We start from the raw sequence: 115343 nt of genomic DNA, 5'->3' as shown, positions 1-115343 counted from the left end.
ACGCCCTGGCTCTGCATCGTCTCGATCAGCATCGCCCGCGCCGCGCTGCCGGAGAACGGCTTGACCAGCGCGGTGGGCAGCGCATCGACGAAGCGGGTATCCCAGCCCAGCACCTCGACCAGCCAGCGAATGCCGTCCAGGCCGAAGTCCAGCGCGCCCGAAGCCCGCAGCACGCCAATCGCGCAGAGCATGGCGATCAGGTAGGGCAGCAGGCTCTTGGCCACGTCGAAGCCTTCTTGGGCGCCCTCGACGAAGCTTTCGTAGACCGGCACCTTGCGCAGCGCCCCGACCACCAGAAAGGCGATGATCAGGCCGAACAGCGTGAGATTGCCGAGCAGCGACGACAGGGAGGCCAGCGCGGTCGCCGACAGGCCGGCCAGCAGGGCCATGAAGCCGCCGAGCAGCAGCGCGCCGGGTATCAGGTACATCAGCACCACCGGGTCCCAGATCCGCAGCCGCTGGACCAGCGCCACGGCGAGCAATCCGGCCAGGGACGAGGCGCTGGTGGCCAGCAGGATGGGCAGGAACACCAGGGTCGGGTCGTCGGCGCCCTGCTGCGCGCGGTACATGAAGATGGTCACCGGCAGCAGGGTCAGGCCCGAGGTGTTGAGCACCAGGAACAGAATCTGCGCGTTGCTGGCGATGGTCTTGCTCGGGTTGAGCTCCTGCAGCGCACGCATCGCCTTCAGGCCGATCGGCGTGGCCGCGTTGTCCAGCCCCAGCCCGTTGGCGGCGAAGTTGAGGGTGATCAGGCCGAGCGCGGGATGGCCCGGCGGCACCTCGGGCATCAACCGCCGGAACAGCGGGCCCAGCAGGCGCGCGAGCTGCTCCACCAGGCCGGCCTTTTCCGCGATCCGCAGGAAGCCGAGCCACAGCGTCAGGGTGCCGAACAGCACGATCATCACCTCGACGGCCAGCTTGGCCATGGCGAACAGGCTTTCCACCAGCGCGGCGAAGACCGCAGGGTCGCCGCCGATCAGCCAGCGTGCCGCGGCAGCGACGGCGGCCACCAGAAAAAAGCCCAGCCAAAGGCCGTTGAGCATGACGTTCTCCCGCGTGAAAGTGGCGCCGATGATACCGGCGCGGACGCACCGAGGTCACCCGAGCGCCGACCGCGCAGGCCATGCACAGGCCCGGGGCGCGAGAAAGACGATAAGCGGGAAGAAAACGGAAGATGGTACGGGGCGGGCATTGCCTGCCGAGCAGATAGCTGAACCAGAGGCGGCCCTCTTGCCGCCTCCGGCTACAGCCTTCACCGAACCTGATCCGCAATCGCGGAGGTACTCCCTGTACCCCTAGGTCGCTCCGACAGACCTCGTCAGAACATCCCGATCCCATGGTTCACCCCTTCCGGGGGGATGGCTACCGAGGCGGCCGTGTCGACCGCCTCCGGACGGGTTGGGTTCATCGTCCAGTGACTGAACATGAACCCGCAATGGGTGGCATCCAGTGCCTACGAAGTCCCTGTGTTGCAGCCGCCCTTACGGGCGGCTATGGGCGCATCAGACTCGCGGACCACGGCCACGGCCGAAGATCAAGGATGCTACGAAGAGCACCAGGAACACGACGAACAGGATCTTGGCGATACCCGTCGCGGTGCCAGCGATACCACCGAAGCCCAGAACAGCAGCGATGATGGCGATGATCAGAAAGGTAATAGCCCAACTCAGCATGGTGTTTCTCCTCTTGGTGTGGAACCGATTCAGTCGTTCAGGGATAGCTCCGCTCGACTGCATTTCTTCTTCTGCCTGCGCTGTCCGCTACGGCCAGCACGCGTGACTCGCTCAGCGCCCGATGCAGCATCGTGAGGCTGGAGCACATCGCAACCGCCAGGCAGGCTGCCAATACCGCAAGACTCATCAGCCACATACGACGTTCTCCTTCAAAAGACCCAACGTTGCTGAACCGCCGGCTGGGCGTACTCGAGAGGCCGAGGGGCCTGACGGTTCTGAGCGAACTCAATTGGTTGAGCGTCATACATCCGGATTCGTTCCACTGATTCTTTCTGCGCCTGGCTGAGCGGTTCCGACATGGGGCTCTCGGCACCCATGATCAGCATGGCTACAGCGCCTGTGAGGAAACCTTTGCTGGCAAGAGAGAAACAGGCCTCGCGTTTCATCCCACAACTCCTTTTCTGAGCACACCGGATAATCGTTGCTAAGGACATTGCAGAGCGCGTGCCAGCCTTTGCCACCAAAATAATCTTTATAAATCAATAACTTAGAACATCAAAAAACAACCGCGACGCTTAATTTGCACGATGCACGTTTTTTGGGCCGGGCTTTTTGCATGACCGCAGAAAAGCCCGGCGACCTCCTGCGTCAGTGCATGCTTTTCTTCAGGTTGCGCATGCGGTCGTGGCAGGCGCGAATCTTCGGCAGCTCGATGGCCAGCAACGCCCGTACGTCGGGTTCCGCGTCCTTGAGGGCATCTTCGAACGCATGCAGGATGCGGTCCTCGCTCTCTTCGAGCTGGTCGACGAACACGGTCGTCTCGTCGCCCAGCTTGGCCTTGGAGTCGGCGTACAGTTCGCGCATTTTTCCGACCAGCGTGCCGCTCTGCGCGGGCTGCTCGTGATGGGCGGCGACCTTGACGCTCAGCGCCTGGATCACATGGGTCTTGGCCTGCGCCATGTCACGGAACAGATGCTGGAGTTCCACATCCTTCACGTGCTCGATGGCGTGCTGATAGAAGTGCTGCCCGTCGCGGGTGATTTCGATCAGTTCGTTCAGTTGAGTCATGGCTCGGCTCATGGTGTTCTCCTTCGCAGTTAGTGGACTTGCAATTGCTCGGCACTGACCTCGCGTACCCCTCTGATGCCGCGTGCCGTCTCTATCGCCCGCTGCCGTTGCTCGGCACTGGCGACCCTGCCACTCAGGGCCACCCGCCCTTCATGGGTATCGACGGCTATGGCGAGCCCGTCGAGGTCGCGCTCGTACAGCAGGGCGCTTTTCACTTTGCTGGTGATCCAGGCATCGCTGAGCGTGGTCTGAACATCGTCGGCGGCGGCCGCGGCCCTGCCGGCGGTACTGGGGCCCCCGCCGACCGTGATCCGATTGTCCACCGAGCGAACCGCCTCGGTGGTGCTCGCCAACCGCTCGGCCTCGGCCTTGCCCGCCTCGGTCTGGGAACGCCCGGTCAGGGTCACCACCCCGTCTCGGGTATCGACATGGATATCCAGGCCTTCGGTCTCGCGGTTCCACAACAGCTTGGACTTGACCGTGGCGGTAATCGCTCCATCGTCCAGCCGGCGCGAGACGGTCGCGCCCGTGTTTCGCGGGCGATCGGCATCGGCATCGACGCGGATTTCGTTGTCGACGCTCATCACCCCGGGTACGTCGCGGGCGATGCGTTCGGCGAGCTCCTTCTCGGCGGCATTGTCGACGTCGCCCAGCAGCAAGACCCGCCCACCGGCCACCTCGGCCCGCAGCGCATGGCTCTTCAGGCTGGAACTGTCCGACAACGCCTGCTCGACCGAGCCCTCGAGCGCCTCGTCCGGCGCCGCCGCGTCCTGCGCCTGGACAGCGGACGCCGCCGCCAGCCAGGCGCAGGCGGTGAGCACAGCGAATCGATGATTCATGGCAATCTCCTTGCGTTGCGATCAGTGCATTCCGAGCACTGGTCGCAAGCGCTATGCCAACCGCCAGAGCGGGGCGCGGCGCGGCTCCAGGGCCTTGGGCAGTGCGATCACCCATGCAGGCTGCAGGATGGACGACGCTCGGCCGTGCAACTTGCACGGCGTTTTGTAGACTAAGCATGGCGCTTGACGGCCCGATGGGCAGCGGCGCAGGAAATGGCTATTGTGCCCAGCTGTTTTAACCCCCAAGGCCTGCGACGCCAGGCCAGAGCGAGTGAAATCACCCATGGATCAAACGACGGATACCGGCGGCCGCATTCTGCTGGTGGATGACGAGGCCGCCATCCTGCGTACCTTCCGCTATTGCCTCGAAGACCGCGGCTATACCGTCATGACCGCCGCCAGCGCTGCCCAGGCCGAGGCCATCCTGCAGCGCCAGGTCTTCGATCTCTGCTTCCTCGACCTGCGCCTGGGCGAGGACAGCGGCCTGGACGTGCTGCAACAGATGCGCGTGCTGGCACCCTGGATGCGCGTGGTCATCGTGACCGCCCACTCGGCCGTGGACACCGCGGTCGACGCGATGCAGGCCGGCGCCGCCGACTACCTGGTCAAGCCCTGCAGCCCCGAACAGCTGCGCCTGGCCGCGGCCAAGCAGCTGGAAGTCCGGCAGATGGCGGCGCGCCTCGAAGCCCTGGAGGGCGAGGTGCAGAAGCGCAGCGATGCCCTGGGCTCCCACAGCCCGGCGATGATGGGCGTGCTGGAGACCGCGCGGCAGGTGGCCGACACCGACGCCAACATCCTGATTCTCGGCGAGTCCGGTACCGGCAAGGGCGAGCTGGCCCATGGCATCCACAACTGGAGCCGCCGCGCGAAGAAGAACTTCGTCACCATCAACTGCCCGTCGCTGTCGGCCGACCTGATGGAAAGCGAGCTGTTCGGCCACAACCGCGGGGCCTTCACCGGCGCCACCGAAAGCACCCTGGGCCGGGTCAACCAGGCCGACGGCGGCACCCTGTTCCTCGACGAGATCGGCGACTTCCCGCTGGCCCTGCAGCCCAAGCTGCTGCGCTTCATCCAGGACAAGGAATACGAGCGGGTCGGCGATCCGGTCACCCGTCGCGCCGACGTGCGCATCCTCGCGGCCACCAACCTCAACCTCGAAGAGATGGTGCGCGAAGGCAAGTTCCGCGAAGACCTGCTCTACCGCCTGAACGTCATCACCCTCAACCTGCCGCCGATGCGCGAGCGGCCCGAGGACGTGATCGCCCTGGCCGAGCGTTTCCTCGCCCACTTCGTCAAGAACTACGGGCGCCCGGCGCGCGGCTTCAGCGACGCCGCCGTCGCCGCGCTCAAGGCCTATCGCTGGCCCGGCAACGTGCGCGAGCTGCGCAACGTGATCGAGCGCGCCAGCATCATCTGCCCGCAGGCGATGATCGAGGTGAACCACCTCGGCCTCGGCGAACAGGCCGCCAGCAACGCGCCACGCATCGGCGAGCCGCTTAGCCTGGAAGAGCTTGAAAAGGCCCACATCGCCGGCGTGCTCGCCAGCAGCGAGACCCTCGACCAGGCCGCCCGCACACTCGGTATCGACGCCTCGACGCTCTATCGCAAACGCAAGCAATACGGCCTATGAAGCTTCAGATGAAGCTGCGAACCCGACTCTTCCTCGGGTTTTCGGCACTGATGACGGTGGCGCTGCTCGGGCTGTTGCTGGCCCTGGTCAGCGTGATGCAGATGGCGCAAAGCCAGGAACGGCTGATCCGCAACAACTTCGGCATCATCGAGATCAACCAGAAGCTGCGCCAGTCGCTGGGCAACCACATGGTGTTGCTGCTCAAGGCGAACCCCGACCCCGCCGCCCTGGCGGAGGTCCGCGAAGCCTTCCAGACGACCCTGGACAAAGGCATCAGCGAAGCCCCCGAGCAACTCGACCAGCAGACCTTCGCGCGGATCGGCGAGGCCTATGCCCGTTTCACCCGGATCGCCGAAGCCCCCAACAGCGATGCGCTCAGACTGTTCGAGGACGGCAACCAGCTGAGCCAGGCCTTCAACGACGTGCGCAACCTCATGGCCGACATGCAGCAGGCGGCCTACGACCATATCCGCGACACCGAGATCCGCGGCCGCGATCGCGCCCTGCTGCTGGCCGGGCTGCTCGGCCTGACCGGCGTGGCCGTGCTGGTGATCGGCTTCATCACCGCCCACAGCTTCGCCCGCCGCTTCGGCGACCCCATCGAGCAGCTGTCGGCCGCGGCCGACCAGATCGGCCGCGGCGACTTCAACCTCACCCTGCCGGCTTCGCCGATCGCCGAAGTGTCTTCGCTGATCCGCCGATTCGGGCTGATGGCCGAGGCGCTGCACCAGTTCAAGCAGACCAACGTCGAAGCCCTGGTCAACGGCCAGCAGCGCCTGCAGGCCCTGCTGGACAGCATCGACGACGGCCTGCTGATCATCGACCGCAACGGCCATCTGGAGCACGCCAACCCGGTCGCCCAGCGCCAGCTGGCCTGGGAAACCGAGCACCTCGGCTCGAGCCTCGGCGAAGCGCTCGGCGCGCCGGAGCTGGACGCCGCCGCGCAGCAGGTCCTCAACGACAAGCCCCTGGCGGCCCCGCCGGAAGACCTGGTGATCGAGGCCGACGGCGAGAAGCGCCTGCTGGCCTGGCGGATGAGCCCGGTCAACCACCAGGACGGCCGCATCAGCGGGGCGGTGATGGTGCTGCACGACGTCACCGACCAGCGCACCTTCGAGCGCGTGCGCAACGAGTTCGTGCTGCGCGCCTCCCATGAGCTGCGTACGCCGGTGACGGGCATGCAGATGGCCTTCAGCCTGCTGCGCGAACGGATGAAGTTCGCCCCGGAAAGCCGCGAGGCGGACCTGTCGACCACCGTCCACGAAGAGATGCAGCGCCTGGTCGGGCTGATCAACGACCTGCTCAACTTCTCCCGCTACCAGAGCGGCCAGCAGAAGCTCGACCGCTCGCCCTGCGACATTACCGAGCTGCTCGGCCAGGCCCGCGAGCGCTTCCTCATGCAGGCGCAAGCGCTGGGCATCGAGCTGAACCTGGAGCTGCAACCGCCGCTGCCGAGCCTGCTGCTCGATCGCTCGCAGATGGACCGGGTGCTGGACAACCTGCTCAGCAACGCCCTGCGCTACACCCCCAAGGGCGGCGAGATCCGCCTGCTGGCGCGGCGTCACGGCGAGCGGGTGATCCTGAGCGTCGAGGACAACGGCGAAGGCATCCCCTACAGCCAGCAGGCGCGGATCTTCGAGCCGTTCGTGCAGATCGGCCGCCGTCGCGGCGGTGCCGGACTGGGGCTTGCCTTATGCAAGGAAATCGCCCAGCTGCATGGTGGCCGGATCGGCGTGCACTCGCGTATCGGTCATGGGACGATCTTCTACGTCGCCCTGCCAATCTAAGGGCAAGCCGGAGCCCTCCCATGCCGAGCCTCACCCCCAGCCGCGAGCAGCTGGAGCAGTTCGCCCGCGCCATGCCTTCAGCCGTGCCTATCCTGATGCTCAACCTGCTGCGCTACAACGAACAGGCGGCTTACCCGCCCGGCAGCAGCCACAGCCCGTGCAGCGGCCGCGAGGCGTATGCCCGCTACAGCCGGGTGGCACTCGAGCATCTACGCGCCGTCGGCGCTGAAGTGGAAATCATGGCCCGGGCACACGCCGCGCTGATCGCACCGCCCGGAGAGGATTGGGATGAGCTGCTGCTGGTCCGCTACCCCTCGAAAGAGGCATTTCTCTCGATGATCGCCGACGATGGCTACCACGCCGCCAGCGAACACCGCACCGCCGCCCTCGCCGACTCACGCCTGATCGGCACGACCCGGCGCTGACGCTCAGCCGCGCCGCTGGTCCGCCAGCGCCTGCAGCATCGCGGCGGTCTCGGCATCGGGCTCGCCGTCGAAACGGGTCGGGCGGTACTTCATCTGGAAGGCGGCGATCACGTTGCGGGTTTCCAGATCCAGATGGCCATGGCGCGGGACCTTGTAGCCTTCGGCGCCCAGCGCGTCCTGGAACCAGGCAACATCGGGCAGCTGCAGCGCATACGCGGCCTGGTACGCGGCCACCCGCTCAGGCTGGGGCCAGGGGATCAGCCCCTCGTCGGCCAGGCGCTTCCAGGGGAACATCGGACCGGGATCGACCTTGCGCTGGGGCGCGATGTCGCTGTGGCCGATGATGGCGCCGGGCTTGAGCCCGTGGCGCTGCATGATGTCCTTGAGCAACACCACCAGCGCGTCGATCTGCTCCTCACCGAAGGGATACCAGAGCCGGCTGCCGTCAGGCCCTTCCTGATAACCCAGATTGATCAGTTCGATGCCGATCGAGGTCGCGTTGAGCCAGGTGCGCCCCTGCCATTCGCTCTCGCCGGCATGCCAGGCACGGCGGTCCTCGTCCACCATCCGGTAGATGGTCGCCGGAGACTGGCCGATCAGGTAGTGGGTGCTGACGTCGTTGCCGCCCAGCAGTGCCAGCGAGCGCTCGAGGTCCGCGGAGGTGTAGTGCACGATGATGTATTGCACGCGGCTGTCATGGCCGGTGGAGCTGTGGCGGGTATCGATGCGCGGCCCGCTGGCGCAACCGGCCAGGAGCAGGAACAGTGCGGCGATGGCGGCGATTTTCATGAACGACCTCTGATCGACAGCTGGATGACTTCGAGATCGGACGGCGCCCGTTGCGGGCGGTCCCGATGCGGCGAAAACAGCGCCGCAGTATATCAGCCGGCTTGTGACAGCCGGTCGGGTGGGTACGACAGGATGTGTAGCGGCTCAGCCAAGCTCGACGCGGTTGCGCCCGCCGTGCTTGGCCCTGTAGAGCGCCTGGTCGGCGCGCTCGAAGACGCGCTCGGCGCTGTCGCCACTGCGAAACGCGCTCAGGCCGACCGAGGTGGTGATCTGCACGCGCTCGCCCTTGAAGTGGAACGGGCAGCTCTCGATGCCGGCGCGCAGGGTATCGGCCAAGTGGCGTCCGGCGTCCTCGTCCGTGTCGGGCAGCAGCAGGACGAACTCCTCTCCGCCGAAGCGGGCGATGAAGTCGGTCTTGCGCAACCGCTTGCGCAGCACCGAGGCGATGATCTTCAGCACCCGGTCGCCGGCCAGGTGGCCATAGACGTCGTTGACCCGCTTGAAGTGATCGATGTCCAGCACCGCGAGCAGCAGGTTGCCGCCAGAACGGTGCCAGCGCGCCACCTCGAGCTCCAGGCGCTCGTTCCACGCCGCGCGGTTGCCCAGGCCCGTGAGCGAATCGCGCAGGGCCTTCTCGCGCTGCTCCTCCAGATGGCTGCGCAGGCCGAGCGCGGTCTCCTCGAGGCTCGCCACCCGGTCGACCAGGGTCTGCAGACGGTCGCCGAGCACCTGCTCCTGCTCGCTGCGCTGTTGCCGGTAGGCATCGACGGTGCCGAGCATGCCATCCAGGCGCGCCTCGATGGCGCGCTTGAGGCCCTGCAGATCGGTGGCCTGCTGCATGCTGCTCTGCAGGCCGTCGACGTGCATGCGCAGCTCGGCGTCCAGGGTATCGGCACTGCGCTGGGTCTGAGCGTGCCCCTCGCGGGCCTGTTCGAGGTTGTCCTGCATGGTCGCCAGGCGGTCGTTCAGCAGCGCCAGGTAACTTTCGAATTCGCGCTGGCCGAGGTCGGCGACCGCCAGCATCAGCACCGCCAGGTCGTCGAGCACCGGCACCAGCTCGTACCAGTTGAGCCCCTGCTCGATGCGCTCTCGCAGCGCCTGGGCCTGGGGCTGGTGGTGCTCGGGCAGTTTCAGCTCGTCGAGCAGGCCACGCAGCGTCGCCTCGACATGCTCGGCGATGACGCTGTAACCCGGCTCCGGTGAGGCCGGCAGCGCGAACTCCGGATCGCCCTGCTCCACCGGCTCGGGCTCGGGGCTCCCGGCCTCCACCTGGGGAGGTGGCGCCAGCGTCGGCTCCGCTTCCAGTACGTCCTGCGCGGCCTGTGTCGCCAGCGCTGCCAGCGACCGGGCCGTCTCGGCGGCCAGCGCGTGCGCTTCGGCGACTGGCGGACCGGCTGGCGCAGTATCGGCAGCGGCAAGCGGCGAGGTCGACGACGCGTCCTCGCCGGAACTCGGGGCCACAGCCTCCCGCGCACCGAACAAACGCTGCAGGAAGCTGGCGCGACCGGCTTGCTCCGGCGCCAGCTGGCTCAACGCCTGGTGCTGCAGCTCACTGAGTTCAGCGAGCAGCGCCGGCAGCTCCCGCGCTTGTGCCGCCCGTTCCTGGAGCGTCCTGGAGAAGCGCTTGAGCGGCTTGCTCACCTCGCGCGGCAGGGGCAGCTCAAGCAACTGGCTCACCAGGCGCTGGAGCGCGGCGGCCAGCTGCTCGATGCGCGCCTGGCGACGCGTTTCCGAGTCCAGCACGGCTTTTTCCAGCCGCGGCACCAGGGCACTGAGCCCGGCGTCCAGGTCGCCCTGGCGCAACAGTTCGCGCATCTCCAGCATGCACTGGTCGACCGCCTTGTCCGCGCCTTCGACCGCCAGACTGCTGCGCACCAGGCTGCGCCGCAACAGGTCGACCCGCGCGTTCCAGCGCGCCTCGACCTGATCCTGCTGCTCCAGGCTTTGCAGGTATTTCTCTCGCCAGCGCTGAGCGTCGTCGTTCATCGCGCGGGCTCGGTCGCCATGGGAAGCGAATCGGTGCCCTGGCCGGGCAGGCGGATTTCCACCGCGACCGGTAGGTGATCGGAAATGGGCTGGGCGAGCACTTCGAAGCGCTCCAGCGCAAGGCTCGGGCTCAACAGGATGTGGTCCAGGCAGCGCTGCGGCCGCCAGCTGGGGAAGGTCGCCTCGACCTGCGGCGCGAGCAGGCCCAGGTCACGCAGCGGGGACTTCTCCAGCAGGTCGCTGGCGTGGGTGTTCATGTCGCCCATCAGCACGTGGTGCCGGTAGTCACCGAGCAGCTCGCGGATGTAGGCCAGCTGACGCGCACGGGTTCGGGCGCCCAGGGCCAGGTGCATCATCACCACGACCAGCGCGTCCTCGCCTTCGCCGAACCTGAGCAGAATCGCACCCCGCCCGGCCGGGCCCGGCAGGGGATGATCCTCCAGCGTCTTGGGCTCGAGCCGGCTGAGCAGTCCATTGCTGTGCTGGGCGAAATGCCCCAGGTTGCGGTTGAGCTGCTGATACCAGTAGGGGAACGCGCCCAGCTGCGCCAGGTGTTCGACCTGGTTGACGTAGCCGGAGCGCATGCTGCCCCCGTCGACCTCCTGCAGCGCCACCAGGTCGTAATTGCCCAGCAGTTCACCGATGCGCTGCAGGTTGCCGGCCCGCCCCGGGTGGGGCAGCAGATGCTGCCAGCTGCGGGTCAGGTAATGGTGATAACGCTGGGTGCTGATGCCGACCTGGATGTTGAAACTGAGCAGCCGCAGCCGACCATCGGCCGGCAGCCCGCTCGCATCCAGGCAGTGCGCGTTGACCTTGGCCTGGCAAGGCCCGGCCAGGCGCGGCGAACTCCAGCGGCGTAGCATGAGCGATTACCGCGCTGCGCGTTCTTTTTCGATCAGGAAGTCGGCAACTTCCAGGGTACGCTGCGGGCCGCCGGCGCTGCCCAGATCGAAGCGGTACTTGCCGTTGACGATCATCACCGGAACGCCGGTGATCTGGTAGGCCGCGCCCAGCTTCTTGGCCTTCTCCATGCGGCCCTTCACGCCGAACGAGTTGTAGGCCTTGAGGAAGGCGTCCTTGTCGACGCCCTGCCCGGCCAGGAACGCGGCCATTTCATCGGGCGTGGCCAGCTTCATGCGCTTGTTGTGGATGGCATCGAACACGGCGTCATGCACGTCGTGCTCGACACCCATGCTTTCCAGGGTGAGAAACAGCTGGCCATGGATGTTCCAGACGCCACCGAACATGGCCGGAATGCGCTTGAAGTCGACGTCGTCGGGCAGCTGCTCGACCCAGGGATTGATCACTGGCTCGAACTGGTAGCAATGCGGGCAGCCGTACCAGAACAGCTCGACCACCTCGATCTTTTCCGGCTCGGCGACAGGAACGGGGCTCGACAGCTCGACGTATTCCTTGCCGGCCTGGAATTCAGCGGCCAGAGCATTCAGCCCGAACAGGCTGAAACCGGCAAATACGGCGCTGAGAATGAATGTACGCATGATGACTCCTTGGCGGAAAACGACAGCCGGCCACCGTCTCGGAGCACCGGCGATGGGCAGGTTGCAGCAAATCGGCAGCGCTCGCTAGCGTTTTTCAATGGCGGCGGCACATTGCGCGTCCCTGAGTGTAGCGGGGCGTAACAACGAAAAGGGCGGCCAGGTCGATGACCTGGCCGCCCTCTCGTCGGCGCCTATTGGCGTCGGATCAGTGCAGGCCCTGGATGTAGCTGGCCAGCGCTTCGATGTCGCGGTTGCTGAGCTTCGCCGCGATGCTGCGCATGATGGCCGCGTCGCCATCGTTGGTGCGGTCGCCTTCGCGGAAGTCGGTCAGCTGCTTGGCAATGTACTGCGCATGCTGCCCGCCGAGGTGCGGGAATGCCGCCTGGGGATTGCCGACACCGTCAGGCGCGTGGCAGCCGGTGCAGGCGGGCATGCCGAGGTCGAGCTTGCCGCCGCGATAGAGCTCCTCGCCCCGTGCGACCAGTGCCGGATCGGCCATGCCGATGGTCATCTTCTGGCTGGCGAAGTAGGCGGCCAGATCGGCCAGGTCCTCGTCGGAGAAGGGATCGAGCATGCCGGTCATCTCCAGCACCTTGCGGCCTACGCCTTCCGGGGCGCCAGGTGCGGAACCGGCCTTGATGTCCTGCAGCTGCTTGAGCAGGTAGCGCTCGCCCAGACCGGCCAGCTTCGGGAAGTTCGGAGCGGGGCTGTTGCCATCCGCGCCATGGCAGGCGCCACACACAGCCGCCTTGCTCTGACCGGCTTCGGGATCGCCAGCCGCGTGGGCCATACCGGTGATGCCCAGGGTCAACAGCAGACTCACGAGTACTTTGTTCATCAGCTCATCCAACTACGGCTAAGGGTTTGTAAGGGGACTCTTTTCGCGCCGGCACCCGGGTGTCCTGCCCGGATGCGCCGCTCTTATATCAAGCATCGTCGCGCTTCGGCCACCGCCCGGGCTTCACCGGATACGAGCCTGACCGCAGGCCATGGTGAAGAGGTCTGGGCGCTGGTGATAAGGGTTTGAACAGGCCAAAGCGCACACAAAATCTGCGGCATTATATACTGGTGAATCCGAAACTGAAACGAAGCATTGCCGCACCCCCGCCGCCCCCGTACCTACCGGAATTCCTGATGCTCCCGAAAAACCCCATCATCGGCCTCTGCCAGCAAGCCTCCTTCATGATCAGCGCTGCGAAGGTCGATCAGTGCCCGGCCGACGAAGGCCTGGAAGTGGCATTCGCGGGGCGCTCCAACGCCGGCAAGTCCAGCGCGTTGAATACCCTGACCCACGCCAACCTGGCGCGCACGTCGAAGACGCCGGGACGCACCCAGCTGCTCAACTTCTTCCGGCTCGACGACGAGCGCCGGCTGGTGGACCTGCCCGGCTACGGCTACGCCAAGGTGCCGATCCCGCTCAAGCAGCACTGGCAACGCCACCTCGAAGCCTACCTGGGCAGCCGCGAGAGCCTGGCCGGCGTGTTCCTGATGATGGACATTCGCCATCCGCTGACCGACTTCGACCGGATGATGCTCGACTGGGCGCAGGCCAGCGGCATGCCGCTGCACATCCTGCTGACCAAGTCGGACAAGCTGGCCTTCGGCGCGGCGAAGAACGCCGTGCTGAAGATCCAGCGCGACATCCGCCAGCAGTGGGGCGAAAGCATCAGCGTGCAGCTGTTCTCGGCACCCAAGCGCCAGGGCGTGGAACAGGCCCAGGAAGTCCTGGCGCAGTGGCTCGGCCTGCTCGAAGCGCCGCAGGACGATCAGCCATGAGCACGCCGGACGGCCACCGAGACCGCTGAACTTGCACGTGTGGCGCTCCTCTGAACAGAACCCCCAACGTTCGAGGAGAGCCACATGAAAAAGACCGCATCCGCCGTCTGGCAAGGCAGCCTTAAGGAAGGCAAGGGCACCATCAGCACCGAGAGCGGCGCCCTGAAGGACAACCCGTACGGCTTCAACACCCGCTTCGAGGGCGCGCCAGGGACCAACCCCGAAGAGCTCATCGGCGCCGCCCATGCCAGTTGCTTCTCGATGGCGCTGTCGATGATGCTCGGCCAGGCCGGCCTCACCGCCGACCGTATCGAGACCAAGGCCGAGGTCACCCTCGACAAGTCCGGCGAGGGTTTCGCCATCACCGCCATCGCGCTGACCCTCGATGCCAAGGTTCCGGGTGCCGACGAGGCCCAGTTCCAGCAGATCGCCAACCAGGCGAAGGAAGGCTGCCCGGTTTCCAAGGTGCTCAACGCCCAGATCAGCCTGACCGCCACGCTGCAGGCCTGACCGCGCAGGCATGAAAAAGCCGCCCGGGCCGTGAGGTCCGGGCGGCTTTCTTTCATGCGTCAACCGCGGATGTTGTAGATGTCCCGCTCGTTCAGCTCGGCGTATTCGTACAACCGATCCAGATAGGCACGCTGCTGCTCCCAGACCTTGCTGGCGACCGGGTCGGCAGCCGCCGAAGCGTCGACCACCTCGGCCGCGACCTCCTTCAGACGGGCCAGCACGTCATCGGGCAGACGCCGCACCTCGACGCCCTGCTCGCGCAGCTGCTCCAGCGCTTCCATGTTCTTGGCGTTGTAGTCGTCGAGCATGTCGCCGTTCACGTCGCGCGCCGCGGCACGGACGATCGCCTGCAGGTCGGCTGGCAGCGTCTCCCAGGCCTTGAGGTTGATGTCCAGCTCGAAGGTCACGTTCGGCTCCTGCCAGCCCGGCGTGTAGTAGTACTTCGAGGCCTTGTGCAGGCCGAGCGCCAGGTCGTTGTAGGGGCCGATCCACTCGGTGGCGTCGATGGCGCCCGTCTGCAGCGCGGTGAAGATCTCGCCGGCGGGCATGTTCACCACGGTGCCGCCCATCTTGGTCAGCACCTCGCCGCCCAGCCCCGGGGTGCGCATCTTCAGGCCCTTGAAATCGTTGACCGAGTTGATTTCCTTGTTGAACCAGCCGGCCGTCTGCACGCCGGTGGCGCCACAGGCCATGGGCAGTACGCCGTACGGCCTGTAGACCTCCTCCCAGAGCTCCATGCCGCCGCCACGGTGCAACCAGGCGTTCATTTCCTGGGCGTTCGGGCCGAAGGGCAGCGCGCAGAAGAACTGGGCCGCGGGCACCTTGCCCTTCCAGTAGTAGGGCGCGCCGTGGCCCATTTCAGCGGTGCCGCGCGAAACGGCATCGAACACCTCGAGTGCGGGTACCAGCTCGCCGGCGGCGTAGACCTTGACTTTCAGCCGGCCGCCGCTCATTTCCTCGACCAGCTTGGCGAAGCGCTCCGCACCGACGCCTACGCCGGGAAAGTTCTTCGGCCAGGAGGTCACCATTTTCCAGTTGAAGGTTTGCTGGGCGCTGGCCTGGCTGTCGCCGGCCGTTTCGTTCTTTTCCTTGCAGCCAGCCAGGGCCGTTGCCGCCAGGCCCACGCCTGCGGCGGCGAGAATGTCGCGACGTTTCATGGAGTTTCTCCTTGTTTTTGTTTGTTCTTGCGGGCGCGGGGAGCACCCTTTGTCACCAGATCGCGCGGCATCGACAAACCGGTCGATGCCCAACGGCGAGCCGTTCGCCCCTTGGGCACGGCGGCGTTGCACCGCTCGCGCCACGAACCCCGGACGAACAGTCTATTTCGGGCTCGGCTAACATAGTGGCTCGCGCCCCTCAAGCCTAGCTCACGCGACTAAAGTTGTAGGCTGATTGCTGCGATTGAGCGGGCTGCATAGAATCGGCCGCCTCTCCAACACTCCTCCCACTAATAAGAAGGACTCGACCAATGTCCGCACCCACACCGGCCGCGTTGCGCGTGGCGGGCATCATCGATGCCCTCAATGCGCGACTCGGCCAGCTCTGCGCCTGGCTAACCCTGTTTCTCGTCCTCGGCACCGCCATCGTCGTGGTCCTGCGCTACGGCTTCGGCATCGGCGCCATCGCCCTGCAGGAAGCGGTGATGTACGCCCATGCGCTGGTCTTCATGGGCGCCGCGGCCTGGACCCTGCAGCGCGGCGGGCACGTTCGGGTCGACATCTTCTACCAGAAGCTCTCCGCACGCCGGCAAGGCATGATCGACGGCCTCGGCCACCTGCTGTTCCTGTTGCCGGTATGCCTGTTCCTGGGCTGGAACAGCTGGGACTACGTCAGCAACTCCTGGGCGACGGGCGAACGCTCCAACGAATCCGGCGGACTGAAGTTCGTCTACCTGCAGAAATCGATCATCCTGGTGCTGGTCGTGTCGCTGGGCCTGCAGGCCCTCTCGGACCTGATCAAGGTCGTCTACCGTCTCGCCGGTCGCTTGCCGGAAATGGAGGTCAAGCATGGCTGAGATCATGGCGATTCTGCTGTTCGTCAGCATCTGCATCGCGCTGATGTCGGGTTACCCCGTGGCGTTCACCCTGGGCGGCATGGCGCTGCTGTTCGCCGGCATCGGTGTCGTGACCGGTACCTTCGACGTCGGCTACCTGCATGCCCTGCCCAACCGCATCTTCGGCATCATGAACAACCAGACGATGCTGGCGGTGCCGCTGTTCGTCTTCATGGGCGTGATGCTGGAAAAATCCCGCGTCGCCGAAGACCTGCTCGAATCCATGTCGCGCCTGTTCGGCACCATGCGCGGCGGCCTGGCGATTTCCGTCTGCGTGGTCGGCGCCCTGCTGGCCGCCAGCACCGGCATCGTCGGCGCCACCGTCGTGACCATGGGTCTGATGGCGCTGCCGACCATGCTGCGCCGCGGCTACGATCCTGCCATCGCGACCGGCACCCTGGCCGCCACCGGCACCCTTGGCCAGATCATTCCGCCGTCGATCATCCTGGTGCTGCTGGGCGACGTGATGTCCAGCGCCTTCCAGCAGGCACAGCTGAAGATGGGCATCTTCTCCCCCAAGACCGTATCGGTGGGCGACCTGTTCGTCGGCTCGCTGATTCCCGGCCTGGTGCTGGTCGGCCTCTACATCCTCTACCTGGCCCTGACCGCGATCTTCCAGCCGAAGAAGCTGCCGGCACTGCCCCAGGAAGAGCTGGGCCCGATCGAATGGGGCAAGCTGGTCGCCGCCCTGCTGCCGCCGCTGCTGCTGATCGGCGCGGTGCTCGGCTCGATCCTCGCCGGCTACGCCACCCCCACCGAGGCCGCCGCGATCGGTGCGCTGGGCGCCACCATCCTGTCGCTGGCCAAGCGTCAACTCGACTTCAAGCAGCTCAAGGACGTCGCCTTCGGTACCACGGAAATCACCTCGATGGTGTTCCTGATCCTGATCGGTGCCTCGCTGTTCTCCCTGGTGTTCCGCGGCTTCGGTGGTGAAGCGCTGATCGAGGACGCCCTGCATCAGCTTCCTGGCGGCGTGCTCGGCGCCTTCCTGGTGGTGATGCTGGTGATCTTCCTGCTCGGCTTCATCCTCGACTTCATCGAGATCATCTTCGTGGTCGTGCCCATCGTCGGCCCGATCCTGCTGGCCATGGGGCTGGACCCGGTCTGGCTGGGCGTGATGTTCGCCCTCAACCTGCAGACCTCCTTCCTCACGCCACCCTTCGGCTTCTCGCTGTTCTACCTGCGCGGCGTCACGCCTCGCAGCGTACCGACCAGCGTCATGTACAAGGGCGTGATCCCCTTCATCATGATCCAGATCGGCATGCTCGTCGTCGCCTACCTCTGGCCTGAAATCGTCACCTGGCTACCGGAACAGGTCTACGGCCGATAAGTCCAACCAACGCCCGTCCTCGACGGGCGTTGTTCTTTTGTGCGCGAACGTCGCTCATCCCCACGACCTATCACCAGGGAGCACCCATGCCCGCCGACATCCAACGTCTCGAACAGGATCAACTGAACTGCTGGCGTATCCGCCATGGCGATGCCGAGCTGCTCGTCGCCGGACAGGGCGCCCAGGTGCTCAGCTACCGGCGTGGCGATGCACCGCCGATCATCTGGCTGAGCGAGGAGGCAGCGATGCGCAGCGGCCAATCGGTACGCGGCGGCGTTCCGGTGTGCTGGCCCTGGTTCGGCGATCTCGCCCGCAACCCGCAAAGCGTGCAGCAGCTCTACCAGGGCGAGGCGGCGCCGGCGCACGGCCTGGTGCGCGCGATCGACTGGACGATGGAAGACCCCGTGGTCGATGCCGACGGAGTGACCCTGCGCCTGACGTGCCCGCAGGCCGCGGCAGGATTGCCGCAATGGCCGCAGCACGCGGGCCTGCAACTGGAAATCCGCCTGGACCAGGCACTGCACCTGGACCTGACCAGCGAAAACCGGGGCGAACGCCCGCTGGCGCTCAGCCAGGCGCTGCACACCTACTTCGCCATCAGCGACATCCACCAGGTCTCGGTCACCGGGCTCGCCGGCCGGCGCTACATCGAGACGCTGGAGGGCTGGCAGCAACGCCAGCAGCAAGGCGATCTGCGCTTCACCGCAGAGACCGACCGCGTCTACCTGGACCTGGAGCCTACCCTGACCCTGGTGGACCCCGGCTGGAATCGCCGCCTCGTCCTGACCAGCCGCGGCTCGGCGTCGGCCGTGCTGTGGAATCCCTGGATCGCCAAGGCGCAGCGGCTCAGCAGCTTTGCCGACGACGCCTGGCAGCGCATGCTCTGCATCGAGACCGCCAATGTGCTGGATGACCTGATCGTCCTGGAACCCGGCGCCCGCCACACCCTCGGCCTGACCCTCGAAAGCCAGCCCCTGCGCTGACGAGAACGGCGCGGCACGACCGACCCGCCGCGCATGGCTCCCAGCTCACCATCACCACAGCCGGGCACCCTGGAGGTGCCCTATTCTCCGTGCTATCTCCCGCTTCACAAGCAGGCGCTCCCGCCCCCGCGGCCATATAAGTCACTGGCAATCCATATACCGTGACTCACCGCCAAGTTTCACGTAAGCAATTTCTTACATATCCATGGCATATGTCTCACCGAGACTTAATTCAACGTTTATTCCTCTTTCAGCAACTATGGCCAAAGTTCCCTGGCTTTTGGCTGTATGTATAACGCTGCAGGACAGGTCACACTTTCAAACTTGAACCCGTCGGTCACGGCGTCTAGGATGCCCAACACATAAGGACTGCGCAAAAATCTGCGCAATTAAGCTGCGCAAGATCTTGCGCACCTTTCGAATTCACAAGGCGTTTGCCTTCTATATAGGCGAGCGTCCCAGAAGTTCAGGGATTGAACTTGCGAGTCAGGGACGATGTATTCAGAAACACTGACCTCTCATTATTTGAAATTGGCCAAGGCGCCGATTTCCGATAGCAGTTTTGCAGGCGAAGACAGCCGCTACACGCCCGGATACGAGCTGCTCGAGGCGGAGCTGGGCAAGGCCAGCGCCGTCCACGAGACCGGCGGCATCGACTGGCAGAAGATCCGCGAAGGCAGCGAAGCGCTGCTCAGCACCCAGTCGAAGGATCTGCGTGCCTGCGCCTGGCTCACCTGGAGCCTTTACCAGCGCGAATCCTTTGCCGGCCTGCAGGCCGGCGTGAGCCTGCTGCAGTACCTGTGCATCCATCACTGGACCGAGCTTCATCCGCTCAAACCCCGCACCCGCGCCGCAGCCATCTCCTGGCTGGTACCGCGCCTGGAGCAGGCCCTCGCCGAGCATGTGCCGATCGGCGAGCAGCTTCCCCTTTTTCGCAAGCTGGCCGATGACCTTCGCGTCCTCGAGGGCTGCCTGTCCGGTCACCTGGGCGAGGACGCCCCCCTGCTGCTGCCCCTGTGCCGTCGCCTCGACGACATGGTCAAGCGCGCCGGCGCCGCCCATCCGCAGCCCGGCACCGTCGGAGCGGCCATCGCCCAGGTCAAGCAGGCCGCCGCCCAGGTCTTCACCGCCAGCACACCGGTGGAACACGAGAAGGATGCGCACAAGAGTCTGCGCAGCCTGCAGGACCAGGCGAGGCCGCTGTGCAGCTGGTGGCTGAAGCAGAAAGCCACCGATCTCAAGCCGCTGCGTCTGGCGCGTACCCTGCTGTGGCTGCCCATCGACAGCCTGCCCGAACGCAACGCCGAGCAGGTCACCGCCCTGCGTGGCGTACCGGCCGACAAGCTGGCCAGCTACCGCGAGCGGTTCGCCCAGGGGCTCTACGCCGACCTGCTGGCCGACCTGGAGGCGAGCATCGCCCGCGCCCCCTTCTGGCTCGACGGCCAGCGCCTGGCCTGGGAATGCCTGAACGAGCTCGACGCCGAGCAGGCCATGCGGGAAGTGGAAATCCAGCTCGCGCTGTTCCTGCAGCGCATGCCCGGTCTCGACGAGCTGCGCTTTCATGACGGCACGCCCTTCGCCGATGCCGAAACCCGCGCCTGGATCAGTGCCCGGGTGATGCCGCACGTGCAGCCCGCCCAGGCCCCGAGCGAACCGATCGCCCATCAGAGCGGCACGCCAGCCTGGGAAGAGGCCCTGCAGGACGTGCTCCCGCAGTTGCGCAAGGACGGCCTCAAGAGCGCCGTGCAGAAGCTCAAGCAGGGCCTGAACCGCGCCCACGGCGGGCGCGAGCGTTTCTTCTGGCAGCTGACCCTGGCCCGGCTGTGCTTCCAGGCCAAGAAGTACGACCTGGCCAAGACCCAGCTCGAATCCCTCGATCAGACGCTGCAGGCCACCGGTCTCGGCGACTGGGAACCCGATCTCGCCCTCGAGGTGCTGCGTCTGTTGCATAGCTGTTGCGAGCTGCTGCCGCAGAACCACGCCGTGCGCGAAAGCAAGGATGAGATTTACCGCAGGCTGTGCCACCTCGATCTCGAAGTGGTGCTCGATTAGGCCCCCGGGCCGTAAACGCAAAGGAGAAGACCCATGGCCAAAGAAGGCTCGGTAGCCCCCAAGGAACGCATCAACGTCACCTTCAAGCCCGCCACCGGAGGCGCCCAGGAGGAGCTGGAACTGCCCCTCAAACTGATGGTGCTCGGCGATTTCACCCAGCGCGCCGACGATCGCAAGATCGAAGACCGCAAGCCCATCGCCATCGACAAGAACAGCTTCGACGAAGTCCTGGCCAAACAGGAACTGAACCTCACCTTCTCGGTACCCAATCGCCTGCAGGACGAGCCCACCGACGAAGAGCTGGCCGTGCAGCTGAACATCAACTCGATGAAGGACTTCAACCCGGCCAACCTCGTCGAGCAGGTCCCCGAGCTGAAGAAGCTGATGGAACTGCGCGACGCGCTGGTCGCCCTGAAAGGCCCGCTGGGCAATGCCCCGGCCTTCCGCAAGGCGATCGAAAGCGTGCTCGCCGACGACGTCTCGCGCGACCGCGTACTCGGTGAGCTGGGCCTCGCCGCGAAAGAACAACTGGACGCCTGAACACTCGACAAGGAACGCCAACACCATGAGCACTAGCGCAGCAGCCGTCGAAAGCGGCAAGAACCTCGCCGAACTCGGCATCCTCGACCGCATCATCGCCGAAACCAAGCTGACTCCGGACGACGAGGCCTACGACATCGCCAAACGCGGCGTCTCCGCCTTCATCGAGGAGCTGCTCAAGCCACAGAACGAGCACGAGCCGGTCAAGAAGGCCATGGTCGACCGCATGATCGCGGAAATCGACGCCAAGCTCAGCCGCCAGATGGACGAGATCCTCCACCACCAGCAGTTCCAGGCACTGGAATCGTCCTGGCGCGGCCTCAAGCTGCTGGTCGATCGCACCAATTTCCGCGAGAACATCAAGCTCGAAATCCTCAACGCGTCCAAGCAGGACCTGCTGGACGATTTCGAAGACAGCCCGGAAGTGGTCCAGTCCGGCCTGTACAAGCACATCTACACCGCCGAGTACGGCCAGTTCGGCGGCCAGCCGGTCGGCGCGCTGATCGCCAACTACTTCTTCGATCCGAGCGCACCGGACATCAAGACCCTGCAGTACGTCTCCAGTGTCGCCAGCATGTCCCACGCCCCCTTCATCGCCGCCGCCGGTCCGAAATTCTTCGGCCTGGAAAGCTTCACCGGCCTGCCGGACCTCAAGGACCTGAAGGATCACTTCGAAGGCCCGCAGTTCGCCAAGTGGCAGAGCTTCCGCGAGCAGGAAGACGCCCGTTACGTCGGCCTGACCGTGCCGCGCTTCCTGCTGCGCAACCCCTACGATCCGGAAGACAACCCGGTCAAATCCTTCGTCTACAAGGAAAACGTGGCCAACAGCCACGAACACTACCTGTGGGGCAACACCGCCTATACCTTCGCCAGCCGCCTGACCGACAGCTTCGCCAAGTTCCGCTGGTGCCCGAACATCATCGGCCCGCAGAGCGGCGGCGCGGTGGAAGACCTGCCGCTGCACCACTTCGAAAGCATGGGCGAGATCGAAACCAAGATCCCGACCGAGGTGCTGGTCTCCGACCGTCGTGAATACGAACTGGCCGAGGAAGGCTTCATCGCCCTGACCATGCGCAAGGGCAGCGACAACGCCGCGTTCTTCTCCGCCAACTCCACGCAGAAGCCGAAGTTCTTCGGCAACAGCGAAGAAGGCAAGAACGCCGAGCTCAACTACAAGCTCGGCACCCAGTTGCCCTACCTGTTCATCGTCAACCGCCTGGCGCACTACCTGAAGGTGCTGCAGCGCGAGCAGATCGGCGCCTGGAAAGAGCGCACCGACCTCGAACTGGAACTGAACAAGTGGATCCGCCAGTACGTCGCCGACCAGGAGAACCCGAGCTCCGAAGTCCGCAGCCGTCGCCCGCTGCGCGCCGCCCAGGTGATCGTCAGCGATGTCGAGGGCGAACCGGGCTGGTACCGCGTCAGCCTGAACGTGCGCCCGCACTTCAAGTACATGGGTGCCGATTTCACCCTGTCGCTGGTTGGCAAGCTGGACAAGGAGTAACGGCCCGTGAGCTACGGCAGCCTCTTCGAACGCCTCGGCGGCGACGCCGACAAGCGTGCCGGCTGGAGCCGCGAAGTCGCGGCAATGGCTTCGGTGGCTGCCCATCTGGCCAAGATGCTCAGCACCCGGGCGGGCAGCGTGCAAACGCTGCCCGACTACGGGTTGCCCGATTTGAACGATATGCGCCTGTCGCTGCACGACTCGCTGCAACAGGCGCGTATCGCCATCGAACGCTTCATCGAAGCGTACGAGCCACGCCTGAGCCAGGTCCGGGTGATATCCCTGCCCCGTGACCACGACCCGCTGAGCCTGTCGTTCGCCATCGAAGGCCTGCTGGAAGTCGACGGTTTCAAGCGTCACGTGAGTTTTTCCGCGAGCCTGGATGGCAGCGGACAAGTGAAGGTCCACTAAGGAGAGCCCGATGTCCGGTAAACCCGCAGCCCGCCTGGGCGACCCCACCGACTGCCCGAAGAAGGGCCATGGCACCAACCCCATCGCGGCGGGCTCTCCCGACGTACTGTTCGACGGGCTGCCGGCCGCGCGCATGGGCGACCCGACCTCCTGTGGCAGCGCGCTGGCCAGCGCGGTCATCCCCACGGTGCTGATCAACGGCAAACCGGCCACCACGGTGGGTACGACGGGCGATCACGGCAATCCCGTGGTCGCCGGGTCCGGCACCATCCTGATCGGCGGTTGACCATGCACGTTCCCGGGAAGGCCCGCTGATGTCCTTCAACCACTACTACCAGAGCGAACTCACCGCCCTGCGCCAGCTCGGCAAGCGCTTCGCCGAGCGCAGTCCGGCGCTGGCGCCGTTTCTCGGTCAGGCGGGGCGCGACCCGGATGTCGAGCGTCTACTGGAGGGCTTCGCCTTCCTCACCGGGCGGCTGCGCCAGAAGCTCGACGACGAGCTGCCGGAGCTGACCCATTCACTGATGCACCTGCTGTGGCCGAACTACATGCGCCCGCTGCCGGCGTTCAGCATGTTGCAGTTCGACCCGGTCAAGCGACCCGGTCCGGCGCTGATGGTGCCGCGCAACACGCCGGTGGAGTCCAGGCCCATCCAGGGCGTGACCTGCCGTTTTCGCACCGCCTATGCCACCGAGGTCCTGCCACTGGCCCTCGAAGGGCTGGATTATTCGGTCAAGGGCGGCGGCGCGCTGCTCAGCCTGCGCCTGCAGATGACCGCCGACGGCCACCTCGGCGAACTGAACCTCACGCAGTTGCGTCTGCACCTGGCCGGCGAGCGCTACATCAGCCAGATGCTCTACCTGAGCCTGTTGCGTCACCTCGATGGCGTGCAGCTGGTCGCCCTGGATGCCGATGGCAAACCCTTCACCGACGGGTTCGGCGTCGCCCTGCCCGCGCTGCAGCTCGATCCGTCGAAGCTGGAGCCGGTGGGTTTTGCCGAGGACCAGGCGCTGATCCCCTACCCGCTCAACACCTTCCGGGGCTATCGCTACCTGCAGGAATACTTCGCCTTCCAGGAGAAATTCCTGTTCGTCGACATGCTCGGCCTCGATGCCATCAAGCGCCTGCCGCAGGAAGTGCTGGAGCAGGCCCGCGGCTTCGAGCTGCGCTTCGACATCCACAAGGCCGGGGTGCAGCGCATCCGCCCCACCCTGGACAACGTGCGCCTGTATTGCACGCCAGTGGTCAACCTGTTCGAGCACGACGCCATCCCGATTCGCCTGGACGGCAAGCAGGATCAGTACCTGCTGCTGCCTTCGGAACTCGACAGCAGCCAGTGCGGCGTCTTCTCGGTCGACCGCGTCACCGGCTGGAAGCCCGGCGGCATGGGTTACGAGGAATACGTGCCGTTCGAATCCTTCGAGCACGACCCCAGCTTCGACGTCCCGGTGGCGCGTCCGCACTACAGCGTGCGCCAGCAACCCTCGATGCTCGGCGATGGCCTGGAAACCTACCTCAGCTTCGGCCTGCGCAACCTCGATCAACACGAGACGCTGTCCATCGAGCTGACCTGCACCAACCAGAACCTGCCACGCCAGCTGCGCCTGGGCGACATCTGCCTGCCCAGCGAAGACACGCCGGAGTTCCTGACCTTCCGCAACATCAGCGCCGTGACGCCGAGCTACGCGCCGCCGCTGCACCGCGACTTCCTCTGGAAGCTGATCAGCAACATGTCGCTCAACTACCTGTCGCTGGCGAACGTCGAGGCGCTCAAGGTGATCCTCGAGACCTACGACCTGCCGCGCTACTACGACCAGCACGCGGAAAAGGTCAGCAAGCGCCTGCTCGGCGGGCTCAAGGAGATCGGCCACCAGCACGTCGACCGCCTGCACCGCGGCCTGCCGGTGCGTGGCGTGCGCACCGAACTGGTGATGGACCCCGACGGCTACCTGGGCGAGGGGGACCTGTTCCTCTTCGCCTCGATACTCAATGAATTCTTTGCGCTGTACGCCAGCCTCAACTCGTACCACGAGCTGCGCGTCAGGAGCACACAGGGAGAGGTGTACCAATGGACGCCGCGTATGGGGCAACAGCCCCTGCTCTAAGACCGGGTGCAAAGGCATGCGAGCTAGAGCCAGGCAAGGCGAAGACGAACGAAGAAGCGCTTGGAGTCGCACCCGACTTTACGAGGTGTAAATGAGCATTCTGAGTTCGGCTTCAACGCCGCCTGGCCGAAGCGCAGCTGGCTTTGAGCCCGGTCTCAACCGGATCAGCCGGGGCATCCGCGAGTACAGCCTGTTCCAGGGCGTGCTGCTGGTGATGGACCGACTGAAGGCCGCACACCCCGATCTGGACGAGGAGTCGCTGTACGAGCACCTGGAGTTCCAGGCCAACCCGAGCCTGGGATTTCCCGGCAGCGACATCGATCGCGCGGAGTTCTTCGAGGAGCACGGCCAGCTGCGCGCGCGCCTGCGCATCAACCTGGTGAGCCTGTTCGGCGCCGGCTCGCCCCTGCCGGCGTTCTACGGCGAGCAGGCGCTGGGCGACAGCGCGGATGGCAACCCGACGCGCGAATTCCTCGACCTGTTCAACAACCGGCTGCAGCGCCTGATGCTGCCGATCTGGCAGAAATACCGCTACCGCGCGCGCTTCTCCAGCGGCGCGCGCGACCCGCTGTCCGAGCAACTGTTCGCCCTGATCGGGCTCGGTGGCGAGCAGATCCGCGCGGCCTCGGAACTCAACTGGAAGCGGCTGCTGCCCTACCTCGGCCTGCTCAGCCTGCGGGCGCATTCGGCGGCGCTGATCGAGTCGGTGCTGCGCTACTACTTCAAGCACGCCGACCTGCGCATCGAACAGTGCCTGGAGCGTCAGGTCGAGATCCTCGCCGAGCAGCAGAACCGCCTCGGCCGCGCCAACAGCCAGCTCGGCGAGAGCCTGGTGCTGGGCGAGCGCGTACGCGACCGCGGCGGCAAATTCCGCATCCACATCCGCCAGCTGAGCTGGGAGCGTTTCCACGAATTTCTGCCGGTGGGCAGCGGTTACCAGCCGTTGTGCGCCCTGGTCCGCTTCACCCTGCGCGACCCGCTCGACTACGACATACGCCTAGAGCTGCGTCGCGATGACATCCGTGACCTGCGCATCGGCGCCGAAAACCCCTGCCGCCTCGGCTGGACCAGCTGGCTCGGCAGCGAACGCGCCGACGCCAGGGTCACTCTGGGCAGCCAGACTCATTAAGGAAGATGAAATGATCAACGTAGACCTCCAACAGCTGGTCCAGGCGCTCGATGCCGAGACCAAGCGCGACCTGGAAGCCGCCGCCGAGCGCTGCGTAGTACGAGGCGGCAGCAAGATCCTGGTCGAAGACCTGCTGCTGGGCCTGCTGGAGCGCCCGGAAGGCCTGCTGACGCGGGCCCTGCAGGACGCCGACGTCCAACCCGGCACGCTCGCCCAGGCGCTGCAGCCACGCGGCGAGCACAGCGAGTCGCGCAACCCGGTGTTTTCGGCGGAGCTGGTCCAGTGGCTGCAGGACGCCCTGCTGGTCGGCAACCTCGAACTCGGTCAGAGCCAGATCGATCAGGCTGCACTGATCCTCGCCCTGCTGCGCAACCCCATGCGCTACGCCGGCAGCCATTACCAGCCGCTGCTGGCGCGCCTGAACGCCGAACGCCTGCGCGAGTTCGCCCTGGCGCAACAGCCGCAGTCCGCGCCGGGCAAGGCGGCGCCTGCCGGCGAGTCGAATCTCGCGCGCTTCACCCACAACTTCACCCAGCAGGCACGCGACGGCAAGCTCGACCCCGTGCTGTGCCGCGACGCGGCGATCCGGCAGATGATCGATATCCTCGCCCGCCGTCGCAAGAGCAACCCCATCGTGGTCGGCGAAGCCGGGGTCGGCAAGACCGCCATCGTCGAAGGCCTCGCCTTGCGCATCGCCCAGGGCGAGGTGCCGGACGCGCTCAAGGGCGTCGAACTGCTCTGCCTGGATCTCGGCCTGCTGCAGGCCGGCGCCAGCGTCAAGGGTGAGTTCGAGCGCCGCCTGCAGGGCGTGATCGACGAGGTCAAGGCGTCGCCCAAGCCGATCATCCTGTTCATCGACGAGGCCCATACCCTGATCGGCGCCGGTGGCCAGGCCGGTAGCGGCGATGCGGCCAACCTGCTCAAGCCGGCACTGGCGCGGGGCGAATTGCGCACCATCGCCGCCACCACCTGGAGCGAATACAAGAAGTACTTCGAGAAGGACCCGGCCCTCGCCCGACGCTTCCAGCCCGTGCAGTTGCACGAGCCCACCGTCGACGAAGCGGTGACCATCCTGCGCGGCCTCGCACCGGTCTACGAAAAGAGCCACGGCATCTACCTGCGCGACGACGCCGTGGTCGCCGCCGCCGAACTCTCGGCCCGCTACCTCGCCGGGCGCCAGCTGCCGGACAAGGCGGTGGACGTGCTCGACACCGCCTGCGCCCGGGTGCGCATCAGCCTGGCAGCGGCGCCCGAGGCACTGGAGCGGCTGCGCGGCGAGATCGCAGAAGGCGAGCGCCAGCGCCTGGCCTTGCGTCGAGACCTGGAAGCCGGCCTGCGCATCGAAATCGAAACACTGGATGGCCTGGAGACCCGCCTGGCGGCGGCACGCGCCGAACTCGAGCAGCTGGAAACCCGCTGGTCCGCGCAACGCACCCTGGCCGAACGCCTGCTGGAGCTGCGCAAGCAGTGCGCCGCCGCTCGCCTGGCAGGCGATACCGAAGCCCCCGAAGAGGAACGCTACCCGGACCTGGAGCAGCTCGAAGCCGAGCTGCGCGACCTTCAGGTCGAACTCGCCAGCGCCCAGGCCACCGAGCGCCTGGTGAGCTTCGAAGTCTGTCCGCGCCTGGTGGCCGAGGTGATCAGCCACTGGACCGGTGTGCCGCTTTCCCAGCTCGCGCGCGAGCACAACAGCAAGGTGCTCAGCTTCTCCGCGGACCTGCGCCAGCGTGTACGTGGCCAGGAACAGGCCATCGAGGCGCTGGACCGCTCGATGCGCGCCACCGCCGCCGGGCTCAACAAACCCGATGCCCCGGTCGGCGTCTTCCTGCTGGTCGGCCCCAGCGGCGTCGGCAAGACCGAAACCGCCCTGGCCCTGGCCGACCTGCTGTATGGCGGCGAGCGCTTCCTCACCACCATCAACATGTCCGAGTTCCAGGAAAAGCACAGCGTGTCCCGCCTGATCGGCGCGCCACCGGGTTATGTGGGCTATGGCGAAGGCGGCATGCTCACCGAAGCGGTGCGCCAGAAGCCCTATTCGGTGGTGCTCCTCGACGAGGTCGAGAAAGCCGACCCGGACGTGATGAACGTCTTCTACCAGATCTTCGACAAGGGCGTGGCGAACGACGGCGAGGGGCGCGAGATCAACTTCCGTAACACCCTGATCCTGATGACCAGCAACCTCGCCAGCGACCGCATCGCCAGCCTCTGCCAGGGCGGGCAGCGTCCAGCCACCGAAGACCTGGAACTGGCCATCCGCCCGGCGCTGAGCCAGCACTTCAAGCCGGCACTGCTCGCCCGCATGCGCGTGGTGCCCTACTACCCGGTGCAGGGCGAGGTGCTCAACGAGCTGGTGGCGCTCAAGTTGTCGCGCTTCGGCGAGCGCCTGGCCCGTCGCCAGTTGCAGTTCAGCCACTGCGAGGCGCTGGTGGAAAGCCTGGCCGAACGTTGCACCCACAGCGACAGCGGTGCACGGCTGATCGACCATCTGATCGACCAGCACCTGCAACCGCTGGTGGTCGATCGCCTGCTCGACGCCATGGCCGGGGGCGAAACCCTGCAGCGGGTCCACGCCACGCTGGATGGCCAAGGGACGGTGGTCTGTGAGTTCGCTTAAGCAAGCGGCCATGTTCGACCAGGTCCCCCAGCCGCTGCGCTACGCGCAGTCGCTGCTGGAGCACTTCGCCGGCCTGGCGCGGGCGGCCAGCGCCGACACGCTGCTCGCCGGCCTGGCGGAAGCCGCGGCCAGGCTGACGGGCTGCGACCTGAGCCAGCTCTACCTGCTCGATGAGACCCATACCCGGCTGACGCTGTCGGCCGAATGGCTCGACGGCAAGCTGCAGCCGCGCGAACCGGCCAGCCTGCCCAGTGACTACGACGGCGAGCAGCTGCTGCAGTACTGCCTGTGCCAGAACCAGCGGCTGTACATCGGCGAGCTGGACAGCAGCCTGCATGCCAGCAGCTTCCTGCCGGAGCGCTCGCCGTCGTGGCGCAGCCTGCTGTGCCTGCCGCTCGCCGACGAGCAGGACCGGGTCCTCGGGCTGCTGGTCACCGCCACGCGGCACGCCCATGAGCTGTCGGCCTTTGCCGACTCCCTCGACCAGCTCGGCAGGTTCGCCCTGGCGCAGTCGCAACTCCTGCAGCGCCTGAGGGCGCCACGCCAGGACGCGCCGATCGCACCGAGCGCTCCCTGCGCCAGCGGTTATGGCCTGATCGGAGACAGCGCCCGCATGCGCGCGGTCTACGGGCTGATCGGCAAGGTCCTGCACAGCCCGGTGAGCGTGCTGCTGACCGGCGAGACCGGCACCGGCAAGGAACTGGTCGCCCGCGCCATTCACGACTGCGGCTATCGTCGCAGCAAAGCCTTCGTCGTCCAGAACTGCGCCTCGCTGCCGGAAAACCTGCTCGAAAGCGAACTCTTCGGCTACCGCAAAGGCGCCTTCACCGGTGCCGACCGCGACCGCGCCGGCCTGCTGGACGCGGCGGACGGCGGCACCCTGTTTCTCGACGAAATCGGCGACATGCCCCTGCTTCTGCAGGCCAAGCTGTTGCGGGTACTGCAGGAAGGCGAGGTGCGTCCGCTGGGGTCCACCGACACCCACAAGGTGGATGTGCGGATCGTCGCCGCGACCCACCAGGACCTGCGCAAGCGTGTCGAAGAGGGGCGGTTTCGCGAAGACCTCTTCTACCGGCTCTCGCATTTCCCCATCGAATTGCCCCCGCTGCGCGAACGCGACCAGGACATCCTGCGCCTGGCGCGCCATTTCGCCGACAAGGCCTGCACCTTCCTGCAGCGCGACCTTTGCCGCTGGTCCGACGCAGCGCTCGAACAGCTGGCCGGCTACGGATTCCCCGGCAACGTTCGCGAACTCAAGGGCCTGGTGGAGCGCGCCGTGCTCCTGTGCGAAGGCGGCGAGCTGCTTCCCGAGCATTTCAACCTGCGCATCGAGCCGGGGCTGGAGCAGAGCGGCATGACCCTGCGCGAACGCATGGAGCGGGTCGAACGCAACCTGCTCGTCGACTGCCTGCGCAAGAACGGCGGCAACCAGAGCCAGGCCGCCCGCGAACTGGGCCTGCCCCGGCGCACCCTGCTGTACCGCATGGAACGGCTGAACATCAGCCCCGCAGACCTCTAAGGACGGACCGAAGACATGTTCAACCCGGCCAACGACACCCATTTCAGCCTCGCCATCGAAGGCATCGCACATGACCTGCAGGTGCTCGCGTTCACGGGGCGGGAAGCGCTCTCGCAGCCCTTCGCCTTCGAGCTCGAACTGGTCAGCGAACGCCCTGATCTCGATCTCGAAGCCCTGCTGCACCAGCCCGCCTTCCTGGCGCTCTCGCCGGCCGGCAACGGCATCCATGGTCTGATCTACCGCGTCGCCCAGGGCGATTCGGGCAAGCGCCTGACCCGCTACCACATCACCCTGCGCCCGCAGCTGGCCTACCTCGCCCACCGCACCAACCAGCGCATCTTCCAGCACCTGACGGTGGAGCAGATCATCGCCCAGGTGCTCGAAGAGCACGGCATCCAGGCCGACGCCTTCCTCTTCGGCCTCGGTTCGGTCTACCCCGAGCGCGACTATTGCGTGCAGTACGACGAGAGCGACCTGCACTTCATCCAGCGCCTGTGCGAGGAAGAAGGCATTCACTACCACTTCCAGCACAGCGCCGCGGGCCATGTGCTGGTCTTCGGCGACGACCAGACGGGCTTTCCCAAGCTCTCACCGGTGGCCTATCAGCAGGACTCCGGGCTGGTGGCCGACCAGCCGGTGGTCAAGCGCTTCGCCCTGCGGCTCGAGACCCGCACCAGCCGCGTCACCCGCCGCGACTACGACTTCGAGAAACCGCGCCTGACCCTGGAAGGCGCCTTTCAGAGCGAGTTCCAGCCGGACCTGGAAGACTACGACTACCCCGGCCGCTTCACCGACCGCGCCCGCGGCAAGCACCTGTCCCAACGCGCCCTGGAACGCCACCGCAGCGACTTCGAGCTGGCCGAAGGCGAGAGCGACCAGCCGCAGCTGGTCACCGGCCACTTCCTCGCCCTGACCGAACACCCGCGCGGCGACTGGAACCAGCTCTGGCTGCTGAACGAGATCCTCCACGAAGGCAAACAGCCGCAGGTGCTGGAGGAGTCGGTGACGAGCGATGAGCCGTCACGTGACGGCTTTACCCAGGGCTACCGCAACCACTTCACCGCCACGCCCTGGGACATCCCCTTCCGCCCGGCCCTGAACCACCCCAAACCCAAGGTGCTCGGCAGCCAGACCGCCGTGGTCACCGGCCCTGCCGGGGAAGAGATCCACTGCGACGAATACGGCCGGGTGAAGGTCCAGTTCCACTGGGACCGCGAGGGCCAGGCCGACGACAAGACCAGCTGCTGGCTGCGCGTCTCCTCCAGCTGGGCGGGCGACCGCTACGGCGGCATCGCCATCCCCCGCGTGGGGATGGAAGTGCTGGTGACCTTTCTCGAAGGCGACCCGGATCAGCCGCTGGTCACCGGCTGCTTGCATCACAAGGAACATGTCGTCCCCTATGACCTGCCGGCCAACAAGACCCGCAGCGTCTTCAAGACCCTCAGCTCGCCCGGCGGTGGCGGCTACAACGAACTGCGCATCGAAGACCGCAAAGGCGCCGAGCAGATCTACGTCCACGCCCAGCGAGACTGGGACGAGAACATCGAGCACGACCAGAAGATCCGCGTCGGCCACGAGCGCCACGACACCGTCGAGGCCAACAGCTACAGCGAATTTCGCGCCGAAGAACACCGCACCACCCACGCCGACCGCAAGACCGAAGTGAAAGCCAACGACCACCTCACCGTGGGCAACAACCAGCACGTGAAGATCGGCACCGGGCAGTTCGTCGAGGCGGGCAACGAAATTCACTACTACGCCGGCAGCAAAGTCGTCATCGACGCCGGCATGGAGCTCACCGCCACAGGCGGCGGCAGCCTCCTCAAGCTCGACCCGAGCGGCGTCACGCTGAATGGCGCGACCATCAAGATGAATTCGGGCGGAGCGCCGGGCAAAGGGTCGGGATTGAATATCCTGGCACCAGTGATTCCATCGCTGGCGGCTAGCGCCGCTGCCGGCGGCCTCACTTTGCCGGCCTTGATCAACATGTCGCCGCAACTCAAGCAGGCTGCGGCGGCCAAGCTGCTGTTGGTCAAACAATGCGGCGTGCAACCTGATGGCTTCTGCCAATTGGAGGTTTGCCCATGCGGCAAGAACGCGAGCGTGGTTTGATGCGCGGAGTAGAAGAACCGGAGATCGAGCGGGACGACCTCTACCTGCTGCTCGATGGCGCGGCGTTACCCGCCTTGCAGGTCATCTATCAGCACGATGATGCGCCCAAGGTAGAGCGTCTGTACCGAGGCACGCGCCATGAGTCCATGCTGGAAGTCAGTCCCGCCTTGTATCGCCTCTCCGGACAACATCGCTTGTGGGAAAACCGGGAGCGTTGGCAATCGTCAGGCCTGCTTTTGGAAAGCTCCGTTAACATCGAGGGCCTGGCGAACCATTTGCGCAGCCTGCTGAGCGTCAGGCTGCACTCTGGAGAATTGGCCTTCTGCAGGTTTTATGACCCAGCCTTGACCGAACGTTTCTTCGACAGCCTCACACAAGACGAACTCAGCGCCTGGCTCGGTCCTGTCAGCAAAATATGGATACCTGCCGAAGAAAACAAATGGCTAGGTTTCACCACGCCCTATTCCTCTCCCGCCAGACCTGCCGACGACGAAGGCTGGTTTTCGATTCGCCCGGAGCACCTTGCTCGCTGGCAGGAACAAGAGCGACAGCTATTCATTCAGCGCTTGGTATCGCACTTTTGCGTTAACAACTTTCACGGGCAACCAGATGTGGAGCTGAAAGAGATCATCCATCAGCGTACGGCAGAAGCTGAAAAGTTCGGCATCGAGTCTGAGCAGCACCTGTTCGCCTACGTTGAGCTGGCGCTCCAGTTTCCCGACGCTATCAACAAACCAGACGTTCGTATGCGACTGGCTAACATGGACGAACCTGCCGAGCACCGGCTGGCTCGAATCGAAGCCGACCTGCTTGGTCTGAATGGATAACGCAATGGAATACAGCATACAGCGAGGCGATAGTCTGGCCCGGATAGCCAGCGATCACGGTACAACCATCAGCAATCTGCTGCGTCTGAATCCAGAGATCGAAAACCCGAACCAGATCCAGGCCGGACAGACACTGCGTGTGCCTGAAACGACCGGACCCGCCCGGCCCGGCTGTACATCTGGACAAGTCGTTCAGGACAGTCAATGCAGTGGTGCTGCATTCGACGTGGCGTTCTACTGGAACGACAAGGTGCAGCGTCGCCAGGCGATCTACGAGGAGATCTACGGCAATGAAATGCACTTTCTTCATCGCTCGCTGTTCCAGCGTAATAACGAACACCTCAAGGAGACGGTACTGCCCGGAGAGATCGTCATCGTCTCCAACATGCCGCGTACCGACGACGACCGGCAGCGCCTGGAAAAGGCAAGGGAACAGGCGAAGCTTGCAAGTGAAGGCATTCAACAACTGACGCCTGATGAAGCCATGACGGTCAAGCGGCATCTGGAGGTACTGGATTACATCTCCCTGGAAACCGTTGCATCCCACCAGAGCACCGCGCTGGGTGTGCTGAGCGCAGCGGCAGGACGACAGCTGGGAGACGTCAGAAGCAATCTGGAGAAGATAAACGCCGCGTATGTGGAAGAACTGCGCAGGACCGGAAACACCAACCGATTTTCCCCGGAGTTCTACGCCAAACGTCAGCAGCTATTCGGTCAGCTGAATCACTCCCTAGGCCGCTTGACCCTTTCAACTGTCAATATCCGTCATTACGACAGCATTAAGTCCACCCTTGGCCTATCGACCAAGTCGATCTTGCATAATGCCTCTGCAATTACTGAGCGAGGCGAGGTGCCGCAACTTGGGCAACGGATCAACACGATTTCTAGCTGGGCCAAGGGATCGAGTCGGCTGGGCTACTTGGGAATTGCCATCGACGGTGGCGTTCGGTTGAACAAGATTCAGGAAGCTTGCACAGTCGGGAATGATCAAGCCTGCACCCGAACCGGCTACATGCAGGTAACTGGTTTCATAGGCAGTGCAAGCGGCGGCGCAGTCGGAGGTTTCGCAGGCGCTCAAATAGCGACTGCCGTAGCGGGAGGAGTCGCACTCGCGTTCGGGGTCACAGTTGGAGCTCCCGCCCTCGCAGTGATCGCAATCGCTGGCGCTGCTGCCGGCGCCTATTATGGCGGATCGGAAGGCGGCAGCTTTGGCGAATATATGGGTGATATTATTTATCAGGGAGTCAACTGATATGAGCGACGCCCTGACGCTTAAGCAAGCCCTCTATTATGCATGGTTTCTGTTATTTGTAAGCGGAGGCGTCAACGGTATTTACATCTGCTTCCACGGAATACGCCGGCTCGATCCACATTTCTCTCGACTTCCCAATTATGAATGGGAGTCTCATAGTCCTTTTGACAGATTTTCCCGAATGCACCGCTATAGTTTTCAATACACTTTTGGCTTAAAAAGGCCCAATGTCGGTCGCACCCTGGCTGCCTGGCTTTACTTCACATGCATCAGTCTTATCATTCACTGGGTAAGCATGTTTATTGGCTTTCTTGGCCATCATTTCGGTATAAATATATTCGCTTGAACGAAGCAACATCCTGGCTTTTTACATGCATCAGCCTTTTTTGGAATCAATACTTATTGGGCCTCCTGGCCGTCAACTTGGTTGTACATATACTCGATTGAGTTGCTATTCGCTCAGCAAGCTCAAAACGGTCCTTTTGCTCGCATCAGCCTGACCGGCTACTGGATCAGTATGTTCCTAGGGTTATGAAGCATCAATTAGATACGGTGTGCTGGCTGCTAATGCACATTTCCGGACGCCCCGAGCAGGACCTCAATGACGCAGTGAGTATCGGCTCTGAGCCGCCCAAGACCGCGCCAGGTTGGCCTGGGTCACAGACACAACCGCCTTGGTGCTGCACCGTGTCAACCCGCACGCCAAAGCGTGCGGTGCCTCAATCTCCGATTGTCGACGCCCCGGTTCGTGAACCCCATCACCCCGCTTGCGGGCGCGGTGACCTTCAATAGATGCAGAGGTTCCGCTTCACCACGGCCGCGGCCGTTCCCGCTCACGCATTCAAGGAGGAAATCGCGTGCTCAAGCGCTTTTTCGCATTCGCCCTGATCGTCACCGCCTTCGTCCTTGTCGGCTGTTCCGGCAACTACAAGTTCAACGATGCCGACTACCGCCCGCTGGGCGACCCGCAAGCAGTAAACCGCGGTAACTGACCGCCAGGAGTAGTATCACCATGGAGTTGGTCTTCGATGTGGTCAGCGCACAGCAGTTCGTGCCTGGGTTGTTGACGACGAAAACCTTCAAGCAGGCCGGCGGCATCATTGGCCGGGCCGAAGATTGCGACTGGGTCATCCCGGACCGCAAGCGCGTGTTGTCCAGCCGCCACGCCGAAGTGAGTTACCGGGACGGCGCATTCTTCCTCACCGACACCAGCAGCAACGGCATCCAGCTCAAGGACACCGGCGCCAGCCTGGACAAGGGCCGGGCTCAGCGCATCGAGCACGGCAGCGTCTACTGCCTGGGTGATTTCGAAATTCGCGCTCGGCTGATCCAGGACCCGGCGTCGTTCGAAGGGGATATCGGGCGTCCGCAGCCGGCCGGCAGCATCATCCCCGACGATGCGTTTCTCGACCTCGATCCACTGACCGCGCTGGACCAGCAGGAGCGCGTCTATGCCGAAGTGGACGACCTGACCGCCGTGCTGGCGCCGTCGCGGGTGCAGGCCCAGCAGCGCGACTATGCCCAGATCGATGAGGAGAACCTGCAGGTACCCGAGCTGGTCATGCCCAGGCCGGCCGCCCAACCCAAGGCCGCGCCCGAGCCCGAGCGCCTGCCGCCTGATTTCTGGACGCGCTTCGGCGAGGCGCTGGGCGTCGACCTGGACGAGCTGGATGAAGAGGCCCGCCAGGCGCTGGCGCTGAAGGCCGCCAGCCTGCTCAGGCAGAGCGTTGGCGGGCTGCAGCAGGCGCTGCGCACCCGGGGCGAGCTGAAGAACGAGATGCGCCTGTCGCTGACCACCGTACAGAGCGCCGGCAACAACCCGCTCAAGCACAGCATCGACAGTGGCGAAGCGCTGACGCTTCTGCTGCGCGGCGGCAAGCCCGGTCAGTTGCCCGCCGAACAGGCCGTCGGCCGCGCCTTTCGCGATCTGCAGGCGCACCAGGTGGCGATGCTGGCCGCCAGCCGCGCGGCCCTCAAGGGCATGCTCGAGCAACTCTCGCCGGACCAGCTGGCCCTGCGTTTCGAACGCGACAACAAACCGCTGATAGCCACATCCGGTGGCCGCTGGCGCGCCTATCGCCGAATGCATCTGGCCATGCAGCGCGACGACGACTGGAGCGAGCGGCTGTTCGCCCGAGACTTCGCCCAGGCTTACGAGGAGCAGGTACGCCTGATCGCCACCCTCAACACCGACCTTCAAGGATGATGTCCATGTCTCGCTTTTTTCCGGCGGCCGTCTTCGCTGCGCTGGCCACACTCGGCGGCTGCTCGGCGCTCTCGCCCAATTCCGAGCTGACCAAACTCGACCTGTCGCTGCAGGGCAGCGACCGGCTCAACCCCGACCTGAACGGTCGCCCCTCCCCCATCGTGATTCGCCTGATCGAGCTCAAGCACCCGGTGGCCTTCGAGAACGCCGACTTCTTCTCGCTCTATCAGCGACCCAAGGAAGCCCTGTCGCCGGACATGGTGGTCCAGGAGGAACTGGAACTGCGCCCCGGCGAGCAGCGCGACCTCAAGCTCTTCGTCCAGGACGGCAGCCGCTACGTGGGCGTGCTGGCCGCCTACCGGGACCTGCCGGAGTCCAACTGGCGTTTCGTCGTACCCCTGCAGCACCGGGCGCAGAACCGTATCGAGCTGAGTCTCGACGAGCGCGGCATCCAGTCCGTCGACCCGCTCGCGAAGGGGAATTGAGCCATGAGCATGAACAAGGTGATCTGGCAGGAAGGCATGTTGCTGCGTCCGCAGCATTTCCAGCAGAGCGACCGTTACTACGACTCGCAGCTCAAGCTGCGCACCCAGAAGCTCGGCCACTATGCCTGGGGCTTCTTCGGGCTGGAGATCGACCGCCAGTTCCTCAACATGGGCAAGCTGGTGCTGAGCCAGGCCAGCGGGATTCTTCCCGACGGCAGCCTGTTCGAGATCGGCGCCGAGCGTGAACCGCTGGCCCTGGACGTGCCGCCCAACACCGGCAACACCCCGGTCTACCTCGCGTTGCCGCTGGTGACCGGCAACCACATCGAGAGCCGTCGCCCGGAGCAGAAGGACGTGCTGGCGCGCTACACCGCCTTCGACGAGGAAGTCGCCGACTCCAATGCCGGTGACAGCAGCAGCAGCCAGGTCAGCACCGGCCGACCGGACTTTCGCCTGTTGCTCGGCGAGCAGCAGGCCGACCAGGCCTATGTGAAGCTCAAGCTCTGCGACATCCTCGACACCACGCCCGACGGCGTGATCAGCCTCGATCCCGAGTACATCCCTACCTTCATCGACTTCCAGGCCTCCAGCTACCTGCTGTCCTGCCTCAAGGAAGTGATCAGCATGCTCGGCCATCGCGGAGACATCCTCGCCGAACGGATTCGCGCCACCGGCAAGGTGGGTGGCGCCGAGGTCGGCGACTTCATGATGCTGCAGCTGATCAATCGCTACGAGCCGGTGCTGCGCCACTACCTGGGCATCGACCGCGTCCATCCGGAACAGATCTACCGTGAGCTGCTGGGCCTGCTCGGCGAACTGGCGACCTTCTCCAGCGAGACCAAGCGTCCCCGCCTGGAGGGTCGCTACCTGCACAACGACCAGGGATTGTCGTTTCGCAAGCTGATGGATGCGATCCGCCAGGTGCTGTCGATGGTGCTCGAGCAACACGCCGTCGAGCTGCTGCTGCAGCAACGTCAGTACGGCATCCAGGTCTCGCCGCTGCATGACCACAAGCTGCTCGGCAGCGCCTCGTTCGTGCTGGCCGCCAGCGCCCAGTGCGACTCCGAAGAACTGCGCCAGCGCCTGCCGGCCCATCTGAAGGTCGGCCCGGTGGAACGCATCCGTCAGCTGGTCAACCTGCACCTGCCGGGGATCAAGGTCAAACCGCTGCCGGTAGCGCCGCGGCAGATCCCGTTCCACTCCGGCAAGACCTATTTCGCCTTGGAGCTCAACTCCGAGGAACTGGCGCAGCTGGAGCGCTCCGGCGGCTTCGCCTTCCACGTGTCCGGCGAATTCACCGGGCTTGAGCTGAAATTCTGGGCGATCAGGAACTGACCGACATGATCAGAGAAATGGACTACGGACAGGACGACAAGACGGTCATCCTCAATCGCCACGGCGAGGCCCCGGCACAGAGCCCGCTGACCGATTTCAACGCCGCACCCCGGTTCGAGCAGCTCGAGGAGCGGATGATCTATGCCGCGCGCCTGCGTCCGGCGGAAAGCTTCAACATCAGCCTCAACCCGCTGGTCGCGGCGGCCTCCACGCTGCTGTCCGAAGTGGTGCGGCTCAAGCACAGCTTCGAAGGCGAGGACCTGCACGCGCTGAACCAGCGCCTGTCGGGCGAGCTGAAGCTGTTCGAACACCGCGCCCTGCACGACGGCGCCGAGAGCAGCCAGGTGATGGCCGCGCGCTACGTGCTGTGCACCGTGATCGACGAAGCGGTGGTGACCACCCCCTGGGGCAACGAGAGCGAGTGGTCGCAGATGAGCCTGTTGTCTTCCTTCCACAACGAGACCTTCGGCGGCGAGAAGTTCTTCCAGCTGCTCGAGCGTCTCTCGCGCAACCCGGTCAAGCACCTGCCGATGCTGGAGCTGATGTACCTGTGCCTGTCGCTGGGTTTCGAGGGCAAGTACCGGGTGATGCCGCGCGGCATGCTCGAACTCGAAGCGGTACGCGACAGCCTCTACCGGCAGATCCGCCAGCTGCGCGGCGACGTGCCGCGCGAAGTCTCGCCGCACTGGCAGGGCCTGCGCGACACCCGAAGACGCCTGGTGCGCATCGTGCCCTGGTGGATGGTCGCGCTGTTCACCCTGATCTGCCTCGGCATGTTGTACACAGGCTTCGCCTGGGTACTGGGCGAGCAGCGCGACACCGTGCTGCAGCCGTACCAACCCGTCGATCCGACCGTTCAGGTCGAGCCTCAGTCGTAACAAGGACGTAATGCCATGAAGGTTTTTTTCGGCAAGCTTGCCGCGTTTTTCCGCAAGACCTGGGTATGGAGCCTGTGTGTCCTGCTGATGCTGGCCCTGCTGGTGTGGTTCGTCGGTCCGCTGCTGGCGGTGAACGACTACAAGTTCTGGGAATCCTCGACCAGCCGCCTGCTGACCATCGCCGCCCTGTGCCTGGCCTGGGGCCTGTTCATCGTCTTCGCCAGCTGGCGCAGCACCCGCAGGCAACAGGCCGAGGCCAGCGATGAAGAGGCGCAGGAGCGCCTGCGCCGCGAGGGTCTGATCACCGAGGAGCAGAGCGTCCTGCGTGATCGCTACCGGGACGCCATGCGCACCCTCAAGAGTTCGAGCCTGTACCGCGGGCGCAGCGAGAAATGGCGCAACGAGCTGCCCTGGTACCTGTTGCTCGGCCCCCAGGGCAGCGGCAAGACCTCGCTGCTGGACTTCTCCGGGCTGGATTTCCCCCTCAACCGCGGCGAAAACCAGCGCCTGACCAAGGACGTCTCCGGTACCCGCTACGCCGACTGGTACTTCGCCGATCATGCGGTGCTGATCGATACCGCCGGCCGCTACCTGACCCAGCCCGACGCCTCCGTCGACGGCAAGGCCTGGGACACGCTGCTCGGCCTGCTGCGTCGCCGCCGCGCGCGCCCGCTCAATGGCGTGCTGGTCAATATCCCGGTCGAGCACCTGCTGCAATCGAGCGAACTGGAACTCGAGACGCTGGCGCGCCAGAGTCGCCAGCGCCTGCATGAGATCCACCAGCGCCTGGGCGCCGACGTGCCGGTCTACCTGGTGCTGAGCAAGGCCGACAAGGTGCTCGGCTTCGAAGAGTTCTTCGATCAGCTGTCCCGCGAAGAGAGCGACCAGGTACTCGGCGCGAGCTTCCGCAAGGAGCAGGACGGCACCGATGTCAACGTGGTCCGTGGCGAGTTCGAGGAACTGCTGCGCCGGCTCAACAGCCAGGTGATCCTGCGCATGCACCAGGAGCGCGACACCCAGCGCCGCGGCCGCATCCTCGACTTCCCCCACCAGCTCGGCCAGATCGGCGAGCGTCTGTGCCTGTTCATCGAGCTGGCGTTCTCCGGCAACCGCTACCAGCGCGCCAGCCAGCTGCGCGGCTTCTACCTGACCAGCGCGCCGCAACTGCAGGACGCGCTGGACCCGCTGACCAGCGGCATCGGTCGCAACCTGGGCCTGTCGAGCAGCGCGCTGCCGACCTTCCGCAGTGGCCGGTCGCGCTTCATCAATCACCTGCTGAGCCGGGTCATCTTCCCCGAGGCCGACCTCGCCGGACTGGACCAGAAGGAAGAACGCCGGATCGACTGGGGCCAGCGCGCCCTGTATGCCGCGAGCTTCGCCTGCCTGGCCCTGTTCGGCGTGCTCTGGGCTACCGGCTTTTCCGGCAACCACCAGCGACTCGAACAGCTGCGCAACCTCGCCGACCAGCTCGGACGCGAGAACCAGAGCATCACCGCTCAGGACGATGCGCTGCGCACGCTCAAGGCGCTGGATACCAGCTACGCGGCCACCCGGGTATTCCCGGCCAAGGGCGAGGTCACCTATCTGCACCGCGCCGGTCTCTATCAGGGCGAGGAGGTCGACCCGACGGTTCATCAGGCCTACCGCCGCGAGCTGGAAAAGCACCTGCTGCCGCGGGTCGGCCGCCAGCTCGAAGCTCAGATCCGCGCCAACCTCACCGACCGCGAACGCCTGCTCGGCAGCCTGCGCGCCTACCTCATGCTCAACCTGGCGGAGCGCCGCGACACAGCCTTCCTCCGGGAGTGGCTGGCGGCCGACTGGTCGCTGCGCTATGCCGGCAACGCCGTGGCGCAGAACGGCCTGAACACCCATTTCGAACGGCTGCTCAGCGAAGATTTCGCGCCCTATCGCCTCAACGAGCCACTGGTGACCGAAGCGCGCAAGGTATTGCGCAGCGAATCGCTGGCCAACGTCGTGTACCGCATGTTGCGCGACCAGGCCCGCAGCCTGCCCGACTATCGCTTCAGCCAGCGCCTCGGCCCCCAGGGCGCCCTGTTCACCGGCGGCGACTATGCGATCCCCGGCTTCTACACCCAGAACGGCTACCAGAAGTTCTACGTCGCCCAGGGCAGCGACCTGGTGCGCGAGATCCTGCGCGACAACTGGGTGCTGGGCGAGGGTGACAGCCTGAGCCTCAAGGACCTTGGCCGCCTGATGGTCGAGATGGAGCGGCTGTACTTCCGCGACTATGCCAACTACTGGGGCGAAGCCGTCGCGCAACTGACGCTGGAGCCTATCGCCGGGGCCGCCCAGGGCGCGGTGCTGCTCAGCGGGTTGAGCGCCGCCAACTCGCCGCTGCTGCAGCTGCTGGTCGAAGTGCGCGACAACACCCGCTTTGCCGGCGCGGCCGACGCCGCCGGCAATGCAGCGGAAGCTGCCGACACGCTCAAGGACGCCAGCGGCAAGCTGGGCAAGGCCGCCAAACTGGCCTCGGCCGCTGCCGAGCAGGCCCAGGCGGCGCTCGCCAAAAGCCTGCCGGACACCGCGCGCAAGACCCTGGAGCGGCGTTTCGAGCCCCTGCACCGCCTGCTCGATGACAACTCGGGCGCCAGCGCCGAGCTGACCCCGACCCTGCAGGCCATCGACGCCTTGCACCTGCAACTGGCGAGCCTGGCCCACGCCAGCGCGCCGGACCAGGCCGCGTTCGAACTGGCCAAGGCACGCATGGGCGGCCAGCGCGATGCGATCAACCAGCTGCGCGCCAGTGCTGCCCGCCTGCCGCAGCCGATCGGCAACTGGCTCGGCCTGCTCGCCGAAGACAGCTGGACGCTGGTCCTCAACGACGCCTACCACTACCTTAACCAGCGCTACCAGAGCGAGCTGTACGCGTTCTACAGAGGGTCGCTGCGCCAGCGTTACCCGTTCAGCGCCCACAGCGAGAGTGACGTGGCGATCGCCGACTTCCGGGAGTTCTTCAAGGCCCAGGGCGTCGCCGACGGCTTCTTCGACCGCTACCTCAAGCCCTTCGTCAGCGGCAGCGCCGGCCGGTACCAGCTGCGCCGCGTCGACGGCCGCGGCCTGCCGCTGTCGCGCGAGTTCCTGGCGCAGATGGGCCATGCGCAGACGATCCGCCGCAGCTTCTTCGCGGAAAACCCGAACGAGCCGCAGATCCGCTTCAAGCTCGAACCCTATTCGCTGGATTCGAGCCTGGGCCGTGCCGATTTCCGCTTCGGCAACCAACAGATGGAATACCGCCACGGACCGATCGTGCAGACCGCCTTCAGCTGGCCTGCCGACGCCGACGAAGGTCGTACCAGCCTGGTGGTCGAAGAGCTGGGCGGACGCCGCGTCGGCATCGAGAAGAACACCGGCCCCTGGTCGCTGTTCCGCCTGCTCGACCTGATGCAGGTCGACTACCACAGCGGACGCGACGTGCTGATGCTCAAGGCCAACCTGGGCGGCCGCCACGCCAATTACCTGCTGCACAGCCAGCGCTCGCCGAACCCGTTCGACATCGCCCTGCTGCGCGACTTCAAGCTGCCGGCGACCCTGTGATGACGGGCACCACGAGCCTGGCCCACGGCTGGCGCAGCGCCGCGCGGACCGACAGGGGCAAGGTCCGCGCGCGCAACGAGGACGCCTTTCTCGACTTCCCCGAGCAAGGCCTCTGGGTCGTCGCCGACGGCATGGGCGGCCACCACAACGGCGCCCTGGCCAGCCGCCTGATCGTCGAGCAGCTGGCCGAGCTGCCCGAAGGCAGCCTGGCCGAACGCCTGGTCAGCCTGCGCCGCTGCCTGCACGACCTCAACCGCCGGCTCGGGCAGGAGCTGACGGTCACTGCGGACCGTCCCGACCCGGTGATCGGCAGCACCGTGGTCGCCCTGCTGATGGAAGGCGAACGCGCCGCCTGCGTCTGGGCCGGTGACAGCCGCTGCTACCTCTGGCGCGGCGGTCGCCTCTATCAGCTCTCGCGCGACCATTCGTTGCTGCAGCAACTGATCGACGAACAGCACCTCAGCCCGCTGGAGGCCGCACGCCATCCCGCGGCCAACGCCCTGACCCGCGCCATCGGTGCCAGCGAGCAGCTGGTGCTGGATATCCTCGAGTTCGACGTCTACCCGGGCGATACCCTCCTGCTGTGCAGCGACGGGCTTTACCAGAGCCTGTCGCCGGACGCCCTCGGCGCGGCGCTCGATTCGCCGTCGTCCGGCCTCGCGCTGCAGCGACTGTTCGACCAGGCCCTGGACGGCCCGGCGCGGGACAACCTCAGTGCCGTGGTGGTACGCCGATGAACGAGCCCCTGCGCGCCGGGCCGGCTTCCGACCTGACCTACTTCGCCTTCGCCGCCACGGCGGCCGAACCGACGCCCCAGGTACCGTCTGCCGCCGCCATCGCGGCTGGCGATCTGCCCCAGGTACTTTGCGGGCGCTACCTGATCGAGCGCCTGCTGGGCGTGGGCGGCATGGGCGCGGTCTACCGGGCGCGTGATCTCTTGCGGGAGCAGTTCGGCGATCCGGAACCCTACGTCGCGCTCAAGACCCTGAGCGATGATTTCGCCGAGTACCCCGACGCCCATGCGCTGCTCTACACCGAGTTCGCGCTGACCGCCCGACTGAGCCACCGCCATGTCGTGCGGCTGTTCGGCTTCGACGTGGACGCCACCAGCCAGCGCGCCTTCATCACCCTCGAACTGCTCAAGGGGCCGACCCTCGACCAGTTGCTCAGCGAGCGCCCCGACGGCCTCGCCTGGGGCGAGCTGCGCGACATCGCCCTGCCGCTGCTCGAGGCGCTGGCTTACTCCCACAGTCGCGGCGTGATCCATGGCGATCTCAAACCGAGCAACGTGATGCTCGCCGACGATGGCCTGCGCCTGTTCGACTACGGCCTCGGGCAACCGCTCGAAGGCGTGCTGCCCGGCCTGCCCCGCCTCTCGCGCAACCGTTTCACGGCATGGACACCGCGCTACGCCGCGCTGGAGCTGCTCGACGGCGGTGACCTCTCGGTAGCCACCGACCTCTACGCGCTGGGCTGCCTGCTCTTCGAGCTGGCCAGCGGCAGCCACCCGTTCCGTCGCCTGAGCGCCAAACAGGCCAAGGCCATGGCGCTGGACGGCGAACTGCAACGGCCGTCCAGGCTGCCGCCGCATTGCTGGCCGGCGCTGCGCCGCGCCCTGGCTTTCGAACCGGCGCAGCGACAGGTCAGCGTCGCCGAACTGCTGGATCTTTTCCGTCGCCCACCCCCCAGCCGTCTGCAGCGCTGGTTCGGGCGCACCCATGGATGACACGAGTACAAGGAAGCGCCATGTTCAACGCGGCCAATGACACCCATTTCAGCCTCACCATCGAAGGCGTCACACACGACCTGCAGGTGCTCGCCTTCACCGGGCGAGAGGCCATCAGCCAGCCCTACCGCTTCGACCTGGAGCTGGTCAGCGAACGCCCGGATCTGGACCTGCAAGGCCTGCTTCATCAGCCGGCGTTCCTCGCGCTCTCACCGGCCGGCAACGGCATCCACGGGCTGATCCACCGCGTCGCCCAGGGCGAATCCGGCAAACGCCTGACCCGCTACCGACTGGCCATCGTCCCGCAGCTCGCCTACCTCGCGCATCGCACCGACCAGCGCATCTTCCAGCACCTGAGCGTGCCGCAGATCATCGCCCAGGTGCTCGAAGGCCAGGGTATCCAGGCCGACGCCTACCGTTTCCAGCTCGGTCCGGTGGTCTATCCCGAGCGCGACTACTGCACCCAGTACGACGAGACCGACCTGCACTTCATCCAGCGGCTGTGCGAGGAAGAAGGCATCCACTACCACTTCGAGCACAGTGAGCAGGGGCACGTACTGGTGTTCGGCGACGACCAGACGAGCTTTCCCAGACTCGGGCAGCCCACCGCGTACCTGCAGGACAGCGGCCTGGTCGCCGACGAGCCGGTGATCAAGCGCTTCGCCGTACGGCTGGAAACCCGCACCAGCCGGGTCACCCGCCGCGACTACGATTTCGAACAGCCCCGCCTGCTCATGGAAGCCAACCACAAGGGCCAATCCACAGGCCAGGAGAAAGCGCCGGACCTGGAAGACTACGACTACCCCGGCCGCTTCACCGACCGCGCCCATGGCAGGCACCTGTCCCAGCGCGCGCTGGAGCGCCACCGCGCCGATTACCGCCAGGCCGAAGGCGACAGCGACCAGCCCAGGCTGGTCAGCGGCCATCTGCTGGAAATCGCCGACCACCCACGCCGTGAATGGAACGACCTCTGGCTGCTGACCGAAGTGCTCCACGAAGGCAAACAGCCGCAGGTGCTCGAAGAATCGGTGACAAGCGACGGTCAGTCAGGTGACGGTTTCACTCAGGGCTACCGCAACCACTTCACCGCCACCCCTTGGGACGTCCCCTACCGCCCGGTCCTGATCCACGCCAAGCCGCGTGTGCTCGGTAGCCAGAGCGCGGTGGTCACCGGCCCCGCGGGCGAAGAAATCCACTGCGATGAATACGGTCGGGTCAAGGTTCAGTTTTTCTGGGATCGTCACGGCCACGCCGATGACAAGACCAGCTGTTGGCTACGCGTCAGTTCAAGCTGGGCCGGCGACCGCTACGGCGGCATCGCCATCCCACGTGTCGGGATGGAAGTGCTGGTCACCTTTTTGGAAGGCGATCCGGATCAGCCACTGGTGACCGGCTGCCTGTACCACAAGGAGCACGTCGTCCCCTACGACCTGCCGGCCAACAAGACCCGCAGCGTCTTCAAGACCCTCAGCTCGCCCGGCGGTGGCGGTTATAACGAGTTGCGCATCGAAGACCGCCAGGGCGCCGAGCAGATCTATATCCATGCCCAGCGCGACTGGGACGAGAACATCGAGCACGACCAGAAGATCCGCATCGGCCACGAACGCCACGACACCATCGAGGCCGCAAGCTTCACCGAACTCCGGGCCGAGGAACACCTGACCGTCACCGGCGACCGCAAGGTGGAAGTCAAACCCGACGACCACCTCACCGTCGGCCAGACCCAGCACATCAAGCTCGGCACCGCCCAACTGACCAGGGCTGGCCGCGAGATCCACCTCAAGGCCGGCCAGAAAATGGTCATCGAAGCCGGAATCGAACTGACCCTCACCGCCGGCGGCAGCTTCATCAAGCTCGACCCGGGCGGCATCACCGTCAGCGGCCCGATGATCAAGATCAACGCCGGCGGGGCACCGGGCAAGGGCTCAGGCATCAAGATCAAGCCACCGGTGTTGCCGGGAGCGGCAGATAAGGACAAGGCGGGGAATTTGCTGGAGCAGGCTCAGCCGGGCGAGGTACTCAATTCACCTCGCAAACCCAAGCGCTCGCTCAACTTTTCCGGTTAACGCAAGGACGAGGGCTGCTTATCAGGCAGCTCCAAAGGCAAGGATCAGGACGTATCGAACATGGCCGAACACAAACCGATCAACTGGGCTTACCCCTTCCCCAGCAAGGAAGTAGGCAGTAATCCGCTGCAACTTCTCACCCATATGGCCAAGGCCAAGAGCGGTTATTACCCGACCGGCGAGAACGGCCTATGGCATGGAGGTGTGCATTTCGATGAAGGCACGGCAGCCGTATTCGACCAATCGAGTGTGCGCTGCATCGCCGATGGCGAGGTGATTGCCTACCGTATCGATGAAAGCTATCCCGTCAGCGAGTTCACCGATGAAATCCCAAGCATCAAGCGAGCGCCGTTTTCCACAGGGTTCGTTCTGGTCAAACACACTCTTCAGCCGCCACAGCCCAAGAAAGCCGAGGGCAACGCAGCTGATGAGCAAACACCTCCGAGACTGACTCTCTACAGCCTGTACATGCACTTACAGGATTGGGCCGGCTATCAGGCGAAAGCGGATCTGCCACGGCCTGCCTTCTGGGAGGTCAAGAGTCATATCGTCAATACCCAGAGCCAGGGTCTGATCGTTCGCGCCAGTGCCAACAAAGACTCTGCGAATCTATCGGAAATTACCAAGGGAGCCGAAGTTACGGTGACGGCAACCGAGGGTGAGTACAGCAAGCTTGTAAGCCTCATCAACGGCACGGCAAATCCACCCCTCACGGCCGATAGCGAAGGCAATCTTCCCGGCTACATTTCCTCCAAGTTTTTGCAAGCTCGGAGTGAGCCCAACGAGCTGAGCCAGGTAGTGGTTTTGGGTGAAGGTGTTCCGATCAAGGCAGGTGAGCTGATTGGCCACCCCGGCATTTATCAAAACCACAATGGTGCCGCTCATCCGCTTATTCATCTGGAAGTATTCAGCTGCGACGACGTGCCTGGCTTTATCGCTCGTAGTCGTGCCTGGGCAAGCCGCTTGCCGGATGATCAAAAGACCCTGCTCAAGGTCTACAAAGGCGCGAGCAAACTGATCGCCCATCGCGATGACATCAACGCGGACAACCCACCCAAGCTAAGCGACAACGGAAACCAGATCGGGGTCGACCTGATCATTCCGCAAGCACTTCTGGATGGCCTGCCAGCGGCGAACAAGATTCAGGTCAGAGCCGAAGGCAGCGCCTCACCAAGCACAACCCACTGGTGGCGGCTCGATGGATTGTTCGCTGACGAGAGCGGAAATCCCATCGACGGCTGGCTGGCCGAACAAGAGTTGATAACCACCCGCCACAGCCCTTGGGAATGGCAGGATTTCCAGTGCATCGAGGAAACCGGAACGCCCTTTGAAAAACTCGCCTACACATTCAATGCCAAAGGCATCCTGAGTGCAGACGAACAGCACAACTACCGCGCCCAGATAAACAGGGCCGATGGCGGCCCCATAGTCGCGCTTGCTCGCCTGTACGACATCGTCGATACCGACCAGAACGGCGTACTGACCAGCCATGAAATCCGAGCTGCGCTGGCCAGGCCCTGGCACGCTCAAGTGCTCGGGCAGCTGATCACCAAATATGAAAGCGAGTGGTTCTGGAACCAGAGCAAATGGGATGAGCTTGATCCGTTGCTGGAGGAAGAGCCAGGAAAGCCGAACCTGATCTGGGAAGCGGAAAAAGAGCGGATCAAGGAGCTGAGTTGGTGGAGTGACCTGACGGAGCGGCATGGCATAAATGGGGATGGGGGAGCGTGGCACGTACAGCCATTGCATATAACAAGTAGCTTCAATACCGAAAGCAATTTCAAGTTCACGATTGATATAATGAAAGAAATCTACCCAGACCTAGATAAAAATAGAGATGGCGACTTACTTAGCATTGCCGATGAACTAAATAACTATATCTCCCTTTACAAACTAGACACCCCACTTAGAAGGTCTCATTTTTTTGCCCAAATCCTGCAGGAAACCGGACCACAACTAAGCATAGAAGAAAGTTTTATATACAAGGCAGAATCTCTAATCCAAATATTTAGATTTTTTAGAAACAACCCCAAAACAGCCAAGCTACACGGCTATGAGACCCACCGTGGAATAAAGGCGGATGGCACCAGAATGAACCAGGCGGATTTTGAAGCCATCGCCAACGGTGCATATGGAGGAAGGACAGACCTTGGCAATGGGGACTATTCCACAGGTGATGGCTGGAGATATAGGGGGCGCGGTTTAAAGCAACTGACTGGCAGGTACAATTACGAAGCTCTAACGACGTGGCACAACCAGCTATTGAATAACTGGCCAGGAGATATTGTAGATTTCGTAGAAAATCCCGACTTATTATTGACTTTAAAATATGCCACCAGATCAGCAGCGAGCTTTTGGATATCAAACAAGTTATATGAACTTGCAGACAAGGGAATAAGGCCCGAGACTGTCGACTCGATAACCGAAGTGATTAACAGAAATACTGACAGCTATGCCGCTAGGAGAGCAAATTTTGAAAGGCTTTGGAAATCGAAAACATTAAACTAAAAATATTTATTGCCGCCATCATTGGCAGACATCCCACCTAAAAGCGGACGCACAGGTGAATATAACAATCTTCGCCCTAGCCTTTATTACGTCACTGCCCCTCATGGCGCAGGACACACCAAAAACTCCTATTTTTCACTGTAAAACCGAATCCGACAAAACGATAGAAATTTATAAAGAACTGGACGTAGTGACCTACTCATTTGGAAAAACCAACGAATTTCCGGAACTCCAATTAAAAAAAACAATAGGCGAGATTGAAATTTCAATAGGCCAAATTTACGGGAACGAGCTATCGAACTCTGCGACCTTTACAAACGGAGCATATACATACACCGTAGTTACAACCATTAACAGAAACGCAGAAACCCAAGAGCCTCGACATGGTGTTATAGTCAAGAAAAAATCAAATTACCTAGCATATATAGCCTGCATCCCTGACACCGTGCAGGGGAGCCTGCTTGACTTGGAGTAGCCATCTCCCAAGCCGCTGCTAACTTGCTCAAAACGTTGCTCACGCTGTATTGCCATCCCCGCGAGACCCTGCCATAAACGCTCCATTCGCCTGGCGCTACAAGGATGTGAGTGATGCGATTACTACGACGTGCCCTGTTCGGGCTTCTGGTGGTGGCTGTGTTGCTGGTGGGGGTGGGGCTTTATTTCGTCGCCTATCCCAATCTGCCGGACTACGAGCCACCTCAAGCACTGCACTACCTCGACCAATGGAGCGAGGCAGATCGGCAGGCCTATTACTACACGCCACAGGGAACGCAGGTGAAAGGTCTGCATTACGCCTGGTTCGGCGCGTTGGAGAAGCCTTTCAGCCGCGACCGGCTGGCCGCGCCCGAATACCTGGCGCGGTTCGGTTTTCTGGTCGATCCGCAGCAGCATCCTTCCCCGCTCAACCCCGGCAATCTACCGGTGGGCTTTGCCCGTCATGAAGATGCCAGCACCGGCGTCGCCTATCTCGATATCACCTGCGCCGCCTGCCACACCGGCGAGCTGCGCCATGACGGGCAAGCCGTGCGTATCGACGGCGGGGCGGCGATGCATTCGCTGGCCTCGACGGTGCCGACGTTGCGCGGCGGCGGCTTCGGGCAGGCGCTCGGCATGAGCATGGCCTTCACCTACTACAACCCGCTGAAGTTTCGCCGTTTCGCCCAGGAGGTGCTCGGCGAGGACTACGAGCGCGACCGCGATCAGCTGCGCGAGGACGTCAAGCAGGTGCTCGACCGTCTGCTGGGCACGGCTTACAACGACTGGCACCGCGGCCTCTATCCGACCGAGGAAGGTTTCGGACGCACCGATGCGTTCGGTCGCATCGCCAACGGCGTGTTCGGCGATGCGATCGACTCAGGCAACTACCGCGTCGCCAACGCCCCGGTCAGTTATCCGCACCTGTGGGACATCTGGAAATTCGACTGGGTGCAATGGAACGGTTCGGCCATGCAGCCGATGGCGCGCAATATCGGTGAAGCACTTGGCGTCGGCGCGACGTTGCATCTGCTGGGCGAGAATGGCGAGCCGCTGCCCGAAGCCGCGCGTTACGCCTCCGGAGTACGGGTGCGTGACATGCATACGCTTGAAACCACGCTCATGCGCTTGGCGCCGCCACGCTGGCCGGAGCCGGTGTTCGGGGAGATCGACCTGCAGCAGGCCAGCCTGGGCCGTGCGCTGTTCCGGGAGAATTGCGCCCATTGTCACGAGGCGCGACCCAAGCCCGCCGATCGGCGTTTCGCGCCGGAGCGCGATCCGGAGTGGCATCTGCCGGTGATCCCCACCTCGGTGATGGGTACCGACCCAACGACCGCCGACAACATCGCCGATCACCGCTTCGACCTGTCCCGCCTGGGCTGGACCCAGGAAGAGCTCGACCGGCTGGACGTGCGTCTCGAGGGAGAGGCGTCCGGCCCGCTGGACCTGAGCAGCCTCTCCAGCGCCAAGGGGCTGGCCTACATCACCGCCTATGTCGAAGAGCGCGCCTATCGCGAAGCCGGTATCGGCGAGGCCGAGCGCGCCGAGTTCGACGGCTTCGGCCTGCCCATCGGCGTGCAGGAAATCCGCGGCTACAAGGCCCGGCCGTTGGACGGCGTCTGGGCAACGCCGCCTTTTTTGCACAACGGTTCGGTGGCCAACCTGTTCGAGCTGCTGTCGCCGGTCGCCGAGCGCCAGACGCGCTTCTGGGTGGGCAGCGCGGAATTCGATCCAGTGCGCGTGGGCTTTCGCAGCGAGCGGTTCCCGGGCGGTTTTCTGCTCGACACGTCGATCACCGGCAACGGCAATCAGGGCCACGAGTTTCGCGCCGGTTGCCGGCAGGACGGCGTGATCGGCCGCGCCCTGCGGCCCCATGAACGCTGGGCGCTGGTCGAGTACCTGAAAGTACTGGGCGACCCGCAGATGGAAGCGCGACTGAGCGAGATCACGCCCAGACCCTGGACGCCGGGGCCGCGCTGCGGCTGACGCTTCGAACCTTATCGCAGAAGGATTTTGCCCATGCTCAAGAAATGTTGGCTCTGGTTCGGCCGCCTGCTCGGCCGGCTCGTGCTGGTGGTCCTGGTCGTCGGTCTCGTCGGCGGGTTGGCCGGAGCCCTGGTCGATGCCGTGAAGTACTCGGGGCCGGTCTCCACCGAGGAAGAGGTCCCGCTCAGCGAGGCGTCCGACACTCGCGCGATCATCGCCGACGCCATCTCGGTGGTCGAACAGCACCGCGAGAACACCCGCCTGCTGCGCGATGCCCACGCCAAGGCCCACGGTTGCGTCAAAGCCGAAGTCAGGGTTCGCGAAGACATCGACCCGGCGCTCAGGCACGGTGTCTTCGGCGAGCCGGGCAGGCAGTGGGACGCCTGGATGCGGCTGTCCAACGGCAACGCCTACCCGCAGTTCGACCGCGTGCGCGATGCCCGGGGCATGGCCCTCAAGCTGCTGGACGTGCCGGGCGAAAAGCTCACGCGCAACCCGCGCCATGCGCTCGAACAGGACTTCGTGATGTTCAACCATTCGGCGTTCTTCGTACGGGACGTCGCCGAGTACCGCAGCAACTTCGCCGCCCAGGCAGAGGGCAAGCGGGTGCTGGCGTTCTTCCCCGAATGGGACCCGCGCAGCTGGGAGCTGCGCCACCTGATCATCGCGCTGAAGACGCTCTCCCCTGCACCGCCGAGCCCGATGACGACCACCTACCATTCGGTCGCGCCCTTCACCCTCGGGCCGCTGAACATCAAGTACCGCGTGGTACCGGCGCCGGAGAACTGCCCCCATTACGTGTTGCCCGAGCAGAATCGCGACCTGCCCAACTTCCTGCGCAGTGCGCTCTACCGGCAGTTGTCCCTGGACCGCGTGCCGGCCTGCTTCACGCTGCAGGTCCAACGGCAGAATGCCGAACATTACATGCCCATCGAGGACACCAGCATCGAGTGGGACGAGGCGGTCTCGCCATTCGAGACGGTGGCCGACGTCCGGGTGCCCCCACAGGATTTCGACAGCCCCGAACAGAACCTCGATTGCGACAACCTGGCCTTCAACCCCTGGCATGCACTGCCCGAACACCGCCCCATCGGCGGCATCAACCGGCTGCGCAAGGCGGTCTACGAGTCCGTCAGTGCCTATCGGCTCGAGCGCAACGGCGCGGGCGACCGATAGCAGTGCTTCTCAGACCGGCGCGAGGACGCTCAGGCGTGCCTCGAGCAGGCCGGGGAATCGCTTGAACCAGGTCTGGTTGAGCGGTGAGGGATGGGGCAGCGGGTGCAGGCGGAAGCGACGCGCGGTACCGCCGTCGGTCTGCAGGTCGACCTCAATACTGGCGTCGAACCGGTCGTCGCGCTGCCAGAACTGCTCGAGCGCCTCGCGCACTGCCTTCGGTTGCTCGATCCCGAACCAGAGAAAGGCCTCGCGGCCGAGGGTGATGATCTCGCGCCCGTGCCAGCCGTCGACCAGCAGGCGCCGCATCAGCGGGTGAAAGCGTCGCTTCACCTGCATGGACCAGGCCTTGTTGCCGATCGGCTTGTACGGCACGGTGTTGATCCAGAAATAGTCCCGGCTCAATGCCCGACCCGCCTCGAAGTCGGGCATCGGCTCGCCATGCAGATGCCGGTAGAGAACCTTGCGCACGATCTGCCCGCCGCTGCCGATGAAAGGCTCGCCATACTTCACCTCGTCACGTCCCGGATCGCGGCCGAAGAAGGCCAGCGGCGCATCCGCGCGGCCCAGGCCGATCAGCGGTTCGAGTGGGTCCTTGTCGAAGCGGGCATAGGTCTCGACGTCGATGCCCCGGGTGTCGCGGGCGAGGTCGCGAAAGGCCTGGCGCTGCTTCTTGTCGAGGGGCATGGATGGGCTCCGGTTCGAACTAGAGGTCGTCTTCCTCGATCACCTTCACCGCCGCGGCGTCGATCGCATAGGCGGCGTCGGCCAGGTCGTTGCTGACCGGCTCGATCCGCAGCGTGCCGTCGACCCACAGGGGCGTGTAGATGTCGTCGAGCTGCAGGCCCCTGGGGTAGCGGACCAGCACGATCTGATTCGGTGGCGGTGGCGGCACGTGGATGCAGGCGCCCGGATAGGGCACCAGGAAGAATTCGGTGCTGCGCCCGCGGGCGTCGGTTTCCAGCGGTACCGGATAGCCCCCCAGGCGAAGCGACTTGCCGTCGAGCGCCGGAACCGTCTTGGCCGAATACATCACCTCGGGGAGGTCGCCCTGCTGCCTGAGCCCACCCTTGTCGCTGAAGCCCTGCCCCTCGGGCGTATCGTGGCTGATCTCGGGCATGGCCTCGAGCGCCGCGCGGTCTTCGGGCGGCATCAGCTCCAGCCAGTCGAGTTCGGCAGGTGCGGCGTGGGCGAAGGAGGCGAGCAGCAGAAGCAGTAGCAGTATCGGTCGGGACATGGTGGTTACGGCTGGGTGCAAGGGGCCGCCAGGGCAGCCCCTGCGCGGAAGGTCAGTGCTTACGGCTGGTGACCATACCGTATATCACCAGCAGGATGATCGCACCGACGACTGCGCCGATAAAGCCCGCGCCCTCGCCCGCCTGGTAGAGGCCCAGCGCCTGGCCGCCGTATGTCGCGAGCAGCGAACCGCCGATACCGAGCAGGATGGTCATGATCCAGCCCATACTGTCGTTGCCCGGCTTGAGGAAACGTGCGATGAGACCGACGATCAGGCCGATGATGATGGTTCCGATGATACCCATTGGCATTACTCCCAGTCTGGCGCGAAAAGCCGCGTACCTCATCGGACCAATGAGTACCGGCGCAGTTCGCCCGCCCGGGGTGCCGTTCGCGAGCCGCCGGGCGGGGCTCGCGGTGGCTGTCAGCTGCGCTCGATCAGCGACTCGACCGCGGTGATCTGCCGGTCCAGGGTCGCGCGATCAGGGCATCGCAGGGTCGCGTGACCCACCTTGCGACCGACCTTGAACGCCTTGCCGTAGTGGTGCAGATGGCAGTCTTCGATCGCCACCACCTTGGCCACCGACGGCACTTCGCCGATGAAGTTGAGCATCGCGCTCTCCCCCAGCTTGTCGGTGGCGCCCAGGGGCAGGCCGGCGATCGCCCGCAGGTGGTTCTCGAACTGGCTGCACTCGGCGCCCTCGATCGTCCAGTGGCCGGAGTTGTGGACCCGCGGCGCGATCTCGTTGGCCTTGAGCCCGCCGTCCACCTCGAAGAACTCGAAGGCCAGCACGCCCACGTAGTCGAGCTTTTCCAGCACCCGCCCGACGTAGTCCTGGGCCAGCGCCTGCAGCGGATGCGCGCTGCTGGCCACCGACAGCCGCAGGATGCCGGCTTCATGGGTGTTGTGCACCAGCGGGTAGAAGCGCGTGTCGCCGTCACGCCCGCGCACGGCGATCAGGGACACCTCGCCGGTGAAGGGAACGAAGCCTTCGAGGATGCAGGGCACGCTGCCCAGCTCGGCGAACGCATCGCTGGCGTCGGCGGCCTTGCGCAGCACCTTCTGGCCCTTGCCGTCGTAGCCCAGGGTGCGGGTCTTGAGCACGGCCGGCAGGCCGATGCGGGCGACCGCGGCGTCCAGGTCGGCCTGCGACTGGATGTCGGCGAACTCCGGCGTCGGAATGCCGAGCTCCCGGAACATGGATTTTTCGAACCAGCGGTCGCGGGCGATACGCAGGGCCTCGGCCGACGGATAGACCGGCACGAACTGCGACAGGAAGGCGACCGTCTCGGCCGGTACGCTTTCGAACTCGAAGGTCACCAGGTCCACTTCGTCGGCCAGTTGGCGCAGATGGTCCTGATCGCCGTAATCGGCGCGGATGTGCTCGCCCAGGGCGGCCGCGCAGGCATCGGGCGCCGGATCGAGAAAGGCGAAGTCCATCCCCAGCGGCGTGCCCGCCAAGGCCAGCATGCGGCCCAGCTGGCCGCCCCCAATTACACCGATCTTCATCTGTCAGGCCTCGCGCGGGTCCGGGTTGCTCAGCACGGTATCGGTCTGTTCCTGGCGGAACTGCTTGAGCGCGGCGTGATACTCGGGAAACTCATGGCCGATGATGCTCGCGGCGAGCAGCGCGGCATTGACCGCGCCGGCCTTGCCGATGGCCAGGGTCGCGACCGGCACGCCGGCCGGCATCTGCACGATCGACAGCAGCGAGTCGACGCCCGACAGCATCGAGGACTGCACCGGCACGCCGAGCACCGGCAGGTGGGTCTTGGCCGCGCACATGCCCGGCAGGTGCGCCGCGCCGCCGGCGCCGGCGATGATCACGCGCAGGCCGCGCGCTTCGGCCTGTTCGGCGTACTGGAACAGCAGGTCCGGCGTGCGGTGCGCCGATACCACGGTGACCTCGTGGGGAATGCCCAGCTTTTCCAGCATGTCGGCGGTGTGGCTCAAGGTGGACCAGTCGGACTTGGAGCCCATGATCACGCCTACCAGTGCGCTCATCGTCGTGCCTCTCATCGGGCGCCCGGCCGGGCGCATCAATAAACAAGCCACGCCGGGCGGCCCGGGCGTGGCTCGTGGTGATCAAGGGTTGGCGCCTGCCAACCGAAGGCCGCGCAGTATAGCCCATGGGCTGCGCGGGGACACTCGTACGTGCACCGTCCGCGCCGCGCTGGACGAGCGGAGCGACCGTCCGTCGAATCGCGCCCCGGATCGGCGAAGACATTGATCTGTGTCTAGGCTTGCCGATCTCACGCTCGCAGACTCGACCCGTCGACCATCATTGGAGGATGCACCATGCCCCAGACAATGAAAGCCGCGGTAGTCCATGCCTTTGGCGAACCCCTGCGCCTGGAGGAAGTCAAGGTTCCCCTGCCCGGACCCGGGCAGATCCTGGTGAAGATCGCCGCCTCGGGCGTCTGCCACACCGACCTGCACGCCGCCGACGGCGACTGGCCGGTCAAGCCGGCGCTGCCGTTCATTCCCGGTCACGAGGGCGTCGGCCATGTCGCCGCGGTCGGGGCCGGCGTCAGCCGCGTCAAGGAGGGCGATCGCGTCGGCGTGCCCTGGCTGTACACCGCCTGCGGCTGCTGCGAACACTGCCTGACCGGCTGGGAAACGCTCTGCACCAGCCAGCAGAACACCGGCTACTCGGTCAACGGTGGCTATGCCGAATACGTGCTGGCCGATCCGGACTACGTTGGCATCCTGCCCAAGGAGATCGCCTTCGACGAGATCGCCCCGATCCTCTGCGCCGGCGTCACCGTCTACAAGGGCCTGAAGGTGACCAATGCCCGCCCGGGCCAGTGGGTGGTGATCTCCGGCATCGGCGGCCTGGGCCACGTGGCGGTGCAGTACGCGCGGGCGATGGGCCTGCACGTGGCCGCGGTGGACGTGGACGACGCCAAGCTGGAGCTGGCGCGCAAGCTCGGCGCCAGCCTGACGGTCAACGCGCGCACCGAGGACCCGGTGGCGGTGATCCAGCGCGACATCGGCGGCGCCCATGGCGTGCTGGTCACCGCGGTCTCCAACAGCGCCTTCGGCCAGGCGATCGGCATGGCGCGGCGGCACGGCACCGTGGCGCTGGTGGGGCTGCCCCCAGGTGACTTCCCGACGCCGATCTTCGATGTGGTGCTCAAGGCGATCAGCATCACCGGCTCGATCGTCGGGACCCGCGCCGACCTCCAGGAAGCGCTGGACTTCGCCGGCGAAGGGCTGGTCAAGGCGACCGTGCACACCGACACGCTGGACAACGTCAACCGCATCTTCGACGACCTGCGCGCCGGACGCATCGAAGGCCGCATCGTCATGCAGATGTAACCCCTGGCCCGACCCGCCTGCCGTCCGCGCGGGTCGGGCTCAGTCGTCGGTGCCGGTGCCGGCTTCCAGCTTGCGCCAGAGCAGCCGCACCGGCGCCCGGCGCACCAGCGCGCAGCGGTACAGGCGAATCTCCAGGGGTATCTGCCACTGCTCGCCACCGCAGATCAGCAATTCGCCACGGGCCAGTTCGGCGGTCACGCTCAGGCGCGGCACCCAGGCCAGGCCCAGCCCCTGCAACGCCATGCTCTTGAGGCTGTCCGCCATCGCCGTCTCGTAAACCGTGGTGGCCCGCAGGCCGCGCTGGCGCAGCAGCAGGTTCACCGAGCGCCCGAGCGAGGCGCCGGCGCTGTAGGCCAGCAGCGGGACGTTGCGCCCGCTGTCGGGGTCGAACAGTGGCCGGCCCTCGGCATCCGGGGCGCACACCGGGACGATCTCGGTGCGCCCGAGCGCCAGCGACGGGAACAGCTCCGGGTCCATCTGCAGCACCGCGTCCGGGTCGTAGTAGGAGAGGATCAGGTCGCAGGTGCCCTCGCGCAGCGAATGCACCGCCTCGCCGACGTTGGTGGCCACCAGCCGCATCTTCAGCGGCAGGCCGTCGCGGCGCAGCCGGGCGATCCACTCGGGGAAGAAACCGAGCGACAGGGAATGCGCGGCGGCGATCTGCAGCACTTCCCCGCGCTGCCCTTCGAGGTTGTGCAGGTAGCGCACCACCTCGCTCACCTGCTCGACCATGCTGCGCGCGGTCACCAGGAACAGCTGCCCCGCCTCGGTTAGCTCCACCGGGGTGCGGGCGCGGTTCACCAGGGTCAGGCCCAGTGTGCTTTCCAGGCTGCGGATGCGCCGGCTGAACGCCGGCTGGGTGACGAAACGCCGCTCGGCCGCCTGGGAGAAGCTGCGGGTGGCGGCCAGGGCGACGAAGTCCTCCAGCCACTTGGTCTCGATGTTCATTGCGTTTCCTCGGCTTCTGGGGCGCGTGCCATACGCTCGGTGCCCTTGTCACGTCACGCCGACATTATGCCGATTGTGCATGACCCAGCGCGCAACGGCATTGGTCGGAAACAGGCCGTAATCCTTATTCTAGCGCCCCATCGCGGCCACAACCGCATTCCTTCAGGATGAGTCATCTCATGTCCTCTGCTGCATCATCGCGCCTCGAAAAAGACCTGCTCGGTACCCTCGAAGTCCCCGCCGACGCCTACTACGGCATCCAGACGCTGCGCGCGCTGAACAACTTCCGCCTCACCGGTGTTCCGCTTTCCCACTACCCCAAGCTGGTCGTCGCCCTGGCGATGGTCAAGCAGGCCGCCGCCGACGCCAACCGCGAGCTCGGACACCTGAGCGCATCCAAGCACGACGCCATCAGCGCCGCCTGTGCCCGCATCGTGCGCGGTGAGTTCCACGATCAGTTCGTGGTGGACATGATCCAGGGCGGCGCCGGCACCTCGACCAACATGAACGCCAACGAGGTGATCGCCAACGTCGCGCTCGAAGCCATGGGCCACGCCAAGGGCGAATACACGCACCTGCACCCGAACAACGACGTGAACATGGCGCAGTCGACCAACGACGCCTATCCCACCGCCATCCGCCTCGGCCTGCTGCTGGGCCACGACACCCTGCTGGCCAGCCTCGACAGCCTGATCCAGTCGTTTGCCGGCAAGGCCGGCGAGTTCGCCCAGGTCCTTAAGATGGGCCGCACCCAGCTGCAGGACGCGGTGCCGATGACCCTCGGCCAGGAGTTTCGCGCCTTCGCCACCACCCTCGGCGAGGACCTGGAGCACCTGCGCCTGATCGCGCCGCAGCTGCTGGTGGAAGTGAACCTGGGCGGCACCGCGATCGGCACCGGCATCAACGCCGACCCCCGCTATCAGGCGCTGGCCGTCTCGCGCCTGGCGCTGATCAGCGGCCAGCCGCTCAAGCCCGCCGCCGACCTGATCGAGGCGACCTCCGACATGGGCGCCTTCGTCACCTTCTCCAGCATGCTCAAGCGCCTGGCGGTGAAGCTGTCGAAGATCTGCAACGACCTGCGCCTGCTGTCCAGCGGTCCGCGCACCGGAATCAACGAGATCAACCTGCCGGCCCGCCAGCCGGGCAGCTCGATCATGCCCGGCAAGGTCAACCCGGTGATCCCGGAAGCGGTCAACCAGGTCGCCTTCGAAGTGATCGGCAACGACCTGGCGCTGACCATGGCCGCCGAAGCCGGCCAGCTGCAGCTCAACGTGATGGAGCCCTTGATCGCCTACAAGCTGTTCGACTCGATCCGCCTGCTGCAGCGCGCCATGGACATGCTGCGCGAGCATTGCGTCACCGGCATCACCGCCAACGAGGCGCGCTGCCGTGAACTGGTGGAGAACTCCATCGGCCTGATCACCGCGCTGAACCCCTACATCGGCTACGAGAACGCCACCCGTATCGCCCGCCAGGCCCTGCTCACCGGCCGCGGCGTGCTCGAACTGGTGCGCGAGGAACGTCTGCTCGACGAAACCATGCTCGCCGAAATCCTGCGTCCGGAAAACATGATCGCTCCCAGGCTGGTACCTCTGAAGGTCTGAGGGGGATCTGATTGCGCCCGTGATCCGGGCGTGCCAACCTCCGGGCCCCTTCGGGCGGCCCGCCCAAAACAACAACGGTAGAACCATGACTCAGAGCACCACCCTTCCCGCTCCGCTGCGCCTGCTCGGACGCCTGGCCCTGTGGCAGCAGATCCTCATCGGCCTCGCGCTCGGCATCGGCACCGGCATCGTCTTCAAGGCCGACGCGCTGGTCCTCGCGCCGATCGGCACGCTGTTCCTCAACGCTATCAAGATGCTCATCGTGCCGCTGGTATTCGTCTCGCTGGTGGCCGGCATCACTTCCATGCAGGACAGCGCCAAGCTCGGCCGGATCAGCATCAAGACCATCCTCATCTACCTGGTGACCACCGCGTTCGCGGTGACCATCGGCCTGCTGTTCGGCGCACTGTTCACCCCTGGGGAGGGCATGAACATGGTTGCCAGCGCGGAGACCGAGGCCAAGCAGGCGCCCTCGCTGATCAGCATCCTGGTCGGGCTGGTGCCGACCAATCCGGTGACTGCCTTCGCCGAAGGCAACATCCTGCAGATCATCGTCTTCGCCATCGCCCTGGGCGTGAGCCTCAACCTGGTCGGCGAGAAGGCCGCCCCGGTGACGCGCCTGTTCGACGGCCTGGCCGAAGCCTTCTACAAGCTCACGGACCTGGTGATGCGCCTCGCGCCGTTCGGCGTCTTCGCCCTGACCGCGGGTGTCGTCGGCAGCCACGGCGCCGAAGTGCTGCTGCCGCTGGCCGGCGTCATCGGGGTGATCTACCTCGCCAGCATCGTCCATGTGCTCTGTGTCTACGGCGGCCTGCTCGCGCTGCTGGCACGGCTGAGCCCGCTGCGCTTCTTCCGCGGCATCGCGCCGGCGCTGGCGGTGGCCTTCAGCACCTCGAGCAGCTCGGGCACCCTGCCGATCTCGATCGAGTGCGCGCGCAAGAACCTCGGCGTGTCCCAGGGCGTGGCCGGCTTCGTGCTGCCGGTCGGCACCACCATCAACATGGACGGCACCGCGATCTACCAGGGCGTGCTGGCGCTGTTCATCGCCCAGGCCTTCGGCGTCGACCTCAATGCCGGCCAGTACCTGATGATCATCCTCACCGCCACGCTCGCCTCGGTGGGCACCGCCGGCATCCCCGGCGCCGGACTGATCATGCTGAGCCTGGTGCTGACCTCCGTCGGCCTGCCGATCGAAGGCGTGGCGCTGATCGCCGGAATCGACCGCATCCTCGACATGGCCCGCACCACGGTCAACGTCGCCGGCGACCTGATGACCGCCACCCTGATCGGGCGCAGCGAGAACGAAATCGACAGCGACATCTACAACAGCGTCAACAAGCCGTGACACCCTAGGGTCGTCCCGACGCCCCGTGCGACCTCGGTCCACGGGGCGTTTTGCTGTCTGGGGCTGCGAACCCGATGGCGGGCCGGTCGCACCGAAGAAAGCCTTACCAGCAGCCGGCGCTTTGCCTAGCATGGGTCATCCCCAGGAGAAGCCCATGTACCTACCCTCCGCCTTTCGCCAGACCGACCTCGCCCAGCTCCACGCCCTGATCGACGACACCGGACTGGCCCTGCTCACCAGCAGCGGCAGCCAGGGGCTGATGGCCAGCCACTTGCCGCTGCTGCTGGTACCCGACGAAGGGGAACTCGGCACGCTCTATGGCCACTTCGCCCGCGCCAATCCCCACTGGCGGGACCTGGCCGAGGGGAGCGAAGCGCTGGTGGTGTTCAGCGGCCCGGACGCTTACGTGCATCCCGGCTGGTATCCGGCCAAGGCCGAGCACGGCAAGGTGGTGCCGACCTGGAACTACATCGCCGTGCATGCGCGGGGCCGGGCCGAGGTGTTCACCGACCCCGAGCGCCTGCGCCAGCTGGTGAGCCGCCTGAGCGAGCGCCACGAGGCGGCGCAGGCCAAGCCCTGGTCGGTCGACGACGCGCCCCGCGACTACCTCGACACCATGCTGCGGGCCATCGTCGGCTTCGCCCTGCCGATCGCCCGCCTGGACGGCAAATGGAAGCTCGGCCAGAACCGCGACGCCGCCGATCGCGCCGGGGTTCGCGACGGGCTGGCCGCCTCCGCGAACCCGCGCGACCGCGAACTCGCCGAGCGGATGAACCGGCTCGACTGAGCGCATTGCGCGGGCGCGACGGCATCGGCGCTCGCCATCACCGACGCCTCACTCGATCTCGAACAGCCCGTTGCGCAGGGCGACGCCGCCGAGGCGCTGGCGGATGTCGTCGTCCAGGCGGGGATCGTCCGGGGCGTAGAGCATCACCTGGCGGTAGGCGTTGACCCGGTTGATCTCCCGGCCCAGGTATTCCCAGACCACCCGGGTGCAGGCCGGCGTGCGGCGGTCGCCGCTGGAAACGCCGGACTTGAGCCCGTTGAGCCGGGTGATGCGGCTCTTGAAGCTGGGAATGAGGATGGTCTGGCTCATCTCGTTGCCGGTCAGCGACTCGTAGTCGACCAGGAACAGCCGGTCCTGCAGGTAGAAGGCAGCGCCCAGGTAGCGGCAGCGCACCCAGTCCTCGGCGGTGCCGTCGCGCGGTCGCTCCTGGCGCTCCTGCCGCTCGAAGACGTAGCCACCGCGCTCCTCGCGCAGGTGCACCAGCGACAGCAGGACCTGGCCCGGAACCGACAGGCAGTTGGAATATTCGAAATAGTAGCCGCAGTAGCGCTCCAGCGAGCTGGCGTGTTCGCGCAGCGGGGCGAACAGTTCCAGCAGCGGGTCCGCACCGGACGGCAACTGCGTGTCGCTGCCCCGCGCGCCGATCAGACGGGCGAACTGCTCGTTCGGCAGGCCGAGCTCATGCGGCTCGACGCCGAAGAAATCGCAGATACGCTTGAGGTTGTGCGCGGTGGGTCTGCTCTGCCCGGCCAGGTAGCGGTTGAACTGGGCACGGTTGAGCGCCAGCTTGCGACAGACCTCGGCGATCGAGCGGTAATGGCTGCAGAGGAGCTTGAGGTTGGGGCCCAGCGAATCGGACACGTGGTCGTCCAGAATGATGCGAGTGACGCGATTCTAGCATCAACTCGCATCAGGTCGATGCGAGCTGCGAAATTGCACCGGACCGCCGCCTTCGCCAACCATGTGGCCCGCCGCGCGGCGGCGCCCGCCATCCACCAGAACAAAAAGAGAAAGACCCATGCTCGATCTTCTCAACGACCTCATCTGGAGCAAGCTGCTGATCGTGATGCTGATAGGCCTCGGCCTGATCTTCACCGTCGTCTCGCGCTTCGTCCAATTCCGCTACTTCGCCAGCATGTTCCGCATCTTCGGCGAAGCCTTGCAGCGACAGCCGGGCCAGTTGAGCTCGTTCCAGGCCCTGATGCTCTCGGTGGCCGGACGCGTCGGTGCCGGCAACATCGCCGGGGTTTCGGTGGCGATCATGCTCGGCGGCCCCGGCGCGGTCTTCTGGATGTGGGTGGTGGCCCTCGTCGGCATGGCCACCAGCTATTTCGAATGCGCACTGGCGCAGCTCTACAAGCGCCGCGAACCCGACGGCGGCTACCGCGGCGGCCCGGCCTTCTACATCCAGCACGGCCTCGGCCAGCGCTGGCTGGGCATCCTGGTGTCGATCCTGCTGCTGGTGACCTTCGGTTTCGGCTTCAACGCGGTGCAGTCCTACACCGTGGCGAGCTCGCTGCACGACACCTTCGGCGTACCGACCCTGGTCAGCGGCCTGATCCTGACGGCGGTGATCGGCGTGATCATCTTCGGCGGCATCAAGCGCATCGCCAGCTTCGCCGATGTCCTGGTACCGCTGATGGCCTTCGCCTACATCGGTCTGGCGGTACTGGTGATCGGCATGAACCTGACCGAGGTACCGGCGACCCTGGCGCTGATCGTCAAGAGCGCGTTCGGCCTGGAGCCGGCCTTCGCCGGCGGCATCGGCGCGGCGATCATCATGGGCGTCAAGCGCGGCCTGTTCTCCAACGAGGCGGGCCTGGGCAGCGCGCCGAACGTCGCGGCCGTGGCCGAGGTCAAGCACCCGGTCGCGCAAGGCATCGTGCAGTCGCTCAGCGTGTTCATCGATACCCTCATCCTGTGCACCTGCACCGCCCTGATCATCCTGCTCGCCGGCGTCTACCAGCCGGGCATGGACGTCGCCGGCGTGGTGCTGACCCAGACCGCCGTGGCCAGCGTGGTCGGCGAGTGGGGCCGCGTGTTCGTCAGCCTGGCGCTGCTGCTGTTCGTCTTCACCACCCTGATCTACAACTACTACCTGGGCGAGAACGCGCTGGGCTTCTTCAGCCAGAAGCGCGGCCCGGTCGTGGTCTACCGCGTCCTGGTGATCCTCCTCGTGCTGTGGGGCTCGGTGCAGGACCTGGGCACGGTGTTCGCCTTCGCCGACGTCACCATGGGCCTGCTGGCGATCGCCAACCTGGTCGCCCTGGCGCTGCTGTTCAAGGTCGGGCTGCGCCTGATGCGCGACTACGACAGCCAGGTGAAGGCCGGCGTGAAGTCGCCGGTCTTCGACGCCAGCAACTTCTCCGACCTGGATCTCGACGCGTCGGTATGGCCCAACGCCAAGGCCAACCCGCCATCCGGGCTCGATGCCCAGGCGCAGCAGCGCTGATCATCGGTAAAGGGGGCGCAACCAGCTAGCCCCCTTTTTCTCGCCCGACCGTCGACGGAGTCCCGTATGGCCGCACCTGAAAAACTGCTGGTGCTCTACACCGGCGGCACCATTGGCATGCAGATGAGCGCGACCGGCCTGGCGCCGGCGTCCGGCTTCGAGGCGCGCCTGCGCGCCCGCCAGGCCGAGGAGCCGGCCCTGCGTCTGCCGCCCTGGATCTTTCGCGAGCTGCTGCCGCTGATCGACAGCGCCGACCTCACCCAGCAGCACTCGCTGGCCCAGCGCGACGCCATCGTCGCGGCCGTCGAGCAGGACGGCTGCGACGCCGTGCTGGTGCTGCACGGCACCGACACCCTGGCCTACAGCGCCGCCGCCCTGAGTTTCCTGCTGCTCGGCCTGCCGGTGCCGGTGGTGCTGACCGGCTCGATGCAGCCGGCCGGCGTGCCCGGCGGTGATGCCTGGCCGAACCTGTTCGGCGCCATGCAGGCGCTGCAGGCGGGCGTCGCGCCGGGCGTGCACCTGTACTTCGATGGGCAGCTGATGCACGGCGCGCGCTGCTCCAAGCTGCGCAGCGACGCCTTCGATGCGTTCCAGGTGCTGCCGCGTCGGCGCCAGGCCGAGGCGGCCGAAGCGCTGCCGCCCACGCTGGGTTACCGCCACCCGCGCCAGCCGGTGAACATCGCGCTGCAGCCCTTCTATCCGGGCCTGCGGGCCGCGCACCTGCGCGCGCTGATCGACAGCGGCGTGCAGGGGTTGCTACTCGAGTGCTACGGCAGCGGCACCGGGCCGTCCAGCGATGCACAGCTGCTCGCCGTGCTCGAAGAGGCCCATGCCCGCGGCGTGGTGCTGGCCGCGATCAGCCAGTGCCCCCAGGGCCACATCGAGTTCGGCGTCTATGCCGCCGGCAGCCGGCTGCTGCAGACCGGCCTGGTCTCGGCCGGCGGGATGACCCGCGAGGCGGCGCTGGGCAAGCTGTTCGCCCTGCTCGGCGCGGGGCTTTCCCAGTCCGAGGTCGAGCACTGGATGAGCCGCGACCTGTGCGGGGAAATGCGCGACTGAGACAAGCGTGCGGATGCGGGGGCGAGTTGGCATGCCCTGCGCATCCCTTGGGGACCTGCATCCGGAAGGTCCCCATGAACAAGCTCGACAATGCCCTGCTGAACATCCTGATCAAGGATTCGCGCACCTCGTTCGCCGAAATCGCCCGGCAACTGAACATCTCCCGCGCCCATGCCCGTACCCGCGTCCAGGCCCTGGTCGACAGCGGCGTAATCGAGCGATTCACCGCCGTGGTGGACCCGGAAAAGCTCGGCAAGGGCATCTCCACCTTCATCGACCTGACCGTCGCGCCCAGCGCCATCGAGGCGGTCGCGCAGCGCCTGGCCTCGACGCTCGAGGTGGTCAGCCTGTACATCATGAGTGACCTGCGAAGCCTGCACATCCACACCCTGACCGACAGCTACGAGACCTTCGACGCCTTCGTGCGCGAGCACATCTTCAACCACCCGGAGATCCTCAGCGTCGACTGCAAGACGCTGATGACACGGGTCAAGCATCGCCGTGGCGGCGCACGCCTGTGAAGCGCGGGCGCCTCTTATCCGTGCCACGGCGGTACGCAATGGTGCAGGGATGACATCTGCACCGGATGCGCCCGCCAGCGGGACGAATGAGCGCCGTCACGTCACCCGCCGCTGACAGATGTATGCCAAACGCCCGCTTTTCTTGCTTTTCGTCAGGCCCCGGGGCCGGCCCGACACCTCCGGGCGCGCGAAACGAGGGCACCGCAGGAAAGCGTTAAATCGGAAATAATCTTTATCTTTCAATAAGTTATATTCAATCCGCAACTGGCATGCCGGTTGCTCTGGCCCTTGCGCACGACTTTACAACCGACAGCCAACGCGCTTTTCGACGCACAAGTGCACAGGGAGATCAGCATGAGCCTCAACCGACGTAAATTCCTCGGCGCCGGAGCCGCTGCCAGCGCGGGCCTGGCCCTCGGCGCCCCGTCCATCGTCAGCGCCGCCGACGGCAAGACCTTCAACTGGAAGATGACCAATGCCTACGCCCCCGGCTCGCCGTTCTACGTGCAGGGCCCGGGCAGCCCGACCGACTTCTGCAAGCGCGTCGAGGCGATGTCCGGCGGCCGCCTGAAGATCCAGCACTTCGCCGCCGGCGAGCTGATTCCCGCCCTGGAAGGCTTCGATGCGGTCTCCAGCGGCCTGGTGGAAATGAATGCGGCCAACGCCTTCTTCTGGGCCGGCAAGATTCCCGCGGCGCAGTACTTCACCGCCGTGCCCTTCGGCATGAACACCCAGGGCATGAACGCCTGGCTGTACAACGGCGGCGGCCTCAAGCTCTGGGAAGAACTCTACGAACCCCACGGCCTGGTGCCGATGCCGATGGGCAACACCGGCACCCAGATGACCGGCTGGTTCCGCAAGCCGCTCGAAAGCGTCGGCGACCTCAAGGGCCTGAAGATGCGCATCCCCGGCCTGGCCGGCAAGGTCTACAGCGAGCTCGGCGTGGCCGTGCGCCTGCTGCCCGGCGGCGAGATCTTCCCGGCGCTCGAGCGCGGGGTGATCGACGCCGCCGAATTCGTCGGCCCCTATCAGGACCGTCGCATGGGCCTGCACAAGGCGGCGAAGAACTACTACACCACCGGCTGGCACGAGCCGACCAACGTCACCGAGCTGATCATCAACAAGAAGGCCTGGGACAGCCTGCCGGCCGACCTGCAGGCGATCGTGCGGGTCTGCGCCCAGGCCTGCAACAACGAGAGCTGGGCCTGGTCCGACGCGGTCAACGCCGACGCGCTCGAGGACCTGGTCAACAACGAGGGCGTGATCGCCAAGCCCCTGCCCGGCGAAATCGTCACCCGCCTGCGCGAAGTGACCGCCGACACCCTGGCCAGCATGGCCGCCGCCGACCCGGCGACGCGCAAGGTGCACGACCATTTCATGGCCTTCCGCGGCAAGTACGCCTCCTGGTCGGGGACCGGTGAAAAAGGCTTCATGGACCTGGGGGTATAACCTTGCTGTCGGTCATCAATCGCCTGGAGGGTCTGGTCGAGGCGATCGGCGCGGTGGCACGCCTGTGCGTGCTGCTGCTGGTGCTGCTGGTCTCCGGCAACGTGCTGATGCGCTACCTGCTGGACATCAGCCCGGTGGCGCTGCAGGAGCTGGAGTGGTACCTGATCTCGCCGATCGCCCTGCTCGGCATTTCCTACACCCTCAAGCACCGCGCCGACGTGCGCGTGGACTTTCTCTACGAGCGCTTCGGCAACCGGTTGCGCGCCGCCATCGACCTGTTCAGCGGCATCGCCACCTGCACCATCGGGCTGTTCATCGCCTGGGTCGCGTGGGGCTACGTGATGCAGTCCTACCGCATGGGCGAAGGCTCGCCGGACCCGGGCGGGCTGCCGCACCGGTTTCTGATCAAGGCCTTCCTGCCGCTGGGCTTCGCCCTGCTCGGCCTGCAGGGCGTGGCCGACACCCTGCGCGCGCTGTGCGCCCTGTTCGGCGCCCAGCAACGTCAGGAGGTGCGGCCATGAGCCCCAACGAATGGCTGGCGATCCTGATGGTGTTCGCCTTCTTCGGCATGATGATGGTCGGGGTGCCGGTGGCGATCTCGCTGGCCGTCTCCGGCTTCGTCGCCGGGCTGGTGGGCTTCGGCCCGATGCTGTTCAGCCTGCTGCCGGCGCGGATGTTCGGCGTGGCCAGCAACTACACGCTGCTGGCGATTCCGCTGTTCACCTTCATGGGCGTGATGCTGGAGAAATCCCGGGTCGCCGAGGACATGCTGGAAACCATCGGCAAGGCGATGGGCGGACTCAACGGCGGCATGGGCCTGGCGATCGTGCTGGTCGGCGTGCTGCTCGGCGCCTCCACCGGCATCGTCGGCGCCACCGTGGTCACGGTCGGCCTGCTGACCCTGCCGGCACTGCTGCGCCGCGGCTACAAGCCGAGCGTCGCCTGCGGCACCATCTGCGCCTCGGGCACCCTGGGCCAGGTGATTCCGCCGAGCCTGGTGCTGATCCTGCTGGCGGACATCCTCGGCCAGTCGGTCGGCTCGATCTTCGCCGCCGCGTTCGTCCCGAGCCTGGTGCTGGCCAGCGTGTACATCCTCTACATGCTGCTGCTCGGCTGGCTGCGCCCCGACTGGGTGCCGGCGATCCCCGCCGAGGAGCGCGCCAGCATCAGCCGCAAGCAACTGTTCAAGGACCTGGCGCGCACCGTGCTGCCACCGCTGGCGCTGGTGGTGGCGGTGCTGGGCGCGATCATCGGCGGCGTTGCCGCGCCCACCGAGGCGGCCTCGATGGGTGCCCTCGGGGCGCTGGTGATCGCCGCCTGCGCCGGGCGGCTGAACCGCGACACGCTCAAGCAGACGCTGCATGGCACCCTGACCATCAGCGCGATGATCTTCCTGATCCTGTTCTGCTCGCAGCCGTTTTCCCTGGCTTTTCGCGGGCTGGGCGGCGAGGCGCTGGTGCATGACCTGTTCGGCCTGCTGCCCGGCGGCGAGCTGGGGGCGATCCTGTTCCTGATGGCGCTGCTGTTCGTGCTGGGGTTCTTCCTCGAGTGGATCGAGATTTCCTATATCGCCCTGCCGATGTTCCTGCCGGTGTTCATCGGCTACGGTACCGACATGGTCTGGCTGGCGATCCTGGTGGCGCTGAACCTGCAGATGTCGTTCCTCACGCCACCGTTCGGCTGGGCGCTGTTCTTCCTCAAGGGCGTCGCGCCGCCGGGCGTGCGCACCCGCGACATCTACGTCGGCGCGCTGCCCTTCGTCGGCCTGCAGATGATCGCGGTCGCGCTGGTATTCTTCTTCCCCACCCTTGCCACCTGGCTACCGAAAGCCATCGGCTGGTAACAACAAGAGAGGCGCCATGGAATTTCTGTCTGCCTACAGTCCGGCCTGGCTGGCCGGACTGGTCGTCGCGTTGCTGGTCACCGGCGCCGTCGCCGGGATTCTCGCCGGGTTGCTCGGCGTCGGTGGCGGGATCGTCATCGTCCCGGTGCTCTACCACCTGTTCACGCTGCTCGGCATCGACCCCGAGGTACGCATGCACGTCGCGGTGGGCACCTCGCTGGCGGCGATCATCCCCACCTCGATCATCTCGGCGCGGGCGCACCACAGGCGCGGCGGGCTCAAGCCCGAACTGCTCAAGCCGCTGATTCCCTCGACCCTGATCGGCGTGCTGATCGGCAGCCTGCTCAGCGGCGTGTTCAGCGGCCCGGTGCTGGCGGCGATCTTCGGCGTGGTGGCGCTGCTGGTGGCGCTGAACATGGCCCTGCCGCGCACCCTCGACCTGCGCAACGGCCTGCCCGGACGCTTCGGCACCGGCGTGCTGGGCCTGTTCATCGGCGCCGTCTCGACGCTGATGGGCATCGGCGGCGGCACCCTCAGCGTGCCGGCCCTGAGCGCCTTCCGCACCCCCATGCACATCGCGGTGGGCACCGGCGCCGCGCTCGGCGTGGTGATTTCCATCCCGGGGGCGCTGGCATACCTGATCAACGGCCTGGGCGTGCCGGCGCGCCCGCCCGCCTCGCTGGGCTACGTCAACCTGCTGGGTCTGGCGCTGATCGTGCCGATGACCATGCTCACCGCGCCGCTGGGCGCACGCATCGCCCATGCGATCAACGCCCAGCTGCTCAAGCGGCTGTTCGCGCTGTTTCTCGCCATCACTGCCGCGCGCATGCTGATCGGCGCCTTTTCGAACTGAGGAGCGACCATGCTCAAGACTACCCACGCCACCCGCGGTCTGTTCGTGGCGCCCCATCACCTGGCCGCGCAAGCCGGCCGTGACGTGCTCAAGGCTGGCGGCAACGCGGTGGAGGCGATGGTCGCCGCCGCCGCCACCATCGCGGTCGTCTATCCGCACATGAACGCCATCGGCGGCGACGGCTTCTGGCTCATCCACGAACCGGGCAAGACGCCGGTGGCGATCGACGCCTGCGGGCCGAGCGCCGCCCTGGCCAGTCGCGAGTTCTATGCCGGCCACGAACAGATCCCCTCGCGCGGGCCGCTGGCCGCGCTGACCGTCGCCGGCACCATCGGCGGCTGGGCCAGGGCGCTGGAGGTCGCGGCGCCCTGGGGCAAGGCGCTGCCCCTGGCCGATCTGCTGGCCGACGCCATCGGCCGCGCCCGCGACGGCATCGTGGTGAGCCGCAGCCAGGCGCACCTCAAGCGGGTCAAGCTGCACGAACTGCGCGACGTGCCAGGCTTCGCCGAGACCTTCCTGGTCGATGGCCAGGTACCGGACGAAGGCAGCCTGCTGCGCCAGCCGGCCCTGGCCGCCACCCTCGAACGCCTCGCCAACGCCGGGCTGGACGATTTCTACCGCGGCGAACTGGCCCGCGCGATGGCCGCCGAGCTCGAACGGCTCGGCAGCCCGCTGCGCCTGGCGGACCTGCAGGGCTACCGCGCCCAGGTGGTGACGCCGCTGCGGCTGCGCCTGCCCGACGCCACGCTCTACAACATGCCACCGCCGACCCAGGGCCTGGCCTCGCTGCTGATCCTCGGCATCTTCGAGCGCCTGAAGGTGGCCGAGGCCGAAAGCTTCGCCCATGTCCACGGCCTGGTCGAGTCGACCAAACAGGCGTTCATGATCCGCGACCGGGTGGTCACCGACCCGGGCCGGGTGCCTGCCGATCCCCAGGGCTTTCTCGACCCGGCGCAGCTCGACGAACTGGCCGCCGCGGTGGACCCGGCGCAGGCACTGCCCTGGCCGCGCCCGGCGGCACCGGGCGACACCATCTGGATGGGCTGCATCGACGGCGAAGGCCGCGCGGTCAGCTTCATCCAGAGCGTCTACTGGGAATTCGGCTCCGGCGTGGTGCTGCGCGACACCGGGGTGAACTGGCAGAACCGTGGCATCAGCTTTTCCCTGGACCCGGCGGCGGTGCAGGCGCTGGAGCCCGGGCGCAAGCCGTTCCACACCCTCAACCCGGCGCTGGCGCTGTTCGACGACGGGCGCACCCTGAGCTACGGCACCATGGGCGGCGAAGGCCAGCCACAGACCCAGGCGGCGGTGTTCAGCCGCTACCGCCTGGGCAGCGACCTGCAGGCCGCGATCACCGCGCCGCGCTGGCTGCTGGGACGCACCTGGGGCGATGTCAGCACCAGTCTGAAACTGGAAAGCCGCTTCCCCGCCGAGCTGGTCGCGCAACTGCGCGCCGCCGGGCACGTGGTCGATGTGCTCGACGAGGCCTTCAGCGACACCATGGGTCACGCCGGCGCGCTGCTGCGCCACCCCAGCGGCGTGATCGAAGGCGCCGCCGACCCGCGCAGCGACGGCAGCGTCTGCGGGCTCTGACCTGTCTCCGTCCCGTCGGCCGACAGGCGACGGGACGCCTCAGGAGGCTTGCGGCGCGGCATGAAGCCTCGCACGATGGAGGCTTGCCATCAGAGGAGCTCGCCATGCCCACCGCCCTTGCCGTCGAGATCCGCCCTGCCAGCGCTGCCGATCATGAGGCCTGGATGCCCCTGTGGCAGGCCTACCAGCGCTTCTACATGACCAGCATCGCGCCCGAAACCAGCGAACGCACCTGGCAGCGCTTCCTCGATGCGGGCGAGCCGATGCACGCCGCGCTGGCCTGGCACGAAGGCGAGGCGATCGGTCTGGTGCACTGGATCTATCACCGCTCCTGCTGGACCACCGGCGATTCCTGCTACCTGCAGGACCTGTTCGTCGCCAAGGCGGTACGTGACAGCGGCGTCGGTCGGCGCCTGATCGAACACGTCTACGCCGAGGCGCAGCGGGCCGGCTGCGCGCGGGTGCACTGGCTGACCCACGAGACCAACACCACGGCGATGCGCCTGTACGAGCGCATCGCCGAACGCTCGGGCTTCGTCCAGTACCGCCAGGACGACCTGCAGCGCTTCGCCCGAAGCGACGACGAGCAGCCCTAGAACTTGGCCGGGCGCAGCACCTCGACCTGGGCGAGGTAGCAGACCATCGCGAAGTGGTCGTAGTAGCGGGTCTGCAGGTGCCGCGCGATGCGCTCGGCGACCTCGCGGCTGCAGATCACTTCCAGGCGGATGTTGCCTTCGGTGTTCCACTCGGCGCTGCGCACGCCGCGGCTGCCCGAGCCGCGCGCGTCGGACAGCGTCCAGCCCGGGGCGCCGAGCTGCTTGAGCTCGGCGACCAGCCTGGATTCCAGCGCCGACTCGCAGATCACGGTGAGCAGGGTACGGGTGTGCTCGCTCATGTCAGAACCCCCAGGCGATCAGTTGTTCGGCCAGCGCCAGGTACAGCGGGATGCCGATCAGGATGTTGAACGGAAAGGTGATGCCCAGCGACGCGGTCAGCGACAGCGACGGATTGGCTTCCGGCAGCGCCAGGCGCAGCGCGGCCGGCACGGCGATGTAGGAAGCGCTCGCCGCGAGCGTGGCGAGCATCGCCGTGCCGCCCAGCGACAGCCCCATCAACCGCGCCAGCACCGCGCCGATCAGCGCACCGAGCAGCGGCATGCCCAGCCCGAACGCCGCCAGGCGCAGCCCGTAGCGCTTGAGCGAACCGAGCTGGCCCGAGGCGATCAGCCCCATCTCCAGCAGGAAGAGTGCCAGCACCGGCTTGAACATGCTGGTGTAGAACGGCTCCAGCGGCTTGATGCCCTCCTTGCCGGCGATCGCCCCGATGATCAGCCCGCCGAGCAGCAGCATGATGCTCTTGCCGAGGAAGATCTCGCGGCCCAGCTCGCGCCAGTTGGTGTCACGGCTGATGCCCTTGGCCAGCACGATGCCGACCAGGATCGCCGGGATCTCCAGGATCGCCACGAACAGCGGCATGTAGCTCTCGAAGGCGATGTTCTTGGCCAGCAGGAACGCCACCACCACCGCGAAGGTACCGGCGCTGACCGAACCATAGTGGGCCGCGACGCTGGCCGAATCCACCCGCGAGAAGCCCAGCGCGCGAAGCATCGGGAAGGCCAGCAACGGCAGGCAGCAGCCGAGCAGCAGCACCAGCGCCGACTGGCCGAGCAGCGCCGCGCTGGCCTGTTCGGCGAGCTCGACGCCCCCGTGCAGGCCGATGGCGAGCAGCAGCAGGATCGAGAGGGTGTCGTACAGCGCGGGCGGCAATTTCAGTTCGCTCTTGACCAGCCCGGCGAACAGGCCGAACAGAAAGAACAGCACTACAGGGTCCAGCCCCATCGATACCTCCGGTTCGTTGATGATCGTTCAGCTGCAAGGCTAGACGACGCCCGCGGCCGGCAAAGCACGTGCGTTTCGTCGCGCACAAAAAAGGGAGCCTTGCGGCTCCCAGGGGGACTGCCCGGTCAGGCGACGATTTCCACCAGCGTCTCGCCCGGGTTCACCCGGTCGCCCTTGGTCACGTGGATCGCCTTCACCGTGCCGGCGATCGGCGCCTGCACTTCGGTTTCCATCTTCATCGCCTCGGCGATCAGCAGGGCCTGGCCCGGCTTGACCGTATCGCCCTCGGCCACCAGCACCTCGACGATGTTGCCCGGCATGTTGGTGCTGACGTCTCCCGGCCCGCTGGCCTGCCGACGCCCGCCGTCGGCGCCGCCGACGTAGTTGTTGAGTGGCTCGAACACCACCTCCTCGGGCATGCCGTCGATCGACAGGTAGAAGTGGCGCTTGCCCTCGCCCTTGACGCCGACGCCGGTGATGTCGACCCGGTAGCTTTCGCCGTGCACGTCGATGACGAACTCGGTGGGCACTCCGCCGGCATTAGCGGCGATCGCGTTGCCATCGGGAATCGGCAGCAGCACTTCGGGCTGCAGCGTGCCGGCCTGGCGCTCCTCGAGGAACTTGCGCCCGATGTCGGGGAACATGGCATAGGTCAGCACGTCTTCCTCGCTGCCAGCCAGTGAGCCAACCTCGGCGCGCAGGCGGTCGAGCTCGGGCTTGAGCAGGTCGGCCGGGCGGCACTCGATCAGCTCCTCGCCGCCGATGGCCTGGCGGCGCAGCTTCTCGTTCACCGCGCCGGGCGCCTTGCCGTAGCGCCCCTGCAGGTAGAGCTTCACCTCGTTGGTGATGGTCTTGTAGCGCTCGCCGGCCAGCACGTTGAAGAACGCCTGGGTGCCGACGATCTGCGAGGTCGGCGTCACCAGCGGCGGGAAGCCGAGGTCCTCGCGCACCCGCGGGATTTCCGCCAGCACCTCGTTCATGCGGTTCAGCGCGCCCTGCTCCTTGAGCTGGTTGGCGAGGTTGGAAATCATCCCGCCGGGCACCTGGTTGACCTGCACCCGGGTGTCGACACCGGTGAATTCGCTCTCGAACTGGTGGTACTTCTTGCGCACCGCATGGAAGTACAGGCCGATGTCCTGCAGCAGCTCCAGGTCCAGGCCGGTGTCGTAGGGCGTGCCGCGCAGCGCGGCGACCATCGACTCGGTGCCCGGATGGCTGGTGCCCCAGGCCATGCTGGAGATGGCCGTGTCGATGCGATCGGCGCCGTTCTCCAGCGCCTTGAGCTGGCACATGCTGGCCACGCCCGCGGTGTCGTGGGAATGCACCACGACATCCATGTCCGGCAGCGCGCCCTTGAGCGCCTTGACCAGATCGCCGGTGGCGTAGGGGGTCAGCAGGCCGGCCATGTCCTTGATCGCGATGGAGTCGACACCCATCGCCGCCATCGTCCGCGCCTGCTCGACGAACGCCTCGGTGGTGTGCACCGGGCTCGTGGTATAGGCGATGGTGCCCTGGGCATGCTTGCCGGTCTTCTTCACCGCGCGGATCGCGGTTTCGAGGTTTCTCACGTCGTTCATCGCATCGAAGATGCGGAACACGTCGATGCCGTTCTGCGCCGCGCGGGCACAGAAAGCCTCGACCACATCGTCGCTGTAGTGCCGGTAGCCGAGCAGGTTCTGACCGCGCAGCAGCATCTGCAGGCGGGTGTTGGGCAGCGCCGCCTTGAGCTGGCGCAGACGCTCCCAGGGGTCTTCCTTGAGAAAGCGCACGCAGGCATCGAAGGTGGCGCCGCCCCAGACTTCCAGCGACCAGTAGCCGACGCGGTCGAGCTTCTCGCAGATCGGCAGCATGTCCTCGGTGCGCATGCGGGTGGCCAGCAGCGACTGGTGGGCGTCGCGCAGGATGGTGTCGGTGACCGTGATTTTCTTGTTCATTCGTTCTGCTCCTTCATCGGCCGGTGGCTACAGGCCGGCATGGGCGGCGATGGCGGCGGCGATGGCCAGGGCCAGTTCACCGGGCTTGCGCTTGATCGAGTAGTTCAACAGCTGCGGGTGTTCGTCGACGAAGCTGGTGTTGAAGCGGCCGCTGCGAAAGTCCGGGTCGGCGAGGATCTGCTGGTAGTAGGTCGCGGTGGTCTTCACGCCCTGCACGCGCATGTCGTCCAGCGCCCGGGAGCCGCGAGCCAGGGCTTCTTCCCAGGTCAGCGCCCAGACGATCAGCTTCAGGCACATGGAGTCGTAGTACGGCGGAATGGTGTAGCCGGTGTAGATCGCCGTGTCGGTGCGCACGCCGGGGCCGCCGGGGGCGTAGTAGCGGGTGATCTTGCCGAAGCTGGGCAGAAAGCCGTTGCGCGGGTCCTCGGCGTTGATCCGGAACTGCAGCGCATAGCCGCGGTACTGGATGTCCTCCTGCTTGAACGACAGCGGCAGGCCGGAGGCGATGCGGATCTGCTCGCGGACGATGTCGATCCCGGTGATCTCTTCGGTGATGGTGTGCTCGACCTGCACCCGGGTGTTCATTTCCATGAAGTACACCTCGCCGTCGGCGAGCAGGAACTCCACGGTGCCGGCGTTCTCGTAGCCCACCGCCTGGGCGGCGCGCACCGCCAGATCGCCGATGTAGGCGCGCTGCTCGGGGGTGAGCTGCGGGCTCGGGGCGATCTCGATCAGCTTCTGGTTGCGCCGCTGGATCGAGCAGTCGCGCTCGAACAGGTGCACCGTGTTGCCATGGCTGTCGGCGAGGATCTGCGCCTCGATGTGCTTGGGATTGACGATGCATTTTTCCAGGAAGACTTCCGCGCTGCCGAAGGCCTTGGTCGCCTCGGAGATCACCCGCGGGAAGTTCTGCTCCAGCTCGGCGCGCGAGTTGCAGCGGCGAATGCCGCGGCCGCCGCCGCCGGAGGTGGCCTTGAGCATCACCGGATAACCGATGCGCTCGCCCTCGGCCAGCGCCTCGGCCAGGTCCGCGACATTGCCCTCGGTGCCGGGCGTGACCGGCACGCCGGCCTTGATCATGCTGCGCCGCGCTTCGGTCTTGTCGCCCATGCGGCGGATCACCTCGGCGCTGGGCCCGACGAAGCGAATCCCGCGTTCGGCGCAGATCTCGGCCAGCTCGGCGTTCTCGGAGAGGAATCCATAACCGGGATGGAGCGCGTCGCAACCGGTTTCCACCGCCAGGTTCACCAGCTTGCGCGGGTTGAGGTAGCCGGCCAGCGGGTCCTCGCCGACGCGGTAGGCCTCGTCCGCACGCTTGACGTGCAGCGCCATGCGGTCGGCCTCGGAGTAGACCGCCACCGAGCGAATGCCCATCTCGGCGCAAGCGCGCACGATGCGCACGGCGATCTCGCCACGGTTGGCGATCAGTAGCTTCTTGATCACGCGAAAGCCCTCGGATCGTTGTTATTTCGGGTCGCTGTGTGACCGCAATCAGTGACAGGGTCGCGTTTTAAACTACGCCTTTACCCATGATTAAAGAAAATCAATAATTGTTTGCCTGCGCATAAGTATTTACTTATACACGCGCTCCAAGCGCGCTTCTCCGAGGACCGATAGCCGTGCGCAAATCACTGCTGCGCCTGACCCTGCGCCAGTTGCAGGTCTTTCGTGCCGTCTGCGACAGCCGCTCCTACAGCCGCGCCGCGCTGGAGATGTCGCTGACCCAGCCGGCGGTGAGCCTGCAGATCCGTCAGCTCGAAGAGCTGGTGGGCCAGCCGCTGTTCGACTACGTCGGCAAGAAGCTCTACCTGACCGAGGCCGCCGAGGCGCTGCGGCGCGCCAGCAGCGATATCTTCGGCCGGCTCGAGAGCCTCGACATGCAGCTTTCCGACCTGCAGGGCTCGCTGCAAGGCCAGCTGCGCCTGGCCATCGAGTCGAGCGCCAAGTACTTCCTTCCACACCTGTTCGCCGCGTTTCGCGACCGTTACCCGGAAGTCAGCCTGCAACTGGTGGTCGTCAATCACGCCGAGGCGGTCCGGCGGGTCACCGCCAACCGCGACGACCTGCTGGTGATGACCCAGATTCCCTCCGACCTGGCGCTGGAGTTCCTGCCCTTCCTGGACAACGCCATCGTCGCGGTGGCCCGCGCCGGACACCCGGCGACCGCGCAAGCCTCGCTCACCCTGCAGGCACTCACCGCCTGGCCGCTGCTGGTTCGCGAACAGGGTTCCGGCACGCGCAAGGCCTGCGAGGAGTACTGCCACCAGAAGCGCGCGCACTTCGCCCTTACCGAGGAGCTCGCGTCGTTCGAGGCGCAGAAGGAAGGCGTGCTGGCGGGCATGGGCGTCGCGCTGCTGCCGCGCCATGCGGTGCGCCACGAACTGCAGGCCGGGGTACTGGTGGAGCTGCCGGTGGAGGAATTGCCGCTGGTGCGCAGCTGGTGCCTGGCCTATCCGCGCGGCAAGCACCTCTCGCCAGTGGCGCAGACCTTCTTCCGCTTCGTGCAGGGCGAGCGCGCAGCGATCAACGCCGTGGGCCGTGCCCTGGAGCCCGGCCGACCACGCGGGGAAGGCTGATCGCTCAGGGCAGCGGAGGCGCCAGGCCCAGGGTGCGGTAGATCTCCACCCAGCGCAGCGCGACGTCGGCGGCGGCCTGCACCTGGTCGAGCTGGGCCTCGAACTGGGTGCGCTCGGCATCGAGCACTTCGATCAGCGAGACGGTGCCGGCGTCGTACTGGCGCCGGGCAAGATCGGTGGCATTGGCCGAGGCGCGGATCGCGGCGTCCAGCAGCCGCTGGCGGGCCAGCCCTTCGGAATAGGCCGAAATCGCACTGCGGGTCTCGCGCAGCGCCTGGCCGACGGTGGCCTGGTAGCCGAGCAGCGCCTGTTCGCGCTGCGCGTCGCTGGCCTCGATCTGCGCGCGGATCAGACCGAAGTCGAAGATCGGCTGCAGCACCTGGCCGCCGAGCGACCAGCTGGTGCCCGAAACACCCTGCTCGACGCCCACCAGGGCGCCCAGGCTCAGCTGCGGGAAACGCAGCGCGCGGGCGGCCTCGAGCGATGCGTCGGCGGCCTGCGCCCGCAACTCGGCGGCGCGCACATCGGGCCGCCCGCGCAGGCTGCTGGCCGGCAGTTCGAACAGCGCCAGCAGCTGCGCATCGTCGGGCGTGGCCGGCAACTCGGTGCCCACCCCCAGCAGCGCGTCGATCTCGGCCTGCTCGCGGTTGAGCAGATAGCCCAGGGCGTAGCGTGCCGCGGCGGCCTGTTCCCGCGCCCTGGGCACCGCGGCGCGGGTGATCGCGACCTGGGTGTCGAACCGCTCGACATCCAGCCCGCTGGCGGTGCCCTGATCGAAGCGGACCCGGGTGATGCGCGCCACCTGCTCCTGGCTGTCGGCGGCCCGCTCGGCGATCTGCGCCTGCGCCAGGGCCAGCCGGTAGCGCAGGTAGGTCGTCGCGACCTCGCTGATCAGGCTCAGGCGCAGCGCCTGATAATCGGCGCGCGCGGCCTGCAGGCCGGCTTGCGCGGCGCGATCGAGCGCCCGCAGACGGCCGAACAGGTCGAGCTCCCAGGCCAGGTCCAGCCCATAGAAATACGACTCGTCATGGCCATCACGACCCCGCCCCTTCTCGTGCCGGCCGGTGCCGTAGAGGCTGGGGAACAACGCGCCGCTGCTCTGCCGGCGCAGGGCGCGCTGCTCGCGGATGCGCTGGCTGGCGACGGCGAGGTCGAGGTTGTCCTGCAGCGCCAGCTCCACCAGCCGCGCCAGGGTCGGATCACCGAGCCCGTCCCACCATTGCAGCGGCAACGCCACCAGGGCGTCGTCCACCGGCGGCGGCGGTGGCTCCTGATCCTGGCGCGCCGCGCAGCCCGCCAGCAGCATCCCCAGGCACAGCATGGTCAGCAGCCTCATGCGTGTTCTCCTGCGGCGGCGCGGGCCTGCGCCTCACGGCGGCCGGCGAGGAAATGGCGATCCATCATCAGGTAGATGACCGGCGTGGTGAGCAGCGTCAGCACCTGGCTCAGCATCAGCCCGCCGACCACCGCCACGCCCAGCGGCTCGCGCAGTTCGGCGCCGGTGCCGAAGGCGAGCATCAGCGGAAACGCCCCGAACATCGCCGCCAGGGTGGTCATCAGAATCGGCCGGAAGCGCGTCAGGCAGGCCTGGTGGATCGCATCGCGCGGGGTCATACCCTGGCGCTGCGCCTGCAGCGCGAAGTCGATCAGCAGGATGCCGTTCTTCTTGACGATGCCGATCAGCAGGATCAGCCCGATCAGCGCCATGATCGAGAAATCCAGGCCCCACAGCCACAGCAACAGCAAAGCGCCGAGGCCGGCCGAAGGGATGGTCGAGAGGATGGTCAGCGGATGGATGAAGCTCTCGTAGAGGACCCCGAGGATGATGTAGACCGCCACCAGCGCGGCCAGGATCAGCAGCGGCTGCGAAGCCAGGGTCTGCTGGAAGGCCTGGGCCGCGCCGCTGAAACGCCCGCCGACGGTGGCCGGCATGCCGAGGTCCTGCTCGATCTGGCGCAGCACCGCCACCGCATCGCCCAGCGCCACGCCCGCGGCGAGGTTGAAGGAGATGTTGGCCGACGGCAGCAGGCCGCTGTGGTTGATGCTCACCGGCGCGGCGTGCTGCGGCTGGACGGTGGCGAAGGTGCCCAGCGGCACCAGCTCGCCGGTGATCGGCGAGCGCAGCTGGAACAGGTCCAGGCTCTGGACCTGCTGGCGCTGGGCGCGGCTGAGTTCGAGCACCACGCGGTACTGGTTGGCCTCCGTCTGGATTTCGTTGATGCGCCGCTGGCCGAAGGCGTCATAGAGCGCGTTGTCCACGTCGCTGGCGGAGAAGCCATAGCGCGCCGCGGCCTCGCGGTCGATGCGCACCGGCGTCACCGCGGCGTCGAACTGCAGGTCGGTGTTCACGTCGCGAAACAGCGGATGCTCCTGCAGCCGCTCGGTCAGGCGCGGCGTCCACACCGCCAGCTCGTCCAGCGAACGGCTGCGCAGCACGTACTGGTACTGGGCGCGCGAGGCGCGCGAACCGAGGTTGATGTCCTGCGCCGCGCGCAGCGTCACCCGCAGGTCCGGAATCGCGGCGAACTGAGGCCGCAGCCGGTCGATGATCTGCTCCACCGTCGCCTCGCGGTCGTCGGGGTCGCTGAGCACCACCGCCAGGCCGCCCAGGCTGTAGGTACCGTCGTTGCCGATGTCGGCGTTGAAGGCGATCACGTCCGGGTCGTTGCGCAGGATCTCCACCACCCGGCGGCTCTTGGCCTGCATCGCCTCGTAGGAAATGTCGGCCGACGCCTGCACCGTGCCGTTCATGAAACCGGTGTCCTGCAGCGGAAAGAAGCCCTTGGGCATCAGTACGAACCCACCGACGCTGAGCAGCACGCACAGGCCGAACACCGAGAGGGTGATGCGCTGATGGTCGAGCGCCCAGACCAGTGCCCGGTCGTAGCGCCCGATCACCCGGTCCATCAGCCCGCCACGGCCGTGTCCCGGTGGCAGCGGCTGCATGAACAGCGCCGCCAACGCTGGCGCCAGGGTCAGGCAGATGACCACCGAGATCAGGATCGCCGAGGTCGCGGCCAGGGCGAACTCGCGAAACAGCCGGCCGATGTAGCCGCTCATGAAGAACAGCGGGATGAACACCGCGACCAGCGACAGGCTGATGGAGACCACCGTGAAGCCGATCTCCTGGATGCCCTCGAGGGCCGCCTGGACCCGCCCGACCCCGCGCTCGAGGTGCCGGTGGATGTTTTCCACCACGACGATGGCGTCGTCGACGATGAACCCCACCGCGATGATGATCGCCACCAGCGTCAGGTTGTTCAGCGACAGGCCGAACAGGTACATCGCCGCGCAGGCGCCCACCACCGAGGTGGCGAGCACGGCGAAGACCACCAGCGTCGCCGACCACTGGCGCAGGAACAGCGCCATGATGCCGATCACCAGCGCCACAGCGATCAGCAGAGTCAGCTCGGCCTCGTGCAGCGAGGCACGGATGGTGCGGGTACGGTCGTTGAGCACTTCCACCTTGAGGTCGGCCGGCAGCTCGGCGGTGAGTTCCGGCAGCGCGGCGATCACCGCCTCGGCGGTGGCGACGATGTTGGCGCCGGGCTGGCGACGGATCACCACCGCGACGCCGGGCACGCCGTTGGGCGTGGCCTGGGTGTAGGCGTTCTCCGAGCCGAGGCTGACGTTCGCCACGTCGCCGAGCCGGACGGGCGCGCCGCCCCGGTAGGCGACGATCAGGTCGGCGTAGTCGGAGGCCTCGAACAGTTGCCCGTTGCTGTTCAGGGTGGAGAGGCGGTACTCGCCGACCAGCGCGCCGGTCGGCCGGTTGCCGCTGGCGCCCTGCACCGCGCTGCGAATGTCGGCCAGGGTGATGCCGGCCGCGGCGAGCCGCTCGGGCCGCGCCTGGATGCGGATCGCCGGGCGCTGCAGACCGTTGAGACGGATCATGCCGACGCCCTGGATCTGGCTCAGCTGGCGGGCGATGGCCGACTCGGCCAGGTCGCTGACCTCATAGGGCGACAGGGTCTGCGAGCTGACCGCGAGGATGATGATCGGGGTGTCGGCGGGGTTGATCTTGCGCCACACCGGCAACTCCGGCAGGTCCGCCGGCAGCCGGGAAGACGCCGCGTTGATGGCGGCCTGGACTTCCTGGGCGGCGGCGTCGATGTCCTTGTCGAGGTTGAACTGCAGGATCAGCTCGACCCGGCCCAGCGAGCTGGTGGAGGTCATGTCCTCGATGCCGGGGATGGCGCTGAACTGCACCTCCAGGGGTGTCGCCACCGACGAGGCCATGGTGTCGGCGCTGGCGCCGGGCATCTGCGCGGTGACCTCGATGGTGGGCGCGTCCACCTCGGGCAGCGGCGCCAACGGCAGCCGGGTGAAGGCGATCACCCCGCACAGCAGCAGCGCCACCGCCAGCAGCACGATACCGATCGGATGGCCGATGCACAGCGCGTAGAAACCGCGCGTCTGCATCAGTGGGCCCCCGCCGCGATCGGCTCGTCGGCCTCGCGCACGGCGATGCCGGGACGCAACCGCGACTGGCCGTCGGTGACCACCTGTTCGCCCGCCTCGAGCCCTTCGACCACGGCCTCGTCGGCGGTCTGGTAGACCACCCGCACCGGCACCGGCTGCGCCTGGCCCTCGACGACGCGCCAGACGAAGGTGCCTTCGGCGCCCTGGCGGATCGCCCGCTGCGGAATGCTCAGCACGCCTTCGAGCAGGCGCGCCTGCAGGCTCATCACCACCGACTGGTCCGGCCACAGGCGCTCGTCGGCATTGTCGAACCGCGCCTTGACGCGAATGGTGCCGGACTCCAGCGCCACCCGGTTGTCGATCAGTTCCAGGCGGCCTTCGGCGATCGCCTCGCCGCCATCCTCACGGTAGGCCACCACCGGCGCCTCGGGACTCTGCGCGAGGATGCGCTGCAGCTCGGGCAGGCGCGCCTGCGGCAGGGTTGCCTCGACATGGATCGGGTCGGTCTGCACCACCGAGAACAGGCCCTGGCTGTCGCCGCTGCGCACCAGCGCGCCCTCGTCGACGTTGCGAATGCCGACGCGGCCATCGGTGGGGGAATGGATACGGGTATAGCTCAGCTGCACCCGGGCCGCCGCGACGGCCGCCTCGCGGGTGCCCAGGGTCGCCTGCAGGCGCGCCACCAGGGCCTTCTGCTGATCGAGGGTCTGCGCCGGCGCGGCGCGCTCCTTGACCAGGTTCTCGTAGCGGCGCAGGTCGATGCGGGCGATGTCCAGTTCGGCGCGGGTGACGTCACGCTCGGCCTCGGCCTGGCGCAGCGCGGCGGCGATGCTGCGGTCGTCGATCCGCGCCAGCAGGTCGCCCTTGCGCACCCGCTGCCCTTCGGCGGCCGGCAATTCGACGAGGGTGCCGTCCACCTGCGGGCGAACCTCGATGCTGCGCAGCGCGCGTACCCGGCCGAGGCCACGCAGCAGCACCGGGACATCGCCACGGGTCACCGGAGCCAGGGTGACCGGGACGGCGCCGGTGGCCGCCACGGGAGCGGGCGCCGGACGCGACAGCCACCAATAGCTGCCGCCGACCAGCACGCCAATTAATACGACCAGGGGAACAACACGCGTGGCTGCCATGCCTTCTTGATCTTCTCGTTCGCGGCGAACAGGCGCGGCACCGGTGGACGGGCCGCCTGCTCGTCAATTCATGGGATACGGAAGAAGCGTTTGTACCCGATTTCATCGCCCGCAGGGGTCGACGACTGAACTTCTTTACAAATTCGCTGCCGTGGGCAACCGGCGAGGCCCGGCATCGGGGCCGTAAACCGGGCGCCGCACGGTCCGAGAGGAATCAGGCGACGCGACGACCGGCGCCGCCAAGCAGCTCGTCCAGGTCGTCCATCAGCTCGGCCTGCAGGCGGCGCTGCTCGGCGTAATGCTCGATGGCGCGGCGATAGCGCATGCGGCGCTCGTCCTGCAACTTGCGGCGGCCCTTGGAATCGAGGGTGGCGGTGTAATCGTTCGAAGACAGCATGCCAATACTCCCGGAAGCGGTTGAGGGGAGTCCTAGCATCGAAGCTCGAAATGACAGGGCGAGGACGCCGCCATGACGCTGCGATGACAGCCGCCGTGCGGCGTTCAGTCGTCCTGGGTCTTGATCGTCTTGGGCGACAGGCGAAGGCTGCGCAGGCTGCGCTTGACGCTCTTGAGGTGGTTGACCAGGCTCGGGCCGCGCGCCATCGCCACGCCCATGGCCAGCACGTCGATCACCACCAGGTGGGCGATGCGCGAGGTCAGCGGGGTGTAGATCTCGGTGTCTTCCTGCACGTCGATGGCCAGGTTCACCGTGGCCAGGTCGGCCAGCGGCGTCTGCCCCGGGCACAGGGCGATCAGCGATGCACCGGCCTCGCGCACCACGTTGGCGGTGATCAGCAGGTCCTTGGAACGCCCGGACTGGGAGATGCACACGGCGACGTCCGACGGCTTGAGGGTGATGGCCGACATCGCCTGCATGTGCGGGTCCGAGTAGGCCGCGGCGTTGAGCAGCAGGCGGAAGAACTTGTGCTGGGCATCGGCGGCCACCGCGCCGGAGGCGCCGAAACCGTAGAACTCGATGCGCTGCGCCTTGGAGCACAGGCCGATGGCCTTCTCCAGCGCCACCGGATCGAGCTTCTCGCGGACCTCGATCAGGGTGTGCAGCGTGGTGTCGAAGATCTTCATGCTGAAGTCGGCGACCGAGTCGTCCTCGCTGATGGCGAACTGGCCAAAGCTGGCCCCGGCGGCCAGACTCTGTGCAAGCTTGAGCTTGAGGTCCTGAAAGCCGATGCAGCCGATGGCGCGGCAGAAACGCACGATGGTCGGCTCGCTGACACCGACCGTCTGGGCCAGGTCGGCCATGGAGCTGTGCATCACCGCAGCCGGATCGAGCAGCACGTGATCGGCTACCTTGAGTTCCGACTTGCGCAGCAGATTTCTCGATTGAGCGATGTGTTGCAGCAGATTCACGGTGCGGTCTCGCTATGCTCGACGGCTGGCAGACGGGGCGACACGGGCGGTAACGTGCGCCAACGGCTGCCGGCTGGGGTGTAGTGGGCTTGTAGTTATACTACAAGCCGCCGGCCAGCGCCCACCCAACCTTCCGGGGGAAGCATTCGATGTCCACATCTTGTGACATGCTCGTCTTTGGCGGCACCGGCGATCTGGCGCTGCACAAGCTCATTCCCGCCCTCTATCACCTGCACCGCGACAGGCGGCTCAACCCCGACGTGCGCATTCTCGCGCTGGCGCGCCAGGAGCTCGACCGCGACGCCTATCTGGCCCTGGCCGAGCGCCATTGCCGGGCGCAGGTGGCCCAGGCCGACTTCCAGTCCGAGACCTGGCGGGATTTCGCCCAGCGCCTCGATTACTTCCCGCTCGACGCGACCCAGCGCAGCGAGTTCGTTCGCCTGGCCCACCACCTCGGCCAGCAGGACGGCCGCATCCGCGTCCACTATCTGGCCACCGCGCCGCGGCTGTTCCGCGACATCGCCTCGCATCTGGAAAGCGCGGGTCTGGCCGGACAGGCGTCGCGCATCGTGCTGGAAAAGCCCATCGGCCATTCGCTGGACTCGGCGCTGGAGATCAACGAGGCCATCGGCCAGGTGTTCGCCGAGTCGCGGATCTACCGGATCGACCACTACCTGGGCAAGGAAACCGTGCAGAACCTCATGGCCCTGCGCTTCGCCAATGCCCTGTTCGAACCCATCTGGCGCGCCGGCCATATCGAGCACGTCCAGATCAGCGTGTCGGAAACCCTGGGAATCGAGAATCGCGGCGGTTACTACGACCAGGCCGGTGCGATGCGCGACATGCTGCAGAACCACCTGCTGCAGCTGCTGTGCCTGATAGCGATGGAGGCGCCGGGGCGCTTCGACGCCAAGTCGGTGCGCGGCGAGAAGGTCAAGGTGCTCGAAGCGCTCAAGCCGATCACCGGGATGGACGTGCTGGACAAGACGGTACGCGGCCAGTACACCGCCGGGCGCATCGGCGGACACGACGTACCGGCCTACTACTTCGAGAAAAACGTCGACAACGACAGCGATACGGAGACCTTCGTCGCCGTACAGGCCGAAGTCGACAACTGGCGCTGGGCCGGCGTGCCCTTCTACCTGCGTACCGGCAAGCGGCTGGCGAAGAAAAGCTCGGAGATCGTGCTGACCTTCAAGCCGGTGCCGCACATGCTGTTCCAGAACGGCCAGGTCAATCGCCTGGTCATCCGCCTGCAGCCGGAGGAAAGCATCAGCCTGCAACTGATGGCCAAGGCGCCCGGCAAGGGCATGCAGCTCGAACCGGTCGAACTCGACCTCAACCTGGCCCAGGCGTTTCACCAGACGCGCCGCTGGGAAGCCTACGAGCGGCTGCTGCTGGACGTCATCGAAGGCGACTCCACGCTCTTCATGCGCCGCGACGAAGTCGAAGCGGCCTGGCATTGGGTCGATCCGATCCTCAAGGGCTGGCAGGAACATTACCGCAAACCACGGCCGTATCCGGCCGGCAGCGACGGCCCCGAGCAGGCGCACCAGCTGCTGGAGCGCAAGGGCTTTCGCTGGTGGCAATGAGCGGCGCCGTCGCCTGAAAAAACCACCGCCGCCACTTCGCCGACGGCCCGCGCTCATGCGGGCTGCGGCCCGTTCGGAGGCTGTTTCGAACCGGCCGTTCATTGGCCGATTCTTCTCCCTCGACAACTATCGATGCGCGCCACCGACAATATCCGGTTACAGCGTTATTTATTCTGCGCGCAACGGGCCATCAACTTCCGGAGCGCACGCTTAGTTCAGGCGTGATTTCACGGACAAAATCAAACGCCCACCCGCGTCATTATCGGGCACAGCATCTCGGTAGTTGTGGCGCCCTTATTCACGCCCAGGCCTTCGCCAGCCGACCGACCGCGACCGGCGGATCGACGAGCGGCTGAACACCAGTAAAATCAAGGCCTGCAGCGCAGCAAGCAGGGCCGGCCCGGCGCGATCGCCGGCCCGAAAAGCTGAACTGTTTCGGCGTGGCAATGACTGAACCTGCTCTTGCCCACTACGCCGTAATTCATCGAAACGCGACGCGCATATTGAACGCTCGATCAATTAACCGCACCGCGTTAATTCATCGCAGATGAACTACCGGATATTGACGGGCGATCCAGATCCTTGGGTTGAGATCATCGTTTGGATGTGTTTAACCTTTAAAAGGATTCAATAACTAGAACCAAGGAACCTGTTTTGATTTCTGTCCCCGTCACCCTCCGTCGCCCTACCGACGGCGACGGCCACGACCTTCATTCTCTGGTAGCACGCTGCCAGCCGCTGGACACCAATTCGGTCTACTGCAACCTGCTGCAGTGTTCCGATTTCGCCGACACCGCCATCGCCGCGCAGACCCCCCAGGGCGAACTGGTGGGCTTCATTTCCGGATACCGCCCCCCTTCCCGCCCCGACACCCTGTTCGTCTGGCAGGTCGCGGTCGATGCCTCGATGCGCGGCCAGGGCCTGGCCCTGCGCATGCTGCTGGCGCTGACCGAGCGGGTCGCCGGCGAGGGCGTGCGCTACCTCGAGACCACCATCTCGCCGGACAACGAGCCTTCACAGGCCCTGTTCAAGCGCGCCTTCGCCCGTCTGGGCGTACAGCACAGCACCCGCACGCTGTTTTCCCGCGCCGAGCATTTCGCCGGCCGCCACGAGGACGAAGTCCTCTACCGGGCAGGTCCGCTGCGGCCGATCGCCGGTGAAGGCGCCGCCCCCGGAACAACAACGAGAGGAGACTCCATGAACATCTTCGAACTGCACGAATCGTCCGTCCGCAGCTACTGCCGCTCCTTCCCGGTGGTGTTCAAGCAGGCCCAGGGCGCCGAGCTGGTGACCCGCGAGGGCAAGCGCTACATCGACTTCCTCGCCGGTGCCGGCACGCTCAACTACGGGCACAACCATCCGGTGCTCAAGCAGGCGCTGATCGACTACATCGCCGCCGACGGCCTCACCCACGGCCTGGACATGTATTCCGACGCCAAGGAGCGCTTCCTCGAAACCTTCGACCGGCTGATCCTCACGCCGCGCGGGATGGACGGCTACCTGATGCAGTTCACCGGCCCGACCGGCACCAACGCGGTGGAGGCGGCGCTGAAGCTGGCGCGCAAGGTCACCGGCCGCAACAACGTCATCAGCTTCACCAACGGCTTCCACGGCTGCAGCATCGGCGCCCTGGCGGCGACCGGCAACGGCCACCACCGCGGGGCCGCCGGCGTCGCGCTGAGCGACGTGAGCCGCATGCCCTACGCCAACTATTTCGGCGAGAAGGTCAGCACCGTGGCGATGATGGACAAGCTGCTGTCCGACCCGTCGAGCGGCATCGACAAGCCGGCGGCGGTGATCGTCGAGGTGGTCCAGGGCGAAGGCGGGCTCAACGCCGCCTCGGCCGACTGGGTGCGCAAGCTGGAAAAGCTCTGCCGCAAGCACGAGATGCTGCTGATCGTCGATGACATCCAGGCCGGCTGCGGCCGCACCGGGACCTTCTTCAGCTTCGAAGAGATGGGCATCCGGCCGGACATGATCACCCTGTCCAAGTCGCTGTCGGGCTTCGGCCTGCCGTTCGCCATGCTGTTGCTGCGCCGTGAGCTGGACCAGTGGAGCCCCGGCGAGCACAACGGCACCTTCCGCGGCAACAACCACGCCTTCGTCACCGCCGCCGCCGCCCTGGAGCACTTCTGGCAGGACGACCGATTTGCCATGAGCGTGCGCGCCAAGGGCAAGCGCATCGCCGACGGCATGCAGCGCATCATCCGCCGCCACGGCCCGGACTCGCTGCACCTGAAGGGTCGCGGAATGATGCTCGGCATCGGCTGCCCGGACGGCGACACCGCCGCCGCGGTCTGCCGCCACGCCTTCGAGAACGGCCTGGTGATCGAAACCAGCGGCGCCCACAGCGAAGTGGTCAAGTGCCTCTGCCCGCTGGTCATCAGCGACGAGCAGATCGACAAGGCCCTCGGCATCCTGGACCGCGCGTTCGCCGCGGTGATGGGCGAGCAGGCCACCAACCAAGCGTCTTGAGAAAGGAGAGCAGAACATGATCGTACGTACCCTCGCCGAGTGCGAAAACTCGGGCCGCAAGATCGTCACCGAAACCTGGGACAGCACCCGCATGCTGCTCAAGGACGACAAGATGGGGTTCTCCTTCCACATCACCACCATCTACGCCAACACCGAGACCCATATCCACTACCAGAACCATCTGGAGTCGGTGTACTGCATCAGCGGCAACGGCGAGATCGAGACCCTCGCCGACGGCAGGATCTACCGCATCGAGCCCGGCACCCTGTACGTCCTCGACAAGCACGACGAGCACCTGCTGCGCGGCGGCAGCGAGGAGATGAAGCTGGCCTGCGTCTTCAACCCGCCGCTCAATGGCAAGGAAGTGCACGACGCCTCCGGCGTCTACCCGCTGGAAGCCGAAACCGTGGCCTGAACCCAACGCGGCCGGCAACGGCCGCTGCATCTTTCGCAAGCAACCGAAGAGGCACGCATGGACCCGCAACGAGCAGACCTCTACCCCTCGCGCCAGCAACCCCGGCCGAGCTGGCAGGAGCGCCTGGACCCGGTGGTCTACCGCAACGATCTGGACAACGCACCGATCGTGGCCGAGCAGATCGAACGCTTCGAGCGCGACGGCTACCTGGTGATACCGAACCTGTTCAGCGCCGAGGAAGTCGCGCTGTTTCGCCAGGAGCTGGACCGCATGCGCCAGGACCCGGCCGTCGCAGATTCCGGCAAGACCATCCGGGAGCCGGGCAGCGGGGCGATCCGTTCGGTGTTCGACATCCACAGCGACAACCCGCTGTTCGCCCGCATCGCGCGGGACGCGCGCACCGCCGGCATCGCCCGCTTCATCCTCGGCGGCGAACTCTACGTGCACCAGTCGCGGATGAACTTCAAACCCGGCTTCAACGGCAAGGAGTTCTACTGGCACTCGGATTTCGAGACCTGGCACACCGAAGACGGCATGCCGCGCATGCGCGCGCTGTCCTGCTCGATCCTGCTGACCGACAACGCGCCGCACAACGGTCCGCTGATGCTCATCCCCGGCTCGCACCGGCACTACATCCGCTGCGTCGGCGAGACGCCGGAGAACCACTACGAGCAATCCCTGCGCAAGCAGGAGATCGGCGTGCCGGACGACGCCAGCCTCACCGAGCTGGCGGACCGCTACGGCATCGACACCGCCACCGGTCCGGCCGGCAGCGTGGTGTTCTTCGACTGCAACACCATGCACGGCTCCAACGGCAACATCACCCCCAGCGCGCGCAGCAACCTGTTCTACGTCTACAACGCCGTGGAGAACGCGGTGCAGGCGCCCTTCTGCGGACGCGGTCCACGCCCCGACTTCGTCGCCGAGCGCGACGACTTCGCGCCGCTCGACATCGCGCCGCAACGCTACCTCTGACGGCCCGGCGGGCCTCGCCCGCCCCGCCTGTCCGGCCATGACCTGCCGGGGGTACGCATTCATCGAGCGCCTTCGCCCAGCGGCCGAGACCGCCAGCGAAGGCCTGAGCAACGGGAACACCATGCATACCGTAGAAAAGATCGGCGGCACCTCCATGAGCCGCTTCGAAGAAGTCCTCGACAACATCCTCGTCGGCGGGCGCCAGGGCAGCGGGCTCTATCAGCGCGTGTTCGTGGTCTCGGCCTATGCCGGCATGACCAACCTGCTGCTCGAGCACAAGAAGACCGGCGAGCCGGGCGTCTACCAGCGCTTCGCCGACGCCCACAGCGAAGGGGCCTGGCTCGAGGCCCTCGAAGGCGTTCGCCTGCGCATGCTGGCGCGCAACGCCGAGCTGTTCGGCGGCCCGTTCGAGCGCCAGTCGGCCAATGCCTTCATCAATGCCCGCATCGACGACGTGCGCGCCTGCATGCAGAGCCTGCAGCAACTGTGCAGCTACGGCCATTTCCAGCTCGGCGAACACCTGATGAAGGTGCGCGAGATGCTCGCCTCCCTCGGCGAGGCGCACAGCGCCTTCAACACGGTGCTGGCGCTCAAGGGGCGCGGCGTCCGCGCGCGGCTGGTGGACCTCACCGGCTGGCACCTGGATGCGCCGCAGCCCTTCGAACGGATGATCCAGAGCAGCTTTACCGATATCGACCTCGGCACCGAGCTGGCCGTCGCCACCGGCTACACCCATTGCAGCGAAGGGCTGATGAACACCTACGACCGCGGCTACAGCGAGATCACCTTCGCCCAGATCGCCGCCGCCACCGGTGCACGCGAGGCGATCATCCACAAGGAATTCCACCTCTCTAGCGCCGACCCGAACCTGGTCGGCGCCGACCGGGTGGTGACCATCGGCCGGACCAACTACGACGTCGCCGACCAGCTGTCGAACCTCGGCATGGAGGCGATCCATCCCAAGGCGGCGCGCACCCTGCGCCGGGCCGGCGTGGAGCTGAGGATCAAGAACGCCTTCGAGCCCGAGCACGGCGGCACCCTGATCAGCCAGGACTACCGGAGCGAGCGGCCTTGCGTGGAGATCATCGCCGGGCGCAACGACGTGTTCGGCATCGAGGTGTTCGACCAGGAGATGCTCGGCGACGTCGGCTACGACCTGGAGATCAGCCGCCTGCTCAAGCAGCTCAAGCTCTACGTGGTGAACAAGGATTCGGACGCCAACAGCATCACCTATTACGCCAGCGGCTCGCGCAAGCTGATCAACCGCGCCACGCGCCTGATCGAGGAGCGCTACCCGGCGGCCGAGGTCCGCGTCCACAAGCTGGCCATCGTCTCGGCGATCGGCTCGGACATGAAGGTCAACGGCATCCTCGCCCGCACCGTCGCCGCGCTGGCCGCGGCCGGCATCGGCGTGCAGGCGGTGCACCAGTCGATCCGCCAGGTGGAAATGCAGTGCGTGGTGCACGAGGAAGACTACGCCGCCGCCGTCGCCGCGCTGCACCAGGCGCTGATCGAGCCGGAGAACCACGGCGACGTGATCGCCGCGGCCTGATCAGCGCGGCAGGCCGGGCGACGCCAGCATCCCCGCGCGCCAGCGGCGGCCCGGCCGGCCGGCGAACAGCAGCGCCGCCAGCAGCAGTTCGGCCAGGCTGCCGCCGTAGTACATCAGGCGGGCAGCCGCCTCCAGCTGCTCGGGCACGAACGCCGTGTCGCGGGGAAATCCATAGCCATACATCAGCTTGGCGAGGATGCCGTGGGCGGCGATGGCGACGAACAGCACGCCCAGCCGCAGCGCGAAGCCGGGGCGGGCCGGCGCCGGATCGGGGCCGGCGATCGACCAGGCGAACAGGTAGCCGGCGAGCAGGACGTGCAGGTGCAGCCAGCCGCCCAGCAGCGCGTGGTCCATGCTGGCGGCGAACAGCGGTGTCAGGTAGAGCAGATAGAGCCCGCCGACATCCAGCAACAGTGCCGTCACCGGATGGGTCAGCGCCACCATGGGCGGCGAGCCGAGCAGCAGCGCCGCTCGCCGCCCATGGCGCTGCGGCAGGGTACGCAGCAGCAGGCTGAGCGGCCGACCGAGCATCAGCGCGATCGGCGCGAACATCCCCAGCAGCAGGTGCTGGACCATGTGCCCGCGCGGATCGGCATGCGCCCAGGCCATCAGCGGCGGCCACAAGGCCAGCACCAGCAGCGCGCAACCGACCACGAAACAGAGAAGACGGCCACGGCCCCACTGGCCACCGTCGCGCACCCTCACCGCCACGCCGCCCAGGTAGAGGCCGAGCAGCAGCGTCGGCAGCAGCCAGGCGAAGGCGTGCGCCACTAGCCCAGCGCCCCCTGCGTACGGCGCGCGCGGCGCAGCAGCACCAGGCCGATCACCAGCAGCAGCAACGCCGCGCCGTTCCAGGCCAGGTCATAGGGCAACAGCGGGTCCACGTAGCGCACCTGGTGCAGGCGCAGCAGCTTGTGGTTGACCAGCCCGTCGAACAGCTGGAAACCGCCCATGCCCAGGAACAGGCCCGCCCAGGCATGGCCGCGCACCAGCTGGCCGCTGCGCTGCAGGTCGGCATAAAGGAAGAAGCCGGCCACCAGCAGGATCACTTCGGCGGCATGCAGAAGCCCGTCGGAGAGCAGCCCGACGGCCGGCGTGGAGCGATCGAAGAAATGGTGCCAGGCGAGGATCTGGTGGAAGAGGATCTCGTCCACCGCGGCCATCAGGCCGATCCCGATGAGCGCCGCCGCGAGCATCGATCGACGCGGCAGCGCGGGGTGGGAAGCAGGGGGCTCGGCCATGGTCGACTCCAGCGGGCACTGACGTCCAAGTGACCGCCGGCGGGCATTCGCGGTTCGCCACCGCTCGGCGGCTCGCCGGGCTCAGGGCGCCAGCAGCGGCGGCATCGGGCAGTCCAGGCTATCGGCCACCGCCCGCATCAGCTCGGCCTCAGCGGCGCGGATGCGTCCGTCGTGCCCGATGCAGCGCGCCATGGCCTTGAGCAGGCGCGGCTTCTGCAGCGGTTTGAGCGATACCAGGCGCTTGAGCGCCGCGTCCAGCGCCTTGAGCCCGGCGGCCTCGCCTTCGCGCATCGTCAGCACGAACGGCAGCTCCACCTGCGCTGCGTCGAAAGCCTTGCGGGCGTCGTCCGGCTCGTCATGCCCGGCCAGCGCCAGGGCCGAGAGCAGCACCGCCACCTCGTCCCTGACCGCCTCGAGCGAATGCCTGCCATCGACCCACCGCGGGCCGGCGATGTTGCGCTCGACGATGCGCAGCAGGCTCCACTCCATCAGGCTGACCTTTCGATCCGCGAGGATCAGCGCGCCGAGGTTCTGCTTGAGCCTGACCAGCCCCTCGCGCTCGAGCTGTTTGAGTACGGGAATGGCCAGCTCCAGCAGCGCCAGCCGCTGGCCTTCGGCGATCCGGTCCAGCGCCGGCACCAGTTGGGCCATGACCTGGCGGACATCGCTCGGTGCCGTCTCCAGCAGGTCGAACTGGCGCTCCCGCACGGCCGGGTCGGCGTCGATCAACAGGCCGTAGACCAGCGCCTCGGCCCCGTGGCACCGGTGCGCCGCGTCGACCAGCATCGGCGGCAGCCGATCGAGGGTGTCACGGGCGGCCTGCAGATGGGCCGGCTGCGGATCGCCGATGGTGGCGATGGACCGCTCGGCATCGACCAGGCCGTAGACCTCGGCCGCCGGCCCGCCCGCGGCGAGGCCGGCAACCCCGGGGCCGGCCCCGAACGGTGATGCCGCGACGCTCGGATCGACATAGGGGAACTGCCCATCCCAGCCGGGTTCGACACGGCGAATCCGCTCCGGCAACGGCGGATGGGTGGCCATCAGCCCGGCAATCCCGGCCGAGACGCCCTGGCCGAAATACATGTGGCTGAACTCGGCGGCATTGGCCGATTGCAGCCGCGAACCGCCGAGATGGCCGCCGATCTTCTTCAGCGCGCCGGCGATGCCCGACGGGTCGCGGGTGAACTGGACCGCCGCCGCATCGGCGAGAAACTCGCGCTGCCGGCTGACCGCCGCTTTGATCAGGTTGCCGAAGAAGGTGCCGGCATAGCCGATCACCATCAGGCTGCCGCCGATCAGGAGCACGGCGGCCACGCCATTGCCACGGTTGCTGCGGCTACGGCTCGAACGTCCGCCGCCGCGCAGCACGAACTCGCCGATCAGCCCCAGCAGCAAAATGCCGTGCAGCACCGAGACCAACCGCGTGTTCAGACGCATATCGCCATGGAAGATGTGGCTGAATTCATGGGCGATCACGCCCTGCAGCTCCTCGCGGGTGAGCAGCGTGATGGCGCCCCGGGTGATGCCGATCACCGCGTCCTGGGGCGTCAGCCCGGCAGCGAAGGCATTGATCGACGCATCGTCCAGCACGTAGACCGGCGGCACCGGCGTGCCCGAGGCGATGGCCATTTCCTCGACCACGTTGAGCAGCCGGCGCTCCTCGAAACCCCGGGGCTCCAGGTTGATCAGCCGCCCGCCCAGGCGCTCGGCCACCGCCTTGCCGCCGCGGCTCAATTGCACCGATTTGAACAGACTGCCCAGCACCACCACGCCGATCACCACCACGCTGACCGAACCGATCAGCCACCAGTCGATCCCGAGGCCCTGGCTCAGGGCATGGCTGTCACTGTGACCCAGCAGGCGCAGGGCGAACCCCAGGGCCAGGCTGGCGAGGGCGATGAGGCCGGTCACCGCCAGCGCCAGTAGCATGATCAGGCGGCCGCTGTTGCGCTTGGCGCGCGCCTGCTGTTCGAAGAAATTCATCCTGGCATCCGTGCGCGAAGGTATTTAGAACGAGACCTTGGGTGCGGCCTGGATCACTTCACTGTCGGCGAACTCCAGCAGGCCGGCATCCTGTGCGTGGCCGAAGGTGGGCGCCAGCACCACCGGCGGGAAGCTCTGCTTGTAGGTGTTGTAGTCCATCACCGCGTCGTTGAAAGCCTGCCGGGCGAAGGCCAGCTTGTTTTCGGTGCTGCTGAGTTCTTCGCTGACCTGCTGCATGTTCTGCGAGGCCTTGAGCTCCGGATACGCTTCCAGCGTCACGTTCAGGCGACCCAGGGCGTTCTGCAGCAGGCTTTCGGCACCGGCCAGCTGCGCCATGCCCTGCGCATTGCCCGGTTGCGCGGCGGCCGCCTGGAGTCCGGCCACGGCCCCGTTGCGCGCGGCGATCACCGCCTCGAGGGTCTCGCGCTCGTGCGTCATGTAGGCCTTGGCGGTTTCCACCAGGTTGGGAATTAGGTCGTAGCGGCGCTTGAGCTGCACTTCGATCTGGGCGAAGGCGTTCTGGTAGCGGTTACGCAGCTTCACCAGCCTGTTGTAGATACCGATGACGTAGAAGGCCACCACGGCCAGGATGGCCAGGAAAACGAGGGTCGACAGCATGTCGATGTCCTTATCGAGGGGAAAGGCCGCGATAGTAGCGAAAACCCGGACGCGCGCTTGTGATCCGTTGCCGATGCTCGATGCGCACCGGCCCGTACCGTCACCCGCAGGGCGGCATGGCCGCGCGCGCTGGCGGGGCTGGCAAGGCCCGGGGCCTGCCCACGGTCAAGACCGGGCGTCCCCGACCGCTCCCTCGGACGGTGAGGGCAGGCGCTACAATGGCCGGCGAACGCCCCGCTGTGGGAGCGGTCTCGACCGCGAACGACCGACACGACCGGGCAGGCACGCCCAAGGTCCCAAGCCTTTTGACGAACCCTCACTACGCCGAAATCGGCGTCATTCGCGGTAGTTGTCCTCTTCTTCGCGCATATGGACGGTTTCGACGAACCGCCGGGCATCGTCGAGCTGCTCGAAGCGCTCGACGCAGCGGGCGCCCTGCCGCGCTTCGTAGTGAACCTGCGTATCGCCCGCAGAGCCGGTGCGGCACTCGAACACGTAATACCCGTTGGCACTGGCGACGACTCGATCCGGCATGCGTCCTCCTGCTTCGTTCCTGGCTGCGTCCCCGATGCGGCGCAGCCCTCGTCTATTAAAGACCGGCACAGCCTGCGGCAATTCCCCACAGGCCCGACCGCCTCGAAACGACTCCACCGGATACAGCCTGCGGAGCGCCATGACGTACAATCCCGCACTTTTTACGCGCCTTTGAGTCCGCAGCATGTCGCCACGCCCACGCACCGAACTCCTGTCCCCCGCCGGCACCCTCAAGTCCATGCGCTACGCCTTCGCCTACGGGGCCGATGCCGTCTACGCCGGCCAGCCGCGCTACAGCCTGCGAGTGCGCAACAACGAATTCGACCACGCCAACCTGCGCCTGGGCATCGACGAGGCCCACGCCCAGGGCAAGCAGTTCTACGTGGTGGTGAACATCGCGCCGCACAACGCCAAGCTCAAGACCTTCCTCAGGGACCTGGAGCCGGTGGTCGCCATGGGCCCGGATGCGCTGATCATGTCCGACCCGGGCCTGATCATGCTGGTGCGCGAGCATTTCCCGCAGATGACCATCCACCTCTCGGTGCAGGCCAACGCGGTGAACTGGGCGACGGTGAGGTTCTGGCAGGCCCAGGGCGTGAGCCGGGTGATCCTCTCGCGCGAACTGTCGCTGGAGGAGATCGGCGAGATCCGCGAGCAGGTGCCGGGCATGGAGCTGGAAGTGTTCGTCCATGGCGCGCTGTGCATGGCCTACTCCGGGCGCTGCCTGCTGTCGGGCTACCTCAACCGCCGCGACCCCAACCAGGGCACCTGCACCAACGCCTGCCGCTGGCAGTACAAGGCCCACGAGGGACGTGAGGACGAGACGGGCGCGATCGTCCAGCAGTACCGTCCGATCCCCGTGCAGCCGATCGAACCGACCCTGGGCAGCGGCGCGCCGACCGACCGGCTCTTGCTGCTCGAAGACCAGAGCCGCCCCGGCGAGCTGATGGAGACCTTCGAGGACGAGCATGGCACCTACATCATGAACTCCAAGGACCTGCGCGCCGTGCAGCACGTCGAGCGCCTGGTGCAGATGGGCGTGCACTCGCTTAAGATCGAGGGCCGCACCAAGAGCCACTACTACGTGGCGCGCACCGCCCAGGTCTACCGCAAGGCCATCGACGATGCCCTCGCCGGCCGGCCCTTCGACCGCTCGCTGATGGATACCCTCGAATCCCTGGCCCACCGGGGCTACACCGAGGGCTTCCTGCGCCGCCACGTGCACGACGAATACCAGAACTACGAACGCGGCTTCTCGCTCTCCGAGCGCCAGCAGTTCGTCGGCGAACTCTCCGGCGAGCGCCGCGGCGACCTGGCCGAGGTGATCGTCAAGAACCGCTTCGCAGTCGGCGACCGCCTGGAACTGATGACGCCCCAGGGCAACCTCGGCTTCACCCTCGACCACCTGCAGAACGCAAGCGGCGAGCGTACCGGGGTGGCGCCGGGCGACGGCCACGTGCTGTACCTGCCGGTACCCGAGGGCGTGGACCTGCGCTACGGCCTGCTGATGCGCGAGCTCGACGGCGCCACCACGCGCGGCTGAATCAGGCCAGCATCTTGACGATGCCTGCCGCCTCCACCGGCGCGCTCAGCAGGTAGCCCTGGATCTCGTCGCACCCGTGCGCCATGAGAAAGTCCATCTGGCCCTGGGTCTCGACGCCCTCGGCCACCACCTTCAGCTCCAGGCTGTGGGCCATGGCGATGATCGCGCGGATGATCGCGGCGTCCTCGCCGGACTGCTCGAGCTCGGCGACGAAGGACTTGTCGATCTTCACGTAATCGACCGGGAAGCGCTTGAGGTAGCTGAGCGAGGAATAGCCGGTGCCGAAGTCGTCGATCGCCAGGCTCACGCCCATGGCGCGCAGCTGGCGGCAGGTATCGATGGCGTTCTCGATGTCGTCGAGCATCTGGCTTTCGGTGAGCTCGAGTTCCAGCAGCCTGGCGGGCAGGCCGGTCTCGTCGAGCACCTGGCGCACCTGGCTGACCAGGTTGCCCTGGCGCAGCTGCTTGACCGACAGGTTCACCGAGACCCGCAGCTCCGCCAGCCCCTGCCGCTGCCAGCGCCGCGCCTGCGCACAGGCCTGGCGCAGCACGGATTCGCCCAGCGGAATGATCAGGCCGGTGGCTTCGGCCAACGCGATGAACTGCCCAGGACCGATCAGCCCCTGCTGTGGGTGGCGCCAGCGCACCAGCGCCTCGACCGCCTCCAGCCGGTCGCTCGCCAGGCACAGACGCGGCTGATAGAACACCTCCAGCTGCCCGGCATCGAGCGCCTTGCGCAGCTCGTTCTCCAACTGCAGGTTTTCCAGGCTCGAGGCGCGCAGACGGTCGGTGAAGAACTGCAGCGTATTGCCGCCCAGGTGCTTGGCCTGCTGCATGGCCATGTTCGCCTGACGCAGCAGCATGCTGCCTTCGCGGGCGTTCTCCGGCATCAGGCTGACGCCGATCGAGGCGCTGATCACCAGCTCCTGGCCGCCCACCACGATCGGCTTGCGGATGCGCGACAACAGGCGGCTGCCGAGCCGGGCGAGGCTCGACAGGCTGGCGTAGGCATCGAGCAGCACGACGAACTCGTCCCCCGACAGCCGCGCCAGGGTGTCGGCCTCCGACAGGCTGTGCGCCAGGCGCCGCGAGACCTCGACCAGCAGCTCGTCGGCGACCTCGTGCCCGAGGCTTTCGTTGAGCTGGTTGAAACGGTCGAGGTCGATGTACAGCACCGCCAGGTTGCGCCCGTTCTGGCGCACCCGCTGGCAGGCCTCGCTCAGGCGCTCCTTGAGCAGGCTGCGATTGGCCAGACCCGTCAGGTCGTCGTAGAGGGTCAGGTAGCGCAGCCGCTCCTCCACCTTGTGCCGCAGGCTCAGGTCGGAGATGAAGCCCACCACGTAGGCGACGCGCCCCTGCTCGTTGCGCACCACCTGCATCTGCACCCACTGCGGGTAGACCTCGCCGTTTCGCCGCGTCTCGACCAGCTCGCCCTGCCAGCGATCGTGGGCCTCCAGCGCCCCGCGCACCGCCGCGTACTGGCGCTGCGACGCCTGTGAACTGGCCAGCCGCGCCACGCTGCGCCCGATCAGCTCCTCGCGGCGATAGCCGGACAGTGCGCAGCAGGCCTGGTTGATCGCCAGGATCCGGTATTCCGGGTCCATGATCACCATGCCTTCGCCGGCGGCCTCGAACACCGTCGCCGCCAGGCGCTGCTGCTCGACCTGATGGCGGCTGGCCGTGATGTCGCGGCGGGTGCCGACCATCCGCACCACCCGCCCGCCGGCGTCACGCTCGATGGCACGGCCACGGTCCTCCACCCACAGCCAGTCCCCGTCGGCCTGGCGCGCGCGGTATTCGACCATGTACATCTCGCTCTCGCCCTTGAGGTGAGCGATGAGCGTCTGGCGCATCGGCTCGCGATCGTCCGGGTGGATCTCGGGGCGCGGCTGCCCGGCCAGCCGCGCCTGGTCGTCCCGCCCGACGCCGAACACGATGTCCAGGTGCTGGTGATCGACCGTGCCTTCGCGCATGTTCCAGTCCCACAGGCCCAGGCCACTGGCTTCCAGCGCCAGCGACAGGCGTGCCTGGCTGCGGGTCAGCTCGTCGGTGGTTTTCGCAAGCTCCGCGGTGCGCTCGACCACGCGACGTTCGAGTTCGTCATAGGCCTGGCGCAACTCGTCCTCGGCACGGCCGCGCTGCTCGACCTCGCGCTGCAGCTCGACGTTGAGCCGTTCGCTGCGTTGCCGCGCCTGATCGAGCCTGTCGATCAGGCTCAGGTTCTGCGCGCGCTGCCCGAGGTTGTAGAGGTTGAGCCGGTTCACCTGCCAGGCGACCACCACCAGGGTCGCCTGCAGCATCAGCGCCAGCACGCCCCAGCCCTGCTGCTCGGTCTCGCCGCTCATGGCCAGGAGTACCCCCGCCGGCAGCAGACATGGCAACGAGGCGCTGAAGAACGCCGGCAGGCTGATGGCGTAGGCGACGCTGGCCGACACCACCACCGCGCTGATCAGGCCATAGAGCAGGGCCTGCTGCAGGAAGCCATGCTCGGGCACCAGGACGACGGCGGCAAAGGCCAGCGCCAGCGCATTGAGCGCATTGCCCACGAGGAACCACCGGTACCAGCCCGCACCGGCCTGCCGGCCCGGCGCGGCCCCTGCGAAGGCGAGAAAGCGGTACAGCCAGGCCAGGCCAAGCAGGCCCGTGGCGCCGAGCCAGCCCTGGAGGGCGTAGCCCGGCGTGCGATCCCAGAGCATCACGACGCCGACCGCGACGGTCACCGCCATGAACCCGGCCGGGATGCACGAGCTGCGATAGAGCAGGCGCGTCGGCTCGACGCCCTGTTCGACCTTGCGGTGGGGGGTCACGGGACGATCTTCCTCGATCGTCGAATCCTGGGCAGTGGCGCGAGCCGATTCGGTCATGGCCTTTCTAATGACTGGGATCGAACGGGCCGGTGACGGGCTCGCGAACGGACAACGAAACCGTACTGGCACCTTGGCAGCTTAGTCCCGTTTCGGCCTGGCACAAGTGCGCGGCCCCGAAGCTTCCGACCGGCTGCGCATCGGCGTCGACGGTCCGGCAACGCCCTGGACCGGCGCTTCGCTGCGGGCGACCGACAGATCCGGACAGGCTGGCAAGCGAATCGCCCGCATTTGCGGCTAGAATGGCGCGATGCATGACGATCTCTCCCTCCTTCTGAATTCCCTCAACGAGGCCCAGCGCCAGGCCGTGGCCGCGCCCCTGGGCCGTCAACTGGTACTGGCCGGCGCCGGCTCGGGCAAGACCCGGGTGCTGGTGCACCGCATCGCCTGGCTGCACCAGGTCGAGCGCGCCTCGCTGCACTCGGTGCTGTCGGTGACCTTCACCAACAAGGCCGCCGCCGAGATGCGCCACCGCATCGAACAGCTGCTGAAGGTCAACCCGCAGGGCATGTGGGTCGGCACCTTCCACGGCCTGGCCCACCGCCTGCTGCGCGCGCACTGGCGCGAGGCCAGGCTGGCCGAGAACTTCCAGATCCTCGATTCCGACGACCAGCAGCGCCTGGTCAAGCGGGTGATCCGCGAGCTCGGCCTGGACGAACAGCGCTGGCCGGCGCGCCAGGCCCAGTGGTGGATCAACGGCCAGAAGGACGAGGGGCTGCGCCCGCAACACATTCAGGCGGGCGGCGACCTGTTCCTCGCCACCATGGTGAAGCTCTACGAAGCCTACGAAGCGGCCTGCGCCCGCGCCGGGGTCATCGATTTCTCCGAGCTGCTGCTGCGCGCCCTCGACCTGTGGCGGGATCACCCGGGCCTGCTGGAGCACTACCAGCGCCGTTTCCGCCACATCCTGGTCGACGAGTTCCAGGACACCAACGCCGTGCAGTACGCCTGGCTGCGGCTGCTCGCCAAGGGCGGCGAGAGCCTCATGGTGGTGGGCGACGACGACCAGTCGATCTATGGCTGGCGCGGCGCGCGGATCGAGAACCTGCACCAGTTCAGCCAGGACTTCCCGGATGCCGAAACCATTCGCCTGGAGCAGAACTACCGCTCCACGGCCTGCATCCTCAAGGCCGCCAACGCGCTGATCGCCAACAACCAGGGCCGTCTGGGCAAGGAGCTGTGGACCGAAGGCTGCGAGGGCGAGCCGATCAGCCTGTATGCCGCCTTCAACGAGCATGACGAAGCGCGCTACGTGGTCGAGACCATCGAATCGACCCTCAAGACGGGCGTGACCCGCAGCGAGATCGCCATCCTCTACCGTTCCAACGCCCAGTCGCGGGTGCTCGAGGAAGCCTTGCTGCGCGAGCGCATCCCCTACCGCATCTACGGCGGCCAGCGCTTCTTCGAGCGCGCCGAGATCAAGAACGCGATGGCCTACCTGCGCCTGATCCAGACCCGCCACAACGATGCGGCGCTGGAGCGGGTGATCAACGTGCCGGCACGCGGCATCGGCGAGAAGACCGTCGAGAGCCTGCGCCAGCTGGCGCGCGCCGAGGACATCTCCCTGTGGGCCGCCGTGCACCAGGCGGTCGGCACCAAGGTGGTGTCAGGCCGAGCCGCCAGCGCGCTGAAGGCCTTCATCGAACTGGTCGACACCCTGGCGCTGAAGGTCGAGGGCATGCAGCTGCACAACATGGCGCAGCTAGTGATCGAACAATCGGGCCTGCTGGCCTATCACCGCGACGAGAAGGGCGAGAAGGCCCAGGCACGGGTGGAAAACCTCGAGGAACTGGTCTCGGCCGCCCGCGCCTTCGACCACTACAGCGACGATGTCGACGACGAGCAGACGCCGCTGGCCGCCTTCCTCGACCACGCCTCGCTGGAGGCCGGCGAGCAGCAGGCCGGCGACCACGAGGACAGCGTCCAGCTGATGACCCTGCACAGCGCCAAGGGCCTCGAGTTCCCCGTGGTGTTCCTGGTCGGCATGGAAGAAGGCCTGTTCCCGCACAAGATGAGCCTCGAAGAGGCCGGGCGCCTGGAAGAAGAGCGTCGCCTGGCCTACGTCGGCATCACCCGTGCGATGCAGCACCTCTACGTGACCTACGCCGAAACCCGGCGGCTCTACGGCAGCGAGACCTACAACAAGGTCTCGCGCTTCGTCCGCGAGATTCCGCCCGCGCTGATCAGCGAAGTGCGCCTGAACAATACCGTCAGCCGCTCGTTCGACACCCGCAGCGCCTCGATCTTCGCCGGCGCCGGGGTCCCGGAAACCCCGTTCAGCCTGGGCCAGCGCGTGCGCCATTCGCTGTTCGGCGAAGGCACCATCCTCAACTTCGAAGGCTCCGGCGCCCAGGCGCGGGTGCAGGTCAATTTCGAGGACGAAGGCAGCAAGTGGCTGATGCTCAGCTACGCCAAGCTCGAAGCGCTGTAAGCGCAGAACACGCGGCTTCGGCCGCAACGAATTGTCCGGCATGCCGGAACGCCGCCGGAACGCTCCGGCGGCAGCCCGCCGACTTCCACAAGAAGCGAGGGGCAGTGAGACGGCGGCCACCCGCGCCACCGTAACGAGGAAGCAAGGCTGAACCTGGCCGGTCCGCCCAAACAACGACGAGACACCACAGCCCTACGACACTTATCGGAGACACCATGAAACGCCGCCACCTGTTCGGCGCTGCCGCTGCCCTGCTCGCCGCTTTCGGCCTCGCCGGCTGCAATGACGACAAACCCGGCCCGGCCAGCGATGCCCAGGCCGAAAAAGCCAAGACCTACAACTGGAAGATGGTCACCGCCTGGCCGAAGAACTACCCCGGCCTCGGCACCTCCGCCGAACGCCTGGCCGAACGCATAACCGCCATGAGCGGCGGGCGCCTGACCATTCGCGTCTATGCCGCCGGCGAGCTGGTGCCGGCCCTCGAGGTCTTCGACGCGGTCTCGCGCGGCACCGCGGAAATCGGCCACGGCGCCGCCTACTACTGGCGCGGCAAGGTGCCCACCGCACAGTTCTTCACCTCGGTGCCCTTCGGGCTCTCGACCCTGGAGATGAACGCCTGGCTGAACAAGGGCGGCGGCCTGAAGTTCTGGGAAGAGGCCTATGCCCCCTACGGCGTCAAGCCGCTCGCGGCAGGCAACTCCACCATGCAGATGGGCGGCTGGTACAACAAGGAGATCAACTCCCTGGCCGACCTCAAGGGCCTGAAGATCCGCATGCCGGGGCTCGGCGGCGAAGTGCTCAGCCGTCTCGGCGCGACCTCCGTCAACCTGCCCGGCGGCGAGGTGTTCACCGCGCTGCAGACTGGCGCAATCGACGCCACCGACTGGGTAAGCCCCTACAACGACCTGGCGTTCGGCCTGCACAAGGCGGCCAAGTACTACTACTACCCCGGCTGGCAGGAGCCGCAGGCGGTGATCGAGATGCTGATCAACCAGAAGGCCTTCGACAGCCTGCCGGCGGATCTGCAGGCGATCGTCACCGAGGCGGCGCGCGCGGGCAACCAGGACATGGCCGACGATTACGTCTACCACAACGCCATCGCGCTGGAAGAGCTGAAGCAGCAGGGCGTGCAGCTCAAGCGCTTCCCCGACGAAGTGCTCGACGCGATGTACGAGCAGTCCGAGCAGGTGCTGGGCGCCCTGGCTGGCCAGAGCGAGCTGAACGGTCGCATCTGGGCTTCGATGAAGGCGTTCCAGGAACAGGTCAAGCCGATGCAGGAGATCTCCGAGAAGGAGCTCTACAACTGGCGCTAAGCCTGCTGTCCCGAAAAACGGAGCCCTCGGGCTCCGTTTTTTTTTCCTTTATCAGCGCTTCGCCCGGGCGCCCCGCAGGGCGCGGTTCAGACACTGCCGAAGGCAATGCCGGCGTGCAGGGCAAAAGCCGGTAACATACTCCCCCTGGCCAATGCCTTCCCGGCTGGGCAGGATGACGCGCGTAACGCCCTTTCAGTTATCAGTGGGAATACAGAATGCATCGTGTGCTTAGCCTTTTCATGGCGCTGTGTATCGGCCTGACCCTCAGTCTCGATGCCAACGCCAAGCGTTTCGGCGGTGGCAAGAGCTTCGGCTCCGCACCGAGCCATCAGTCGCGTCAGGCGCAACCGCAAACCCAGCGCACCGACGCCGCCCAGGCCGGCCGTCAACAGCCGTCGGCCGCCAGCCGTGGTCTCGGCATGCTCGGCGCACTGGCCGCCGGTGGCCTGCTCGCCGCGCTGTTCATGGGGGGTGGCTTCGAAGGCATCAACTTCATGGACATCCTGATCTTCGCCATCATCGGCTTCCTGCTGTTCCGCTTCCTGGCCGCGCGTCGTCGCCAGCAGCAGCCCGCCATGGCCGGCCACGCGCCGATGCAGCGTGAAATGCCGCAGCAGTCGATCTTCGGCGGCAGCGCCAGCAGCGTGGCGCCGGCACCGGTGATCAATGCCCCGAGCTGGTTCAACGAGCAGAGCTTCGTCTCCGCCGCCCGCGAGCATTTCCTTTCGCTGCAGCAGCACTGGGATGCCAACGAGATGGACAAGATCGCCGAGTTCGTCACCCCGCAGCTGCTCGACTTCCTCAAGCGCGAGCGTGCGGAGCTGGGCGAAGGCTACCAGTCGACCTACATCGACGACCTGCAGATCCAGCTCGACGGCGTGGATGACCAAGCCGACAAGACCATCGCGACCCTGACCTTCATCGGTCTTTCCAAGACCTCGCGCTTCGACCAGGGCGAGCCCTTCAGCGAAAGCTGGCGGATGGAACGCGTCCAGGGCGAGAACCAGCCCTGGCTGGTGGCGGGAATTCGCCAGAACGGTTGATCGCGCCTCGCTTCAGGAAAACCCGGGCCATGCCCGGGTTTTTTTATGCGCGCCTTTAGACTTTAGTCTTACCACTCGTCGCCAACGCAGCCTTCGGGCCGCCCGCTCACGCAAAAAGCACACGTATTTCAAGCCTTTAAGCCTCCACACGTTCTATCCGGGAATGGCTCTCATCTCGGAATTTTTAGCGCACCCGATTGTCGCGATTGGCTAAGATGGCACTCTGGCGCCGGCAAAGCATCGGCGACCTTTAGCCCGATAGGAGTCTTCGATGGACATGAACCGTCGACAATTCTTCAAGGTCGCCGCCGTCGGCCTTGGAGGATCCAGCCTTGCGGCACTAGGCATGGCGCCTGAGCCAGCCTTCGCCGAACAGGTGCGTCAGTTCAAGCTGACCCACACCAAAGAGACGCGCAACACCTGCCCCTACTGCTCCGTAGGTTGCGGCCTGATCCTGTACAGCCAGGGCGATGGCGGCAAGAACGTCGCGCAGAACATCATCCACATCGAAGGCGACGCCGACCATCCGGTCAACCGCGGCACCCTGTGCCCGAAGGGCGCGGGCCTGCTGGACTTCGTCAAGAGCCCGAACCGCCTCAAGTACCCCGAGGTGCGCAAGCCGGGTTCCAACGAGTGGACGCGCATCTCCTGGGACGAGGCGCTCGACCGCATCGCCACCCTGATGAAGGAAGACCGCGACGCCAACTTCATCGCCCAGAATGCCCAGGGCCAGACGGTAAACCGCTGGACCTCGGTCGGCTTCCTCGCCGCCTCCGCTTCTTCCAACGAAGCCGGATACCTGACGCACAAGGTCGTGCGCAACCTCGGCATGGTGGGATTCGATAACCAAGCGCGTGTCTGACACGGCCCGACGGTGGCAAGTCTTGCCCCGACGTACGGCCGTGGCGCCATGACCAACACCTGGACCGACATCGGCAACGCCGATCTGGTTCTGGTAATGGGTGGCAACGCAGCTGAAGCCCATCCCTGCGGCTTCAAATGGGTAACCGAAGCGAAGGCCCACAACAAGGCGCGCCTGATCGTCGTCGATCCGCGCTATACGCGTACGGCCGCCGTGTCGGACTACTACGCGCCCATCCGCACGGGTACCGACATCGCCTTCATGGGCGGTCTGATCAATTACCTGATCAGCAACGACAAGATTCAGCACGAGTACGTGCGCAACTACACCGACGTGTCCTTCATCGTGAAGGAAGGCTTCGGCTTCGAGGACGGTCTGTTCAGCGGCTACGACGCGGACAAGCGCACCTACTCGGACAAGTCGTCCTGGGGCTATGAGCTCGACGAACAGGGCTTCGCCAAGGTCGACAAGACGCTCGAGCATCCGCGTTGCGTGTTCCAGCTGATGAAGCAGCACTACAGCCGCTACACGCCCGAACTCGCCAGCCAGATCTGCGGCATGCCGCAGGACAAGATGCTGACCGTCTGGGAAGAGATCGCCACCTGCTCGGCACCGGGCAAGACCATGACGATCCTCTACGCCCTGGGCTGGACGCAGCATTCGATCGGCGCGCAGATCATCCGCAGTGCGGCCATGGTCCAGCTGCTGCTGGGCAACGTCGGCATGCCGGGCGGCGGCGTGAACGCGCTGCGCGGTCACTCCAACATCCAGGGTCTGACCGACCTGGGCCTGCTCTCGAACCTGCTGCCGGGCTACATGACCCTGGCCGGCGATGCCGAGCAGGACTTCGGTACCTATATCGACAAGCGCGCGCTCAAGCCGCTGCGTCCGGGCCAGACGTCCTACTGGCAGAACTACGGCAAGTTCCACGTCAGCCTGATGAAGGCCTGGTACGGCAAGGCCGCCACCGCCGAAAACGACTGGTGCTACGACTACCTGCCCAAGCTCGACTTCGGCGGCGCCGGCTACGACGTGCTGCGCATGTTCGACATGATGTCGCGCGGCGAAGTCCACGGCTATTTCTGCCAGGGCTTCAACCCGATCGCCTCGCTGCCGGACAAGAACCGCGTGCTCAAGTCGCTGGCCAAGCTCAAGTGGCTGGTGGTGATGGACCCACTGGCGACCGAAACGGCCGAGTTCTGGCGCAACGCCGGCGAATTCAACGAGATCGATACCGCCTCGGTCGAGACCGAAGTGTTCCGCCTGCCGACCACCTGCTTCGCCGAGGAAGACGGCTCGCTGGTCAACAGCACCCGCTGGCTGCAGTGGCACTGGAAAGCCGCCGACGCCCCCGGCGAAGCGCGCACCGACATCGAGATCATGTCCGGCCTGTTCCTGCGACTGCGCGAGCGCTATCGCACCGAAGGCGGCGCCTATGCCGATCCGATCCTCAATCTGCACTGGCCCTACAAGGTCGCCCACGAGCCGTCGCCCGAGGAAATCGCCAAGGAGTTCAACGGCTACGCGGTCACCGACGTCACCGATGCCAGCGGCGCGGTGATCAAGGCCGGCCAGCAGCTGTCGGGCTTCGGCCAGCTGAAGGACGATGGCAGCACCGCTTCGGGTTGCTGGATCTTCTGCGGCAGCTGGACCGAACAGGGCAACCAGATGGCGCGGCGCGACAACAGCGACCCGCACCACATGAAGCAGCACCTGGGCTGGGCCTGGGCGTGGCCGATGAACCGCCGCATTCTCTACAACCGTGCTTCGGCGGACCCGGCAGGCAAGCCCTGGGCGGCGAACAAGAAGGCGGTGTGGTGGAACGGCAGCAGCTGGACCGGTACCGACGTGCCCGACTACGGCCCGACCGTGGCGCCGGAAGCCGGGGTCAACCCGTTCATCATGAACCCCGAAGGCGTTGCGCGCTTCTTCGCGGTCGACAAGATGGCCGAGGGCCCCTTCCCCGAGCACTACGAGCCGTTCGAGACGCCGATCGGGGTCAACCCGCTGCATCCGAACAACAAGAAGGTCATCAGCAGCCCGGCTGCGCGGATCTTCGATTCGGTATGGGACAGCCTCGGCGAGGCGAAGGACTACCCCTATGCGGCGACGACCTACCGCCTGACCGAGCACTTCCACTTCTGGACCAAGCACTGCCGCCTGAACGCCATCGTCCAGCCCGAGCAGTTCGTCGAGATCGGCGAAGCGCTGGCCAAGGAGAAGGGCATCGCCGCGGGCGATCGCGTCCGGGTGACCTCCAAGCGGGGCTACATCGAATGCGTCGCGGTGGTGACCAAGCGCATCCGTCCGCTGCAGGTGAACAACCAGACGGTCCACCACGTCGGCATTCCGATCCACTGGGGCTTCACCGGCGTCGCGCGTCCAGGCTTCATCGCCAACACGCTGGTGCCTTACCTCGGCGACGGTAATACCCAGACGCCGGAATCGAAGTCGTTCCTGGTCAACCTGGAGAAGGCATAAATGGCTACGCAGAACATCATTGCCCGCTCCGCGACGACCACCACGCCGCCGTCGATCCGCCAGGTCGACGAGGTCGCCAAGCTGATCGACGTGTCCAAGTGCATCGGTTGCAAGGCCTGCCAGGTCGCCTGCTCGGAATGGAACGAGCTGCGCGACGAGGTCGGCCACACCCATGGCACCTACGACAACCCGGCGGACCTGACGGCCGAATCCTGGACGCTGATGCGCTTCACCGAGCACGAGAACACCGCCGGTGATCTGGAATGGCTGATCCGCAAGGACGGCTGCATGCATTGCGCCGAGCCCGGCTGCCTCACGGCGTGCCCGAGCCCGGGCGCGATCGTGCAGTACGCCAACGGCATCGTCGACTTCAACCAGGACAAGTGCATCGGCTGCGGCTATTGCGTCACCGGTTGTCCGTTCAACATTCCGCGCATCTCGGAGAAGGACAAGAAGGCGTACAAGTGCACGCTGTGCAACGACCGCGTGACCGTCGGCCTGGAACCGGCCTGCGTGAAGACCTGCCCCACCGGGGCGATCGTCTTCGGCAGCAAGGACGACATGAAGCACCACGCCGAAGAACGCATCGAGGACCTCAAGTCCCGCGGCTTCGAGAACGCCGGTCTGTATGACCCGGCGGGCGTTGGCGGCACCCATGTCATGTACGTGCTGCACCACGCGGACAAGCCGTCGCTCTATGCCGACCTGCCCAACGAGCCGGCCATCAGCCCGATGGTCAGCCTGTGGAAGGGGGTCACCAAGCCGTTCGCGCTGCTGGCCATGGGCGCCGCGGTACTTGCCGGCTTCTTCCACTACGTGCGGGTCGGACCCCAGCGCGTGGAGGAGGAAGAGGAGCACGAGGCCCCTGCCGAGCCTGTCGTCAAGAAACAGGACCCGGCAGTACACACCTTCGACCCCAGGCAGCCTTGAGGCGTGTGCGCCGCCCCTGACCGGGCGGCGCGCACAGGAGCGGCAATCATGAAAAAAGACGATATCCAGCGTTACAACGCCAACGAGCGCAGCAACCACTGGGCGGTGGCGATCCTGTTCATCCTCGCCGGCCTGTCCGGACTGGCCTTGTTCCACCCGGCACTGTTCTGGTTGAGCAACCTGTTCGGCGGCGGCCCCTGGACGCGCATCCTGCACCCGTTCCTGGGTGTGGCGATGTACGTCCTGTTCCTCGGGCTGATGGTGCGTTTCTGGCGCTCCAACTACTTCAGCGGCAACGACCGCAAGTGGCTGGGCAGCCTGGACAAAGTGCTGCGCAACGAGGAAGAAGGCGTACCGCCGATCGGCAAGTACAACCCCGGGCAGAAGCTGCTGTTCTGGGTCCTGGTCGTCACCATGCTGGTGCTGCTGCTCAGCGGGGTGGTGATCTGGCGCGAGTACTTCAGCCACCTGTTCGGCATCGAGCTGATCCGCCTGAGCGCGCTGCTGCACGCCTCGGCGGCCTTCGTGCTGGTGATGGCGATCATCGTGCACGTCTACGCGGCGATCTGGATCAAGGGCTCCTTCGGCGCCATGATGTCCGGCCGCGTCAGCCGCCTGTGGGCCAAGAAGCACCACCAGCTGTGGTACGACGAAGTCACCAAGCAGGAACGCAAGTAAGGACGCGACGGGCAGTCCGCTGCCCGTCGCTCCCCCTCTTCCGCCCGCCGTCCCGCACCGGGGAGGCGGGCACCCGGCGACCGGCGGCACGCCGACGGCCATGACAGCCGAACCCGCCTTGATAACATCCATGGCGCCTGTCCATCAGGCGCCATCCATTTCCAAAGGAGCCCTCCGTGGCTGGTCAGATCCTCGAGCCGGAGCAGATTGCAGCCTCGGCCGCCACTCCCCCCTTCATCCACCTGCCTCCGGCCAGACTCTTCGCCCTGCGCGCCGCACGGCTGGAAACGCTGGCCGAAGGCAACCCGCTGGGCGACTACCTGCGCCTGGTGGCGGGCCTGTGCCGTGCCCAGCAGCAGGTGCTGGACAACCCGCCGGCCATGCCCGAGCGCGACGAGAACCGCCTCGAGCAGAGCCGCAAGCACGGCATGCCGCCGCTGGCCGCCGACACCCTGGTGCGTGAAGACGCTTGGCTGACCCTGCTCGACGCCCTGCTCCGGGCTTATCCCACGCCGGACAACCCCCAGGTCAAGGCGGCGCTGGAGCAACTCAAGGAAGCCGACGCAGGACAGCGCCGCGCCTGGGCGGTGCTCCTGCTGGCCGGCCAGTACGATGGCGTTCCCGCCGCCGTGGTGCCCTTCCTCGGCGCCGGCCTGCAAGTCGCCTGGAGCCACTGGCTGCTCGACCTGCCGGAAGACAGCGTGAGCGACATCGGCAGCGGCAGCCGTTGCCCCTGCTGCGGTTCGCCGGCGATGGCCGGGGTGATCCGCCACCGTGGCAAGCACAACGGCCTGCGCTACCTGGTCTGCTCGCTGTGCGCCTGCGAATGGCACTTCGTACGGGTCAAGTGCACCGGCTGCGAATCGAGCGAGGGGCTGGACTACGTCAGCCTCGAGACCGACAAGGTCACCGCCGAAAAGGCGCCGCTCAAGGCCGAGACCTGCCCGAGCTGCAAGACCTACTTCAAGCAGGTCTACCTGGAGCTGGACGCCGATGCCGAAGCGCTGTCGGCCGACCTCGCGAGCCTGGCGCTGGACATGCGCCTGGATGCCGAGGGCTTCCAGCGCCAGGCGCCCAACCTGCTGCTCGCGCCCGGCGGAGAGTGACGTCCAGCGGTGCCTGCCCCGTGCAGGCACCGCCTGGAACCCTGCGTTGGGCTTGCCGCCCACATTGCCCTACAATCCTTCGGTCCATTGCCGGAGTGATCTGAATGCCTTCCAGCCTGCTGCCGAGTCTCGGCGCATGACCGTCTTCCGCCTGCCTTCCGTTGACCGCCTGCTGCGCAGCCCCGCGTGCCAGCCCCTGGCCGAACGCTACGGCCGCGAATCCCTTCTCGATACCCTGCGCCAGCTGCTCGACGAGCTGCGCGAACCGGCCCGCCAGGGCCAGCTCAGCGAAGTCGAACTGAGCGAAGCGGTATTGGCCGGACGCGCTGGGGAACGTCTCGATGCCCGTCACCGCAGCCGTATCCGGCGCGTGTTCAACCTGACCGGCACCGTGCTGCACACCAACCTCGGCCGCGCGCTGCTGCCCGAAGAAGCCATCGAAGCGGTAGCCCATGCCGCGCGCTACCCGCTGAACCTGGAATTCGATCTCGCCACCGGCAAGCGTGGCGACCGCGACGACCTCATCGAAGGCCTGATCCGGGAACTGACCGGCGCCGAGGCGGTGACCGTGGTCAACAACAACGCCGCCGCGGTGCTGCTGGCGCTCAACAGCCTCGGCGCGCGCAAGGAAGGCATCATCTCCCGTGGCGAGCTGATCGAGATCGGTGGCGCCTTCCGCATCCCGGACATCATGGCCCGCGCCGGCGTGAAGCTGCACGAGATCGGCACCACCAACCGCACCCATGCCCGCGACTACGAAAACGCCATCGGCCCGCGCAGCGGCCTGCTGATGCGCGTGCACACCAGCAACTACACGGTTCAGGGCTTCACCAACAGCGTCGCCACCGCCGAAATCGCGGCCATCGCCGACCGCCATCAGTTGCCCCTGCTCGAAGACCTGGGCAGCGGTAGCCTGGTCGACCTCACACGCTGGGGCCTGCCCAAGGAGCCGACGGTGCAGGAGGCGCTGCGCGACGGCGCCGACATCGTCACCTTCAGCGGCGACAAACTGCTCGGCGGCCCCCAGGCGGGGCTGATCGTCGGCCACAAGGACCTGATCGCGCGGATCAAGAAGAACCCGCTCAAGCGCGCCCTGCGGGTCGACAAGCTGACCCTCGCCGCCCTCGAAGCCGTGCTCTCCCTCTACCGCGACCCCGATCGCCTCGCCGAACGGCTGACCAGCCTGCGCCTGCTCAGCCGCCCCCAGGCCGACATCCGCCTGCAGGCGCAGCGGCTGGCCCCGCTGCTGGCAGAGCAGCTGGGCAGCGCCTGGCAGGTCGAGACGATCGATGCGCTGGGCATGATCGGCAGCGGCACCCAGCCGGTGGCGCGGCTGCCCAGCGCGGCCCTGTGCCTGCGCCCGCAGCAGTCCAAGCGGCTCAAGGGCCGCAGCCTGCGCCAGCTCGAGGAAGCCCTGCGCGGCCTCCCGATCCCGGTGCTCGGGCGCACCGCCGACGACGCGCTCTGGCTCGACCTGCGCCAGCTCGACGATGAAGCCGCCTTCCTCGCCCAGCTCCCGCAGTTGGCCGGAGCCCTGGCATGATCGTCGGCACCGCGGGTCACATCGACCACGGCAAGACCTCCCTGCTCAAGGCCCTGACCGGCGGCGAAGGCGATCGCCGCCGCGAGGAGCGCGAGCGCGGCATCACCATCGACCTGGGCTACCTCTACGCCCCCCTGGGCGAAGGCACCCTCACCGGCTTCATCGACGTGCCCGGCCACGAGCGCTTCGTGCACAACATGCTGGCCGGTGCCAGCGGCATCGACCTGGTGCTGCTGGTGGTCGCCGCCGACGACGGCGTGATGCCGCAGACCCGCGAGCACCTGGCCATCGTCGAACTGCTGGGCATCGGCCAGGCGCTGGTGGCCCTGACCAAGACCGACCGGGTATCCGAATCGCGCATCGCCGAAGTACGGGCACAGGTCGACGCCCTGTTGGCGCCCGGGCCGCTCGCCGGCGCGCCCTGCTTCCCCGTCTCGAGCCTGACCGGCGCCGGCGTCGGCGCCTTGCGCGAGGCGCTGGTCGAACGCGCCCTGGCCTGCCAGGCGCGTGCCGACCAGGGCCACTTCCGGCTCGCCATCGACCGCGCCTTCAGCGTCAGTGGCGCCGGGGTGGTGGTCACCGGCACCAGTTTCGCCGGCACCGTGAAGGTCGGCGACGAGCTGACCCTGAGCCCATCGGGCAAGACGGTGCGGGTACGCGGCCTGCATGCGCAGAACCGCGAAGCCGACCAGGCCCGCGCCGGCCAGCGGGTCGCCCTGAACCTTGCCGGCGAGCGGCTCAGCGTCGAGCAGATCCACCGTGGCGACTGGCTGCTGGCGCCCATGCTGCACGCCCCGACCACCCGCCTCGACGTCGAGCTCGACCTGCTGCCCAGCGAGGCCCGCGACCTCAAGCACTGGACGCCCTTGCACATCCACCTGGGTGCCCAGGACGTCACCGGGCGCCTGGCGCTGCTCGAAGGCGAAAGCCTCGCGCCCGGCAGTCGCGGCTTCGCCCAGCTGCTGCTCAACGCCCCGGCCCATGCGGTGCATGGCGACCGCGTCGTGCTGCGCGACCAGTCGGCCCAGCGCACCCTGGGCGGCGCCCGTGTCCTCGACCCCTTCGCGCCGCCGCGCAACCGTCGCCGCGAAGCGCGCCTGGCGCAGTTGCGGGCGCTCACCCGCGAAGGACTGGAAGCGGCGCTGCCAGCCCTGCTCGGCGAAACCGACAACGGCCTGGACCCGCTCCTGCTCGAACGCCAGTTCAACCGCCCGCGACAGGGCTGGCAATTGCCCGACTCGGCCATCGAGATCGCTACCCGCGCAGGTCCCCGCCTGCTGGAACGCGGCCGCTGGCAGCAGCTGGAAACCGAACTCGTCCAGGCACTGCAGCGCTTTCACGAAGAACAGCCCGACGAACTCGGTCCTGACCGCGACCGCCTGCGCCGCTTCGCCCTGCCGCAACTGGAACGACCGCTGTTCATCGCCCTGCTCGAGCAGGCGATGGCGCACGCACAGATCGAGGCCAGCGGCCCCTGGCTGCATCGCCCCGACCACCGGGTGCGCCTGAGCGACGAGGAAGAAGCGCTCAAGGCCCGCCTCTGGCCACTGCTCGAAGCCGGCCGCTTCGACCCGCCCTGGGTACGCGACCTGGCCCGGGAACTCGCCGTCGACGAAGCCCGGATGCGCCTGCTGCTGCGCAAGCTCGCCCGCCTCGGCCTGCTGCAACAGGTGGTCAAGGACCTCTTCTACCCGGAGGCGACGCTCAAGACCCTCGCCGAAATCGCCCTGGACCTCGAAGCCACCAGCGGCGTGATCCGCGCCGCCGCGTTCCGCGACCGCATCGGCCTGGGCCGCAAACGCAGCATCCAGCTCCTCGAGCACCTGGACCGCATCGGCTTCACCCGCCGCTTCGGCAACGAACGCAAGATCCGCCGCGACAGCGCCTTGGCATCATCAGCGCAGCTCGGGTAGGCTGCGCATCCGGCTGTTCAGCCGGTCGCCTCTTGGAAGGCAATCGCACCCGGTGGTGCGGCCGGGCTTCAAACCCGGTTGGGGACGGCAGCCGTTCCCGGGTGGGTTCGACTCCCACTGCCTTCCGCCATCTTCTGCCCGCTCCCTACCCACACCCTCCCCCCGCT

General features: G+C 66.3%; 96 protein-coding genes, 1 tRNA gene and 1 pseudogene (1 of these 98 running past the window's edge). 65 read left to right on the top strand and 33 right to left on the bottom strand.

What is annotated here, in order from left to right:
• From DN824_RS00485 to DN824_RS00465, 5 genes are all read right to left on the bottom strand, one after another.
• A protein-coding gene (locus tag DN824_RS00485; RefSeq protein WP_138406426.1) for a nucleoside recognition domain-containing protein crosses the window boundary here: on the bottom strand, positions 1-1043 show its 5' portion. 187 nt of this gene lie to the left of the window's left edge; the window shows 1043 of its 1230 coding nt (coding positions 1-1043); it begins with the start codon at positions 1041-1043; its stop codon lies off the left edge, out of view.
• 459 nt (positions 1044-1502) lie between these two features.
• Complete coding sequence (locus DN824_RS00480; RefSeq protein ID WP_003282841.1) at positions 1503-1673, bottom strand: DUF1328 domain-containing protein; 171 nt, start codon at positions 1671-1673, stop codon at positions 1503-1505.
• A gap of 209 nt (positions 1674-1882) precedes the next feature.
• Positions 1883-2119, bottom strand: coding sequence for a hypothetical protein (locus DN824_RS00475; protein ID WP_138406425.1), 237 nt, complete (start codon positions 2117-2119; stop codon positions 1883-1885).
• A gap of 202 nt (positions 2120-2321) precedes the next feature.
• On the bottom strand, positions 2322-2753 hold the full coding sequence (locus DN824_RS00470) for a PA2169 family four-helix-bundle protein (protein WP_138406424.1): 432 nt from the start codon (positions 2751-2753) through the stop codon (positions 2322-2324).
• 17 nt (positions 2754-2770) lie between these two features.
• The gene (locus DN824_RS00465; RefSeq protein ID WP_138406423.1) at positions 2771-3580 is read right to left on the bottom strand and encodes a BON domain-containing protein; all 810 of its coding nucleotides are present in this window, start codon (positions 3578-3580) and stop codon (positions 2771-2773) included.
• Between the two features lie 283 nt (positions 3581-3863).
• Between DN824_RS00465 and algB the strand changes: the two genes are divergently transcribed.
• From algB to DN824_RS00450, 3 genes are read left to right on the top strand one after another with little or no spacing between them, the layout of a single operon-like run.
• Positions 3864-5210 (top strand): sigma-54-dependent response regulator transcription factor AlgB, encoded by a 1347-nt coding sequence (gene algB / locus DN824_RS00460; RefSeq protein WP_138406422.1) that lies wholly within the window; start codon positions 3864-3866, stop codon positions 5208-5210.
• On the top strand, positions 5207-6997 hold the full coding sequence (locus tag DN824_RS00455; protein ID WP_138406421.1) for a KinB sensor domain-containing domain: 1791 nt from the start codon (positions 5207-5209) through the stop codon (positions 6995-6997). Before algB ends, DN824_RS00455 begins: the two co-directional genes overlap by 4 nt.
• Positions 6998-7017: 20 nt before the next feature.
• On the top strand, positions 7018-7422 hold the full coding sequence (locus tag DN824_RS00450) for a DUF1330 domain-containing protein (protein WP_138406420.1): 405 nt from the start codon (positions 7018-7020) through the stop codon (positions 7420-7422).
• Between the two features lie 3 nt (positions 7423-7425).
• Here DN824_RS00450 and DN824_RS00445 read toward each other — a convergent pair whose 3' ends face one another.
• From DN824_RS00445 to DN824_RS00425, 5 genes are all read right to left on the bottom strand, one after another.
• On the bottom strand, positions 7426-8211 hold the full coding sequence (locus DN824_RS00445; protein ID WP_138406419.1) for an N-acetylmuramoyl-L-alanine amidase: 786 nt from the start codon (positions 8209-8211) through the stop codon (positions 7426-7428).
• Positions 8212-8355: 144 nt separating this feature from the next.
• On the bottom strand, positions 8356-10197 hold the full coding sequence (locus DN824_RS00440) for a diguanylate cyclase (RefSeq protein WP_138406418.1): 1842 nt from the start codon (positions 10195-10197) through the stop codon (positions 8356-8358).
• Positions 10194-11060: an endonuclease/exonuclease/phosphatase family protein gene (locus DN824_RS00435; protein WP_138406417.1), complete on the bottom strand. Its 867-nt coding sequence runs from the start codon at positions 11058-11060 to the stop codon at positions 10194-10196. The genes DN824_RS00440 and DN824_RS00435 overlap by 4 nt, the downstream gene beginning before the upstream one ends.
• 6 nt (positions 11061-11066) lie before the next feature.
• On the bottom strand, positions 11067-11696 hold the full coding sequence (locus tag DN824_RS00430) for a thiol:disulfide interchange protein DsbA/DsbL (RefSeq protein ID WP_138406416.1): 630 nt from the start codon (positions 11694-11696) through the stop codon (positions 11067-11069).
• A gap of 205 nt (positions 11697-11901) precedes the next feature.
• The gene (locus tag DN824_RS00425; protein ID WP_138406415.1) at positions 11902-12534 is read right to left on the bottom strand and encodes a c-type cytochrome; all 633 of its coding nucleotides are present in this window, start codon (positions 12532-12534) and stop codon (positions 11902-11904) included.
• A gap of 296 nt (positions 12535-12830) precedes the next feature.
• Between DN824_RS00425 and yihA the strand changes: the two genes are divergently transcribed.
• The gene (gene yihA, locus DN824_RS00420) at positions 12831-13472 is read left to right on the top strand and encodes a ribosome biogenesis GTP-binding protein YihA/YsxC (protein WP_138406414.1); all 642 of its coding nucleotides are present in this window, start codon (positions 12831-12833) and stop codon (positions 13470-13472) included.
• 84 nt (positions 13473-13556) lie between these two features.
• Complete coding sequence (locus tag DN824_RS00415) at positions 13557-13982, top strand: OsmC family protein (protein ID WP_138406413.1); 426 nt, start codon at positions 13557-13559, stop codon at positions 13980-13982.
• A gap of 59 nt (positions 13983-14041) precedes the next feature.
• Here the strand turns inward: DN824_RS00415 and DN824_RS00410 are convergent, their stop codons facing one another.
• Positions 14042-15139 (bottom strand): TRAP transporter substrate-binding protein, encoded by a 1098-nt coding sequence (locus tag DN824_RS00410; protein WP_138406412.1) that lies wholly within the window; start codon positions 15137-15139, stop codon positions 14042-14044.
• 311 nt (positions 15140-15450) lie between these two features.
• Here DN824_RS00410 and DN824_RS00405 point away from each other — a divergent pair, with 311 nt between their 5' ends.
• The 29 genes from DN824_RS00405 to DN824_RS00265 all read left to right on the top strand — a co-directional run bounded on the left by DN824_RS00405 (position 15451) and on the right by DN824_RS00265 (position 52808).
• Positions 15451-15996, top strand: coding sequence for a TRAP transporter small permease subunit (locus DN824_RS00405; protein ID WP_138406411.1), 546 nt, complete (start codon positions 15451-15453; stop codon positions 15994-15996).
• Entirely contained in the window at positions 15989-17365 is a 1377-nt protein-coding gene (locus DN824_RS00400; RefSeq protein ID WP_138406410.1) for a TRAP transporter large permease, read from the top strand. The genes DN824_RS00405 and DN824_RS00400 overlap by 8 nt, the downstream gene beginning before the upstream one ends.
• A gap of 86 nt (positions 17366-17451) precedes the next feature.
• The gene (locus tag DN824_RS00395) at positions 17452-18348 is read left to right on the top strand and encodes a D-hexose-6-phosphate mutarotase (RefSeq protein ID WP_138406409.1); all 897 of its coding nucleotides are present in this window, start codon (positions 17452-17454) and stop codon (positions 18346-18348) included.
• A 495-nt stretch (positions 18349-18843) separates the two neighbouring features.
• Positions 18844-20400 (top strand): type VI secretion system protein TssA, encoded by a 1557-nt coding sequence (gene tssA, locus DN824_RS00390; protein ID WP_138406408.1) that lies wholly within the window; start codon positions 18844-18846, stop codon positions 20398-20400.
• A gap of 33 nt (positions 20401-20433) precedes the next feature.
• Positions 20434-20940 (top strand): type VI secretion system contractile sheath small subunit, encoded by a 507-nt coding sequence (gene tssB / locus DN824_RS00385; protein ID WP_138406407.1) that lies wholly within the window; start codon positions 20434-20436, stop codon positions 20938-20940.
• 25 nt (positions 20941-20965) lie between these two features.
• Positions 20966-22444 carry a type VI secretion system contractile sheath large subunit gene (gene tssC, locus DN824_RS00380; protein ID WP_138406406.1) on the top strand — a complete coding sequence of 493 codons (1479 nt, stop codon included), beginning with the start codon at positions 20966-20968 and terminating at the stop codon, positions 22442-22444.
• Positions 22445-22450: 6 nt separating this feature from the next.
• Positions 22451-22855, top strand: a complete 405-nt coding sequence (gene tssE / locus DN824_RS00375) for a type VI secretion system baseplate subunit TssE (RefSeq protein ID WP_138406405.1) — start codon at positions 22451-22453, stop codon at positions 22853-22855.
• Between the two features lie 10 nt (positions 22856-22865).
• Complete coding sequence (locus DN824_RS00370; protein WP_138406404.1) at positions 22866-23141, top strand: PAAR domain-containing protein; 276 nt, start codon at positions 22866-22868, stop codon at positions 23139-23141.
• A 28-nt stretch (positions 23142-23169) separates the two neighbouring features.
• Positions 23170-24960 (top strand): type VI secretion system baseplate subunit TssF, encoded by a 1791-nt coding sequence (gene tssF / locus DN824_RS00365; protein WP_138406403.1) that lies wholly within the window; start codon positions 23170-23172, stop codon positions 24958-24960.
• A gap of 91 nt (positions 24961-25051) precedes the next feature.
• Complete coding sequence (tssG, locus tag DN824_RS00360; protein WP_138406402.1) at positions 25052-26089, top strand: type VI secretion system baseplate subunit TssG; 1038 nt, start codon at positions 25052-25054, stop codon at positions 26087-26089.
• A 10-nt stretch (positions 26090-26099) separates the two neighbouring features.
• Positions 26100-28703 carry a type VI secretion system ATPase TssH gene (gene tssH, locus DN824_RS00355; protein ID WP_138406401.1) on the top strand — a complete coding sequence of 868 codons (2604 nt, stop codon included), beginning with the start codon at positions 26100-26102 and terminating at the stop codon, positions 28701-28703.
• A 10-nt stretch (positions 28704-28713) separates the two neighbouring features.
• Positions 28714-30222, top strand: a complete 1509-nt coding sequence (locus tag DN824_RS00350; protein WP_138406400.1) for a sigma-54 interaction domain-containing protein — start codon at positions 28714-28716, stop codon at positions 30220-30222.
• Between the two features lie 15 nt (positions 30223-30237).
• Positions 30238-32334 (top strand): type VI secretion system Vgr family protein, encoded by a 2097-nt coding sequence (locus DN824_RS00345; protein WP_138406399.1) that lies wholly within the window; start codon positions 30238-30240, stop codon positions 32332-32334.
• Positions 32307-33161 (top strand): DUF4123 domain-containing protein, encoded by an 855-nt coding sequence (locus DN824_RS00340; RefSeq protein WP_138406398.1) that lies wholly within the window; start codon positions 32307-32309, stop codon positions 33159-33161. The genes DN824_RS00345 and DN824_RS00340 overlap by 28 nt, the downstream gene beginning before the upstream one ends.
• 4 nt (positions 33162-33165) lie before the next feature.
• A complete protein-coding gene (locus DN824_RS00335; protein WP_138406397.1) occupies positions 33166-34413 on the top strand; it encodes a LysM peptidoglycan-binding domain-containing protein in 1248 nt (415 codons plus the stop codon).
• 1 nt (position 34414) lies between these two features.
• Positions 34415-34759 carry a hypothetical protein gene (locus tag DN824_RS00330; protein WP_138406396.1) on the top strand — a complete coding sequence of 115 codons (345 nt, stop codon included), beginning with the start codon at positions 34415-34417 and terminating at the stop codon, positions 34757-34759.
• Positions 34760-35297: 538 nt separating this feature from the next.
• Complete coding sequence (locus tag DN824_RS00325; RefSeq protein WP_241666477.1) at positions 35298-35405, top strand: type VI secretion protein; 108 nt, start codon at positions 35298-35300, stop codon at positions 35403-35405.
• Between the two features lie 20 nt (positions 35406-35425).
• The gene (gene tagH / locus DN824_RS00320; RefSeq protein WP_138406394.1) at positions 35426-36619 is read left to right on the top strand and encodes a type VI secretion system-associated FHA domain protein TagH; all 1194 of its coding nucleotides are present in this window, start codon (positions 35426-35428) and stop codon (positions 36617-36619) included.
• 5 nt (positions 36620-36624) lie between these two features.
• Positions 36625-37104, top strand: a complete 480-nt coding sequence (gene tssJ, locus DN824_RS00315; protein WP_138406393.1) for a type VI secretion system lipoprotein TssJ — start codon at positions 36625-36627, stop codon at positions 37102-37104.
• A gap of 3 nt (positions 37105-37107) precedes the next feature.
• Positions 37108-38439: a type VI secretion system baseplate subunit TssK gene (gene tssK, locus DN824_RS00310; RefSeq protein ID WP_138406392.1), complete on the top strand. Its 1332-nt coding sequence runs from the start codon at positions 37108-37110 to the stop codon at positions 38437-38439.
• Positions 38440-38444: 5 nt separating this feature from the next.
• Positions 38445-39317, top strand: coding sequence for a type IVB secretion system protein IcmH/DotU (icmH, locus tag DN824_RS00305; RefSeq protein ID WP_138406391.1), 873 nt, complete (start codon positions 38445-38447; stop codon positions 39315-39317).
• 15 nt (positions 39318-39332) lie between these two features.
• Complete coding sequence (tssM, locus tag DN824_RS00300; RefSeq protein ID WP_138406390.1) at positions 39333-42872, top strand: type VI secretion system membrane subunit TssM; 3540 nt, start codon at positions 39333-39335, stop codon at positions 42870-42872.
• A complete protein-coding gene (locus DN824_RS00295; protein ID WP_138406389.1) occupies positions 42872-43609 on the top strand; it encodes a PP2C family protein-serine/threonine phosphatase in 738 nt (245 codons plus the stop codon). Before tssM ends, DN824_RS00295 begins: the two co-directional genes overlap by 1 nt.
• Positions 43606-44598, top strand: coding sequence for a serine/threonine-protein kinase (locus DN824_RS00290; protein ID WP_174236454.1), 993 nt, complete (start codon positions 43606-43608; stop codon positions 44596-44598). Before DN824_RS00295 ends, DN824_RS00290 begins: the two co-directional genes overlap by 4 nt.
• Positions 44599-44618: 20 nt before the next feature.
• Positions 44619-46664 carry a type VI secretion system Vgr family protein gene (locus DN824_RS00285; RefSeq protein WP_138406388.1) on the top strand — a complete coding sequence of 682 codons (2046 nt, stop codon included), beginning with the start codon at positions 44619-44621 and terminating at the stop codon, positions 46662-46664.
• A 60-nt stretch (positions 46665-46724) separates the two neighbouring features.
• Complete coding sequence (locus tag DN824_RS00280) at positions 46725-49172, top strand: glycoside hydrolase family 19 protein (protein ID WP_138406387.1); 2448 nt, start codon at positions 46725-46727, stop codon at positions 49170-49172.
• Positions 49173-49227: 55 nt separating this feature from the next.
• Positions 49228-49647, top strand: a complete 420-nt coding sequence (locus tag DN824_RS00275; RefSeq protein ID WP_138406386.1) for a hypothetical protein — start codon at positions 49228-49230, stop codon at positions 49645-49647.
• A 113-nt stretch (positions 49648-49760) separates the two neighbouring features.
• Positions 49761-51632, top strand: coding sequence for a di-heme-cytochrome C peroxidase (locus DN824_RS00270; RefSeq protein ID WP_138406385.1), 1872 nt, complete (start codon positions 49761-49763; stop codon positions 51630-51632).
• A 33-nt stretch (positions 51633-51665) separates the two neighbouring features.
• Positions 51666-52808 carry a catalase family protein gene (locus tag DN824_RS00265; RefSeq protein ID WP_138406384.1) on the top strand — a complete coding sequence of 381 codons (1143 nt, stop codon included), beginning with the start codon at positions 51666-51668 and terminating at the stop codon, positions 52806-52808.
• A 9-nt stretch (positions 52809-52817) separates the two neighbouring features.
• Here the strand turns inward: DN824_RS00265 and DN824_RS00260 are convergent, their stop codons facing one another.
• From DN824_RS00260 to purE, 5 genes are all read right to left on the bottom strand, one after another.
• On the bottom strand, positions 52818-53492 hold the full coding sequence (locus DN824_RS00260) for a uracil-DNA glycosylase family protein (RefSeq protein WP_138406383.1): 675 nt from the start codon (positions 53490-53492) through the stop codon (positions 52818-52820).
• Between the two features lie 19 nt (positions 53493-53511).
• Positions 53512-54042, bottom strand: coding sequence for a DUF3299 domain-containing protein (locus DN824_RS00255; protein WP_138406382.1), 531 nt, complete (start codon positions 54040-54042; stop codon positions 53512-53514).
• A gap of 52 nt (positions 54043-54094) precedes the next feature.
• Complete coding sequence (locus DN824_RS00250) at positions 54095-54346, bottom strand: GlsB/YeaQ/YmgE family stress response membrane protein (protein WP_138406381.1); 252 nt, start codon at positions 54344-54346, stop codon at positions 54095-54097.
• A 119-nt stretch (positions 54347-54465) separates the two neighbouring features.
• Positions 54466-55551, bottom strand: a complete 1086-nt coding sequence (locus tag DN824_RS00245) for a 5-(carboxyamino)imidazole ribonucleotide synthase (protein ID WP_138406380.1) — start codon at positions 55549-55551, stop codon at positions 54466-54468.
• Positions 55552-55554: 3 nt separating this feature from the next.
• The gene (purE, locus tag DN824_RS00240; protein ID WP_138406379.1) at positions 55555-56046 is read right to left on the bottom strand and encodes a 5-(carboxyamino)imidazole ribonucleotide mutase; all 492 of its coding nucleotides are present in this window, start codon (positions 56044-56046) and stop codon (positions 55555-55557) included.
• Between the two features lie 294 nt (positions 56047-56340).
• Here purE and adhP point away from each other — a divergent pair, with 294 nt between their 5' ends.
• Positions 56341-57363: an alcohol dehydrogenase AdhP gene (adhP, locus tag DN824_RS00235; protein WP_138406378.1), complete on the top strand. Its 1023-nt coding sequence runs from the start codon at positions 56341-56343 to the stop codon at positions 57361-57363.
• Between the two features lie 39 nt (positions 57364-57402).
• Here the strand turns inward: adhP and DN824_RS00230 are convergent, their stop codons facing one another.
• A complete protein-coding gene (locus DN824_RS00230) occupies positions 57403-58311 on the bottom strand; it encodes a LysR substrate-binding domain-containing protein (protein WP_138406377.1) in 909 nt (302 codons plus the stop codon).
• A gap of 179 nt (positions 58312-58490) precedes the next feature.
• On the opposite strand from DN824_RS00230, the gene aspA reads away from it, so the two are divergent.
• The 3 genes from aspA to DN824_RS00215 all read left to right on the top strand — a co-directional run bounded on the left by aspA (position 58491) and on the right by DN824_RS00215 (position 62047).
• A complete protein-coding gene (gene aspA, locus DN824_RS00225) occupies positions 58491-59915 on the top strand; it encodes an aspartate ammonia-lyase (RefSeq protein WP_138406376.1) in 1425 nt (474 codons plus the stop codon).
• 85 nt (positions 59916-60000) lie between these two features.
• Entirely contained in the window at positions 60001-61260 is a 1260-nt protein-coding gene (locus DN824_RS00220) for a dicarboxylate/amino acid:cation symporter (RefSeq protein ID WP_138406375.1), read from the top strand.
• A 154-nt stretch (positions 61261-61414) separates the two neighbouring features.
• Positions 61415-62047, top strand: a complete 633-nt coding sequence (locus DN824_RS00215) for an FMN-binding negative transcriptional regulator (RefSeq protein ID WP_138406374.1) — start codon at positions 61415-61417, stop codon at positions 62045-62047.
• A 48-nt stretch (positions 62048-62095) separates the two neighbouring features.
• Here DN824_RS00215 and DN824_RS00210 read toward each other — a convergent pair whose 3' ends face one another.
• Positions 62096-62908 carry a helix-turn-helix domain-containing protein gene (locus DN824_RS00210; protein ID WP_138406373.1) on the bottom strand — a complete coding sequence of 271 codons (813 nt, stop codon included), beginning with the start codon at positions 62906-62908 and terminating at the stop codon, positions 62096-62098.
• A gap of 157 nt (positions 62909-63065) precedes the next feature.
• Here DN824_RS00210 and DN824_RS00205 point away from each other — a divergent pair, with 157 nt between their 5' ends.
• From DN824_RS00205 to DN824_RS00165, 9 genes are all read left to right on the top strand, one after another.
• Entirely contained in the window at positions 63066-64499 is a 1434-nt protein-coding gene (locus DN824_RS00205; RefSeq protein WP_138406372.1) for an alanine/glycine:cation symporter family protein, read from the top strand.
• A 66-nt stretch (positions 64500-64565) separates the two neighbouring features.
• Entirely contained in the window at positions 64566-65558 is a 993-nt protein-coding gene (locus DN824_RS00200; protein WP_138406371.1) for an asparaginase, read from the top strand.
• Between the two features lie 74 nt (positions 65559-65632).
• Entirely contained in the window at positions 65633-66079 is a 447-nt protein-coding gene (locus tag DN824_RS00195) for an Lrp/AsnC family transcriptional regulator (RefSeq protein ID WP_138406370.1), read from the top strand.
• Between the two features lie 354 nt (positions 66080-66433).
• A complete protein-coding gene (locus DN824_RS00190; protein ID WP_138406369.1) occupies positions 66434-67528 on the top strand; it encodes a TRAP transporter substrate-binding protein in 1095 nt (364 codons plus the stop codon).
• Between the two features lie 2 nt (positions 67529-67530).
• Positions 67531-68049 (top strand): TRAP transporter small permease subunit, encoded by a 519-nt coding sequence (locus DN824_RS00185; RefSeq protein WP_138406368.1) that lies wholly within the window; start codon positions 67531-67533, stop codon positions 68047-68049.
• Complete coding sequence (locus DN824_RS00180; RefSeq protein ID WP_138406367.1) at positions 68046-69371, top strand: TRAP transporter large permease; 1326 nt, start codon at positions 68046-68048, stop codon at positions 69369-69371. Before DN824_RS00185 ends, DN824_RS00180 begins: the two co-directional genes overlap by 4 nt.
• 16 nt (positions 69372-69387) lie before the next feature.
• Complete coding sequence (locus DN824_RS00175; RefSeq protein WP_138406366.1) at positions 69388-70224, top strand: sulfite exporter TauE/SafE family protein; 837 nt, start codon at positions 69388-69390, stop codon at positions 70222-70224.
• A gap of 9 nt (positions 70225-70233) precedes the next feature.
• Positions 70234-71817, top strand: a complete 1584-nt coding sequence (locus DN824_RS00170) for a gamma-glutamyltransferase family protein (RefSeq protein WP_138406365.1) — start codon at positions 70234-70236, stop codon at positions 71815-71817.
• A 104-nt stretch (positions 71818-71921) separates the two neighbouring features.
• A complete protein-coding gene (locus DN824_RS00165) occupies positions 71922-72413 on the top strand; it encodes a GNAT family N-acetyltransferase (RefSeq protein WP_138406364.1) in 492 nt (163 codons plus the stop codon).
• On the opposite strand, the gene DN824_RS00160 is transcribed toward DN824_RS00165, so the two are convergent.
• The 4 genes from DN824_RS00160 to DN824_RS00145 all read right to left on the bottom strand — a co-directional run bounded on the left by DN824_RS00160 (position 72410) and on the right by DN824_RS00145 (position 77032).
• Positions 72410-72712: a P-II family nitrogen regulator gene (locus DN824_RS00160; protein ID WP_138406363.1), complete on the bottom strand. Its 303-nt coding sequence runs from the start codon at positions 72710-72712 to the stop codon at positions 72410-72412. The genes DN824_RS00165 and DN824_RS00160 overlap by 4 nt on opposite strands.
• A 1-nt stretch (position 72713) precedes the next feature.
• Entirely contained in the window at positions 72714-73655 is a 942-nt protein-coding gene (locus tag DN824_RS00155; protein WP_138406362.1) for a sodium-dependent bicarbonate transport family permease, read from the bottom strand.
• A 125-nt stretch (positions 73656-73780) separates the two neighbouring features.
• Complete coding sequence (gene oadA / locus DN824_RS00150; RefSeq protein ID WP_138406361.1) at positions 73781-75589, bottom strand: sodium-extruding oxaloacetate decarboxylase subunit alpha; 1809 nt, start codon at positions 75587-75589, stop codon at positions 73781-73783.
• 27 nt (positions 75590-75616) lie between these two features.
• Positions 75617-77032: an acetyl-CoA carboxylase biotin carboxylase subunit gene (locus tag DN824_RS00145; protein ID WP_138406360.1), complete on the bottom strand. Its 1416-nt coding sequence runs from the start codon at positions 77030-77032 to the stop codon at positions 75617-75619.
• 176 nt (positions 77033-77208) lie between these two features.
• On the opposite strand from DN824_RS00145, the gene DN824_RS00140 reads away from it, so the two are divergent.
• Positions 77209-78165, top strand: coding sequence for a LysR family transcriptional regulator (locus DN824_RS00140; RefSeq protein WP_138406359.1), 957 nt, complete (start codon positions 77209-77211; stop codon positions 78163-78165).
• Between the two features lie 4 nt (positions 78166-78169).
• Here the strand turns inward: DN824_RS00140 and DN824_RS00135 are convergent, their stop codons facing one another.
• The 5 genes from DN824_RS00135 to hexR all read right to left on the bottom strand — a co-directional run bounded on the left by DN824_RS00135 (position 78170) and on the right by hexR (position 85085).
• Positions 78170-79501 carry a TolC family protein gene (locus DN824_RS00135; protein WP_138406358.1) on the bottom strand — a complete coding sequence of 444 codons (1332 nt, stop codon included), beginning with the start codon at positions 79499-79501 and terminating at the stop codon, positions 78170-78172.
• On the bottom strand, positions 79498-82587 hold the full coding sequence (locus tag DN824_RS00130) for an efflux RND transporter permease subunit (protein WP_138406357.1): 3090 nt from the start codon (positions 82585-82587) through the stop codon (positions 79498-79500). Before DN824_RS00130 ends, DN824_RS00135 begins: the two co-directional genes overlap by 4 nt.
• Positions 82587-83717, bottom strand: coding sequence for an efflux RND transporter periplasmic adaptor subunit (locus tag DN824_RS00125; RefSeq protein WP_138406356.1), 1131 nt, complete (start codon positions 83715-83717; stop codon positions 82587-82589). Before DN824_RS00125 ends, DN824_RS00130 begins: the two co-directional genes overlap by 1 nt.
• A 214-nt stretch (positions 83718-83931) precedes the next feature.
• Positions 83932-84114 carry a PA3496 family putative envelope integrity protein gene (locus DN824_RS00120; RefSeq protein ID WP_138406355.1) on the bottom strand — a complete coding sequence of 61 codons (183 nt, stop codon included), beginning with the start codon at positions 84112-84114 and terminating at the stop codon, positions 83932-83934.
• Positions 84115-84218: 104 nt separating this feature from the next.
• A complete protein-coding gene (gene hexR / locus DN824_RS00115; protein WP_138406354.1) occupies positions 84219-85085 on the bottom strand; it encodes a transcriptional regulator HexR in 867 nt (288 codons plus the stop codon).
• Positions 85086-85234: 149 nt separating this feature from the next.
• Here hexR and zwf point away from each other — a divergent pair, with 149 nt between their 5' ends.
• The 6 genes and pseudogenes from zwf to DN824_RS00090 all read left to right on the top strand — a co-directional run bounded on the left by zwf (position 85235) and on the right by DN824_RS00090 (position 92094).
• Positions 85235-86677, top strand: coding sequence for a glucose-6-phosphate dehydrogenase (gene zwf / locus DN824_RS00110; protein ID WP_138406353.1), 1443 nt, complete (start codon positions 85235-85237; stop codon positions 86675-86677).
• Between the two features lie 654 nt (positions 86678-87331).
• A pseudogene (gene ectA / locus DN824_RS22630) lies at positions 87332-87808 on the top strand (diaminobutyrate acetyltransferase); the annotation flags it as partial.
• Positions 87809-87874: 66 nt separating this feature from the next.
• Positions 87875-89152, top strand: coding sequence for a diaminobutyrate--2-oxoglutarate transaminase (gene ectB, locus DN824_RS00105; protein ID WP_206666151.1), 1278 nt, complete (start codon positions 87875-87877; stop codon positions 89150-89152).
• Positions 89153-89168: 16 nt separating this feature from the next.
• On the top strand, positions 89169-89567 hold the full coding sequence (locus DN824_RS00100; RefSeq protein ID WP_138406352.1) for an ectoine synthase: 399 nt from the start codon (positions 89169-89171) through the stop codon (positions 89565-89567).
• A gap of 57 nt (positions 89568-89624) precedes the next feature.
• Positions 89625-90542 (top strand): ectoine hydroxylase, encoded by a 918-nt coding sequence (gene thpD, locus DN824_RS00095; RefSeq protein WP_138406351.1) that lies wholly within the window; start codon positions 89625-89627, stop codon positions 90540-90542.
• 121 nt (positions 90543-90663) lie between these two features.
• On the top strand, positions 90664-92094 hold the full coding sequence (locus DN824_RS00090) for an aspartate kinase (RefSeq protein WP_138406350.1): 1431 nt from the start codon (positions 90664-90666) through the stop codon (positions 92092-92094).
• Here DN824_RS00090 and DN824_RS00085 read toward each other — a convergent pair whose 3' ends face one another.
• The 5 genes from DN824_RS00085 to DN824_RS00065 form a co-directional block, all read right to left on the bottom strand.
• A complete protein-coding gene (locus DN824_RS00085) occupies positions 92095-92865 on the bottom strand; it encodes a cytochrome c oxidase assembly protein (protein WP_138406349.1) in 771 nt (256 codons plus the stop codon).
• Positions 92865-93335, bottom strand: coding sequence for a DUF2243 domain-containing protein (locus tag DN824_RS00080; protein WP_138406348.1), 471 nt, complete (start codon positions 93333-93335; stop codon positions 92865-92867). Before DN824_RS00080 ends, DN824_RS00085 begins: the two co-directional genes overlap by 1 nt.
• A gap of 81 nt (positions 93336-93416) precedes the next feature.
• Complete coding sequence (locus DN824_RS00075) at positions 93417-95318, bottom strand: M48 family metallopeptidase (protein WP_138406347.1); 1902 nt, start codon at positions 95316-95318, stop codon at positions 93417-93419.
• A 24-nt stretch (positions 95319-95342) separates the two neighbouring features.
• A complete protein-coding gene (locus DN824_RS00070) occupies positions 95343-95936 on the bottom strand; it encodes a LemA family protein (RefSeq protein ID WP_138406346.1) in 594 nt (197 codons plus the stop codon).
• 336 nt (positions 95937-96272) lie between these two features.
• Positions 96273-96470 carry a hypothetical protein gene (locus tag DN824_RS00065; RefSeq protein ID WP_138406345.1) on the bottom strand — a complete coding sequence of 66 codons (198 nt, stop codon included), beginning with the start codon at positions 96468-96470 and terminating at the stop codon, positions 96273-96275.
• Between the two features lie 184 nt (positions 96471-96654).
• Here DN824_RS00065 and trhP point away from each other — a divergent pair, with 184 nt between their 5' ends.
• The gene (trhP, locus tag DN824_RS00060; RefSeq protein WP_138406344.1) at positions 96655-98013 is read left to right on the top strand and encodes a prephenate-dependent tRNA uridine(34) hydroxylase TrhP; all 1359 of its coding nucleotides are present in this window, start codon (positions 96655-96657) and stop codon (positions 98011-98013) included.
• A gap of 1 nt (position 98014) precedes the next feature.
• On the opposite strand, the gene DN824_RS00055 is transcribed toward trhP, so the two are convergent.
• Positions 98015-100876, bottom strand: a complete 2862-nt coding sequence (locus tag DN824_RS00055; RefSeq protein WP_138406343.1) for a putative bifunctional diguanylate cyclase/phosphodiesterase — start codon at positions 100874-100876, stop codon at positions 98015-98017.
• A gap of 250 nt (positions 100877-101126) precedes the next feature.
• Here DN824_RS00055 and uvrD point away from each other — a divergent pair, with 250 nt between their 5' ends.
• The 10 genes from uvrD to DN824_RS00005 all read left to right on the top strand — a co-directional run bounded on the left by uvrD (position 101127) and on the right by DN824_RS00005 (position 115306).
• Entirely contained in the window at positions 101127-103307 is a 2181-nt protein-coding gene (gene uvrD, locus DN824_RS00050) for a DNA helicase II (protein ID WP_138406342.1), read from the top strand.
• Positions 103308-103522: 215 nt separating this feature from the next.
• Entirely contained in the window at positions 103523-104620 is a 1098-nt protein-coding gene (locus tag DN824_RS00045; protein WP_138406341.1) for a TRAP transporter substrate-binding protein, read from the top strand.
• 215 nt (positions 104621-104835) lie between these two features.
• Positions 104836-105663, top strand: coding sequence for a Tim44 domain-containing protein (locus DN824_RS00040; protein ID WP_138406340.1), 828 nt, complete (start codon positions 104836-104838; stop codon positions 105661-105663).
• A gap of 271 nt (positions 105664-105934) precedes the next feature.
• Entirely contained in the window at positions 105935-109006 is a 3072-nt protein-coding gene (gene fdnG / locus DN824_RS00035) for a formate dehydrogenase-N subunit alpha (protein ID WP_138406339.1), read from the top strand.
• A complete protein-coding gene (gene fdxH, locus DN824_RS00030) occupies positions 109007-109936 on the top strand; it encodes a formate dehydrogenase subunit beta (RefSeq protein ID WP_138406338.1) in 930 nt (309 codons plus the stop codon). It begins immediately after the preceding gene.
• A gap of 48 nt (positions 109937-109984) precedes the next feature.
• Positions 109985-110614 carry a formate dehydrogenase subunit gamma gene (locus DN824_RS00025; protein ID WP_138406337.1) on the top strand — a complete coding sequence of 210 codons (630 nt, stop codon included), beginning with the start codon at positions 109985-109987 and terminating at the stop codon, positions 110612-110614.
• 176 nt (positions 110615-110790) lie between these two features.
• Positions 110791-111720, top strand: coding sequence for a formate dehydrogenase accessory protein FdhE (gene fdhE, locus DN824_RS00020; protein ID WP_138406336.1), 930 nt, complete (start codon positions 110791-110793; stop codon positions 111718-111720).
• 136 nt (positions 111721-111856) lie between these two features.
• Positions 111857-113263: an L-seryl-tRNA(Sec) selenium transferase gene (selA, locus tag DN824_RS00015; protein ID WP_241666474.1), complete on the top strand. Its 1407-nt coding sequence runs from the start codon at positions 111857-111859 to the stop codon at positions 113261-113263.
• Positions 113260-115176 carry a selenocysteine-specific translation elongation factor gene (gene selB / locus DN824_RS00010; RefSeq protein WP_138406334.1) on the top strand — a complete coding sequence of 639 codons (1917 nt, stop codon included), beginning with the start codon at positions 113260-113262 and terminating at the stop codon, positions 115174-115176. Before selA ends, selB begins: the two co-directional genes overlap by 4 nt.
• A gap of 34 nt (positions 115177-115210) precedes the next feature.
• Positions 115211-115306: transfer RNA gene (locus DN824_RS00005), tRNA-Sec, on the top strand.
• Positions 115307-115343 lie beyond the last annotated feature (37 nt).

It is taken from the genome of Stutzerimonas nosocomialis, assembly GCF_005876855.1.
GTDB classification, from domain to species: Bacteria; Pseudomonadota; Gammaproteobacteria; order Pseudomonadales; family Pseudomonadaceae; genus Stutzerimonas; species Stutzerimonas nosocomialis.
This window is presented reverse-complemented; position numbering and strand designations above follow the sequence as displayed.

Bases quoted from the DNA above. Each gene is read 5' to 3' on its own strand.
- DN824_RS00480 (WP_003282841.1), bottom strand. From the start codon at position 1,673: ATGCTGAGTTGGGCTATTACCTTTCTGATCATCGCCATCATCGCTGCT.
- DN824_RS00475 (WP_138406425.1), bottom strand. From the start codon at position 2,119: ATGAAACGCGAGGCCTGTTTCTCTCTTGCCAGCAAAGGTTTCCTCACA.
- DN824_RS00470 (WP_138406424.1), bottom strand. From the start codon at position 2,753: ATGAGCCGAGCCATGACTCAACTGAACGAACTGATCGAAATCACCCGC.
- DN824_RS00465 (WP_138406423.1), bottom strand. From the start codon at position 3,580: ATGAATCATCGATTCGCTGTGCTCACCGCCTGCGCCTGGCTGGCGGCG.
- algB (WP_138406422.1), top strand. From the start codon at position 3,864: ATGGATCAAACGACGGATACCGGCGGCCGCATTCTGCTGGTGGATGAC.
- DN824_RS00455 (WP_138406421.1), top strand. From the start codon at position 5,207: ATGAAGCTTCAGATGAAGCTGCGAACCCGACTCTTCCTCGGGTTTTCG.
- DN824_RS00450 (WP_138406420.1), top strand. From the start codon at position 7,018: ATGCCGAGCCTCACCCCCAGCCGCGAGCAGCTGGAGCAGTTCGCCCGC.
- DN824_RS00445 (WP_138406419.1), bottom strand. From the start codon at position 8,211: ATGAAAATCGCCGCCATCGCCGCACTGTTCCTGCTCCTGGCCGGTTGC.
- DN824_RS00440 (WP_138406418.1), bottom strand. From the start codon at position 10,197: ATGAACGACGACGCTCAGCGCTGGCGAGAGAAATACCTGCAAAGCCTG.
- DN824_RS00435 (WP_138406417.1), bottom strand. From the start codon at position 11,060: ATGCTACGCCGCTGGAGTTCGCCGCGCCTGGCCGGGCCTTGCCAGGCC.
- DN824_RS00430 (WP_138406416.1), bottom strand. From the start codon at position 11,696: ATGCGTACATTCATTCTCAGCGCCGTATTTGCCGGTTTCAGCCTGTTC.
- DN824_RS00425 (WP_138406415.1), bottom strand. From the start codon at position 12,534: ATGAACAAAGTACTCGTGAGTCTGCTGTTGACCCTGGGCATCACCGGT.
- yihA (WP_138406414.1), top strand. From the start codon at position 12,831: ATGCTCCCGAAAAACCCCATCATCGGCCTCTGCCAGCAAGCCTCCTTC.
- DN824_RS00415 (WP_138406413.1), top strand. From the start codon at position 13,557: ATGAAAAAGACCGCATCCGCCGTCTGGCAAGGCAGCCTTAAGGAAGGC.
- DN824_RS00410 (WP_138406412.1), bottom strand. From the start codon at position 15,139: ATGAAACGTCGCGACATTCTCGCCGCCGCAGGCGTGGGCCTGGCGGCA.
- DN824_RS00405 (WP_138406411.1), top strand. From the start codon at position 15,451: ATGTCCGCACCCACACCGGCCGCGTTGCGCGTGGCGGGCATCATCGAT.
- DN824_RS00400 (WP_138406410.1), top strand. From the start codon at position 15,989: ATGGCTGAGATCATGGCGATTCTGCTGTTCGTCAGCATCTGCATCGCG.
- DN824_RS00395 (WP_138406409.1), top strand. From the start codon at position 17,452: ATGCCCGCCGACATCCAACGTCTCGAACAGGATCAACTGAACTGCTGG.
- tssA (WP_138406408.1), top strand. From the start codon at position 18,844: ATGTATTCAGAAACACTGACCTCTCATTATTTGAAATTGGCCAAGGCG.
- tssB (WP_138406407.1), top strand. From the start codon at position 20,434: ATGGCCAAAGAAGGCTCGGTAGCCCCCAAGGAACGCATCAACGTCACC.
- tssC (WP_138406406.1), top strand. From the start codon at position 20,966: ATGAGCACTAGCGCAGCAGCCGTCGAAAGCGGCAAGAACCTCGCCGAA.
- DN824_RS00370 (WP_138406404.1), top strand. From the start codon at position 22,866: ATGTCCGGTAAACCCGCAGCCCGCCTGGGCGACCCCACCGACTGCCCG.
- tssF (WP_138406403.1), top strand. From the start codon at position 23,170: ATGTCCTTCAACCACTACTACCAGAGCGAACTCACCGCCCTGCGCCAG.
- tssG (WP_138406402.1), top strand. From the start codon at position 25,052: ATGAGCATTCTGAGTTCGGCTTCAACGCCGCCTGGCCGAAGCGCAGCT.
- tssH (WP_138406401.1), top strand. From the start codon at position 26,100: ATGATCAACGTAGACCTCCAACAGCTGGTCCAGGCGCTCGATGCCGAG.
- DN824_RS00350 (WP_138406400.1), top strand. From the start codon at position 28,714: ATGTTCGACCAGGTCCCCCAGCCGCTGCGCTACGCGCAGTCGCTGCTG.
- DN824_RS00345 (WP_138406399.1), top strand. From the start codon at position 30,238: ATGTTCAACCCGGCCAACGACACCCATTTCAGCCTCGCCATCGAAGGC.
- DN824_RS00340 (WP_138406398.1), top strand. From the start codon at position 32,307: ATGCGGCAAGAACGCGAGCGTGGTTTGATGCGCGGAGTAGAAGAACCG.
- DN824_RS00335 (WP_138406397.1), top strand. From the start codon at position 33,166: ATGGAATACAGCATACAGCGAGGCGATAGTCTGGCCCGGATAGCCAGC.
- DN824_RS00330 (WP_138406396.1), top strand. From the start codon at position 34,415: ATGAGCGACGCCCTGACGCTTAAGCAAGCCCTCTATTATGCATGGTTT.
- tagH (WP_138406394.1), top strand. From the start codon at position 35,426: ATGGAGTTGGTCTTCGATGTGGTCAGCGCACAGCAGTTCGTGCCTGGG.
- tssJ (WP_138406393.1), top strand. From the start codon at position 36,625: ATGTCTCGCTTTTTTCCGGCGGCCGTCTTCGCTGCGCTGGCCACACTC.
- tssK (WP_138406392.1), top strand. From the start codon at position 37,108: ATGAGCATGAACAAGGTGATCTGGCAGGAAGGCATGTTGCTGCGTCCG.
- icmH (WP_138406391.1), top strand. From the start codon at position 38,445: ATGATCAGAGAAATGGACTACGGACAGGACGACAAGACGGTCATCCTC.
- tssM (WP_138406390.1), top strand. From the start codon at position 39,333: ATGAAGGTTTTTTTCGGCAAGCTTGCCGCGTTTTTCCGCAAGACCTGG.
- DN824_RS00295 (WP_138406389.1), top strand. From the start codon at position 42,872: ATGACGGGCACCACGAGCCTGGCCCACGGCTGGCGCAGCGCCGCGCGG.
- DN824_RS00290 (WP_174236454.1), top strand. From the start codon at position 43,606: ATGAACGAGCCCCTGCGCGCCGGGCCGGCTTCCGACCTGACCTACTTC.
- DN824_RS00285 (WP_138406388.1), top strand. From the start codon at position 44,619: ATGTTCAACGCGGCCAATGACACCCATTTCAGCCTCACCATCGAAGGC.
- DN824_RS00280 (WP_138406387.1), top strand. From the start codon at position 46,725: ATGGCCGAACACAAACCGATCAACTGGGCTTACCCCTTCCCCAGCAAG.
- DN824_RS00270 (WP_138406385.1), top strand. From the start codon at position 49,761: ATGCGATTACTACGACGTGCCCTGTTCGGGCTTCTGGTGGTGGCTGTG.
- DN824_RS00265 (WP_138406384.1), top strand. From the start codon at position 51,666: ATGCTCAAGAAATGTTGGCTCTGGTTCGGCCGCCTGCTCGGCCGGCTC.
- DN824_RS00260 (WP_138406383.1), bottom strand. From the start codon at position 53,492: ATGCCCCTCGACAAGAAGCAGCGCCAGGCCTTTCGCGACCTCGCCCGC.
- DN824_RS00255 (WP_138406382.1), bottom strand. From the start codon at position 54,042: ATGTCCCGACCGATACTGCTACTGCTTCTGCTGCTCGCCTCCTTCGCC.
- DN824_RS00250 (WP_138406381.1), bottom strand. From the start codon at position 54,346: ATGGGTATCATCGGAACCATCATCATCGGCCTGATCGTCGGTCTCATC.
- DN824_RS00245 (WP_138406380.1), bottom strand. From the start codon at position 55,551: ATGAAGATCGGTGTAATTGGGGGCGGCCAGCTGGGCCGCATGCTGGCC.
- purE (WP_138406379.1), bottom strand. From the start codon at position 56,046: ATGAGCGCACTGGTAGGCGTGATCATGGGCTCCAAGTCCGACTGGTCC.
- adhP (WP_138406378.1), top strand. From the start codon at position 56,341: ATGCCCCAGACAATGAAAGCCGCGGTAGTCCATGCCTTTGGCGAACCC.
- DN824_RS00230 (WP_138406377.1), bottom strand. From the start codon at position 58,311: ATGAACATCGAGACCAAGTGGCTGGAGGACTTCGTCGCCCTGGCCGCC.
- aspA (WP_138406376.1), top strand. From the start codon at position 58,491: ATGTCCTCTGCTGCATCATCGCGCCTCGAAAAAGACCTGCTCGGTACC.
- DN824_RS00220 (WP_138406375.1), top strand. From the start codon at position 60,001: ATGACTCAGAGCACCACCCTTCCCGCTCCGCTGCGCCTGCTCGGACGC.
- DN824_RS00215 (WP_138406374.1), top strand. From the start codon at position 61,415: ATGTACCTACCCTCCGCCTTTCGCCAGACCGACCTCGCCCAGCTCCAC.
- DN824_RS00205 (WP_138406372.1), top strand. From the start codon at position 63,066: ATGCTCGATCTTCTCAACGACCTCATCTGGAGCAAGCTGCTGATCGTG.
- DN824_RS00200 (WP_138406371.1), top strand. From the start codon at position 64,566: ATGGCCGCACCTGAAAAACTGCTGGTGCTCTACACCGGCGGCACCATT.
- DN824_RS00195 (WP_138406370.1), top strand. From the start codon at position 65,633: ATGAACAAGCTCGACAATGCCCTGCTGAACATCCTGATCAAGGATTCG.
- DN824_RS00190 (WP_138406369.1), top strand. From the start codon at position 66,434: ATGAGCCTCAACCGACGTAAATTCCTCGGCGCCGGAGCCGCTGCCAGC.
- DN824_RS00180 (WP_138406367.1), top strand. From the start codon at position 68,046: ATGAGCCCCAACGAATGGCTGGCGATCCTGATGGTGTTCGCCTTCTTC.
- DN824_RS00175 (WP_138406366.1), top strand. From the start codon at position 69,388: ATGGAATTTCTGTCTGCCTACAGTCCGGCCTGGCTGGCCGGACTGGTC.
- DN824_RS00170 (WP_138406365.1), top strand. From the start codon at position 70,234: ATGCTCAAGACTACCCACGCCACCCGCGGTCTGTTCGTGGCGCCCCAT.
- DN824_RS00165 (WP_138406364.1), top strand. From the start codon at position 71,922: ATGCCCACCGCCCTTGCCGTCGAGATCCGCCCTGCCAGCGCTGCCGAT.
- DN824_RS00160 (WP_138406363.1), bottom strand. From the start codon at position 72,712: ATGAGCGAGCACACCCGTACCCTGCTCACCGTGATCTGCGAGTCGGCG.
- DN824_RS00155 (WP_138406362.1), bottom strand. From the start codon at position 73,655: ATGGGGCTGGACCCTGTAGTGCTGTTCTTTCTGTTCGGCCTGTTCGCC.
- oadA (WP_138406361.1), bottom strand. From the start codon at position 75,589: ATGAACAAGAAAATCACGGTCACCGACACCATCCTGCGCGACGCCCAC.
- DN824_RS00135 (WP_138406358.1), bottom strand. From the start codon at position 79,501: ATGAGGCTGCTGACCATGCTGTGCCTGGGGATGCTGCTGGCGGGCTGC.
- DN824_RS00130 (WP_138406357.1), bottom strand. From the start codon at position 82,587: ATGCAGACGCGCGGTTTCTACGCGCTGTGCATCGGCCATCCGATCGGT.
- DN824_RS00125 (WP_138406356.1), bottom strand. From the start codon at position 83,717: ATGGCAGCCACGCGTGTTGTTCCCCTGGTCGTATTAATTGGCGTGCTG.
- DN824_RS00120 (WP_138406355.1), bottom strand. From the start codon at position 84,114: ATGCTGTCTTCGAACGATTACACCGCCACCCTCGATTCCAAGGGCCGC.
- zwf (WP_138406353.1), top strand. From the start codon at position 85,235: ATGTCCACATCTTGTGACATGCTCGTCTTTGGCGGCACCGGCGATCTG.
- ectB (WP_206666151.1), top strand. From the start codon at position 87,875: ATGAACATCTTCGAACTGCACGAATCGTCCGTCCGCAGCTACTGCCGC.
- DN824_RS00100 (WP_138406352.1), top strand. From the start codon at position 89,169: ATGATCGTACGTACCCTCGCCGAGTGCGAAAACTCGGGCCGCAAGATC.
- thpD (WP_138406351.1), top strand. From the start codon at position 89,625: ATGGACCCGCAACGAGCAGACCTCTACCCCTCGCGCCAGCAACCCCGG.
- DN824_RS00090 (WP_138406350.1), top strand. From the start codon at position 90,664: ATGCATACCGTAGAAAAGATCGGCGGCACCTCCATGAGCCGCTTCGAA.
- DN824_RS00080 (WP_138406348.1), bottom strand. From the start codon at position 93,335: ATGGCCGAGCCCCCTGCTTCCCACCCCGCGCTGCCGCGTCGATCGATG.
- DN824_RS00075 (WP_138406347.1), bottom strand. From the start codon at position 95,318: ATGAATTTCTTCGAACAGCAGGCGCGCGCCAAGCGCAACAGCGGCCGC.
- DN824_RS00070 (WP_138406346.1), bottom strand. From the start codon at position 95,936: ATGCTGTCGACCCTCGTTTTCCTGGCCATCCTGGCCGTGGTGGCCTTC.
- DN824_RS00065 (WP_138406345.1), bottom strand. From the start codon at position 96,470: ATGCCGGATCGAGTCGTCGCCAGTGCCAACGGGTATTACGTGTTCGAG.
- trhP (WP_138406344.1), top strand. From the start codon at position 96,655: ATGTCGCCACGCCCACGCACCGAACTCCTGTCCCCCGCCGGCACCCTC.
- DN824_RS00055 (WP_138406343.1), bottom strand. From the start codon at position 100,876: ATGACCGAATCGGCTCGCGCCACTGCCCAGGATTCGACGATCGAGGAA.
- uvrD (WP_138406342.1), top strand. From the start codon at position 101,127: ATGCATGACGATCTCTCCCTCCTTCTGAATTCCCTCAACGAGGCCCAG.
- DN824_RS00045 (WP_138406341.1), top strand. From the start codon at position 103,523: ATGAAACGCCGCCACCTGTTCGGCGCTGCCGCTGCCCTGCTCGCCGCT.
- DN824_RS00040 (WP_138406340.1), top strand. From the start codon at position 104,836: ATGCATCGTGTGCTTAGCCTTTTCATGGCGCTGTGTATCGGCCTGACC.
- fdxH (WP_138406338.1), top strand. From the start codon at position 109,007: ATGGCTACGCAGAACATCATTGCCCGCTCCGCGACGACCACCACGCCG.
- DN824_RS00025 (WP_138406337.1), top strand. From the start codon at position 109,985: ATGAAAAAAGACGATATCCAGCGTTACAACGCCAACGAGCGCAGCAAC.
- selA (WP_241666474.1), top strand. From the start codon at position 111,857: ATGACCGTCTTCCGCCTGCCTTCCGTTGACCGCCTGCTGCGCAGCCCC.
- selB (WP_138406334.1), top strand. From the start codon at position 113,260: ATGATCGTCGGCACCGCGGGTCACATCGACCACGGCAAGACCTCCCTG.